Source organism: Ruegeria sp. BE10, assembly GCF_056538905.1.
The window spans coordinates 447,382-552,124 of the sequence record NZ_JBQFTX010000002.1 but is presented as its reverse complement, the minus strand read 5'-3'; the positions used below and the strand labels follow the sequence as shown (position 1 = coordinate 552,124).

98 protein-coding genes, 1 tRNA gene and 2 riboswitches (1 of these 101 cut by a window edge) are annotated in these 104,743 nt (G+C 58.1%); of the genes, 40 read left to right on the top strand and 59 right to left on the bottom strand.

Annotated elements, in window-relative coordinates:
* Positions 1–282 precede the first annotated feature (282 nt).
* On the top strand, positions 283–1,044 hold the full coding sequence (locus ACR0M2_RS08120) for an NAD kinase (protein WP_226688238.1): 762 nt from the start codon (positions 283–285) through the stop codon (positions 1,042–1,044).
* Positions 1,045–1,302: 258 nt separating this feature from the next.
* Here the strand turns inward: ACR0M2_RS08120 and ACR0M2_RS08115 are convergent, their stop codons facing one another.
* The 3 genes from ACR0M2_RS08115 to ACR0M2_RS08105 all read right to left on the bottom strand — a co-directional run bounded on the left by ACR0M2_RS08115 (position 1,303) and on the right by ACR0M2_RS08105 (position 7,435).
* Positions 1,303–2,742 carry an amidase family protein gene (locus tag ACR0M2_RS08115; RefSeq protein ID WP_480704530.1) on the bottom strand — a complete coding sequence of 480 codons (1,440 nt, stop codon included), beginning with the start codon at positions 2,740–2,742 and terminating at the stop codon, positions 1,303–1,305.
* Between the two features lie 94 nt (positions 2,743–2,836).
* Positions 2,837–4,726, bottom strand: a complete 1,890-nt coding sequence (prpE, locus tag ACR0M2_RS08110) for a propionate-CoA ligase PrpE (RefSeq protein ID WP_170577592.1) — start codon at positions 4,724–4,726, stop codon at positions 2,837–2,839.
* Between the two features lie 435 nt (positions 4,727–5,161).
* Positions 5,162–7,435 carry an NADP-dependent malic enzyme gene (locus tag ACR0M2_RS08105; RefSeq protein ID WP_170349321.1) on the bottom strand — a complete coding sequence of 758 codons (2,274 nt, stop codon included), beginning with the start codon at positions 7,433–7,435 and terminating at the stop codon, positions 5,162–5,164.
* 180 nt (positions 7,436–7,615) lie between these two features.
* Between ACR0M2_RS08105 and ACR0M2_RS08100 the strand changes: the two genes are divergently transcribed.
* From ACR0M2_RS08100 to upp, 7 genes are all read left to right on the top strand, one after another.
* Entirely contained in the window at positions 7,616–8,314 is a 699-nt protein-coding gene (locus tag ACR0M2_RS08100; protein ID WP_170349320.1) for a hypothetical protein, read from the top strand.
* Positions 8,283–9,380: a cupin domain-containing protein gene (locus ACR0M2_RS08095; protein WP_170359282.1), complete on the top strand. Its 1,098-nt coding sequence runs from the start codon at positions 8,283–8,285 to the stop codon at positions 9,378–9,380. The genes ACR0M2_RS08100 and ACR0M2_RS08095 overlap by 32 nt, the downstream gene beginning before the upstream one ends.
* A gap of 104 nt (positions 9,381–9,484) precedes the next feature.
* The gene (locus ACR0M2_RS08090; RefSeq protein WP_170359280.1) at positions 9,485–9,877 is read left to right on the top strand and encodes a cytidine deaminase; all 393 of its coding nucleotides are present in this window, start codon (positions 9,485–9,487) and stop codon (positions 9,875–9,877) included.
* Between the two features lie 4 nt (positions 9,878–9,881).
* Positions 9,882–11,189 carry a thymidine phosphorylase gene (locus ACR0M2_RS08085; protein ID WP_480704546.1) on the top strand — a complete coding sequence of 436 codons (1,308 nt, stop codon included), beginning with the start codon at positions 9,882–9,884 and terminating at the stop codon, positions 11,187–11,189.
* The gene (locus ACR0M2_RS08080; RefSeq protein ID WP_480704528.1) at positions 11,186–12,397 is read left to right on the top strand and encodes a phosphopentomutase; all 1,212 of its coding nucleotides are present in this window, start codon (positions 11,186–11,188) and stop codon (positions 12,395–12,397) included. The genes ACR0M2_RS08085 and ACR0M2_RS08080 overlap by 4 nt, the downstream gene beginning before the upstream one ends.
* On the top strand, positions 12,394–13,380 hold the full coding sequence (locus ACR0M2_RS08075) for an adenosine deaminase (RefSeq protein WP_480704526.1): 987 nt from the start codon (positions 12,394–12,396) through the stop codon (positions 13,378–13,380). The genes ACR0M2_RS08080 and ACR0M2_RS08075 overlap by 4 nt, the downstream gene beginning before the upstream one ends.
* Positions 13,377–14,009 carry a uracil phosphoribosyltransferase gene (gene upp, locus ACR0M2_RS08070; RefSeq protein ID WP_170349314.1) on the top strand — a complete coding sequence of 211 codons (633 nt, stop codon included), beginning with the start codon at positions 13,377–13,379 and terminating at the stop codon, positions 14,007–14,009. Before ACR0M2_RS08075 ends, upp begins: the two co-directional genes overlap by 4 nt.
* 1 nt (position 14,010) lies before the next feature.
* Here the strand turns inward: upp and ACR0M2_RS08065 are convergent, their stop codons facing one another.
* A complete protein-coding gene (locus tag ACR0M2_RS08065; RefSeq protein ID WP_480704524.1) occupies positions 14,011–15,027 on the bottom strand; it encodes a hypothetical protein in 1,017 nt (338 codons plus the stop codon).
* 150 nt (positions 15,028–15,177) lie between these two features.
* Between ACR0M2_RS08065 and ACR0M2_RS08060 the strand changes: the two genes are divergently transcribed.
* From ACR0M2_RS08060 to ACR0M2_RS08050, 3 genes are all read left to right on the top strand, one after another.
* Positions 15,178–16,104 carry a DMT family transporter gene (locus ACR0M2_RS08060; RefSeq protein WP_480704522.1) on the top strand — a complete coding sequence of 309 codons (927 nt, stop codon included), beginning with the start codon at positions 15,178–15,180 and terminating at the stop codon, positions 16,102–16,104.
* Complete coding sequence (locus ACR0M2_RS08055) at positions 16,101–16,763, top strand: sulfotransferase family 2 domain-containing protein (RefSeq protein ID WP_170396445.1); 663 nt, start codon at positions 16,101–16,103, stop codon at positions 16,761–16,763. Before ACR0M2_RS08060 ends, ACR0M2_RS08055 begins: the two co-directional genes overlap by 4 nt.
* A gap of 173 nt (positions 16,764–16,936) precedes the next feature.
* A complete protein-coding gene (locus tag ACR0M2_RS08050) occupies positions 16,937–17,695 on the top strand; it encodes a Hint domain-containing protein (protein WP_480704520.1) in 759 nt (252 codons plus the stop codon).
* Between the two features lie 66 nt (positions 17,696–17,761).
* Here the strand turns inward: ACR0M2_RS08050 and ACR0M2_RS08045 are convergent, their stop codons facing one another.
* The 8 genes from ACR0M2_RS08045 to ACR0M2_RS08010 form a co-directional block, all read right to left on the bottom strand.
* Positions 17,762–19,963 (bottom strand): 3-hydroxyacyl-CoA dehydrogenase NAD-binding domain-containing protein, encoded by a 2,202-nt coding sequence (locus ACR0M2_RS08045; RefSeq protein WP_480704518.1) that lies wholly within the window; start codon positions 19,961–19,963, stop codon positions 17,762–17,764.
* Positions 19,956–20,444: a cupin domain-containing protein gene (locus tag ACR0M2_RS08040; RefSeq protein ID WP_480704517.1), complete on the bottom strand. Its 489-nt coding sequence runs from the start codon at positions 20,442–20,444 to the stop codon at positions 19,956–19,958. The genes ACR0M2_RS08045 and ACR0M2_RS08040 overlap by 8 nt, the downstream gene beginning before the upstream one ends.
* Positions 20,444–21,655 carry an acetyl-CoA C-acetyltransferase gene (locus ACR0M2_RS08035; RefSeq protein WP_480704515.1) on the bottom strand — a complete coding sequence of 404 codons (1,212 nt, stop codon included), beginning with the start codon at positions 21,653–21,655 and terminating at the stop codon, positions 20,444–20,446. Before ACR0M2_RS08035 ends, ACR0M2_RS08040 begins: the two co-directional genes overlap by 1 nt.
* 11 nt (positions 21,656–21,666) lie before the next feature.
* Positions 21,667–22,305, bottom strand: coding sequence for a glutathione S-transferase family protein (locus ACR0M2_RS08030; RefSeq protein WP_170359266.1), 639 nt, complete (start codon positions 22,303–22,305; stop codon positions 21,667–21,669).
* A gap of 277 nt (positions 22,306–22,582) precedes the next feature.
* On the bottom strand, positions 22,583–22,795 hold the full coding sequence (locus ACR0M2_RS08025) for a hypothetical protein (RefSeq protein ID WP_170349301.1): 213 nt from the start codon (positions 22,793–22,795) through the stop codon (positions 22,583–22,585).
* A 55-nt stretch (positions 22,796–22,850) separates the two neighbouring features.
* On the bottom strand, positions 22,851–24,632 hold the full coding sequence (locus tag ACR0M2_RS08020; RefSeq protein ID WP_170376032.1) for an acyl-CoA dehydrogenase C-terminal domain-containing protein: 1,782 nt from the start codon (positions 24,630–24,632) through the stop codon (positions 22,851–22,853).
* 46 nt (positions 24,633–24,678) lie between these two features.
* Positions 24,679–25,080, bottom strand: a complete 402-nt coding sequence (locus tag ACR0M2_RS08015; protein WP_170349298.1) for a MerR family transcriptional regulator — start codon at positions 25,078–25,080, stop codon at positions 24,679–24,681.
* Positions 25,081–25,369: 289 nt separating this feature from the next.
* A complete protein-coding gene (locus ACR0M2_RS08010; RefSeq protein ID WP_170349296.1) occupies positions 25,370–25,738 on the bottom strand; it encodes a MerR family transcriptional regulator in 369 nt (122 codons plus the stop codon).
* Between the two features lie 113 nt (positions 25,739–25,851).
* Between ACR0M2_RS08010 and ACR0M2_RS08005 the strand changes: the two genes are divergently transcribed.
* The 3 genes from ACR0M2_RS08005 to ACR0M2_RS07995 are packed head-to-tail and all read left to right on the top strand — an operon-like array spanning position 25,852 to position 28,112.
* Positions 25,852–26,271 (top strand): PaaI family thioesterase, encoded by a 420-nt coding sequence (locus ACR0M2_RS08005; RefSeq protein WP_170359262.1) that lies wholly within the window; start codon positions 25,852–25,854, stop codon positions 26,269–26,271.
* The gene (locus ACR0M2_RS08000; protein WP_170359260.1) at positions 26,271–26,789 is read left to right on the top strand and encodes a PaaI family thioesterase; all 519 of its coding nucleotides are present in this window, start codon (positions 26,271–26,273) and stop codon (positions 26,787–26,789) included. Before ACR0M2_RS08005 ends, ACR0M2_RS08000 begins: the two co-directional genes overlap by 1 nt.
* Positions 26,790–26,792: 3 nt before the next feature.
* Positions 26,793–28,112, top strand: coding sequence for an MATE family efflux transporter (locus ACR0M2_RS07995; protein WP_480704513.1), 1,320 nt, complete (start codon positions 26,793–26,795; stop codon positions 28,110–28,112).
* Here the strand turns inward: ACR0M2_RS07995 and arsC are convergent.
* From arsC to ACR0M2_RS07975, 4 genes are read right to left on the bottom strand one after another with little or no spacing between them, the layout of a single operon-like run.
* Positions 28,109–28,450 carry an arsenate reductase (glutaredoxin) gene (gene arsC / locus ACR0M2_RS07990; protein ID WP_480704544.1) on the bottom strand — a complete coding sequence of 114 codons (342 nt, stop codon included), beginning with the start codon at positions 28,448–28,450 and terminating at the stop codon, positions 28,109–28,111. The genes ACR0M2_RS07995 and arsC overlap by 4 nt on opposite strands.
* Positions 28,447–29,505, bottom strand: coding sequence for a quinone-dependent dihydroorotate dehydrogenase (locus ACR0M2_RS07985; RefSeq protein WP_480704511.1), 1,059 nt, complete (start codon positions 29,503–29,505; stop codon positions 28,447–28,449). The genes arsC and ACR0M2_RS07985 overlap by 4 nt, the downstream gene beginning before the upstream one ends.
* Positions 29,502–29,933, bottom strand: coding sequence for a DUF1330 domain-containing protein (locus ACR0M2_RS07980; RefSeq protein WP_480704509.1), 432 nt, complete (start codon positions 29,931–29,933; stop codon positions 29,502–29,504). The genes ACR0M2_RS07985 and ACR0M2_RS07980 overlap by 4 nt, the downstream gene beginning before the upstream one ends.
* Positions 29,930–30,268 carry a DUF952 domain-containing protein gene (locus tag ACR0M2_RS07975; RefSeq protein WP_480704508.1) on the bottom strand — a complete coding sequence of 113 codons (339 nt, stop codon included), beginning with the start codon at positions 30,266–30,268 and terminating at the stop codon, positions 29,930–29,932. Before ACR0M2_RS07975 ends, ACR0M2_RS07980 begins: the two co-directional genes overlap by 4 nt.
* Positions 30,269–30,377: 109 nt before the next feature.
* Between ACR0M2_RS07975 and ACR0M2_RS07970 the strand changes: the two genes are divergently transcribed.
* The gene (locus ACR0M2_RS07970) at positions 30,378–31,955 is read left to right on the top strand and encodes a bifunctional metallophosphatase/5'-nucleotidase (protein WP_480704506.1); all 1,578 of its coding nucleotides are present in this window, start codon (positions 30,378–30,380) and stop codon (positions 31,953–31,955) included.
* Between the two features lie 63 nt (positions 31,956–32,018).
* Here the strand turns inward: ACR0M2_RS07970 and ACR0M2_RS07965 are convergent, their stop codons facing one another.
* Entirely contained in the window at positions 32,019–33,671 is a 1,653-nt protein-coding gene (locus ACR0M2_RS07965) for a tetratricopeptide repeat-containing sulfotransferase family protein (protein ID WP_480704505.1), read from the bottom strand.
* A gap of 55 nt (positions 33,672–33,726) precedes the next feature.
* On the opposite strand from ACR0M2_RS07965, the gene ACR0M2_RS07960 reads away from it, so the two are divergent.
* Together ACR0M2_RS07960 and mnmH are read left to right on the top strand one after the other, a co-directional pair.
* Positions 33,727–34,392 carry an SOS response-associated peptidase gene (locus tag ACR0M2_RS07960; RefSeq protein ID WP_480704503.1) on the top strand — a complete coding sequence of 222 codons (666 nt, stop codon included), beginning with the start codon at positions 33,727–33,729 and terminating at the stop codon, positions 34,390–34,392.
* Between the two features lie 44 nt (positions 34,393–34,436).
* The gene (gene mnmH, locus ACR0M2_RS07955) at positions 34,437–35,489 is read left to right on the top strand and encodes a tRNA 2-selenouridine(34) synthase MnmH (protein ID WP_480704501.1); all 1,053 of its coding nucleotides are present in this window, start codon (positions 34,437–34,439) and stop codon (positions 35,487–35,489) included.
* Here the strand turns inward: mnmH and selD are convergent.
* From selD to ACR0M2_RS07920, 7 genes are read right to left on the bottom strand one after another with little or no spacing between them, the layout of a single operon-like run.
* Entirely contained in the window at positions 35,480–37,639 is a 2,160-nt protein-coding gene (selD, locus tag ACR0M2_RS07950; protein WP_480704499.1) for a selenide, water dikinase SelD, read from the bottom strand. The two genes, mnmH and selD, sit on opposite strands and share 10 nt — an antisense overlap.
* Positions 37,640–37,644: 5 nt before the next feature.
* Positions 37,645–38,028, bottom strand: coding sequence for a Na+/H+ antiporter subunit G (locus tag ACR0M2_RS07945; protein ID WP_170349275.1), 384 nt, complete (start codon positions 38,026–38,028; stop codon positions 37,645–37,647).
* A 10-nt stretch (positions 38,029–38,038) separates the two neighbouring features.
* The gene (locus tag ACR0M2_RS07940; RefSeq protein WP_058282485.1) at positions 38,039–38,308 is read right to left on the bottom strand and encodes a K+/H+ antiporter subunit F; all 270 of its coding nucleotides are present in this window, start codon (positions 38,306–38,308) and stop codon (positions 38,039–38,041) included.
* On the bottom strand, positions 38,305–38,802 hold the full coding sequence (locus tag ACR0M2_RS07935; protein ID WP_170349274.1) for a Na+/H+ antiporter subunit E: 498 nt from the start codon (positions 38,800–38,802) through the stop codon (positions 38,305–38,307). The genes ACR0M2_RS07940 and ACR0M2_RS07935 overlap by 4 nt, the downstream gene beginning before the upstream one ends.
* Positions 38,802–40,346, bottom strand: coding sequence for a monovalent cation/H+ antiporter subunit D (locus ACR0M2_RS07930; RefSeq protein WP_480704497.1), 1,545 nt, complete (start codon positions 40,344–40,346; stop codon positions 38,802–38,804). The genes ACR0M2_RS07935 and ACR0M2_RS07930 overlap by 1 nt, the downstream gene beginning before the upstream one ends.
* Complete coding sequence (locus ACR0M2_RS07925) at positions 40,343–40,702, bottom strand: Na+/H+ antiporter subunit C (protein ID WP_480704495.1); 360 nt, start codon at positions 40,700–40,702, stop codon at positions 40,343–40,345. The genes ACR0M2_RS07930 and ACR0M2_RS07925 overlap by 4 nt, the downstream gene beginning before the upstream one ends.
* A complete protein-coding gene (locus tag ACR0M2_RS07920) occupies positions 40,702–43,569 on the bottom strand; it encodes a monovalent cation/H+ antiporter subunit A (protein ID WP_480704493.1) in 2,868 nt (955 codons plus the stop codon). The genes ACR0M2_RS07925 and ACR0M2_RS07920 overlap by 1 nt, the downstream gene beginning before the upstream one ends.
* Before the next feature lie 212 nt (positions 43,570–43,781).
* Here ACR0M2_RS07920 and ACR0M2_RS07915 point away from each other — a divergent pair, with 212 nt between their 5' ends.
* Positions 43,782–44,255: a rhodanese-like domain-containing protein gene (locus ACR0M2_RS07915; RefSeq protein ID WP_480637229.1), complete on the top strand. Its 474-nt coding sequence runs from the start codon at positions 43,782–43,784 to the stop codon at positions 44,253–44,255.
* Positions 44,252–45,067 (top strand): CE1 family esterase, encoded by an 816-nt coding sequence (locus ACR0M2_RS07910; protein WP_480704491.1) that lies wholly within the window; start codon positions 44,252–44,254, stop codon positions 45,065–45,067. Before ACR0M2_RS07915 ends, ACR0M2_RS07910 begins: the two co-directional genes overlap by 4 nt.
* On the opposite strand, the gene mdoH is transcribed toward ACR0M2_RS07910, so the two are convergent.
* The 7 genes from mdoH to ACR0M2_RS07875 all read right to left on the bottom strand — a co-directional run bounded on the left by mdoH (position 45,068) and on the right by ACR0M2_RS07875 (position 54,559).
* Positions 45,068–46,936, bottom strand: a complete 1,869-nt coding sequence (mdoH, locus tag ACR0M2_RS07905; RefSeq protein WP_480704489.1) for a glucans biosynthesis glucosyltransferase MdoH — start codon at positions 46,934–46,936, stop codon at positions 45,068–45,070. It abuts the gene before it with no gap.
* Complete coding sequence (locus tag ACR0M2_RS07900; RefSeq protein WP_480704487.1) at positions 46,933–48,432, bottom strand: OpgD/OpgG family glucan biosynthesis protein; 1,500 nt, start codon at positions 48,430–48,432, stop codon at positions 46,933–46,935. Before ACR0M2_RS07900 ends, mdoH begins: the two co-directional genes overlap by 4 nt.
* Complete coding sequence (locus ACR0M2_RS07895) at positions 48,429–49,646, bottom strand: OpgC family protein (protein ID WP_480704485.1); 1,218 nt, start codon at positions 49,644–49,646, stop codon at positions 48,429–48,431. The genes ACR0M2_RS07900 and ACR0M2_RS07895 overlap by 4 nt, the downstream gene beginning before the upstream one ends.
* Before the next feature lie 32 nt (positions 49,647–49,678).
* On the bottom strand, positions 49,679–51,049 hold the full coding sequence (locus ACR0M2_RS07890) for a tetratricopeptide repeat protein (RefSeq protein WP_170349265.1): 1,371 nt from the start codon (positions 51,047–51,049) through the stop codon (positions 49,679–49,681).
* Positions 51,050–51,230: 181 nt separating this feature from the next.
* Positions 51,231–52,415, bottom strand: coding sequence for a CaiB/BaiF CoA transferase family protein (locus ACR0M2_RS07885; RefSeq protein ID WP_480704483.1), 1,185 nt, complete (start codon positions 52,413–52,415; stop codon positions 51,231–51,233).
* A complete protein-coding gene (locus ACR0M2_RS07880; protein ID WP_480704481.1) occupies positions 52,402–54,021 on the bottom strand; it encodes a thiamine pyrophosphate-binding protein in 1,620 nt (539 codons plus the stop codon). Before ACR0M2_RS07880 ends, ACR0M2_RS07885 begins: the two co-directional genes overlap by 14 nt.
* Before the next feature lie 79 nt (positions 54,022–54,100).
* Positions 54,101–54,559 carry a DUF302 domain-containing protein gene (locus tag ACR0M2_RS07875; protein WP_480704479.1) on the bottom strand — a complete coding sequence of 153 codons (459 nt, stop codon included), beginning with the start codon at positions 54,557–54,559 and terminating at the stop codon, positions 54,101–54,103.
* Positions 54,560–54,700: 141 nt separating this feature from the next.
* Here ACR0M2_RS07875 and ACR0M2_RS07870 point away from each other — a divergent pair, with 141 nt between their 5' ends.
* Entirely contained in the window at positions 54,701–55,045 is a 345-nt protein-coding gene (locus ACR0M2_RS07870; protein WP_226688257.1) for a DUF1636 family protein, read from the top strand.
* Here ACR0M2_RS07870 and ACR0M2_RS07865 read toward each other — a convergent pair.
* The 9 genes from ACR0M2_RS07865 to cbiE form a co-directional block, all read right to left on the bottom strand.
* Positions 55,042–55,536 (bottom strand): hypothetical protein, encoded by a 495-nt coding sequence (locus ACR0M2_RS07865; protein WP_170359223.1) that lies wholly within the window; start codon positions 55,534–55,536, stop codon positions 55,042–55,044. The two genes, ACR0M2_RS07870 and ACR0M2_RS07865, sit on opposite strands and share 4 nt — an antisense overlap.
* 67 nt (positions 55,537–55,603) lie before the next feature.
* A complete protein-coding gene (locus ACR0M2_RS07860; RefSeq protein WP_170359221.1) occupies positions 55,604–56,302 on the bottom strand; it encodes a CbtA family protein in 699 nt (232 codons plus the stop codon).
* A 4-nt stretch (positions 56,303–56,306) separates the two neighbouring features.
* Positions 56,307–56,477, bottom strand: coding sequence for a CbtB domain-containing protein (locus ACR0M2_RS07855; RefSeq protein WP_170349258.1), 171 nt, complete (start codon positions 56,475–56,477; stop codon positions 56,307–56,309).
* Positions 56,478–56,513: 36 nt separating this feature from the next.
* Positions 56,514–56,720, bottom strand: a riboswitch (cobalamin riboswitch).
* A gap of 43 nt (positions 56,721–56,763) precedes the next feature.
* A complete protein-coding gene (cobF, locus tag ACR0M2_RS07850) occupies positions 56,764–57,507 on the bottom strand; it encodes a precorrin-6A synthase (deacetylating) (RefSeq protein ID WP_480704477.1) in 744 nt (247 codons plus the stop codon).
* Positions 57,500–58,228: a uroporphyrinogen-III C-methyltransferase gene (cobA, locus tag ACR0M2_RS07845; RefSeq protein ID WP_480704475.1), complete on the bottom strand. Its 729-nt coding sequence runs from the start codon at positions 58,226–58,228 to the stop codon at positions 57,500–57,502. Before cobA ends, cobF begins: the two co-directional genes overlap by 8 nt.
* Positions 58,225–59,541: a cobyrinic acid a,c-diamide synthase CobB gene (locus tag ACR0M2_RS07840; RefSeq protein WP_480704474.1), complete on the bottom strand. Its 1,317-nt coding sequence runs from the start codon at positions 59,539–59,541 to the stop codon at positions 58,225–58,227. The genes cobA and ACR0M2_RS07840 overlap by 4 nt, the downstream gene beginning before the upstream one ends.
* Complete coding sequence (cobM, locus tag ACR0M2_RS07835) at positions 59,534–60,328, bottom strand: precorrin-4 C(11)-methyltransferase (protein ID WP_480704473.1); 795 nt, start codon at positions 60,326–60,328, stop codon at positions 59,534–59,536. The genes ACR0M2_RS07840 and cobM overlap by 8 nt, the downstream gene beginning before the upstream one ends.
* Complete coding sequence (locus ACR0M2_RS07830) at positions 60,325–60,693, bottom strand: cobalamin biosynthesis protein (protein ID WP_480704471.1); 369 nt, start codon at positions 60,691–60,693, stop codon at positions 60,325–60,327. Before ACR0M2_RS07830 ends, cobM begins: the two co-directional genes overlap by 4 nt.
* On the bottom strand, positions 60,690–61,889 hold the full coding sequence (cbiE, locus tag ACR0M2_RS07825; RefSeq protein ID WP_480704469.1) for a precorrin-6y C5,15-methyltransferase (decarboxylating) subunit CbiE: 1,200 nt from the start codon (positions 61,887–61,889) through the stop codon (positions 60,690–60,692). Before cbiE ends, ACR0M2_RS07830 begins: the two co-directional genes overlap by 4 nt.
* On the opposite strand from cbiE, the gene ACR0M2_RS07820 reads away from it, so the two are divergent.
* A complete protein-coding gene (locus ACR0M2_RS07820; RefSeq protein ID WP_480704467.1) occupies positions 61,888–62,637 on the top strand; it encodes a cobalt-precorrin-6A reductase in 750 nt (249 codons plus the stop codon). The genes cbiE and ACR0M2_RS07820 overlap by 2 nt on opposite strands.
* On the opposite strand, the gene cobJ is transcribed toward ACR0M2_RS07820, so the two are convergent.
* The 8 genes from cobJ to ACR0M2_RS07780 all read right to left on the bottom strand — a co-directional run bounded on the left by cobJ (position 62,610) and on the right by ACR0M2_RS07780 (position 71,836).
* Positions 62,610–63,362: a precorrin-3B C(17)-methyltransferase gene (cobJ, locus tag ACR0M2_RS07815; protein WP_480704465.1), complete on the bottom strand. Its 753-nt coding sequence runs from the start codon at positions 63,360–63,362 to the stop codon at positions 62,610–62,612. The two genes, ACR0M2_RS07820 and cobJ, sit on opposite strands and share 28 nt — an antisense overlap.
* Positions 63,359–64,087 (bottom strand): precorrin-2 C(20)-methyltransferase, encoded by a 729-nt coding sequence (locus ACR0M2_RS07810; protein ID WP_170349249.1) that lies wholly within the window; start codon positions 64,085–64,087, stop codon positions 63,359–63,361. Before ACR0M2_RS07810 ends, cobJ begins: the two co-directional genes overlap by 4 nt.
* Positions 64,084–64,713: a precorrin-8X methylmutase gene (locus ACR0M2_RS07805; RefSeq protein ID WP_170375980.1), complete on the bottom strand. Its 630-nt coding sequence runs from the start codon at positions 64,711–64,713 to the stop codon at positions 64,084–64,086. Before ACR0M2_RS07805 ends, ACR0M2_RS07810 begins: the two co-directional genes overlap by 4 nt.
* On the bottom strand, positions 64,713–65,852 hold the full coding sequence (gene cobG, locus ACR0M2_RS07800) for a precorrin-3B synthase (protein ID WP_170375978.1): 1,140 nt from the start codon (positions 65,850–65,852) through the stop codon (positions 64,713–64,715). The genes ACR0M2_RS07805 and cobG overlap by 1 nt, the downstream gene beginning before the upstream one ends.
* The gene (cobN, locus tag ACR0M2_RS07795; protein ID WP_480704463.1) at positions 65,849–69,142 is read right to left on the bottom strand and encodes a cobaltochelatase subunit CobN; all 3,294 of its coding nucleotides are present in this window, start codon (positions 69,140–69,142) and stop codon (positions 65,849–65,851) included. The genes cobG and cobN overlap by 4 nt, the downstream gene beginning before the upstream one ends.
* Before the next feature lie 3 nt (positions 69,143–69,145).
* Positions 69,146–70,201, bottom strand: coding sequence for a cobalamin biosynthesis protein CobW (gene cobW, locus ACR0M2_RS07790; RefSeq protein WP_480704461.1), 1,056 nt, complete (start codon positions 70,199–70,201; stop codon positions 69,146–69,148).
* The gene (locus ACR0M2_RS07785; protein ID WP_170410445.1) at positions 70,198–70,587 is read right to left on the bottom strand and encodes a DUF1636 family protein; all 390 of its coding nucleotides are present in this window, start codon (positions 70,585–70,587) and stop codon (positions 70,198–70,200) included. Before ACR0M2_RS07785 ends, cobW begins: the two co-directional genes overlap by 4 nt.
* 83 nt (positions 70,588–70,670) lie before the next feature.
* Positions 70,671–70,879: riboswitch (cobalamin riboswitch) on the bottom strand.
* 72 nt (positions 70,880–70,951) lie between these two features.
* Positions 70,952–71,836, bottom strand: a complete 885-nt coding sequence (locus ACR0M2_RS07780; protein ID WP_480704459.1) for a LysR substrate-binding domain-containing protein — start codon at positions 71,834–71,836, stop codon at positions 70,952–70,954.
* Between the two features lie 102 nt (positions 71,837–71,938).
* Here ACR0M2_RS07780 and ACR0M2_RS07775 point away from each other — a divergent pair, with 102 nt between their 5' ends.
* From ACR0M2_RS07775 to ACR0M2_RS07740, 8 genes are all read left to right on the top strand, one after another.
* Positions 71,939–72,895, top strand: coding sequence for an NAD(P)-dependent oxidoreductase (locus tag ACR0M2_RS07775; RefSeq protein WP_480704457.1), 957 nt, complete (start codon positions 71,939–71,941; stop codon positions 72,893–72,895).
* A 289-nt stretch (positions 72,896–73,184) separates the two neighbouring features.
* Positions 73,185–73,904, top strand: coding sequence for a RelA/SpoT domain-containing protein (locus ACR0M2_RS07770; RefSeq protein WP_480704456.1), 720 nt, complete (start codon positions 73,185–73,187; stop codon positions 73,902–73,904).
* 32 nt (positions 73,905–73,936) lie between these two features.
* On the top strand, positions 73,937–74,224 hold the full coding sequence (locus ACR0M2_RS07765) for a hypothetical protein (RefSeq protein ID WP_480704454.1): 288 nt from the start codon (positions 73,937–73,939) through the stop codon (positions 74,222–74,224).
* Between the two features lie 631 nt (positions 74,225–74,855).
* Complete coding sequence (locus ACR0M2_RS07760; protein WP_480704453.1) at positions 74,856–75,305, top strand: hypothetical protein; 450 nt, start codon at positions 74,856–74,858, stop codon at positions 75,303–75,305.
* A 426-nt stretch (positions 75,306–75,731) separates the two neighbouring features.
* The gene (locus ACR0M2_RS07755; RefSeq protein ID WP_480704452.1) at positions 75,732–76,946 is read left to right on the top strand and encodes a hypothetical protein; all 1,215 of its coding nucleotides are present in this window, start codon (positions 75,732–75,734) and stop codon (positions 76,944–76,946) included.
* Positions 76,947–77,067: 121 nt separating this feature from the next.
* Complete coding sequence (locus tag ACR0M2_RS07750; protein ID WP_480704450.1) at positions 77,068–79,047, top strand: DNA methyltransferase; 1,980 nt, start codon at positions 77,068–77,070, stop codon at positions 79,045–79,047.
* Positions 79,044–81,668: a DEAD/DEAH box helicase family protein gene (locus tag ACR0M2_RS07745; protein ID WP_480704449.1), complete on the top strand. Its 2,625-nt coding sequence runs from the start codon at positions 79,044–79,046 to the stop codon at positions 81,666–81,668. The genes ACR0M2_RS07750 and ACR0M2_RS07745 overlap by 4 nt, the downstream gene beginning before the upstream one ends.
* 110 nt (positions 81,669–81,778) lie before the next feature.
* Positions 81,779–82,108: a hypothetical protein gene (locus ACR0M2_RS07740; RefSeq protein WP_480704448.1), complete on the top strand. Its 330-nt coding sequence runs from the start codon at positions 81,779–81,781 to the stop codon at positions 82,106–82,108.
* 210 nt (positions 82,109–82,318) lie between these two features.
* Here the strand turns inward: ACR0M2_RS07740 and ACR0M2_RS07735 are convergent, their stop codons facing one another.
* Complete coding sequence (locus ACR0M2_RS07735; protein WP_480704446.1) at positions 82,319–83,695, bottom strand: tyrosine-type recombinase/integrase; 1,377 nt, start codon at positions 83,693–83,695, stop codon at positions 82,319–82,321.
* Positions 83,696–83,984: 289 nt separating this feature from the next.
* Positions 83,985–84,058, bottom strand: a tRNA-Cys gene (locus ACR0M2_RS07730).
* Between the two features lie 228 nt (positions 84,059–84,286).
* Between ACR0M2_RS07730 and ACR0M2_RS07725 the strand changes: the two genes are divergently transcribed.
* From ACR0M2_RS07725 to ACR0M2_RS07715, 3 genes are all read left to right on the top strand, one after another.
* Entirely contained in the window at positions 84,287–84,940 is a 654-nt protein-coding gene (locus ACR0M2_RS07725; protein ID WP_170577746.1) for a protein-L-isoaspartate O-methyltransferase family protein, read from the top strand.
* Between the two features lie 96 nt (positions 84,941–85,036).
* Positions 85,037–86,455, top strand: coding sequence for a TolC family outer membrane protein (locus tag ACR0M2_RS07720; RefSeq protein WP_170396373.1), 1,419 nt, complete (start codon positions 85,037–85,039; stop codon positions 86,453–86,455).
* Positions 86,456–86,529: 74 nt separating this feature from the next.
* The gene (locus tag ACR0M2_RS07715) at positions 86,530–87,408 is read left to right on the top strand and encodes a hypothetical protein (RefSeq protein WP_480704444.1); all 879 of its coding nucleotides are present in this window, start codon (positions 86,530–86,532) and stop codon (positions 87,406–87,408) included.
* 3 nt (positions 87,409–87,411) lie between these two features.
* On the opposite strand, the gene ACR0M2_RS07710 is transcribed toward ACR0M2_RS07715, so the two are convergent.
* On the bottom strand, positions 87,412–88,869 hold the full coding sequence (locus tag ACR0M2_RS07710) for a cobyric acid synthase (RefSeq protein ID WP_480704442.1): 1,458 nt from the start codon (positions 88,867–88,869) through the stop codon (positions 87,412–87,414).
* Positions 88,870–88,930: 61 nt separating this feature from the next.
* Between ACR0M2_RS07710 and ACR0M2_RS07705 the strand changes: the two genes are divergently transcribed.
* Positions 88,931–89,500, top strand: a complete 570-nt coding sequence (locus tag ACR0M2_RS07705) for a cobalamin biosynthesis protein CobQ (RefSeq protein ID WP_170375966.1) — start codon at positions 88,931–88,933, stop codon at positions 89,498–89,500.
* Positions 89,501–89,563: 63 nt separating this feature from the next.
* On the opposite strand, the gene ACR0M2_RS07700 is transcribed toward ACR0M2_RS07705, so the two are convergent.
* Complete coding sequence (locus tag ACR0M2_RS07700; RefSeq protein WP_008757056.1) at positions 89,564–89,884, bottom strand: DUF6280 family protein; 321 nt, start codon at positions 89,882–89,884, stop codon at positions 89,564–89,566.
* 218 nt (positions 89,885–90,102) lie between these two features.
* Here ACR0M2_RS07700 and efp point away from each other — a divergent pair, with 218 nt between their 5' ends.
* Positions 90,103–90,666: an elongation factor P gene (gene efp, locus ACR0M2_RS07695; RefSeq protein ID WP_170349189.1), complete on the top strand. Its 564-nt coding sequence runs from the start codon at positions 90,103–90,105 to the stop codon at positions 90,664–90,666.
* 57 nt (positions 90,667–90,723) lie between these two features.
* On the opposite strand, the gene ACR0M2_RS07690 is transcribed toward efp, so the two are convergent.
* Positions 90,724–91,668: an ABC transporter transmembrane domain-containing protein gene (locus tag ACR0M2_RS07690; RefSeq protein WP_170549617.1), complete on the bottom strand. Its 945-nt coding sequence runs from the start codon at positions 91,666–91,668 to the stop codon at positions 90,724–90,726.
* A gap of 104 nt (positions 91,669–91,772) precedes the next feature.
* Positions 91,773–92,510 (bottom strand): CAF17-like 4Fe-4S cluster assembly/insertion protein YgfZ, encoded by a 738-nt coding sequence (gene ygfZ / locus ACR0M2_RS07685; protein ID WP_480704542.1) that lies wholly within the window; start codon positions 92,508–92,510, stop codon positions 91,773–91,775.
* 73 nt (positions 92,511–92,583) lie between these two features.
* On the opposite strand from ygfZ, the gene ACR0M2_RS07680 reads away from it, so the two are divergent.
* From ACR0M2_RS07680 to ACR0M2_RS07670, 3 genes are all read left to right on the top strand, one after another.
* Entirely contained in the window at positions 92,584–93,258 is a 675-nt protein-coding gene (locus ACR0M2_RS07680) for a TIGR04283 family arsenosugar biosynthesis glycosyltransferase (RefSeq protein ID WP_480704439.1), read from the top strand.
* A 1,037-nt stretch (positions 93,259–94,295) separates the two neighbouring features.
* On the top strand, positions 94,296–95,135 hold the full coding sequence (locus tag ACR0M2_RS07675) for an EamA family transporter (protein WP_480647135.1): 840 nt from the start codon (positions 94,296–94,298) through the stop codon (positions 95,133–95,135).
* A 72-nt stretch (positions 95,136–95,207) separates the two neighbouring features.
* On the top strand, positions 95,208–95,978 hold the full coding sequence (locus ACR0M2_RS07670; protein ID WP_480704437.1) for an alpha/beta hydrolase: 771 nt from the start codon (positions 95,208–95,210) through the stop codon (positions 95,976–95,978).
* Between the two features lie 18 nt (positions 95,979–95,996).
* On the opposite strand, the gene ACR0M2_RS07665 is transcribed toward ACR0M2_RS07670, so the two are convergent.
* From ACR0M2_RS07665 to ACR0M2_RS07645, 5 genes are all read right to left on the bottom strand, one after another.
* Positions 95,997–96,278: a hypothetical protein gene (locus ACR0M2_RS07665; RefSeq protein WP_170349183.1), complete on the bottom strand. Its 282-nt coding sequence runs from the start codon at positions 96,276–96,278 to the stop codon at positions 95,997–95,999.
* Between the two features lie 602 nt (positions 96,279–96,880).
* Positions 96,881–97,306: a hypothetical protein gene (locus ACR0M2_RS07660; protein ID WP_480704435.1), complete on the bottom strand. Its 426-nt coding sequence runs from the start codon at positions 97,304–97,306 to the stop codon at positions 96,881–96,883.
* Between the two features lie 219 nt (positions 97,307–97,525).
* Positions 97,526–98,581, bottom strand: coding sequence for a serine hydrolase domain-containing protein (locus ACR0M2_RS07655; RefSeq protein WP_480704433.1), 1,056 nt, complete (start codon positions 98,579–98,581; stop codon positions 97,526–97,528).
* A gap of 41 nt (positions 98,582–98,622) precedes the next feature.
* Complete coding sequence (parE, locus tag ACR0M2_RS07650; RefSeq protein ID WP_170396358.1) at positions 98,623–100,581, bottom strand: DNA topoisomerase IV subunit B; 1,959 nt, start codon at positions 100,579–100,581, stop codon at positions 98,623–98,625.
* Between the two features lie 132 nt (positions 100,582–100,713).
* A complete protein-coding gene (locus ACR0M2_RS07645; protein ID WP_170349179.1) occupies positions 100,714–101,544 on the bottom strand; it encodes a class I SAM-dependent methyltransferase in 831 nt (276 codons plus the stop codon).
* Positions 101,545–101,678: 134 nt separating this feature from the next.
* On the opposite strand from ACR0M2_RS07645, the gene ACR0M2_RS07640 reads away from it, so the two are divergent.
* The 3 genes from ACR0M2_RS07640 to ACR0M2_RS07630 all read left to right on the top strand — a co-directional run.
* Complete coding sequence (locus ACR0M2_RS07640) at positions 101,679–102,287, top strand: peroxidase-related enzyme (RefSeq protein WP_226688271.1); 609 nt, start codon at positions 101,679–101,681, stop codon at positions 102,285–102,287.
* A gap of 135 nt (positions 102,288–102,422) precedes the next feature.
* Positions 102,423–103,346 carry a polyphosphate kinase 2 gene (gene ppk2, locus ACR0M2_RS07635; RefSeq protein ID WP_170359173.1) on the top strand — a complete coding sequence of 308 codons (924 nt, stop codon included), beginning with the start codon at positions 102,423–102,425 and terminating at the stop codon, positions 103,344–103,346.
* A 106-nt stretch (positions 103,347–103,452) separates the two neighbouring features.
* Positions 103,453–104,743, top strand: the 5' portion of a protein-coding gene (locus ACR0M2_RS07630) for an MATE family efflux transporter (RefSeq protein WP_480704431.1). The gene runs 62 nt beyond the window's last position; only the first 1,291 of its 1,353 coding nucleotides appear in the window; the start codon lies at positions 103,453–103,455; the stop codon falls past the right edge of the window.

Sequence of the window (104,743 nt, the reverse complement as noted above, 5' to 3'; positions counted from 1 at the left end):
CTCGATCTCATCGCGCTGGCGGCCCAACTCAGATGTGATCGAGCCAAAAAGCTCAGGGTCACGGTCGGATAGGGATTGGGTGAAAAAACCGGTGTCACGAAGGTTAGCGTTCATGGGGGCTCCACAGGGCTGGGTAAGAATCTTGCGGATTTCCTATCGGAAACGATTCATATGCAAAAGCTGTAAAGCGACGATTTGGCCCGCTACGGCGTCAAGTCTGGCCTATTGGGGAAAGGTATGTTTGTTTCGGAACCAAATGTACAACACCGGAAACCGGAAAAGATGACAAAGAGAATCGCCTTTCTCGCAAGCGACGTCAAAGTGGCGCAATCTGCACGGGAAAGCCTTGTGAAACGGTATGGCAATGCAGCGCCCCGAGATGCGGATGTAGTGGTCGCGTTGGGGGGCGATGGATTCATGTTGCACACACTGCACAACATGCAGCATCTGGACACGCCCGTTTATGGCATGAATCGCGGCACCATCGGGTTCTTGATGAATGAATTCCACAAGGACGATCTGTTGGATCGTTTGGCAGCGGCTGAAGAAGAGGTGATCAACCCGCTGGCGATGCAGGCCATGGATCAATCCGGCAAAATGCACGAAGCGCTTGCGATCAACGAGGTATCGCTGCTGCGGGCCGGTCCGCAGGCCGCGCGGTTGAAGATCAGTGTCGATGGTCGGGTGCGGATGGATGAGTTGGTCTGCGATGGGGCCTTGCTATCTACGCCCGCCGGATCAACGGCTTACAACTATTCGGCGCACGGGCCGATATTGCCTATTGGGTCGGATGTTCTGGCCTTGACGGCGATTGCCGCGTTCCGTCCACGCCGTTGGCGTGGGGCCCTGTTGCCCAAGATCGCGAAGGTTCGTTTCGACGTGCTGGACGCGGATAAACGTCCAGTCATGGCTGACGCGGATTCTGTTTCCTTTCCGGATATAGACTGGGTTGAGATTCGCTCGGAACCCACGATCCAACACCGTATTCTTTTCGATCCCGGGCACGGATTAGAGGAGCGTTTGATCTCGGAGCAGTTCACCTGATCTCTCAAAAGTGAACTTTTTCGAACTTGTGTGATCCAGTTCACAGGCGTTTGACTCACCCTTTGGTAATCTTAACTTGCCCGGAGAACACGCCAAGGTGGGAGTGAGTGGCCACCAGACGGCGTTTTCGAATGATTGCGCAGTTTTCGCGCCGGCGAGGGTAGGTGGTGCTACGCTCGTTGTCAGATTTCCGGGCTTATTTAAGCAAGCGGACCTCGGGTACAAGAACCCGGGGTCTATTTTTGTGATTGAGCGTATTCAAGCGCGTTCTTCCATATTTTGCCATAGCGGCAGGCACATATGACCCACGCGCGCTTCGATCGCGGCGGCGGCGTCAACTGCCATGTCCTCGCGCCACTGACGTGCAGCGATCTGGATATTGATCGGTTGCGGCCCTTGCGGCAATTCGGCCAGACGCGCCGGCACACTAGCGGCAGGAAGCCCCAGGAAGTTCATTGCGTAGGAATAGACCGCACAACCCAGAACCTCATGCACGCCTTCGGGCCCTTCGGTGTCCCGGTCAGGTTTGAAGAAGGGCTGCGGCAGGAAGGGTGACAGGACCAAAGGGTAATCCTGCATGAACAACGACCATTCCCGCGCATAGTGGCTGCGTTTTGCCATTACCTGCAGCAGTTCGGTGCCGAGAATGGGCGGAAACTCCTGAAAATAAACGTCAAAGATATCACGTATGGTTTCAGATCCGGCGGCCTCGATATCGCTTTTCAAAAGGGTCAGAACTTCGCCCATCAGCGCACGGTACCCGGTTCGGCCACAGTCGAATACGTCCGGCGGCGAGACCTCTTCCACCTGATAGCCCGCGTCATTCAGCGCATCGCGCGCGGTGTCCAGGGCCCTGTCGACCTCGGGATGCAGCGCATAGCCAAAGGTGTCTTTGGTGAAGGCTACCTTGATAGGGCCATCCATCGGCGCACCGCGCCAAGGCATCGGGACGTGAAACGGATCACGCGGGTCTGCTGCAATCAGGCTGGGCATCGACAGGTGAAGGTCGGCAGCAGAGCGAGTGATCAGCCCTTGTACTGACATGGATTGCGCCAATAATCCGCGCTCGGTTTGTTGGCTTGGGTTCCAGGCAGGCACGCGGCCCAGGCCGGGCTTTACGGTAACTGCACCGTTGGCGGCGGCTGGAAACCGCAAGCTGCCGCCAATGTCGTTGCCATGCGCCAACGCCCCGATCCCGGCCATTACGGCAGCCCCTGCGCCCCCTGACGAGCCGCCGGGCGAGATGTGCCGACCCCAGGGGTTCTGCGTGCGCCCATGCAGCGGGTTGTCTGTGTCAGCGCGAAACGAGAACTCGGGCGTGTTGGTGCGCCCGATCACCACCGCCCCGGCGTTTTGCAGGTTACGGACAATCGGCGCATCATCAGGCGCAATCACGTCTTTCAAGGCCACAACGCCATTTGAGGTGGCATGGCCCTTTTGATCGACATTGATTTTTATTGTGACTGGCACCCCGTGCAGCGGACCGGTTTGTGCGCCCTGTGTCCGCTTCTGATCAAGGGCGCGTGCGCGCTCCAACGCCTCGGCGCTCAAGTCCTCGACCACTGCGTTCAGGCCGGGGTTGGCCTGATGCATTCTGTCAACGGCGCTTTGCACCGCGTCCTCGGCGCTCACATCGCCACTGCGGGTCAGGGCGGTCAGGTCGGTGGCGGTCAGACGCCAGATGTCTGTATATGTCATGGGGCCTCACTGTCTTGAGCAGACAGTAGGGGCCTTGTGTCCGGTTGCAAGGGAAAGCCGTGCAGCGGGCGACCAAAGGCCGCCCGAGGCTTGTCTACTGCGCAAAGCCGATGGATTTCAAAGCCACGGTGATTTCGTCCAGAATGGCCGGATCATCGATAGTTGCGGGCATTTTGAATTCCTTGCTGTCGGCAATCGACACCATAGTCCCGCGCAGAATTTTTCCGGATCGGGTCTTGGGCAGGCGATCCACCACAACGGCTTGTTTAAATGCAGCCACCGGGCCGATCTTTTCGCGCACCAGCTTGACCACATCCTGCACCACCTCGCCGTGATCGCGATCGCAACCCGCGTTGAGACACAAGAAGCCTACTGGCATCTGACCCTTGAGTTGATCTGAAACACCGATCACTGCGCATTCGGCGACGTCAGGGTGGGCGGCCAGAACCTCTTCCATCCCGCCAGTAGACAGGCGGTGACCGGCCACGTTAATCACGTCATCGGTGCGCGCCATGATGTAGAGGTATCCTTCCTCATCAATCATGCCCGCATCGCCGGTTTCATAGTAGCCGGGGAATTGGTTGAGGTACGAGCTTTTGAACCGCTCTTTCGCATTCCACAGGGTTGGTAGTGTACCCGGGGGTAGCGGCAGCTTCACAGCAATCGCACCCAGTTCGCCGGGCTTCATCGGATGGCCACCTTCGTCCAGAATCTGCACGTCATAACCCGGCATCGGCTTGGCGGGGGACCCTAGCTTGACCGGCAATTCTTCGATCCCCAGCGGGTTTCCGGCAATAGTCCAGCCAGTTTCGGTTTGCCACCAGTGGTCGATCACCGGCACTTTCAGCGCGTCCTGTGCCCACTCGATCGTATCGGGGTCGGCGCGTTCACCGGCCAGAAACAAGGCGCGCAGGTTGGACAGGTCGTATTTTGCGATCAACTCACCCGAGGGATCCTCGCGCTTGACAGCGCGAATGGCGGTGGGGGCGGTGAAGAAGCTTTTGACCTTGTGTTCGGAAATCACCCGCCAGAAGGTGCCCGCATCGGGGGTGCCGACAGGTTTGCCTTCGAATACAATCGTGGTGTTGCCATGGATCAGCGGGGCATAGCAGATATAGGAGTGCCCCACGACCCAACCCACATCCGACGCCGCCCAAAAGACGTCTCCGGGGTCGACGTCATAGATGTTTTTCATAGTCCAGTTCAGTGCCACCAAATGACCAGCGGTGGGGCGCACGACGCCTTTTGGTGCTCCGGTAGTGCCCGAGGTATAGAGGATATAGGCCGGATCATTGCCATCAACAGGCACACATTCCGCAGGTTCGACCCCGTATTGGAAGCCGTGCCAGTTAAAGTCACGCCCCTCGATCAATTGCGCCACTTCCTGTTCACGCTGGAAAATCACGCAGAAATCGGGTTTGTGGCTGGCCATGTCGATGGCACCGTCCAGCAACGGTTTGTAGTGAACCACGCGGCCTGGCTCCATCCCGCAGGACGCGGCGATAATTGCTTTGGGCTTGGAATCGTCGATCCGCACCGCCAACTCGTTGCTGGCGAAGCCGCCGAACACCACTGAATGCACGGCCCCCAAACGGGCGCAGGCCAGCATCGCCTCAAGCGCTTCGGGGATCATCGGCATATAGATGATGACCCGGTCGCCTTTTTCGATACCCTTCGCCCGCAATGCCCCTGCCAACGTGGCCACGCGGTTGCGCAGCTCGACATATGAAATCTCGCGCTTGGTGTGGGTAATCGGACTGTCATAGATGATGGCCGTTTGCTCGCCTCGGCCACTTTCGACATGGCGGTCTACTGCATTCCAGCAGGTGTTGACCTTGGCATCGCAGAACCATTCATAAAGCGGCGCGTTCTCGTCAAACAGAGCTTTGGTCGGTGGTTGAACCCAATCGATCCCCTTAGCGGCCTCCATCCAGAACCCTTCTGGGTCGTTCTTCCAGCTTTCATATACGTCCTGATAGGCCATGGCGCCCTCCTCCAACACAGCTTTTGGAATGTGTTAGGCATCCTTAGCAAACCGGGCAAGCCGTGCAGCAGATGGCGCGTCAGTTTATCGCAAAATATTTGCAACTTCGGTCACATTGCTATGCAAATTTTTGCAAAATACGTGCTTTTGAAAGGTTTGTTGGCAGGCGTGTAACGGTTTTGCAAATGTGCAAACTCTACCGTGCAAATCATGCGTTACGCGGGAATCAACTTGGCTGGCGTTTTGGCGGGGCATAGGGCCGTGCCCCTTGGGCCGTCTCTGGCAAGTACCTAGTATAAAAGACACGGCGACACAGCATCAAGCGACGCGATGGCATCTGCAACACTGGTCGCAATACCATAACGTTTCCTGTGCACCGCGTAGCAATGACAGGGCTCTTTTATACTGACCTCCGGTTCGACCGGGGGGGGCGAACTAGCCGTAATGCGTGACCGGAGTGCCGCCAATCGCGGCCATGTTCAGCAATCCACGCGCGGTGATGGACGGGGTCACGATATGTGCCTTGTTTCCCATGCCCATCAGGATCGGCCCAACCTCTAGCCCGTCGGCTTTCATCTTCAGAATATTGCGCACGCCACTGGCCGCATCCGCATGAGCAAAAATCAACACGTTTGCGGCACCTTCTAGACGTGAGTTCGGGAAGATCCGCTCGCGCAGTTCTGGATCCAAAGCAGTGTCCAGGTTCATCTCGCCCTCATAGATGAAATCGCGGGGTTCGCTGTCCAGGATCGCAATGGCATCGCGCAGTCGCCTGCCGGACCCTTCGGCCTGATTGCCGAATTGCGATTGTGAGCAGAAGGCGATCTTGGGCTCGATTCCGAAACGGCGCACATGGCGGGCCGCGCCTATTGTGGTCTCGGCCAGTTCTTCAGGGGTGGGCAGTTGCCGCACATGGGTGTCTGCGATGAACAGGGGGCCATCTTCCAGGATCATCAGCGACAGGGCGCCATGGGGGCGCAAGTCGCCATCGTTGAGAACCTGCTCCACGTAGTTCAAATGCCAGCGGAATTCGCCGAACGTGCCGCAGATCATGCTGTCGGCTTCGTCGCGATGCACCATGATGGCACCGATGGCCGTGTTGTTGGTGCGCATGATCGCCTTGGCCTGGTCTGGGGTGACGCCGCGGCGTTGCATGATCTGGTGGTACGAGGACCAATAGTCGTAATAGCGCGGGTCGTCATGTGGGTTGACGATCTGAAAGTCTTGACCCGGACGTACCGCCAGCCCCAGCCGTTCACAACGAGTCTCGATCACTTCGGGGCGGCCAATCAGGATCGGGGTTTCGGTGGTTTCCTCAAGAATGGCCTGGGCCGCGCGCAGCACCCGCTCGTCCTCGCCCTCGGCAAAGACGATCCGGCGCGAGGCGACCGATGCGGCCTCAAAAACCGGGCGCATCAGCAAGGCGGATTTGAACACGGATTGGTTCAGGCGCTCTTTGTACGCCTCGAGATCGGCGATCGGGCGCTTGGCCACGCCACTTTCCATCGCAGCTTTGGCAACGGCCGAAGAGACCACACCAACAAGGCGGGGGTCAAAGGGCTTCGGGATCAGGTAATCCGGCCCGAATGTCAGTTGCTCACCCTTGTAAGCTGCGGCGGCTTCGGCGCTGGTGGTAGCGCGGGCCATTTCCGCGATACCCTCTACGCAGGCAATTTGCATCTCGTCATTGATCTCGGTCGCGCCTACATCCAAGGCACCGCGGAAGATGAATGGGAAACACAGAACATTGTTGACCTGATTGGGAAAGTCACTGCGCCCGGTGGCGATGATGGCATCCGGGGCCACCTCGCGCGCGGCTTGTGGCAAGATTTCCGGTGTCGGGTTCGCCAATGCGAAAATGATCGGGCGCTTGGCCATTTTTTCGACCATTTCAGGCTTAAGGACGTTAGGGCCGCTAAGGCCAAGGAACAGGTCGGCGTCACCAATTACATCATCCAGAGTGCGCAGGTCGGATTTCTGGGCGAATTGATCCTTATGCGGGTTCATATCTTCGGCGCGGCCCTCATAGACCAGCCCATGAATGTCACACAGCCAGATGTTCTCGCGCTTTACGCCCAGTTTGACCAGCATGCTAAGGCACGCGATCCCTGCCGCTCCGCCGCCGGTCGAGACAACCTTGATGTCCTCGAATTTCTTCCCTGAAACGTGCAGTGCGTTTCTGGCGGCGGCGCCTACCACGATGGCGGTGCCGTGCTGATCGTCGTGAAAGACCGGAATGTTCATCCGCTCACGGCACAGCTTCTCGACAGTAAAGCAATCGGGTGCCTTGATGTCTTCCAGATTGATGGCGCCAAAGGTCGGTTCCAGCGCGCAAACGATATCAGCCAGCTTTTCAGGGTCGGGCTGATCGACCTCAATATCAAAACAGTCGATCCCGGCGAATTTCTTGAACAGAACGGCCTTGCCTTCCATCACCGGCTTGGATGCCAGCGCGCCGATATTGCCCAACCCCAGAACCGCTGTCCCGTTCGAGACGACCGCCACCAGATTGCCGCGTGCCGTATAGTGTTCGGCCTCAGCCGCGTCAGCCTTAATCTCAAGGCAGGCCTCGGCCACGCCAGGGGAATACGCGCGGGCCAGATCACGGCCGTTTGCCATGGGTTTTGTCGCCTTGATCTCCAACTTTCCGGGCTTTGGATAGGCATGGTAATCAAGCGCGGCCTGCCGCAGGCTGGGTGTGTCGGACATGGCGTCTCAGCTCCGTTTTCAAATTTGATTTAGCCTTAAACTATTTTTTTCTGCTTGGCTACGTTGTGCGACTTAATTCGGCAAACAAGGCCGTTTTGTCGCTGTGGTTGCTTTCCGTGGCAAAAGACTTAAACTCCCGCGACTTTCGAACACACCCCCTTCTGGACCGAGAATAACAGCATGCGCTCTAAAGAAAACGGCGAGGTTGATAAGACTTTATCGCTGAATACCGGCAAGTTTGGAACTGAACATTTCGCGTTTCGCGCGGCCCTTGTTCTGGCCGTGTTGGTATTGTGTGCGATTTCAGTTTGGCCGAGGCAGGCCGAGGCATTCAACCAGGAAGGCGGTCTGATCGAAACGGGTTCGGCCGCGGCATTGCTGGTGGCTGGTATCGCCGCATTGGTACGGTATCGCGGGATCAGCCGGTTATACATCGGCGTGGTTCTGCTGCTGTTGGCGGAACGAGAGCTTGAGGCTGATATTTATGCCGTAGACAGTGTTCCGTACTTCATTCTGCACGGGATGGATGTTCTTCTGGATATGACGATTGTGCGTGTAATTCTGGCGGTTATCGTGCTGGGCGGGGTCGTCTGGCATGGAGTGCCAAATGGGTGGCGGGCACTAAAAGAACGGGCGCCATTTCTGCTGGTGTTCTTTCTGGCGGGTATGTGTGCCGTCGTGGCGCAGGGTCTGGAAGAGGTCAGCAGCGCCTTGGGTGACCAGATGACGACCATCATGGCAACTCGCCTATTCGTGCTGGAAGAAACGCTGGAGATGTTCTTTTCGATTGGCATTTTGGCCGCCGTTCTGATCGGATGGCCAAAATCCAAACCCGATGGAACATCAGATGAGCAAATCCCAAACTCGGACATGCGCTGAAATCCGCCTGCCCACGCAGGAACTGCGCAACGACATCCCGTTTTATACAAAGGTTCTGGGGATGCGGATGGACATGATCTATCCCGCCGACGATCCGCGCACCGCCGTGTTTTCCGGCCACGGCCTGCGTGTGCGGATCGAAAAAGACGCGCCCGAGTCCCCCGGCACGTTGCGCATCCTGACAGACAACCCGGATGAATTTGCAGGTGGCCAGCGCAATCTGGTGGCCCCCAACGGCACACGGATCGAGATTGATGAGTTGAACCCGCCAATGGTCATGCCGGAAACGGTGCATTCTTTCGTGGTGCGCCGGCTCAAGGATCAGGCCCCGTGGATCATCGGGCGGGCCGGAATGCATTACCGTGATTTGGTGCCAGACCGGTTGGGCGGATCGATCATCGCCAGCCATATCCGCATTCCTGACGGCGGGCCGGTGCCGGACATGGTGCATTTTCACAAGGTCGGTTTTCAGCTGATTTTCTGCATCCACGGATGGGTGGATGTGGTTTATGAGGATCAAGGCGACAAGATGCGCCTGACCGCGGGCGATTGTTTTATCCAGCCGCCTGAAATCCGCCACCGCGTGCTTGAGGCCTCGGACAATGTGCAGGTGATCGAAATTGGTGTCCCCGCAGAACACGTCACCGAAATTGATCATGAAATGGACCTGCCCACGCCCCATTACCGCCCTGACCGGGAATGGCAGGGTCAACGGTTTGTCTTCAATCAGGCCGAAGGGGCCGAATGGGCCCCGTTCCGCCTGCCGGGTTATATCTGCCGCGACACAACGATTGCCGAGAACACCAAAGGCGTTGCCGGGGTGCAGGTCGTGCGCAAGGGGCAGGGTGATCCGGTTTGGGCTGCACACAACACCGATATCCATTTTACCTTTGTCATGGGGGGCGAGGTCACGTTGGAGGGCGAAGGCCGTAATCCCTATCGGCTGGAGCAGGGCGACGCCTTTGTCATCCCACCCGGCATGCGCACACGTCTGTCCGACCCGTCCGAGGATATTGAACTGCTCGAGGTCACCTTGCCCGGTACGTTCAACACAACGCTGGACTAAGAGGATTTTGGCCCAGGAATCTGCTGTCCGGGGCTTCAACTCCCCGGTCGGTTTCATTTAGGGTATGACTTTCTGACCAGATGATCAAAAATTGGGGAATCGCCATGACTTTGAAAGATGCAGCACTGTCTGTCCGGGAAAAAGCCTATGCGCCCTATTCCAATTTCAAGGTTGGCGCAGCGATCCGAGCAGCGTCGGGCCAGGTATTTGCAGGCTGTAACGTCGAAAACGTAGCCTATCCCGAAGGCACCTGCGCCGAGGCTGGTGCCATCGCTGCTATGGTCGCGGCAGGCGAACAGGAATTGACCGAAGTCTACGTGGTTGCCTCCTCGCCGCAGCCGGTGCCGCCCTGTGGGGGGTGCCGACAGAAACTGGCCGAGTTCGGCAATCGTGACGTCAAGGTGACCTTGGCCAGCGTCGATGGCGCCGAACTGGAAACCACCATCGGTGACCTTCTGCCGGGTGCATTTGACGCCTCGCACATGGCGGATGTCTGAGGCTATGGATGCCCGTTCGATCATTGCAAAGTTGCGCCGCGAACAAGTGCCCAGCGCGGAGGAACTGACTTGGTTCGCGCAGGGCCTTGCCGACGGTGGTGTCAGCGACGCCCAGGCCGGGGCCTTTGCCATGGCCGTCTGCATGGGTGGGCTGGGCGCGCAGGGCCGCGCCGATCTGACGGTGGCGATGCGGGACAGCGGAGACGTTCTAAGCTGGGATTTCGATGGCCCGGTAATCGACAAACACTCGACCGGAGGGGTCGGCGACAGCGTCAGTTTGGTGCTGGCCCCAGCGCTGGCCGAATTGGGGGCTTATGTCCCGATGATCTCAGGCCGTGGGTTGGGTCATACCGGCGGTACGCTGGACAAGCTTGAGGCCATTCCGGGCGTCAGTACCCAGATCGGGCAGGATCGTCTGACCCAGATCCTGCGCGATACCGGTGCGGCCATTGTCGGCGCGACCGGGCAGATCGCGCCTGCGGACAAGCGGCTTTATGCGATCCGCGACGTAACGGCGACGGTGGAAAGCCTGGACCTGATCACCGCGTCGATTTTGTCCAAGAAACTGGCAGCGAGCCCCGAAGCTTTGGTGCTGGACGTCAAGGTGGGCAGCGGCGCGTTCATGAAAACGCTGGAAGACGCCCGCAAGCTGGCAAAGGCCCTGACGGAAACTGCAAATGCAGCAGGGTGTCGGACGTCGGCGGTGATTACGGACATGCACCAACCTTTGGCTCCGGCGCTGGGCAATGCGTTGGAAGTGGCCGAGGTGATGAATGTCCTGACCCACGACCATTACGCTCCATTGGCTGAAATTTCGGCGGAACTGGGCGGGGTTTTGCTGGCAGATGCCGGTATGTTCGCAACCGCCGATGAGGGGCGCGACAAGATCACCGGTGTGATCCGCGATGGCCGTGCGGCGGAACGGTTCGGCCGTATGATGGCCGCCGTGGGCGGGCCGCTACAGTTTGTAGACAACTGGTCACGCTACCTGCCCGAAGCAAGCGTGATCCTTGAAGTTCCGGCACCGGATGCGGGCTACATTGCGGCAATCGACGGTGAGGCGCTGGGCCTCGCCGTGGTCGCCTTGGGTGGTGGGCGGCAGGTCGAAGACGACGTCATCGACCCCGCGGTTGGCTTATCGGGCATTGTTCGTCTGGGGGACAAGGTCGACAAAGGCACCCCCTTGGCCGTGGTCCACGCAGCCCGCGAAGACGCGGCACGACAGGCGGCCGACACGGTCCTGCGGGCCATCGCGATAGGCAAAGACACAGCCATGACCCCAACGCTTGTGCATGAAAGGATCAGGCCGTGACCCGTGCCTTTCTGGTGGTGATGGACTCGGTGGGCATCGGCGGCGCGCCGGATGCGGACCGCTTTTTTAACGGAGAAACCCCCGATACCGGGACCAACACGCTGGCCCACATAACTCAGGCCTGTGCTGACGGACGGGCAGAAGACGGTCGCACAGGGCCATTACACCTGCCCAATCTGGATGCGCTGGGCTTGGGGGCCGCGACGCGCCTAGCCTCGGGTGCAGAGACACCCGGTTTGCACGCTGTACCAAAGGGCTTATGGGGCTGCGCACGTGAACATTCTCTGGGCAAGGATACACCCTCGGGTCATTGGGAGCTGGCCGGGTTGCCGGTGCCGTGGGATTGGCACTATTTCCCGGATACAACGCCGTCATTCCCACCTGATTTAGCGCGTGCCGCCGCCGTGGCCGCCGGAACCGGCGGCATTCTAGGTGATTGTCATGCATCTGGCACGGCGATTATCGCCGAACTGGGGGCCGAGCATATGCGGACCGGTTGGCCGATCTGCTACACCTCGGCCGACAGCGTGTTTCAAATCGCGGCGCACGAGGAAAGCTTTGGCCTCGACCGTTTGCTGAAGATGTGCAAGGCGCTGGCACCCCGTCTGCACGAAATGAAAGTTGGGCGCGTTATCGCGCGACCCTTCGTCGGATCGCCAGAAGACGGGTTCACCCGCACCACTAACCGCAAGGATTTCGCCATCCTACCACCCGCGCCGGTTCTGACCAACTGGGCACAAGATGCCGGTCGGCGCGTGCATGCGGTGGGTAAGATAGGTGACATTTTCTCGATGCAGGGGATCGACACTTTACGTAAGGGCTCGGATGCCGAATTGATGGGGCATTTGTCCGATCTGGTTGATGACGCCGAAGAGGGCAGCCTGACCTTCGCCAATTTCGTCGAGTTCGACAGCCTTTACGGCCACCGTCGCGACATCAGCGGCTATGCCCGCGCGCTTGAATGGTTCGATCGTGAAATCGGCTTGATCCTGCAAAAGCTGCGTCCCGGAGATCTGATGCTGCTGACCGCTGATCACGGTAACGATCCCAGTTGGATCGGCACGGACCACACGCGCGAACAAGTGCCTGTTCTGATCGCAGGGCAAGGTGCAGGCCGGATTGGTGCCATCAATTTCGCCGACATCGCCGCCAGCATCGCACACCACCTGAATATTCCGGCACAGGGGCCGGGGAAGAGTTTTCTATGACCGTCGCAGACTTGCCAAAGATCGAGCTACACCTGCATCACGAAGGCGCGGCCCCGCCCGCCTTTATCCGCCAGTTGGCGCATGAAAAGCGCATAGACCTGAGCGGAATTTTCAAGCCGGATGGTAGCTATGACTTCCGCGATTTCGCCCATTTTCTCAGCGTCTATGAGGCCGCTTGCGAAGTATTGAAAACGCCCGAGGATTTCCGCCGTCTCACCCTCGCGATCCTCGAAGAAAGTGCGGCGAATGGTGTAGTGTATTCCGAAACCTTCCTAAGTCCTGATTTCTGCGGTGGCGGGGATTTGGATGCTTGGCGCGATTACCTGAGTGCTATTCAGGATGCGGCGGAAGAGGCTGAGCGCAAGTTCGACATCACCTTGCGTGGCGTCGTCACCTGTGTCCGCCATTTTGGGCCGGAGCAGGCCAAGATCAGCGCCCATTGCGCTGCAGAAACCGCCGGAGATTGGATTACGGGTTTCGGCATGGGCGGTAATGAGTCTATTGGCACGCAGAGCGATTACAAATGGGCCTTTGACTGCGCGCGCGAGGCCGGGTTGCGCCTGACCACCCACGCCGGAGAGTTCGGCGGCCCCAAAAGCGTGCGCGATGCGATCCGCGATCTGGGGGTGGAACGGATCGGTCACGGTGTCCGTGCCATCGAAGACCCGGACCTGATCCGCGAGTTGGTCGACCGTGAGGTTACGCTCGAGGTTTGCCCAGGGTCAAATGTGGTTCTGGGCTTGTTTCCCAATTTCGACGTCCACCCGATTGCGAAACTGCGCGATGCAGGCGTCAAAGTCACCGTTTCCACCGATGACCCGCCGTTTTTCCATACCACCATGCGGCGCGAATATGAGATGCTGGGCAAAGCCTTCGGTTGGGAGGCCGAGGACTTTGCCGCCCTGAACGACACGGCCCTTGCGGCTGCCTTTTGCGATGATGACACCCGCGCGCGGGTCAAGAAAAGACTGGAGAGATCATGAGCGAACACCTGACCGTCGTTGACCACCCGCTGGTGCAGCACAAACTGACGCTCATGCGGGACAAGGGCACGTCCACTGCCGTGTTCCGCCAATTGCTGCGTGAGATCACATTGCTGTTGGCCTATGAGGTCACGCGCGAGCTGAAGTTGACCACACGCCACATCGAAACCCCGATGGAGGAGATGGACGCCCCCATTCTGGCCGGCAAGAAACTGGCGCTGGTGTCGATCCTGCGCGCCGGGAACGGGATGCTGGACGGGGTGTTGGAATTGATTCCCTCGGCCCGCGTTGGGTTTGTTGGTCTCTACCGGGATGAGGAAACGCTGAAACCGGTACAGTACTACTTCAAAGCCCCCGAAGGGCTGAAGGACCGTCTGGTCATCGCCGTTGACCCGATGCTGGCTACCGGCAACAGCTCGGCCGCAGCGATTGATTTGCTGAAAGAGGCCGGGGCCACCGATATCCGGTTTCTGTGCCTGCTGGCCGCACCCGAAGGTGTGGAGCGCATGAAAGAAGCCCACCCGGATGTCAAAATCGTCACCGCGGCATTGGATCGGGAATTGAATTCAAAAGGCTATATCATGCCTGGTCTCGGCGATGCGGGTGACCGGATGTTTGGCACCAAGTAAGCTATTCGCCGCAGATATTTTGCAACCGGACCCAATCGCGGTCCGGCAGTACCTGTTGCAAGGGGCGGCCCGCCATCGGGTCGGCCTCGATCAGGCCCAGAACCGTCTCACCCGTGACGTCCACGGCATAGGCGTATGGTGTCGACGGTAGCGCGGCCTGGGCGAACACTTCTAACAGATCATCCTCGGGCAGGGACGGGCGGGGTTCGGACAGAACCTGTTCGGTGTACGCGTCGATATTCGTCGGCGTCAGCTCTCCGGTCGTCAACAAACGGAAAGCCGTTGTGGCGCCGGTGCGGTCCAGCAGATCATCCAGCGGGTCCTGCGCCTGCGTGCGGGCACGTTCGGCGATGACGTAGCCAGCTGCGACCGATGGGTCCTCGTGATCTTCGACCAGCGCCCGGTTCAGCAAAACGATCCCACCCGGCAGGCTAAGGCTTGTCTGCACGCCTGCGGGCAGAATGACGATTTTCCGAACGCCGGTGCGCGCGGCCAACTGATCAAGCGCTGCCTGCGCATCTTCGGACGTACAGGCCCGCCCCGAGACCCGCTCGATCCGCTGCAGGATGGTATTCCCGATATCCGCGCGTTTGATGTCAGGCACAACCGAGACGACATGGTTTTGCAGCGCAGCCGGCATCCAAAGCAGCAACAGCGCGGCAACGGCGGCCACCACACCCGCAACACTGAGCCAACGCAACCGGCCGGGATGCGGTCGCGCCCGGTCGATGGCGCGCTGCAGGCGGTCGATGGCCTCAATCATCGTGGTCTCGGTTTCCTCCAGCTCCAGCGTTTCGTCCGGGTCACCGTCGGGGTTGAACAGGGCCGGAAAATCGCCGGGGTTCTGGCGCACCAACGCGGCCAGGGACCAATGAGTCAGCGCCTGTTCGTTGAAGTCCGAGATCGTCAGCGTGGCCTCACCAATCGACACCACCACCTCGCGCCGCTGCACATCGGGCGAGGGACGCCACAGACCGGTCGCTTCGATCCGCTGGTACTGTTTAAGTGCTGTCTTCAAGGTGAGGAATGCTCGTACTTATTTTGTTTCAGCTTAGCATGGTAAAATCCAAAGGCGCAAACCTGTTGCGCGCCGATTTGTAATTGTGCTGTATATCGCGACGCGCGGCAGATCAGAGTGTCACGCACCACTTTGCTACTGGGGTGCAAAATGCAGGCAGATACTCAGACCTCACCGATATTGGCCTCGGTCCTGATGGTCAGCGCCATGGCGATCCTTGGGGTCATCGACAACGTGGTGATCTTATTGGCCGAAACGATCGGCCTGTGGCAGTTCCACCTGATCCGCGCCCTGATGATGCTGCCTCTGATCGTCGTCCTGTCTTTGTTGGGAATGGGCAGCTTGCGCCCGCGGCGTTTGGGGCCAGTTATTCTGCGCAGTGTGCTGATTACACTGGCTTTGCTGTTCTATTTTGCCTCACTGGCGCTGATGCCGATTGCGCAGGCACTGGCGGGCCTGTTCACATCCCCGATTTTTGTGATGTTGATCTCGGCACTGGCAATGGGGCAGAGGATCGGCCCCTGGCGCATTCTGGCAGTTGTAATCGGGTTCTCGGGGACCTTGTGCGTATTGCAACTCAACCCTTATGAGTTTGACGCCAAGACGCTGCTACCAGTGGCCGGAGGGTTGTTTTATGCCCTCAGTTCCCTCGTCACACGCAGCCACTGCGCACAGGAAAGCACAGTCGCCCTGTTGGCGGCCATGATTATCACGCTTGGGCTCGCCGGTGCGATTGGGTTGGCTGTGTTCTCGTTCGTGCCACATTCCTTCCCCGACGGGTTCGTGACGCGCGGTATGGTCTGGCAGATGCAACCCGCGTTGATCTGGGTCGTCATACAGGCGGTCGGCTCAACTATTGCAGTCTTCATGTTGATCAAATCCTATCAGATCGGCGAGACCTCTTATGTAGCTGTGTTCGAATATTCGGTGATGATTTTCGGCCCGCTATTCGCCTGGGTGGCACTGAGTCAGACGATTGGTGTCATGCAAATTTTGGGGATTGGCCTGATCGCGGTAGCGGGTGCGTTGCTGGGCTGGCGCTCAAAGCGCGCGGCCGCGCTGGGAGAGGCGGCGTGATCATCTCGCCTGGGCGCGGCTATGTGTTCGTTCATATTCCCAAAACCGGCGGCACGTCTTTGGCGCAGGCGCTGGAAGCACGGGCGATGAAGGATGACATCCTGATTGGGGATACTCCCAAAGCTGTGAGGCGCCGCAATCGGGCCAAGGCGCTGAAGGGCAGGGGAAGGTTATGGAAACACTCGACCCTGACCGATATTGACGGAGTTCTGTCGGTCCCTGAATTGCAGGCTCTGACCACTTTCACTATGGTGCGCAACCCGTGGGATCGGATCGTCAGCTATTTTCACTGGCTGCGCGTGCAAGGCTTTGACCACCCGGCGGTTTCGCTGGCAAAGGCTCTGACTTTTGACCAGTTTGTCTTGCACCCCGATACGACACAGTCATTCCGACGGAACCCGGCGCGGCACTATATGACCCGTGCGGATGGAGTCGAACAATGCCGGTTCTACATTCGGCTGGAATACTTCGATCAGGACGCGGCCCCATTGTTCGACCATTTGGGTTTTCACCTAAGCTTACCCAGGCTCAATCGATCCGAGCGATTGGAAGATTACCGCGAGTATTATTCGGATCAGACCGCCAATGCTGTGGCCGAAGCCTGTGCTGAAGACATCGCTAGATTCGGCTATGCATTTGATGCGATTGACCGCGCATAGTTTCCAATTCGAGCCCAATTTTATTAATTTTCGCGGTGTTGTTTGGGTGTAGGTCGTTTATCGACCCCGAAATGGCCCAAATCTGGCCGTAATATGTCAAAAATAAGTCATCCCACTTAATCCTGTGTTAATCATCGAACGTAGTTGTAGTGAGTAAAGAGTGGGTTCGGTTCTTGTTGAAAGTAGAGAGTGTCATTGATTTTGCAGAGCGTTCTGAGTACCAGGGCACCGCTGAACCGCAGGCCGCGTTGAACGCACGCCGGGGCGGTCTGGTACATGGAACCAAGGTTGCGACCAAAGGTGGATGGAAGCTGGTAGAAGAGCTTCAGGTTGGCGACCTCATTCGTACATTGGACAATGGTTTCAAGGCGATAAATCGCATTGCGACGGATTGCATTACGGTGCCGCCCGATGAAACCAATGCTGATAGCATGCCGGTGTGCATACCTTCACATGCGGCCTATAATGGTCGGCCGGTCTGGCTGATGCCGGAACAGGGCGTGGCGTTGGATAACACCAAGCTGGACCATGATCCGATCGCGCTGCCGGTCAGCCTGCCTGTTGTTTCGGCAAGGTTGCTGAGCGGCATGTTTCGCATCACTTCGAATGTGCCTGCGTCCTGTTTTGATATCAGCACCCTGTTCTTCAATCAGGATGAGGTGATCTATATCGAGGGCGGCTTCCGGGCCTTCTGCCCCTCGGGGCGTTTTGGATCACGTAATGTCCCTGGTAGGGCGTCATATAAGGTTGTCTCGGCCGAGGCTGCTGCGGATTTGATCTATCTGACCGGAAGACGTCGCGATATTGCCGTTCTGGCCAATTCACTGGGCTCGCTGCCTGCACCGATCTTTGATCACCCGATTGTACCGACCAGACCGGCCAGAGGTGCACGTCGTCCTGGGCGCCCGGGACGGCCCGTCATGATGATCTGACTGGGAAGCTGTATCTGAGACTGCAAAGTAACGCTGGCGCATGGGGGCATGCGCCAGCGTTTTTCTTTAGGCGGCTTTTGCTTCGGGGTTGAAGCGGCCGTAGAAGGATTGGCCTTTCTCAGCCATCTCACGCAGCAGCGGTGGGCAGGTGAAACGTTCGCCATAGGCCTCGGCCAACTGATCACAGCGCTCGGCCGCGTACGGGGTGCCGATGATGTCCAACCAGCTGAGCGGACCACCCGACCAAGGCGCAAAGCCCCAACCAAGAATCGCACCCACGTCACCTTCGCGAATGTCTTCCAGAACACCTTCTTCCAGCGCGCGGACCGCTTCCAGAACTTGTGCGAACATCAGACGTTCCTGCACTTCGATCAGGTCAGGCTGATCCTCGGCATGCGGGTATTTCTCTTGCAAGCCTTTCCAGTATTCGACGCGCTTACCCTTGTCGTCATAGTCGAAGAAGCCTGCATTTGCCTTGCGGCCCAGACGGCCCTGTTCTTCCATCCAGAAGATCAGATCGTCCGAGGGGCTTTCCGGGTAGGCATCGCCCATCGCCGCCTTGGTCGCGCGGGCAATCTTGGCCCCCAGATCGATCGAGGTCTCATCGGTCAGCTGGATTGGCCCCACCGGGAAGCCCAACTGACGTGCGGCATTGTCGATCAATACAGGGTTCACCCCCTCGGCAATCATCCGAACCCCTTCGTTGATGTAGGGAATGATGCACCGGTTTGCGTAAAAGAAGCGCGCATCGTTGACCACGATCGGCGTCTTCTTGATCTGACGTACATAATCCAGCGCCTTGGCCACCGCGCGATCCCCGGTTTCCTTGCCCTTGATGATTTCGACCAGGAACATCTTCTCGACCGGTGAGAAGAAGTGGATACCGATGAACTGTTCAGGCCGCGCGGATGCTTTGGCCAGATCGGTGATCGGCAGAGTCGAGGTGTTCGAGGCAAAGATACAATCCTCGGGGATGATCGCCTCGACCTTCTGGGTCATCTCGGCCTTCACGCCCGGGTCTTCGAAGACAGCTTCGATGATCAGATCGCAGCCCTTCAGGTGATCAAGATCCGGGGTCGCGGTGATGCGATCCAGCATGGCCTCTTTCTTTTCAGCCGTGACCTTGCCGCGCTTCATACCCTTGTCCAGATAGCTCTCCGTATAGGCCTTGCCCTTTTCAGCGGCTTCCTGATCGCGGTCGACCAGAATCACTTCCATACCTGCTTGAGCGCTGACCAGTGCGATACCAGCCCCCATCATACCAGCGCCCAGAACACCGACCTTTTTCACGCGCTGATCGGGCACATCCTTGGGACGCACCGCGCCTTTCTCCAGTGCCTCTTTGTTCAGGAACAGCGACCGGATCATTGCCGACGATGACGGGTTCATCAGGATCGAAGTGAACCACCGCGCCTCGATCCGCAGGGCGGTGTCGAAATCGACCAGTGCACCTTCGTAGATCGAACTCAGCAATGCTTTGGCTGCCGGGAAAGCACCCTGAGTCTTGCCGTTCACCATGGCGTTGGCACCGACGAATGTCATGAACCCGGCAGGGTGATAGGGCGCACCACCGGGCATTTTGTAGCCCTTGGCATCCCAAGGCTTGACCAGATCGGCGTCCTTGGCGTTCAGAACCCACTCTTTCGCCGCAGCAACCGGGTCGTCCGACACAGCGTCGATCAGCTGCGCGCCTTTGGCCTTGGCCGGGTCCATCATCTTGCCTTCCAGCAGGACCGGGGCCGCTGCCATCGCGCCAACCATACGGCTGAAACGCATGGTGCCGCCGCCACCGGGGAAGATGCCAAGCATGATTTCCGGCAGACCAATCTTGGCCTTGGGGTTCGAGGTCATGACGCGGTGGTGACAGGCCAGCGCGATCTCGGTCCCGATACCGGCGCAGGTGCCGTTGATGGCACAGGCGATCGGCTTGCCGCCCTTCTTGGTCTTGGGGTCCATGCCCGCCAATTCCATCTTGCGCAGGATGTGGTGGCCGCCCATGACGAAGTCGAACAACGCTTGCGCTGGTTCCTCGCCCGCTTCCTGACGGATGGTGGCCAGCGTGTTCAGGTCCATACCGCCCGCGAATGAGCCTTCTTTGCCCGAGGTGATGACGATACCTTTGATCTCGTCATCGTTCAGGGCCTGATCGATCAGTTGGCTGACCTCCTGAAAGGCCTCGCGCGTCAGCACGTTCATGGATTTGCCCTGGGCATCCCAGGTAACAAAGGCGACGCCGTCCGCGTCTTTGCTCAGAGTGAAATCAGTCATTGTCATCTCCAATCTGGTCAGCCGTCAGCGGGCTGCCATCCTTGCGGGTGAAGGCGAATCCGTTCTCGTCATCCTTCACCATCATGTCTATGTCGCTGTAATAGCCGGTCTCGGTCGGGGTCCGTGTGCCCACCACCAGAAAGGTCGCGGGCGCACCGGTTTTGTTCACAAGGTGGTGGCCGTTGGCCTCACCTGCTGGCCAAGCGGCGCAGTCGCCGGGCTGCATTTCATGCTCGCCATCGTCATCTATCAGCACGCAGGTGCCGCTGAGCATGATGGCAAACTCGTCCTGCTTCATGTGGTAGTGACGCAGCGAAGACATGCCCTGCGGTTCCAGCCGCACGATATTGACCCCGTATTGGGTCAGCCCGCCTGCGTCGCCCACACGCTGCACGAAACGACCGGCGGTCGCTTCGGCCAGCTTGCCGGGATAGGCCGAGCCCCCCTTGAACGGGATCTGAGAGAGATCCAGCTTGGGCATCAGACCCGCTCGATAATGGTTGCCGCACCCATGCCGGACGCAATGCAGAGCGTGGCCAAACCGGTTTCCTTGTCCTGACGCTCAAGTTCGTCCAGCAGCGTGCCGATGATCATCGCACCGGTTGCACCCAGCGGGTGACCCATAGCGATTGAGCCGCCGTTGGGATTGACCAGCGCAGGATCGACATCGAACGCCTGCTGGAACCGCAGCACGACCGAGGCGAAGGCCTCGTTTACTTCGAACAGGTCCAGATCGCTGATCTTCATGCCGTTATCGGCCAGGATCTTTTCGGTCACCGGAACCGGGCCGGTCAGCATGATGGTCGGGTCGGTGCCGATCTTTGCGGACGCCTTGATCCGGGCGCGCGGTTTCAGGCCGTACTTCTCACCGAATTCCTTGTTGCCGATCAGAACAGCGGCAGCGCCGTCCACAATGCCCGAGCTGTTGCCCGCGTGGTGGATGTGGTTGATCCGCTCAAGATGCGGGTATTTCAGCATCGCCACTTTGTCGAAGCCGGGCATCTGCTCACCCATCATCGCGAAGGATGGGTTCAGCGAGCCGAGGCTTTGCATATCGGTTCCGGGGCGCATGTACTCGTCGCGGTCCAGAATGGTCAGGCCGTTCTGGTCCTTGATGGTGATGACCGATTTCTCGAACCGGTTGTCTTCCCATGCCTCTGCTGCACGTCTCTGCGATTCCACCGCCAGCGCGTCGGCGTCGTCGCGGCTGAAACCATACTCGGTCGCGATGATATCGGCCGAGATACCCTGCGGCACGAAATAGGTGTCCATCGCCAGCGTCGGATCAACGGCAATCGCGGCACCGTCACTGCCCATGGCCACACGGCCCATCATCTCAACACCGCCTGCGATATAGGCTTCGCCAGCGCCGCCCTTGACCTGGTTTGCCGCCAGGTTCACGGCTTCCATGCCGGATGCGCAGAAGCGGTTGATTGCCAGACCGGGGATCGACTGATCCAAATCCGATGCCAGAACCGCCGAACGTGCCAGACAGCCGCCTTGCTCCATCACCTGCGTAACGTTGCCCCAGATCACGTCCTCGACGGCGTGACCTTCGAGGTTGTTACGCTCTTTCATCGCGTTCAGGGTCAGGGCGGACAGGCGCACCGAGGTTACCTCGTGCAGGCTGCCATCCTTGCGGCCCTTGCCGCGCGGAGTGCGCAGGGCGTCATAAATGTAAGCTTCGGTCATGGGTCTTCTCCTTAAGCTCGATCCGACGGTTTGCCGGGCATCAGGTCATATGGGTGTTTCCAGCCGGGCTGTTCCGACAAGCGGGTCAGCCAGGCGTCGATATGGGGCCAGTCGGCGCGATCAAAGCCGAATGGTTCGGGGTAATAGAGGTAGCCGCAGCAGCTGATGTCGGCGTTGGTCACGCCATCACCGACGATCCAATCACGGCCGTCCAAATGGTCGTTCAGGATTTGATAGGCCGCTTTCAACCGACCTTGGTTAAAGGCGATGACATCCGGGTTGCGGTGCTGTTCAGGCAAGAAGTTGATCAGAAAGCGGGTCATCCCGGCCATCGAACTGAGCTTGTGATTGTCCCACAGAACCCAACGGAAAATCTCGTAATTCTCGTCGCGATCCTTGCCGCCGAACTTGCCAGATTTCTCGGTCACATAGGCCTGAATGGCACCGGATTGCGTGGTGCGGAAATCGCCATCGATCAGAACGGGTGCTTCGCCCATCTCGTTGACGTCGGCACGGTATTCGGGTGTGCGGGTCTGGCCGTTGAAGAAATCGACAAAGACAGGCTCCCAGTCCAATCCTGACATCTCAAGCGCCAGCGCGGCCTTGTAGGAATTTCCGCTTTCGCCGAAACAGTGCAGTTTGATAGTCATGCGATCACCCCTCCCGTGGTGTGCGTGGTCAGGTCGGATTCGAGTATTTTTGAAAAGATGAAGACTTCGCGTTCACTATTTATCAACCTTGTTCCTTTGATATGGCCGAGCGGTACAGGCTGGAGAGCCGATGACCGTAAAAGGTGAAGTCGTTCCTGTCCTGATGGTGAGTGCGCCCGGTGGCAGGGACGCATCACATTTTCATCTTTTCAAAAATACTCCCGCCGGAGGCGCCCAACCTCGAGTTGAGCGCGTGCAAATATCTGTTGCGCCTTAATCATCGCTTGCGCGCCTCAAGCTCAGAATTGAATTCGCGCAGCCTTCGGGTCAGCTTGTCCTCATTGATCACACTGTTGAAATTCTCGAACAGAAAGGATAGCGCCTCACCTTCGTCCAACCCGGCCTCGCGCGCAAAGCCGCGTAGTTTGCGATAGCTGTCCTCGGTCATAGCGACCGGAAAGCGGCGGGTCAGGCGAAAACGTTTTGGCATTGTCTCTCTTTCGAAAGTCCGGCCTCGGGGGTAGGACCCCAAGGCCGGGTTATGTTCAGAAGTTAGCGGCCTCCAGCGCCATGACCGTTTCCGCGCCGGTCTGGATGCGCGCCAGATGCATGCCCGTGGCGGGCAGGCGGCGCGCCATGTAGAATCGACCGGTGTTGAGCTTGGTCTCGTAGAACTCTTTGTCCGACGCACCACCATCCAGCGCGTCCTGCGCCGCCTTGGCCATCTGCGCCCACATCAGGCCCAGGCAGACATGGCCGAACATGTGCATGAAGTCGTACGAACCGGACAGAGCGTTATTGGGGTTCTTCATCCCTTCCTGCATAAAATACATGCCGGCAGCCTGAAGGTCCTTGGACGCGGCCTTCAGCGGTTCGATGAAGGCCTTATCATAAGCCTCATCCTTGCCGCCGTTTTCCTTGCAGAAGGATTTGACCATCTCGAAAAACGCCATGACGTGCTTGCCGCCGTCCTGTGCCAGCTTGCGACCGACAAGGTCCAGCGCCTGAACGCCATTGGCGCCTTCGTAGATCATCGCGATACGGGCGTCGCGGGTGTATTGCGACATGCCCCATTCTTCGATGTAACCGTGGCCGCCATAGACCTGCTGCGCCTGAACGGTCATGTCGTAGCCTTCATCCGTCAGGAAGCCTTTGATGACCGGCGTCAGCAGCGAGATCAGCCCGTCCGCGTCCTTGTCACCTGAGCGGTGCGCCTTGTCGATCATCGTCGCGCCCCACAGGATGAACGCGCGGGCCCCTTCGGTGAAGCTTTTCTGATCCATCAGATTGCGGCGAATATCGGGATGAACGATCAGCGGATCGGCGGGACCGTCCGGGTTCTTCACCCCGGTCACATCGCGACCCTGCAGGCGGTCCTTGGCGTATTCCAAGGCGTTCTGGAACGCAGCCTCGGCCTGAGACAGACCCTGCATGCCGACACCCAAACGCGCCTCGTTCATCATGGTGAACATGGCGCGCATGCCCTTGTGTTCTTCGCCCAGCAACCAGCCGGTGGCCTCGTCATAGTTCATGACGCAGGTCGAGTTGCCGTGGATGCCCATCTTCTCTTCGATCTTGCCGACCGAGACGCCGTTGCGCTCACCCAGTGACCCGTCTTCGTTCACGATGAACTTGGGTACGATGAACAGCGACACGCCCTTGATACCCTCGGGACCGCCGGGAATCTTGGCCAGTACCAGATGGATGATGTTGTCGGCCATGTCGTGATCGCCGGCCGAGATAAAGATTTTCTGGCCGGAAATCTTATAACTGCCATCGCCCTGCGGTTCTGCTTTGGTGCGCATCAGGCCCAGATCGGTGCCGCAATGCGGTTCGGTCAGGTTCATGGTGCCGGTCCATTCGCAGCTGACCATGTTGGGCAGGTACTTGTTCTTCTGCTCGTCCGAGCCATGCGCCAGAATGGCCGAGGCCGCGCCATGGGTCAGGCCCTGATACATAGTAAAGGCCTGGTTCGCGCCCGAGAACATCTCGCCCACAGCCGTGCCGATGACGTAGGGCATGTTCTGACCGCCATACTCTTCGGGCATGTCGAGGCCGGTCCAGCCGCCTTCTTTCATCTGCTCGAAGGCGTCCTTGAAGCCCGTGGGCGTGTACACGATGCCATTTTCCAACCGACACCCTTCAGTGTCACCCACCACGTTCAGCGGATGCAATACGTTGGTCGCGACCTTGCCGGCCTCTTCCAGAACGGCACCGGTGAATTCGGCTTCCAATTCGCTGTACCCCGGAATATCCGAGTCTGAGATTTTCAGAACATCGTGCAGAATGAACTGAGTGTCTTTTGTAGGCGCGTTATAGACGGGCATTTGAAGCTCCCTTAAATTCAGATGTCCGGGGATTGGGCCGCCAGGGTTACTCGGCGGCTTTGTTCTCGTTCTTCATCGAGGCGATGACTTTTTCGCCCCAGCGCAGCTGTTCTTTCAGATCGTCAATGGCTTGAGTCAGTTCTTCGCGGCGGGCTTCCATATCCGCCAGACGTTCCCGTGCGATTTCAAACGTACGGGTCATCTGGGTCATTTGCTGGTCGCCCACATGGTACAGGTCCAGCAGCTGCCGGATCTCTTCCAGGCTAAAGCCAAAGCGCTTGCCGCGCAGGATCAGTTTAAGGCGCGCCCGGTCACGTTTGGTGAACAGACGTTTCTGGCCCTCGCGGATCGGAAACAAAAGTTCCTTGGCCTCGTAAAATCGCAAAGTGCGCGGCGTGACATCATATGTCTCGCACATTTCACGGATGGTCATCAGATCTTCGGTCATGGTTTCAGCACTCTTGTCACTGGCGTCTATCAAAGTCAGTTGCGCAGTTGATACGCACGTTACAACACGTAGATGACGTTCACGTAATGCAAACGCTACGTCACTATGAAAGTTGACGTAGCATCCTCTCGCGTCAAGGTGCGGATAACGCCCAATTGAAAACGTTACGTAACGGAATTTAGCTGTGGGGCGGGGGCTGACGCCTAACGGTCAGACAATGGTTCTGACGCAGCGCTGCGCTTGCAGAATGTTCTAAAGGTTAAAAGTGGCCAGTTGATCCTGTCGAAGATCAACCCAGAGATTTAGCGGTCTGGTCGCGTAGGCGCTGCAGTTCTTCCATCGCCTCGTCCAGTTGCTGACGCTGTTTTTGCAGTTCAGGCATCTGCCGGTCGGCCAGTTTTATAAACTCGGCCATTTGCGCCTGATCCCCCTGATCTTCATAGATCAGCAGCCACTGGCGAATCTCTTCCAGCGAGAATCCAAACAGGCGCCCACGCATGATCAGTTTCATCCGCGCGCATTCCCGCGGCCCATAATAACGCGAGCGGCCTTCGCGTTCGGGCTGCAGCAGTTCGATATATTCGTAATAACGCAAAGTGCGCTTGGTTACGTCGAACTCTTCGCACATCTCGTTTAATGACAAACGGTTGTCAGTCATTTGTTGTCTCCTCAGCAGCAAACTAGGGCGTCGTGGCGGCAAGCGCAACAGGCGGTCTTGCTCTTTTGCAAAGCGCAGGCTCATAAAGGACGGAATCCAAAGGACACGCATACATGGTCGACAAAGTAGAGATTGCCCGCCAGTTTATTGAGGCGATTCCGCATGCCAACGCACTTGGTCTTAAATTGACGACCATCAGCGATGGCGAGGCTGAAATTTCAATGCCGTATAATGCGGATCTGATCGGAGACCCCAGAACTGGCGTTATCCATGGCGGCGCCGTGTTTGCCGCCCTGGATACCTGCTGTGGGGCGGCCGTTATGTCCCATCCGTCAGCTCCGGGCGGGACGGCCACAATTGACCTGAGAATTGACTATATGCGCGCGGCGACGCCGGGGCAGAGCATTACGGCGCGTGCGACCTGCTATCACATTACGCGCAATGTTGCTTTTGTTCGGGCGACCGCGATGGACGACGATCAAGAACGCCCGGTCGCAACAGCGGCAGGCGCCTTTACGGTGGAGGGATTGTAATGGCGCGTCCCCGACCCGAACCCATGCAGGTGGTCAAGCAACGTCGCGACGCGGCCCTGAAGGCGATTGTCGACGGAGTTCCTTACATCCGCTTTCTCAATATCACCTTCGACCGACGCGGCGATGAGCTGACTGGGGTGCTGAACTTTGACGACAAGCTGATCGGAAATCCATTGCTGCCCGCGCTGCATGGCGGGGTTACAGCCGCATTTCTTGAGGTGACGGCCGTCATCACGCTGAGTTGGGAACACTTCTTTCCCCGCATCGAAAGCGGTGAGATCGACGCCGAAGATTTGTTCAAAGCCGATGCGGTGAGATTTCCAAAAACCGTTGATTTCACGGTTGACTACTTACGCTCTGGCCTGCCGCGGGATGCTTATGCGCGCGCCTTTGTCAGCCGATCTGGCAGGCGCTATGCCTCGGTCCGGGTCGAGGCCTGGCAGGACAATCACGCACGACCCATCGCGCAGGCCACGGGGCATTTCCTGATGCCGCAGCCGAAAGCGGAAAGAGAGTAACCCGTGACGCAGCGCGCCTCGGCACCCCTGACACATACGCGGGTGTTGAAAATCGCCGTTCCGATTGTGCTGTCGAATGCCACGGTTCCGATACTTGGCGCTGTGGATACCGGTGTGGTCGGTCAGATGGGGTTGGCTGCGCCCATCGGGGCCGTCGGTATGGGCGCGGTTATCCTGTCCGCGATCTATTGGATCTTTGGCTTTCTGCGCATGGGCACGACCGGTCTGGCGGCGCAGGCACGCGGGGCAGGGGATACGGCGGAAACCGGTGCGCTATTGATGCGCGGGCTGCTGTTGGGCGGCGCGGCGGGGCTGTTCTTTATTCTCACGCAAGTCGGGCTGTTCTGGGGGGCGTTTGCCCTGTCACCCGCCAGCCCCGAGGTTGAGGCGCTGACGCAGGATTACCTGCAAATCCGCATTTGGGGTGCCCCGGCAACCATCGCGCTTTTTGCCGTTACGGGTTGGCTGATCGCAATAGAGCAGACACGGGGCGTGTTCCTCCTGCAGGTCTGGATGAACGGGTTGAACATCTTGCTGGACTTGTGGTTCGTGCTTGGGTTGGGCTGGGGCGTCGAAGGTGTGGCCATTGCTACCCTGATCGCGGAATGGACCGGGCTGGCGCTGGGCCTGTATCTGTGCCGCGAAGCGTTCACAGGGAATCAATGGCGCGACTGGCCACGTATTTTCGACGCAGCGCGATTGCGCCGGATGATGCAGGTGAACGCTGACATCATGATCCGATCTGTTCTGCTGACGGGCGCGTTCACGACATTTCTGTTCGTTGGGTCCGATCTGGGAGACGTTAACCTGGCTGCCAATCAGGTCTTGCTGCAATTTCTTGAGATCACCGCATTTGCCTTGGACGGCTTCGCCTTTTCCGCCGAGGCTCTGGTCGGCAGTGCCGTGGGCGCGCGGAACCGGTCTCAGGTCCGGCGGGCGTCAATCATGGCGTCCCAATGGGGCGTAGGTGGGGCGTTCCTGCTGGGGGCTGTGTTCTATTTGGCTGGGCCTGCGTTGATCGATCTGATGTCAACCTCGGCCGAGGTGCGCGCGGCGGCGCGAGACTATCTGATCTGGGCCGCGCTGGCCCCGGCAATCGGGGTGGCCAGCTGGATGTTCGACGGCATCTATATCGGGGCCACCTGGACCCGTGCGATGCGCAACGCGATGGTTCAATCAGTTGCGATCTATGTGGCGGCCCTGTTCCTACTGGTGCCGGCCTTTGGTAACCACGGCTTGTGGGCCGCGCTGATGGTTCTGAACATCGCGCGCGGCGTCACCATGGGCTGGCGTTATCCCAGGCTGGAGGCACAGGTGGCCTAGATCAACGTCAACAGGTTCTCGGGCGGGCGCCCGATGACAGCCTTGTCACCTGCGATTGCCAGAGGGCGCTCGATCAAGATGGGGTTCTCGGCCATTGCGGTGATCAACTCGTCAGCAGGCGAGGTCTTGGTCAGACCCAGTTCTTTGAACTGTTTCTCACCCGTGCGCATCATGTCTATGGCGTTGACGCCGAGTTTGCCCAGCACTGTACGCAGCTCATCGGTCGAGGGTGCGTCTTCCAGGTATTTCCGAACCTCGACCTGCGCGCCATTCTCTTCCAGCAGAGCCAGCCCGGTGCGGGATTTCGAACAGCGCGGGTTGTGCCAATATGAAATCAAAGCCAATCCTTTCGTTTACTTCCAACTGCTTGCGCGACGTTGTTGAACCCATCTCGTTCCAGCAATTTATCGAGACCTTGCGCGATATCTGCGACCAGAGAAATACCGCCATACACCAACGCGGTATAAAGTTGCACGGCAGATGCCCCGGCACAGATCTTGGCATACGCCTGTTCCGCCCTGCTGATACCGCCCACGCCAATCAGCGGGATTTTGCCCTCGGTCAGCTGGCTCAGCTGTGCCAGAACACGGGTCGATTTTTCGAATAAGGGCGCGCCGGACAGGCCGCCGGTTTGACTCTTATGCCCACTGCGCAGCCCATCGCGGGACAGTGTAGTGTTGGTTGCAATCACCGCGTCAACGCCTTTTTCCTGCGCCACATCGGCGATGTCCTGCAATTCGGCCTCGGTCAGGTCAGGGGCAATTTTCAGGAAAATGGGTAAAGGCCGGGACAGTCCGTTGCGAGTTTCGATCACGCCGCCCAGCAATGCGCCAAGCGCGGCCTTGCCCTGCAGGTCCCGCAGTTTCTCGGTGTTGGGGGATGAGACATTGACCGTGGCGAAATCCAGATGCTCGGCGCAATGGGCCAACACTTTGGCAAAATCGCCGGGGCGGTCGTCACTGTCCTTGTTCGCGCCCAGGTTCAGCCCGATGATCGCATTCTTGGGGCGGTCGGCCAGACGGCGCGCCATGACCTCCATGCCTTCGTTGTTGAAGCCAAAGCGGTTGATGGCGGCCTTATCCTCGGTCAGGCGGAACAAGCGAGGTTTGGGGTTGCCGGGCTGCGGGCGTGGTGTAACAGCGCCCACTTCGATAAAGCCAAAGCCTGTGCGTGAGAGGGGGGTCAAAACCTCTCCATTCTTGTCAAACCCCGCAGCCAGACCCACCGGGTTGGGCAGGTCCAGTCCAGCTACGTGAGTTTTCAGCCGCGGCGATATGACCGGCCCGGGCATCGGGGCAAGCCCGGCCTTCAACGCCTTGATCGACATGCCATGGGCGGCTTCGGGGTCCATCTTGTGCAGGACCGCCAGCCCCAGTTTCTCGGTCAGTTTCATCCGAAAGTCTCTCCACCTTTGGCCGGGGCGCAGCGGATCAGGCGCGAAGTTGCAACCGCCGCCTGCCTGTGAATAACCGCAGCCTGATAATCCGGGTCGGTCACCATTTCCAAAAACGCATGTGCAGTCGGATAGCGGGCGATAAATACCTCATCCCAATCTTCGTCCTGCGGGCCGATCAGAGTGGTCTGAAACGCGCCGCGCCACAGGATCGACGCCCCAAGGCGCGCAATAATCGGGGCGGTTTCCGCGCCGTAATTTCGATAAGCCTGCGCGCCGGTCAGCCCGGCATCCGCCAGTTCGTGGCCCGTCGGGTATTCGGCCAAGTCGCGAAACTTGACCAGATTCAACATCTCGATCGGATGATCACGGTCCAGCGCCTTGAACGCCGCAAACTGGGTGCGGTCAGGGTCGACAAAAGACCTCATTCCATCCCCTCGGGGAATTGGTGGGCTTGCCCGTCAAAGGGCAGGGGGCGCGACCAGACGACATCTGTCATGCGGATCTGCCGGTAAAGATGCGGGAACAAGGCGTCACCGCGCGAGACCTCCCATTTCAGATCATCGTCCATGGCATCGGCATCGCAGGCCAACAAGGTCAAACCTTCGACACCGGCAAAGTGTTTGGCTGCGGTCTCAGCCGCCTGTTGGGCGGTCGAGAAATGGACATATCCGTCAGACACATCAATCGGTGCGCCGTCCGAGGCACCCTGATCCTGCAGTGCGGCCCATTCCTCGGCCCTGAATATCTTGTAAATCAGCATGAGGTGGTGATGCCCCGCGTGACGGGCAGAATCAAGACGGATTTCCCCCTTTGACTCTTCTTGTTGGCGGGCGCACCATCACGCCAAACAAAAAACAAGGAGTATGAAGATGTTCACCCGCTTTTTGGCGTCTGCTGCAGTTCTGGGCCTAACCGCAGGTATGGCCGCAGCCGATTATAAATTGACGATTCTGCATACCAACGATTTCCACGCGCGTTTTGAGCCGATCAACAAATACGACAGCGCTTGCGATGAGGAAGACCAAGCAGAAGGCAAGTGTTTCGGCGGTTCGGCCCGGTTGGTTACTGCGGTGAATGACGCGCGCGCGCGGTCCGAAAACTCGATCCTGGTCGATGGTGGGGATCAGTTTCAGGGTTCGTTGTTCTATACCTATTACAAGGGCAAGGTCGCAGCCGAGTTCATGAACAAGCTGGGGTATGACGCGATGACCGTGGGCAACCACGAATTCGACGATGGCCCCGAAGTGCTGCGCGGCTTCATCGACTCGGTGGAATTTCCGGTTTTGATGTCGAACGCGGATATTGCCGACGAAGAGTTGCTGATCGACAAGATCAAGAAATCGACTGTCATCGAAGTGGGCGGGGAAAAGATCGGCCTGATTGGCCTGACACCGGAAGACACGCATGATCTTGCCTCTCCTGGTCCAAATATCAGCTTTTCTGATCCGGCCCCCGCAGTGCAGGCCGAAGTGGACAAGTTGACCGGCGAAGGCGTTAATAAAATCGTCGTTCTCAGCCATTCCGGCTATGGTGTTGATCAACGCGTAGCGCAGGAAACCAGCGGGGTGGACGTAATTGTCGGCGGTCATTCGAACACTTACCTTTCGAACGTGTCCGACAAGGCAGCGGGTCCGTACCCGACCGTGGTCAACGGTGTCCAGATCGTGCAGGCCTATGCTTATGGCAAGTTTCTGGGTGAGTTGAACGTAACCTTCGACGATGACGGCAATGTGCTTGAGGCGGTGGGCGAGCCGTTGATCATGGACAACTCCGTTACCGAGGATCAGTCCGCGTTGGACCGTATCGCCGAACTGGCCGTGCCGCTGGACGAAATCCGCAACAAGGTGGTGGCGAATGCAGCAGACGCCATCGAGGGGGACCGTTCTGTCTGTCGTGTGCAGGAATGTGAGATGGGCAACCTGGTCGCCGACGCCATGTTGGCGCGTGTGGCCGATCAGGGTGTACAGATTGCGATTGCCAACTCTGGCGGGCTGCGGGCCTCAATCGACCCGGGCGAAGTAACCATGGGCGAGGTGCTGACGGTGCTACCATTCCAGAATACACTGTCTACCTTCGAGATCAGTGGTCAGGGGGTGATCGACGCGCTGGAGAACGGCGTTAGCCAGGTCGAAGATGTAAAGGGCCGCTTTCCGCAGGTTGCGGGTCTGACATTCATCTGGGATCCAGCGGTTGCGCCGAACGAAGGGCGCGTGTCCGAGGTCATGGTCGCCGAGGGTGATGGTTTTGCGCCAATTGACCCGGCAGCGACGTATCTGGTTGTGACCAACAATTATGTCCGCAACGGCGGCGACGGGTACAACATGTTCGAAGGCGACGACAAGAATGCCTATGACTTTGGTCCGGACCTGGCAGATGTCACGGCTGAGTACTTGGCTGAAAATGCGCCCTATCAACCTTATCTGGACGGTCGTATCAAGCAGAAGTAACTCTGCGACATAGCAAAGAAAAAGGCCGCATCCCTGATGCGGCCTTTCGTGTTTCGGGCGCACTCAGCCCAAATCGTATTCGGGCCAGAGCGCGGGATCGAACCCGTCAAGCATGGGGCGTAGATGTTCGGACACGCTCTGCCATCCACCAATGGATTTGGTCGAGATCTTATTGCGGACCTGATCGATACTGGCCGTTCTGACCTGCTTGGTGTTTTTCTCGGGATGCATCATGGTTTCGTTCCATTCGATATCGCAGAACGCAGCAACCTGTTGGCTATAGGTTTTTGGATCGGCCACTAATTTTTCATAAGGAACGGTCAGTATGCGGTCACCGAACACTGTATCCCAATGTGCCATATAGCGGCGGTACATATTCGCCGAATGAGCAATGGCTGTCAGGTTCGACGCATAACGCATCCCACCAGCCGGGAACCGCCGGATCCATTTCGACAACCCCACATCACGGGGGTCACGTAGCATGTTGATGATCTTTGCATTGGGGAAGGCGGCCAACAAGAAACCAACAAGCTGATAGTTGTGTGGCATCTTGTCAACGAACGCGACCGATCCGTCAGGAATCGGTGGCATCAGTTCGCGGAATTGCTGCGCAAATTCAGTGGCTTTTTCAGCGTCAAAACGCTGATTGCCCAATTGGAATTCATGCGACAGGTCAGACGCCAACGTCAACTCACCACACCCGGCGATATCGGGCGCCGAACTTAGCATCATCTCCATCAACGTGGTGCCCGAACGGGGCTGACCCAGAACGAAGATCGGAACCGGCCCATCGCTTGGTCCGGCTGCGGGTAAATCGGTTCCAATGGGGAACAGACCGGTGATCTGGTTCAGCTTTTTCTCTTCCTCAGCGGCGTCGTACGGGTTGCTATCGTGTTGTACTTTGTTGGCTCGCACAAATTGAGGCATGGCGGCATTTAGATCGTCAATTACCGAGATCAGGTGCGCCTTGGCGAACTCCAACTCTTGATAGTCTTCGTCCTTGTTGGCGATTGCGGTCTCGACCGCCTCCATCAGTTTCGGGCCGTCATCCTTGGAGGTTACAAGGGACAACTGCAGCAAAGCGCTCATGTTTTCGGGATCTGTATCCAGAATACGCTGCAAGATTTCCTTTGACCCGTTTTTGTCACCGCTTTGGTGCAGGTTCACGGCCCTTGCGAAAGCAATCTTTATGTTTTCCGGTTCCAACTCAAAGGCGCGAGAAACATCGCGCGAGTGGTCCTCGACAAATCCAATTTTCGAATAGGCACGGGCCCGTTTGCCCAGCAGGTTTACATCGTCGGGCTCGGCTTGCAGCTTCTTGCTCGCATGTTCAATGACCAGGCGCCAGTTGCTGCCTTTCAGGTGAATCTCATCCAGGACGCGGTTCAGTTCTTTGTTGTTTGGGAACTGTTCCAGCTTTTGTTCAGTATATTCCAGCGCCCTGGGGATCTGCCCGGTTTGCATAAGCGCATTTGCCAGGTTTTCCACGAATTGAGGGTCGTCTGGCTTCATTCGTGACGCTTCGACGAAATGCGGTATAGATTTCTTGTATTGCTTCATTTCGGTCAGCACAAAGCCCGAGATGGCGTGGAAATCAGAATCCTTGGGGAATTTCTTAACGCCCAACTGTGCCTTCTTCAGCGCCTGTTGCAGCTTGCCTGCTTCCAAAGCAGCCACCGCCTTGCCTTTGAGGGTATTCGCTGTTTGATTTTGCATGTGACCCCGTGACACCCTGTGCCTGTATGAAACGATTATTGATGGTTCTTTACCCATGTGCGGACGGTTTGCAATAACCCTTCCAAATGACGCAATGGCGCAGCTGTTTTCAGCACGGCCTGCAAACACGTTGCCTGCTGTACCGAACTTCAATGTTTGCCCGACAAATCAAGTGCATGTGGTGCGCTTTGGCGAAGGCGGACGCCAGTTGGATTCGCTGCGCTGGGGGTTCCTGCCGCATTGGTACAAGACTGAAACCGCCGGTCCTTTGCTGATCAATGCGCGTGCCGAAACTCTGGCCGAAAAGCCTGCATTTCGCGCCGCCTGCCGCGAACGACGCTGCCTGATCGTGGCAACAGGGTTCTATGAATGGACCAAAACTGAACAGGGAACACGTCTGCCATGGTACATCCACCGCAAAGATAGCGCACCGATTGCATTTGCCGGGGTCTGGCAGGATTGGGGCATTGAGGGTACGCAGCAGGGCACTTGCGCCATCGTAACAACACCGGCAAATCGCCACCTCAGCGCCATTCATCATCGGATGCCACTGATCCTTGAGCCTGACGATTGGCCTTTGTGGTTAGGGGAGGCGGGGAAAGGCGCGGCACGTTTGATGCAACCCGGGGCCGAGGGAGTCTTGGAGTTCTACCGCGTTGATCCAGCAGTGAATTCGAACCGGGCCAACGGGCCGGACCTGATTGAACCTGTCCCGGCGTGACTGGGCGCCTTTTCATTTCAAAGTTCGCAGGATAGACCGTTGGCATGGCTTTGAAATTTACTGATCTGCCCGGCCTTTATGCGCATGATTTTGACACTGTGATCGACGTGCGCAGCCCTGCTGAATTTGCAGAGGATCATCTGCCCGGCGCCATCAACCTGCCAGTGCTTAATAACGATGAACGCGCGCAGGTAGGTACGATCTACGTGCAGGAAAGTCCGTTTCTGGCCCGCAAGCTTGGCGCAGCGCTGGTGTTTCGGAACGCGGCAAATCACATAGAACACAGCCTGTCGCACCACGAGGGCAGTTGGAAACCTTTGGTCTATTGCTGGCGTGGGGGTCAGAGGTCGGGGTCATTCACATGGATGTTAAAACAGATCGGCTGGCGGGCCGAAGTGGTCGATGGCGGATACCGAGCCTATCGCCGATTGGTGAATCGCTACCTCTATGACGATCCATTGCCGCACCGGTTGGTGGCCCTCGATGGGTATACGGGCACAGCCAAGACTGACCTGCTGCTGCATTTGAAGGCGCGTGGCGTTCAGGTTCTGGACCTCGAAGACCTAGCCAACCACCGGGGATCTTTGCTAGGTGAAATGCCGGGCGGGCAGCCCAGCCAGAAAGCCTTCGAGTCCGCTCTATCCGCCGCATTGTGCGGCTTGGACCCAGCGCGCCCGGTGGTTGTCGAGGCTGAATCCTCCAAGATCGGGTCGCTGATCCTGCCGCCAAGCTTGTGGACTGCGTTGCGGACGGCACCGCGGATTCAGGTGTCCGCTTCCCTTAAGGCGCGTACCGCGTATCTGGTCAAGGCTTACGACGATATCCTCTCGGATACCGAGCGCTTGCGCGATCGCCTGTCTCCGCTACGGTTCCATCGAGGACACGATGTGGTGGATGGATGGCTAACGCTGATCGATGCGGGGGATAAACGGGCGCTGACGCGGGCGTTGATGGAACAGCATTATGACCCGGCCTATGCCAAATCCTCCAAAACACGCGCCGTCAAGATTATCGCGCAAATCGACGTGGCGGCGCTGGACGATGCGGGCCTGAACGCCGCAGCCGCTCGGGTTGAAGAAATTCTGGGTCAGCTCTGAAGCCGCAAACCCGGAGTGTCAGTCAGATGCCCGATGATGACCGCCGGATAGCACGCGTGCCTTAGCTGTTCGCACAATTCGTGCGCCTGATCGGATGCGACGGCGGCCAGTAATCCCCCAGCAGTTTGCGGGTCAAAAAGCAGGTCGGCCTTGTCCGAGGATGGAATGCCCGGAACGATTGCGCGGTTGTCCTCGAAGATTGTCGACCGGACACCTTGAGCGGCCAATTCCAGCGCGCCAATCATCAGAGGGATCGTGTCCAGATCCAAAACTACACCACAATCCGAGGCTTCGCACATGCCTATCAGATGCCCGGCCAGTCCAAATCCGGTTACATCCGTCATCGCATGTGCCCCGGCCAGAATGCGCGATGCCGCGCCTTGCGGCTGAACCATTTGCCGCAAGGCATCGGCCACCCAACTGCCATCAGCTTGCCCCGCCATTTCAGCGGCCATCAACACCCCGCTGCCCAAGGGTTTTGTCAGGATCAATGCATCCCCAGGACGTGCTCCGGACAAAGTGATCGGGTCTTTGTCGCACAGTCCGGTCAGAGTGAAGCCGATGGTCATCTCATCCCCGAGTGAGCTGTGACCGCCCACGATTTCTGCCCCGGCTTCGCGGATGACCTCGGTGGCCGTCGTCATGATCTCGGACAAGGTGCGGTGCTGCAATTGCGGGGACATGCGCGGCAGGATGATCGTTGCCGTCGCCGCCTGTGGGTTGGCCCCCATGGCCCAGATATCCCCCAGTGCGTGAACAGCGGCGATGCGCGTCATTAGCACTGGGTCATTCGTGAAGCCGCGCAGGTGGTCCGAGGTCATCACTTGCCGCGCTCCGCCGGTTGTCAGCAGGGCGGCATCGTCCCCGGGCAAGGGGGTGATGTCGTCCCGGTTCGGCTTTGGCAGGCCACTCAGAACTGTTTGCAATGCGCCGCGTCCAACCTTGGCCCCACAGCCGCCGCACATAGGTTTTTCCCCCAGGTCTTCTTGCATGCCCGCTGCATGGTGGCGAGGTAGGGCGGGGCGTGCCATCTGGGGCAGGTTGCGGAACTTATTCATGAAGCTCTGGTCGATATGGTTCTTCCATCGCCACATCACTGGCCCGCTGAACGAGGTTCCAAGACGTTCGGCCAGTGCCGATTTACCACCCAAAGAGATCAGTTTTAGGTAGTCTTTCTGCGGTTGATATCGCCGCATCTTCCCGGCCCCCAGAGCGACCCGCAGATTGTTGAACAGGACCGGAGCCTCTCGGACCGCATAGACACCGGCCTTGGGACGAGGGTTATCGGCAAGATGGACGCAATCTCCGGCGGCAAAGATCGCCGGATCGCTGGATTGCAGATGGGCGTCCACGCGGATGTAGCCGTCATGCAGATCAAGGCCCGTCTGGGTGATCCAGTCATAGGGGCGGGCACCGGCAGCCCCGGTTATAAATTCGGCGGGAACCTTGCGGCCATCCTCTAGCAGAACGTGATCCTGTTCGATGCGTGAAATCGCGGCATGCTCGATCAGCTCAATCCCCAGATCGGCCATCGCCTTACGAATGGTCGCGCCCGCCTTGGTCCCCGTCGCCGCCAGGGCCCGGGCATTGTCGATCAGTGTCACCTGCGCCGTGCGGGTTTTGGCGCGAAGGGCATGAGCCATGGCCATAACCAGTTCTACCCCCGCGACCCCACCGCCGATCACGGCGACTGAGGCGGGGCCGCTGCCATCCAGATACTCCGCCCACCTGGAGGCAAACGGTCCTAGCGGCTTGGCGGGAACTGCATGGTCAGCAAATCCGGGCAGGGCCGGCATGTCCGAGGTGATCCCCACATTGACCGACGCCACATCGAAGGCCACGGGTGGTCGGCCAGGCACGTGTATCTGACGCCGGTCGATGTCGATACCATCAACCGGGCCCAGGATCACGCGCGCACCGGCAAATCGGGCAAGGCGCACCAAATCAATGTCCAGCTCCCAACGCTGGTAATGTCCGGCGACGAAGCCTGGGAGCATACCGGAATAGGGGGCATTGGCACCGGGGTTGATCACCGTCACCCGCGCACCGGGCAAAGGGTTCATGCCCCATTTCCGCAGTACAAGCGCGTGGGTATGCCCGCCGCCTATCAGAACCAGATCACGGGTCAGGGGCAGCGGAGGGTGATGCATGGAATTCAGGTCTTTGTGTGGTCTGGTACGTCTTCGACCTGCTCAACCGCGTGGGTGGCCCAAAGCTCATCCTCACCCGCATCTGGCAGATCATCGGGCTTTTCATGGCGATGAATATGCCATTTGGCAATGAACAGGGCCGTGATCGGCGCAGTCAGGAACAGGAAAAGGGTGATCAGCAGCTCGTGCAGGGAAATATGCTGCTCGATTACTGCCGAATGAAAGATCGACGCCAGCAGCACACCACCCACACCTAACGTCGTCGCTTTGGTTGGCGCATGAAGACGCGACATCGGGTCCTTCAACTTTATCATCCCGTACGAGCCGACAAAACCGAAGATGCCGGAAACAATCAGAAAGAAGGCGACTAGAAACTCGATTATGAACATTGGGGCGCCCTCACTCAATGATATTGCCGCGCAGCATAAAGCGCGCATAGGCCACGGTTGAGACAAAACCTAGCATGGCGATGATCATGGCAGCCTCGAAAAAGATCTCGGTCCCCAGAGCCAGCCCGTACAGGATCATCAGCGCAATTGTGTTGATGACCATCGTGTCCAGCGCCAGAACACGTGTGCCCACACCCTCGGCCGAGATGATCCGATACAGGCACAGCATGATGGCCGCCCCGAAACAGGCGAAGGCAAACCAGATCGCAATCTCGATCATTCGAAAATCTCCTTCAGACGGCGCTCATAGCGTTGTTTGATCTGGTCGCGCACCTCATCCACGTTGGGCGCATCCAGGCAGTGAACCAGCAGGTTGTGGCCTTGCGCCGACAGATCGCAACTGACCGTTCCGGGGGTCATGGTGATGGTTCCGGCCAATACAGTGATCGCTTCGGGGGTGCGCAGTTCAAGTGGGATACAGACCCAGTTGGGCTGTCGGTCGGCATCGCGTTTGAACAGGATGATACGGGCCACGGTGATATTGGCCATCACGATATCCCACAGCACCACCAGCATATACTCGATGATCATCGGCCAGTTTCGCAGTTTGGGTCTGTCGGGCCAGTAGGGCTGAGTAATGAAGGGAATGATAATCCCAAGCAGCAACCCGAACACCAGAGAGTTCAGCGAAGGCGAATTCGCCAGAAGCATCCACACCAGCGTCAGCAGGATCGTCAGATGCGGGTGGGGGAATATTCGATGCAGAAGTCTCATTATTCCTCTCCCCCCAGAACGGCTGAGATGTAGTTTTCGGGTGTGAACAACTGTTCGGCTGTTTTGCCAGCGTAAGTCAGGGCAGGGCCCGCGAACAAGGTCAGCATCACAAGCCCCATTACCATGCCAAAAATGGCGGTGAAGGCCAGTCCGGGGTTTGGTTCGGGTGCGGGCAGGGCTGGTGCTTCCTCGTCATCTTCCAACTCGGGCGCCGGGTTGTGTTGTGCGTCATGGCTTTTCCAGAAGATCAGCGTGCCTGCGCGCGCCAACCCGACGATCGTCACGAACGACCCGATCAGGATCACTGCCCAGATTGCGTTTGCATCCGGTGCGTCGCGCGCCGCATCCAGCACTAGGAGCTTGCCGATGAAACCCGACAGTGGGGGCATTCCCGCCATCGCGATTGCCCCAACAAAGAACAGGGCCGAGACCAGCCCGCTTTGCGCCATCGGGGCCGTTGGCGCGATGGCCCCGCCCCGGCGTTCCATCACTAGGTCAGCCACCAGGAACATCAGCGCCGTGGCAAGGGTCGAATGAAAGATGTAGTACAGCGCGGCAGTTGTGGCCGTTTCGGTAAACAGTGAAATTGCGATCAACAATGTGCCCATTGATGCGATGGCACAAAAGGCCGTCATCCGTGCTATGTGCTGCGAGCCCAGAATACCAATGGCACCCACGGCCAGCGTTAGAAGCGCGGCAGGTTGCAGCCAGTCGCCCAGCAATCCTTGCGTTACAGCCACATCGGGCCCAAAGACCAGCGTATCGACGCGTAGGATTGAATAGGCACCCACCTTGGTCATGATCGCAAACAGTGCGGCGACGGGCAAAGGTGCATTGGCGTAACTGGCAGGCAACCAGAAATGCAGTGGCAAGACGGCCGCCTTGATACAAAAGACCAACAGCAACAAAACCGCTCCAACCCGCAATAGGGCGGTATCCTCGGGCGGAATTTCGGCGACTCGAACAGCCAGATCGGCCATGTTAAGCGTTCCGGTCACGGCATAAAGCGTGCCGAGCGCAAACAGGAACAAGGTCGAGCCCAACAGGTTATAGGCCACATATTGCACCCCGGCCTTCAGCCGGACCGACCCGCCCCCATGCGTCATCAAGCCGTAGGAAGCGATCAGCAGCACCTCGAAGAAAACGAACAGGTTGAAGGCATCGCCCGTCAGGAAGGCACCGCAGACGCCCATGAGCTGAAAGTGGAACAGCGCGTGAAAGTGCTTGCCCCTGTCGTCCCACCCGGACGCAATAGCGTATAGCACAATGGGCAAGGCGAGCAGGGCGGTCAGCAAGACCATCATCGCAGACAGGCGGTCTAGCACCAGCACGATGCCGAAGGGCGCAGGCCAATCGCCCAGCTCATAAACCAGAATATCGCCACCTGCGGCCTGCGCGGTGATGGTCAGGGCAATCCCCAGCAACGCCACTACACCGGCGACCGAGAAGATGCGCTGCAGGTCCAGGTGATATCGCAGGACCATGATGATGAACGGGGCCAGGATCGCGGGCAGGACGATCGGCGCTACGATCCAGTGGTTCATGCATCTTCTCCCGCGCCGTCGACGCTGTCTTGTGCGATCATGTCGATATGGTCATCCTTCGACGACAGATAAGCGGACAGCGCGATCATTACGATCACCGCCGTCATACCAAAGGAAATCACGATGGCCGTCAGCACCAGCGCTTGTGGCAACGGGTCGGTATAAGGAACCTCTTCGTATTTGTTCAGAACCGCAGGCGCATCCAGCGCCAGCCGCCCGGTGGCGAACAGGAACACGTTCACCGCGTAGGTGATCAGCGACAGCCCCAGAATGACAGGGAATGTGCGGCGGCGCAGGATCAGGAAAATCCCGGCGGCGGTCATGATGCCTACGGCTGAGGCTACGAGCGCTTCCATCAGGCCTGCTCCTTCTTATCTTCGTCTTTCGAGTCGTCCCGTAGCGGGTTGATATCCATCGGGAACTCTTGCGCCATGCCCGGCTGCCACGCGAACCGCGACAGGCTGTCCAGCGCCAGCATCACCGCACCCAGCACGGCCAGGAACACGCCGGTGTCAAACAGGATGGCGGTGGCCCATTCGAACTCTTCCAGGGGTGGCCAATGGAGATAGCCGAAGTCGCTGGTCAGGAACGGGCGTTCGTTGAACCATGCTCCGATCCCGGTGGCGGCAGCGATCAGAACACCCCAGCCGATGGTGCCGTGATAGTAGAACCGCTGTCGTTCGATGGCCCATGTGTAGCCACTGGCCATGTATTGCATCAGGAAGGCAATCGCGACGATCAGACCGGCAATGAACCCGCCCCCAGGCTGGTTGTGACCGCGGAAAAAGATGTAGGCCCCAACCATCAGGGCAATCGGCATCATCACGCGGGTTGCCACAACCATCATCAGCGGATGTGAATCCCCTGATTGCGGCCAGTGCGGCTTGCGGTTCAACAGATAGCTGCGGACGTTGGTGCCCAGAACGGCCTCGGTCAGGGCAAAGATGATCAGGGCGGCGATGCCCAGAACGATGATCTCGCCAAAGGTATCAAAGCCCCGGAAGTCCACCAGGATCACGTTGACCACGTTGGTACCGCCACCGCCTTTGTACGAGTTGGCCAAGTGGAACTCGGAAATCGTGGGAAAGGCAAAATCCCGCAGCATCAGCGCATAGATCAGTGCGCCGGTGCCAAGGCCGGCCACCACTGAGATCGCCGCATCCCGCCAGCGTCGCGCCGCGCTGCTGTCCCACGGTGTATCCGTGGGCAGGAAGTTCAGCGACAGGAGCAACAGGATCATCGTCACCACCTCGACCGAGATCTGAGTCAACGCCAGATCCGGGGCCGAAAGATAGTTGAACGCCATCGAAACGATCAGGCCTACGACGCCGATCAGCACCAGCGACAGCAGACGATTGCGGTGGAACCACATGATCGCCAGCGTCGCGCCCACCAGGCAAGTCCAGCCGATGAACGGAATGATCTGAATGGGCAGGGGCTCGCGCGTTTCGGGGCCTATCGTGCCGGTTGAATAGGCGTAGTAGCCAAGCCCGACGGTGAACGCGACAAGGATGATGGCGTACCGGCTGATCACACCATTATGTAATGTGTCGGTGATCCAGCGGCTGAGTGCGGTAAACGCGCCGATGACTGCCTCGAAGATGACCTTCGCTTCGGGGCGGGGCAGGGCGTTCCACAGCTGTTCGCCACGACGGTGTAGCGCCAGCAGGAATAGACCGCCTAATGTGGCTACGGCCGACATGTAAAGCGCGGGCGTAAAGCCATGCCAGAGCTTCAGTGAGTAGTAGGGCAGCTTCTCTCCGCCGATTACGGCGCTGGATACTACCGCGACCAGAGGCCCAACGAGCGCGGCCGAATTCAGACCGATCAGCACGACCAGCACCACAAGGAAGGCCGGGGCCAGCCACATACCGACAGGCGGATCATGCGGGTGGTGCGGATAATCGTTGCGCTGCGGGCCAAGGAAGACATGTCCGACAAAGCGGAAGGAATAGGCAGCCGAGAACAGTGCCGCCAGCAGCGCCAAACCCGGTACCAGATAGTGCGAGTGCAGCCAGGTGGTGTGGACTGTCTCCTCAAGCATCATTTCTTTGGACAGGAAGCCATTCAGCGGAGGCAGACCGGCCATGGACAGCGCGGCAATCGTTCCGATGGTAAATGTAATCGGCATCAACTGACGCAACCCGCCCAGACGTTTGATGTCTCGGGTTCCGGTTTCGTGGTCCACGATCCCGGCGGTCATGAACAGAGCGCATTTGAAAGTGGCGTGATTGATAATGTGGAATATCGCCGCCACAGCTGCGATCTTGGTGCCAAAGCCCAGCAGCATCGTCACCAAACCCAGATGCGACACGGTCGAAAACGCCAGCAGTGCCTTAAGATCGTCTTTGAACAAGGCAATGCAGGCCCCGATCAACATGGTCACCAAACCTGTGGTCGCCACGATATAAAACCACGCATCCGTTCCTGCCAAAACCGGCCACATCCGGGCCATAAGGAACAACCCGGCCTTCACCATCGTGGCTGAATGCAGATAGGCAGAAACCGGCGTCGGCGCGGCCATCGCATGCGGAAGCCAGAAATGGAACGGGAACTGCGCCGACTTGGTGAAACAGCCCAGCAGGATCAGGACCAGCGCGGGCATGTAATACGGTGAGGCTTGGATCAGCTCTTTGTTCTGCAGGATGACGCTTAGGTCATATGAGCCCACGATATTGCCCAGAATCAGCATCCCCGCGATCATCGCCAACCCGCCACCGCCGGTTACGGCCAGCGCCATGCGCGCGCCCTGACGTCCCTCGGGCAGATGTTTCCAATACCCGATCAGAAGGAATGAACTTAGTGATGTAAGTTCCCAGAAAATAAGTAAAAGAAGGATGTTGTCGGACAGGACGATCCCAACCATCGCGCCCTGAAACAACAAAAGGTAGGTATAGAACTGCCCCATTGGATCTTCGCGCGACAGATAGAACCTCGCATAGAGGATGATCAGCAAGCCGATCCCCAGGATCAGCAGGGCAAACAAGAACCCAAGACCGTCCAGCATGAAATTCGCGTTCAGCCCCAGCGCCGGTATCCAGTCGAACCGCGCCGTGACAACCTCTCCGCGCATGACGGACGGGATGTGGATCAACAGCCCCATAAGTGCCAGAAAGGTGGTCAGCCCGGCGGCTGATGCTGCTGCGTTTCGTCCTGCCCGGATCAGAAGGGCTGGGAAAACAGCTCCGAGGAAGGGAAGGGCCGCGATGAGGAATAGGGACAAGTGCGATACTCCGATCTGGGCGGTCAAATGTAGTACTGGTTTTTAAGGATAATTTTCTAACTGTCCAGCTATTGCAAGTTTTACCCGCAGTCCTAGCGCCATCGATTGGGGTGCGAAACAATGACGCGATCTTGATCTGCCGGTTGAAATTCAACGCGGATTCGAAATTCGGGCTGTGATAAGCACATCCCATCGGATCAGGAGGGAGCTGCGTGGCAGACAAAACAAACCGAACACGCCGATGGGTTCTGTTGGGCGGTGGCGCCGCCATTGTTGCTGGCTTTGCTGTTCGGGAATATCGCTTGATCCCGCAAGATTATGCGGGTGACAGGCTGAGTGTTCAGGACGCGCATCAGCAAGCGGTGTCTGGGGATGTGTTGTTGGTCGACATTCGCACGCCGCGGGAATGGCAGACCACGGGCGTTGGCCAGGGGGCGCATCCGTTGGATATGCGCCGCGATGATTTTGAACAGGCGCTGGCACAGCTGACCGGTGGTGATCGGAACGCGCCTGTTGCATTGATTTGCGCGCGTGGGGTCAGGTCGGCTCGACTGAGCAACAGATTGACCGAGGCAGGGTTCACAAACATCATTGATGTGCCTGAGGGAATGCTGGGGTCCGCCGCAGGGCCGGGATGGGTACGGGCCGGTTTGCCGGTTGAACACAATACAGGAGAGACAGGATGATCCGGGCATTCACCTTGGCAGCGGGTTTGATATTCGCCGGGCAGGCGGGGTTGGCGGCCTGTGCCGATCAGGAAAGCGTGTGTGAGACGGCCTCGGGTGGGTACCACATCGAATTGCCCGAGGCGGATAGCCCACCATTGGTTGTCTTTCTGCATGGCTATGGGGGTTCGGCTACCGGTACTTTGAAAAACCGCAGCATGGTCGAGCCTTTGCTGGCGCGCGGTTATGCGGTCATGGCCCCCGAGGGGTCAGAACGAAATGGCCGCCAAAGCTGGAACTTCTTTCCAGGTTGGGAGGGGCGGGATGAAGCCGCCTTTCTGACCGAAGCGGTACAGGATGCCTCGGACCGTTTCGGTGTGGATGCGGATCGCGTGGTTCTGGGCGGTTTCTCGGCCGGGGCGTTCATGGTGTATTACCTGGCCTGCGCGGCACCCGATACGTTTTCGGCCTATGTACCGGTGTCTGGCGGTTTCTGGCGACCGCATCCCGAAAGCTGCGAAGGCCCGGTACGGATGTTCCACACCCACGGCTGGACCGACAATGTGGTGCCGTTAGAAGGACGCATTCTGGGCGGTGGCCGGTTCCATCAAGGCGATATCTTTGCCGGGCTGGAAATCTGGCGGGTTGCCAATGAATGCGTCGATACCAAGCCCACCGGTTTTTCAACCACCGGTCAGTTCATGCGACGCAGATGGAGCGGGTGTGCCGAAGGCGGCATGCTGGAATTCGCGCTGTTTCCCGGTGGCCACTCAGTGCCCAAGGGTTGGGCGGACATGATGGTGGACTGGTACGAAGGCCTGCCGGGCGGCTAATCACTCGGCAGGGGTCATGACCGTCTTACCCTCGATCAGGCGCTTCAGCTCGTTCCGATGACGCCGGGCGGATCGCGTGATGGCGGGCTCGTGAAAATCCTCTTTCATCCCGACCATGCGCCGCGCGGTACCAGCTGACACACCGCTGAGTGCGGAGAGAGGGATCGCCAGCGCAAGGCTGATGGCAATCGGGGCCAGCCAGATCGACACCAGACCGGACAGGATGCCCACACTCAGTGCGATGCCACTGATGGTTTCCAGCATGTGGCACAAGATCAGCGTTTGCAGGCTATAGCTGCCACCATCCCGCGCCTGCGGGGACCAACCTTTTTGCAGACCAAGCGCCGTCCGGAATACTGCGATCATCTGTTGCACCATCAGGATCGGAGCGTAAAGGATCGACAGGATGACCTCGGCCAGAAACGACGTCAGGAATTTGGAACCGCCGCCGAAATCCGCATAGCGCACTCCGCTGAGGGGCAGCGCCAGTACGCCCAGCACCTTGGGGGCCAGCAACATCGCATACATCACCAGAATGATCAGCACATGGCGGGTTTCCGACATCTCGGGCCATTGCGGGAACAGCGGGTTGTCGGGGCTGAAATAATGCAGGACCGAGGCATCCTCGCCCTGACCGATCAGCGCCCACATCACCAGCAAGGCGAACCACAACGGCGACATTAGATAGCCCACCGCCCCGTGGAACATGTGGAACCGCGACACTGCCCGGAACCCGGCAGACCCCAGCAGCTTCAGGTGCTGCAGGTTGCCCTGGCACCAGCGACGGTCGCGCAGCGCATGGTCGATCAGTGTGGGCGGTGTTTCCTCGTACGAGCCGCGGATGCGCGGCAGGAACCGCACGCCCCAACCGGCGCGACGCATCAGACCGGCCTCGACGAAATCGTGGCTCATGATCAGTTTTTCCTGACCATTCAGGCTGAGCAGTTTCGGTAGACCAGCGCAATTGGCGAAGGCCTTGGTGCGGATAATCGCGTTGTGACCCCAATAGTTGCCCTCTTGCCCGCACCAGCGCGCCAGACCTTCGGCGAATGCAATGCCATACACGCCGTTGGCAAACTGCTGCATCCGGGCAAAGACCGATTGCGCGCCGATCAGTTGCGGATAACTTTGGATCAGGCCCGCGCCAGAATCGCGCGCCAGTGAATCCGTCAGGCGCAGGATGGCACGGCCCGTCATCAGACTGTCGGCATCCAGCACCAACATCGCATCCCAATCCGCGCCCCAACGGCTGACCCAGTCGGCGATGTTACCGACCTTGCGGTCCGTGTTTTCTTCGCGACGGCGGTAATACAGTTCCAGACCCGGGGCCAGCGTCGTTCGCAGCGCCTCGATACTGGCCTGTTCCTGTGCTGCGATCTCGGGGTCGCGGGTGTCTGACAGGATGAACATGGCATAGTAGTGTTGACCACCCCGCGCCTGCAAATCCTCGAGCATCGTGCGGGCATTGCCCAGCACGTTCCACGGCACCTCGTTATAAACCGGCATCAACAGTGCCACGCGCAAGGGCTGTGGACGGCCCTCGCGTTTGGGCTGTTCCTGCCGCGACAGGGAAACCATGCCTAGCAGCACGGTACAGACCGTGAAGGAAATCCAGAAGAAGTTGAACGAGATCAGCGACAGCAGGATGGCTTCGATCAGGTTGATCCCTTCGGCCCCAAACCAGTCGCTCATTACCCACAGCAGGCCTAAAGTCGCGGCCATCGCAGGCGAAAACGCCAAGGCGCGCCAGAACCCGGCTGAGGGTCGCTGACCCTCGGGCACTTGCGCGTCACGGAAGCCCGCGCTGAAATCTTGCGCGGGCATGGCCAGCGGTGCCTCGGGCGGCATGATATGCAAGTCTTCGGTCATACGGTCCAACGGTAGAGCCAGACCTCAGAGGCAGGCTGTTTGTCTTTCAGCAACTGCGCGCGCAGTTCCACGTGGTTCCTGTCACCCGGCTGGAAGGAAAAGGCTAGTCGCAGCCCGCCGGTATCGGGGTTGCGTTGCAGCACACCCTCGGATGTTTCGGCGTGGGGTGAGTTGACAAAGATCGTCATCGCATCGGGGTCTTCGAACAACTCAGAGGGTTCAAAATCGATGACGGCCAGGCGCCCTTCTCCAAAGGTGTTTTCACCCATCGCGGTGTTGATCACGCGCGGCATCGGCGTGCGCTGCGGCTCGTCCCCCCAGATCAGACGGTAGGACAGGTCGACCTGGCTGCCCGCTCCATAAGGCTCCATCGGGCGCCAATAGGCGACGATGTTGTCATAGATTTCCTGATCTGCCGGTATCTCAACCAGCGTTACAGTACCTTTGCCCCAGTCGCCCTTCGGTTCGACCCAAAGGCCGGGGCGTTTGTGGTAATTCGCCTCAAGATCCGCATAGTCCGAGAACTCGCGTTTCCGCTGCATCAGGCCGAACCCGCGTGGGTTCATGTCAACGAAGGACGAAATCTGCAGGCGCGTCGGGTTTGCCAACGGTCGCCACAAAACTTCTCCGGCACCGTTGCGGATCAGCAGACCGTCGCTGTCGTGGACGGCGGGGCGGAAATCGTCGAACCGGCTGTGGTTGGTCTGGTCGAACAGGAACATCGAAGTGCCCGGCGCGATTCCTACATGTGTTAGCTCTTCGCGCGGGAACAGGGTGGCCTCGATATCCATGACGCAATCCGCGCCTGCGGTGACATTGAATCGGTAGGCACCGGTCACGCTGGGGCTGTCCATCAGCGCGTGAACCACCATGTCACGCTGGCCGGGTTTTGGGCGCTCCAGCCAGAAGCGGATGAATTCGGGGAATTCCTCACCATCCGGATCGCCGGTTTTCAGCGCCAGACCGCGGGCGGACAGGCCATACACCTCGTGCAGGCCGATGGCGCGGAAATAGCTGGCACCCTGCCAGACGCAGAACTCGTCGGTTTTGCCGGGGCGGTGCATCTCGGTGCGTAGGCGCAAACCGGAAAAGCCCAGCGTGTCGTCGATCGGAAGTTCAGGCACATCCTCGGATTTGTCGAACATACTCAGATCAAACGCGACCGGCGTTGCGAAACCACCCTCGACCGTCGACACCTTGACGGTGCGCGGGAAGTATAAGCCGGGTGTGAAGAAATCGACGTTAAAGGGCGTCTCGGTTTCAAACCACAGCGCCCGGTCCAGGCGGAACCGGATCGAGCGGTATTGCTGATAGGTCAGGTCCTGCCATTCCTGCGGCACCATCTCGCGTTCGGCATAGGGGCGGCTGGCCAGATCGCGGGCCATCGCGATGACATCATTGCGGTCAAAGGGGGTTTCCCCGCCGGTGGCAAATGTGGCAGGCGCAAAGGCAAGCGCCGAAGTCGAGGCCAGAAATGCACGACGTGTAAAATTCATTTCTTTGACTTCCAAGGTTGTAATTTGAACCAAGCGGCCATGTATGCCACCCCGATGATCATCGCAAAGCCAATCATGTTAGCGATGAACACACTGGCAACATCCCGCCCACTCAGGTCCAGTCCGACGCCGATAAGCCGTGCTGCTGCCATGGAAAAAACGAATACTGCCAGCGATTGCTGCCCGACTTTGGTGATCACGGTCAGCAGGAATTGCCAAATTTTGGCCGCCGCGCCGTGACCGGTGGCGATCAGGCGATGGCCGTGTTCTCCCGCAACGACCCAGCCCAGATAGGCCAGCGACAGGAAGTGCAGATACCGGAACAGGCCAAAATCGGTCTTGTCGCGGAACTCTTTAGTAACGGGCCAAACTTTTCGGATTTCGTCGGCCAGATCGGGGGCTGCTGCGTTGATCCAGGTGAACACTTTCCATGAGCCAAACGGCATCGAGAAGATCAGGAACAGCGCCGCTGCCCAGATCAGCGTTTTCGAGACCGGGGGGGCGGGAATCCAGCCGCGCATGAATGCAAAGCCGGTGAAGAACAGCAATTGCCAACCGAAGGGGTTGAAGAACCACTGTCGATCCGACCACGGCTCGGCCGGCAAGTCCAGAACGTCGGTCTGCGCCACGAGCCACAGCGTGACTGAGGCCAAGGCAACCGCCCAGAACCCAATCCGCGACAGGCCCATGACCAGCGGCATCATCGCCAAAACCACCAGATACATCGGCAGGATATCGAAGTAATTAGGCACGTAGGTCAGGGTGAACAGCCCGACAATCTGCGGCGCAGGATCGTTAAAGAAATGCTGCAGATTCAGCGAAGAGATATAGTTTTTCTCGAACAATCCGCTTTCATTCAGCGCGGCCATGGACATGGCGACAAAGAAGAACAGTGCGATATGTGCCCAGTAGACTTGCCAGATGCGGAACGCCACGCGGGCGGTGCCCAACCACCAGCCCTTGCGCAGGAACGCCCCGCCAAAAGCGATGGCCGAGGCCATGCCGGAACAGAACACGAAAATTTCGGTCGCGTCGGAAAAGCCAAACCGCGCGGGGATCCATTTGGCCCAGGGGTCATTGGGGATATGTGCGATCAGGATGATGAACATCGCGATGCCGCGGTAAAAATCCAGGCGCGGATCACGCACACGGGCAGGGGCGGCCGCCGAGGCGGCCACAGGCGCAAAATCAGAAGCGGGCGATGCAGTCGCCATACGTGTTCTGTCCTTCTTGGTCTTTGTTTTTGTTATTCAGCCGGGACGCTTTGTGCGTCTCCGTTGTCGCGGGCCGCGTCGATCAATGCGCGGCGCGCAAGTGCGTAATTGTCCTCGCCTCCGGCCCGTTTGGCGCGGCGATCGTCCAAGATGCGCTCGACAGCATCCAGACGGCCCGCGCGCAGGCCCGAATCAATGGTGATGCGCTCGAATACATCACGTTGGGCGTGGCTGCCACCTACCAGTTGCATGCCATTGCGCGCGCTCGACAAAAAGTCGAATGCGGCGGCGTACTGCCCCTCACCAAAAGCCTCAAGCCCTTTGGAGGCTGCAATACCCGGGTCGGACATGCGGACCGGAGTATCGCCTTGATTGCGTTGCGCGTCTTTCTGGATGCGCTGCAACATCTTGCTGGTCGCTTCGTTGCGGTTGTCACCAGTCAATGCCAGCAGATAGTGAAGGTCGGCGAAGACCACGCAGCCATCCTCGGTCCGGGCCGCGCTGAGATCGGCCAGCTCTTCCCAGCGATTGCCTACGTCGACGCCTTCCAGCTCTAGGCGAGACAGCAGTGAGGTCGCGTTCGAGATATCGCGGTAATCGTCCGTTTTGTCCTGGCGAACGTGGGTATCGTACAGCTCCATCACTTGGTCGACCTGACCGAGGTCCAGGTGCATCAGTGCCTTGTGCCACCAGACGTGATAGCGGAAGTTGTTGCAATGGGTCCAAGCGTCCTCGCGTCCGGCCAACCAGTCCAGACCCAATTGCGCATTGCCCTGCATCTCGTGCACGTGGGCCACCGCATGCAGACCCCAGGCATCATCCGAAACCATCCAAAGGGCTTGGCGTCCGGCAATCTCGGCCTTTTGGTATTCGCCCGTTTCCTCCAACGCGAAAGCGTGACAGCCCAGAAGATAGCCACGCCCTGGGTGATCCGGTTCATAAGCGGCCAAGACCCGCTCGATTGACCGGCGCATACCGGTCGGGTCACCCAGAACGAACCGGGTTGCGTGGCTGAGTTTCATCGCCAGAGTATCCTGCGGATGGGAGCGCAGAATCTGCTCAAATTTTTGAATCGCCTGCGAGGGCAGATCTTCCAGATACAGGCCAAGCGCCTCGACATACATGCGCTCACGTTCAGAGATCGGTTGCCGTTCCATCGCGGCTTTGGCCTCTGACAGGGCCTCGACCGCGACCGCCGTCATCTCACGCCGGCCCAGCAGAACCATGAACAGCCCCTTGATGGCGTGACCCAGGGCAAAGTCGGGCTCAAGCTCCAGCACCTTGCCCAGATGTTGCGGAGTAATGGCCGCATGCGCCATGAACCCAAGCAGAACACCGTTCCACGCCTCGACGCTTGCCGAATGGCTGAGGGTGTTCATCTGTCCGAAAACATCCTGTTTCATGCGATTGGTCCGATCCAATTTTAATTTTCTACACTATTCGATGTAGCAGAGACTCTGACGGCGTCGTATCAGTATCGCCTCTGCTCTCGAATTGGTGAAAAGCCGTGTGTGTAAAACGTGAAAAAAACCGCCGATTCAACGGCATGTTTCAGCAACATGCCGCCGAAACGGACACAGTGTTTCAATCTTCGAATGGATTTTTGGCGTTCAAAACGGCCTGAGTGTCCGCCCCGAATTCGGGCGGGGCAGCGCGATAGGTGACCGGAGTGCGTGACAATTTCAGCGGATTCCCGATCAGCTGCACTGTCCCCGGTGCCGCCTGCATGGCGATCTGCATTTGCCGAGCCGCGACCTGATCCGAGGCAAAAACCTGATCCAAAGTCCGCACCGGGCCGACGGGTACTTTGCGGTCTTCCAGCTCGGCGATGACGGTGGCAGTGTCATGGGCTTGAACCGCCGGGAGCAGAACTGCGTTCAAAGCATCGCGATTTTCCAGGCGCGCCGGGTTGGTCGCAAAGCGCGGATCATTGGCCAGCTCGGGCCGCCCGATAAAGTCGCAGAAACGGCGGAACTGTCCGTCATTGCCCACGGCCAGAATCACATGGCCATCCGAAGTTTCGTAAACGTCATAAGGCACAATGTTGGGATGCCCGTTGCCCCGCCGTTGCGGAACATTGCCCGAGGTCAGGTAATTGACGCCCTCGTTGATCAGCCAGGCAACTTGTGAGTCGACCAATGCCAGGTCGATCTGCTGGCCTTCGCCGGTTTGATCCCGGTGGCGCAGAGCGGCTAGAATGCCAACGCAGGCATACATTCCGCACATCACATCAGCGATGCCAACACCCACCTTCATCGGTGCGCCTTCGGGGTCGCCGGTCAGCGACATGATCCCGCCATAACCTTGCGCCATCAGGTCATAGCCGGGCTTGGACGCATTCGGCCCGGTCTGGCCATAGCCCGAGATCGAGCAATAGACGAGGCTCGGGAACTCCGGCGATAGCGTGGCGTAATCCAGCCCGTATTTCGCCAGCCCGCCGGGTTTGAAATTCTCGATCAGGATATCGGCATGCGATGCCAGCCGTTTGATTTCAGCCTGGCCTTCGGGCGTAGTGATGTCGATGGCGACGGATTTCTTGTTGCGGTTGGCCGACATGAAATACGCACTCAGGTCCGAGCGGTTGCCCTGAGCGTCTTCAACGTAAGGAGGGCCCCATTGCCGGGTATCATCGCCGCCACTGGCCGGGTTTTCGATCTTGATGACGTTGGCGCCCAAATCGCCCAGCAGCTGCGTACAGGTTGGCCCAGCCAGAATGCGGCTGAGATCCAGCACCTTGACGCCTTTCAGCGGTCCCTCAGATCCGGCCATCATATCCTCCACGCTCGATTTCTGCAGCGATGACGGTAAAGCGGTCGGCTTTGACCGCCTGCTCCAGCGCCGACCGCAGTTCTGCGCGGTTGCGGACGGTATGTCCATAGCCACCAAAGGCTTGCCCCATGGCGGCAAAGTCGTGGCGGTCGAAATCCACGCCCATATTGCCCATCTGACGCTGGCGCTGTTTCAACTCGATCAGCGCAAGACTGGCGTCGACAAAGACCAGAAAAATCGGATTGCAGCCCATCTCGGCTGCGGTCGACAGCTCTCCGGCAACCATCAGAAAACCAGCATCGCCCGAGAAACTGATGACCGGGCGGTCAGGCTCAGCCAGTTTCAGGCCAATGGCCATCGGTACGGCGCAGCCCATGGTACACAGGGCCGAGGATTGGATCAGCCCGCGTTCTTCGTGGCACTCCCACATCTGGCTCAGCAGGATACGATGCGCGCCGCTGTCGGCGGTGGCCAGCGTATCAGCGGGCAGGGCGGCGCGAGATTCGGCGATCACGGCCGCCGGGCCCCAGTCATCATCCGCGGGGAAGGCCTGCGCCAGTGCGGCTTTAACCTGCGCGGGTTCACCACCCGGCCACGTCGCGCGGGCGGGGTTCCCCTTGGCGATGGCTTCTAGCGTGGCGCCCGTGTGGGCGACCAGATTCAACCCGGCTTGATGCATGTAATGATCGTTGACGACGGCCGAGATATCGATGACGCGCTTTTCCTCGGGGTCCCAGATCTCGCGCCAGCCAGGGCGCATTTCGATCGGGTCATACCCCAGACACAACACCAGATCGGATTGTTTGACCAACGGCACCAGATGCTTGTCGGCCAAGGGCGACAAACCTGCGCCGCCCAGGCACAATGGATGATCCTCGGGCACGACGCCCTTAGCTTTGTAGGTGGTCACGAAGGGGATGTTGAAATGTTCCAGAAACGCCTGCACCACATTGCGCGAGTCGTCATAAAGCACGTCCAGACCCACGATCGCGATGGGGCGTTCGGCCTCGGTCACCCAGCGGCGGGCTTTCTCAACACAGTTCCCTTCGGGCGCGACCGCAGCGGGTTTGACCAGACGGCGGCGTTTGCTCCCGGATACGCGCATATCCGCGACCGAGATCGGCACGTCAATATGAACCGGACCGGGGCGGGGCTGGTTGGCTAGTGATACCGCCTTGTCTGCGACCACATCTGCGCCCTGCGCCGTCAGTGTAAATGTTCCCTTGGTGATTGAGTGGTAAACCTGCGCGTGATCCATCACCTGATGGGTGTAGGTCAGCGCCTCATCCGCATCGACGCAGCCGGTCAGAACAATCATCGGCACCCGGTCCTGCAGCGCGTTGGCAACAACGTTGATTCCATTCATTGCGCCGGGGCCCAGTGTGGCCACCAGAATGGCAGGCGCGCCATCACGGTGGTGGACAGCCTCTGCCATGAAGCCGGCGGCGTTTTCGTGTTTGGTCAGGTGAAAGGTGATCCCAGCCTGTTCCAGAGCATCCACCAGCGTCAGAACCTCTCCGCCTGGCATGCCAAAAGCGTGGCGGCATCCGGCCTCGTATAGTCTTTGGGCCAAAAGGTCAGCCGCGCGGGGGGAGAGGTCCTGCATTCGTTATGCTCCGAAGTTTTCGTTGCTCAGCAGATTGCGGAGGACGTAGCCAGACGCAAGCAGGTTCACGTCAGTGTGACTATTTGGCTGCGGATTCCGCCACTGACTGAAACTTTGTGTCAAGTTCTTGGGCAATATCGAGCAAAGGCTCTCCGCCCTCGTACACATAGGGGGCAAAGACAAAGCTGGGCGTTTTGTAGGACAGGGTGGCGGTGCCGTCGTCGTTCTCAGTCACGTAAAAGCGAATCGGCGCTTCGATCATTGCACTGACAGAGGTTTCCAGAACGCGCACGGCATAGTCGTTGTTGAAGGCACCGATCACCAGATTGCCGGGTATAGTGATGCCACGGGCTGCAGCCGCCTTGGTCGGACCAGCCTGCGTGACCACGATCAACCCGTTTTCCTTCACCGCAGCCTTCGTATCCGCGACCAGTTCTTCATAGCTTTTGACGGTTGGATACACTGCCCAACCCGACAATGGTTCCTCGGCCCGGACAGGCAGGGCGAGAAGACAGAGCAAACCCAAAAGCGTGCGCATGACGGTGCCTCGTTCAATGTGACTGTCTGAGTGATGCCAGAAATTCGAGTTCCGCGCACGCACATTTCCGTGCGTATTCAGGATTGCGCCGACGTCCAGAAAGCCGCAGAAACATGCAAACCATCAAACACGAGGCCACACGTGGACCCGATACGCCTATTGATTTGCAGCAGTTGTGCGGGAACGCGTGACCGAGTGGCCGAGAGGCAGGCCGTGGATAACGCGCTGGTGCGTGCAGGGCTGAATGGTCGGGTCGTCATCTCTGATCACGCCTGTTTCAGTGGCTGCGCTGAGCCGACCGCATTGGCATTGCAGGCCGCAGGACGGGCGTCTTACGTGTTTTCGGGGGTCGATATCGTTACCGATGCCGAAGACATCGTCGCGACCTGCAAAGCCTATTTGGACAGTCCCGCAGGTTGGATCGAAGACGCCCGACCCTGCGGGCGACTTCGGATGTGTTTGCGCGCGCGGATACCGGCGCTTTAATCGACCTGAACGGTCACGGCAGCGCTGACCGGTACGTTGTCGACCGTCAGTGCGCTGTGGCTGTTTGCGTTCAGCGAAACCGAAACCTCGACCTCTCCCTTGGGAAGGTCGGGGATGTGTATCCAGTTGCCGTAGAGCCGGGCTAGTTTCTCGCCATTGATGTAAACATGCGCGTGGCCTTCGCCGTCTACGTCGGCTGTTGACGCGTTTTCCGGGGCAAACCGGAAATTCTGCGGCATGACGTGCAGGTTCCACCCGGCCATCGGGTCCTGGGTCAGCGCGATTGCAACACTGGGGGCGTCCGCCCCTGCGGGCAGGTTTACCGTGGTCGAATGGTCATGGGCCATCGCTTCGGCATGCGCGCCGCCGTGATGGGATGGATCGCCATGATCGTGGCCGTCAAACGTGACGCCATTGGCTGCCGCTAGCACAAAACCAGCACCACCACCGAACACAAGGCCGATTGCAAAAAGGGCAAGTGAGCGTGCCATTTTTTCTTTCCTTTAGGGCAAAAAGAAACGCGCCGGGCAGAACCCGGCGCGTCATTATATAAGAGGATCAGGCCGCTGCTTCGACGCGTTTGCCTTCGCTTTGCCAGAAATACCCGGCAAAGGCACCGACCAGAACCCAGGCCACCAGACCGATGCCAAAGGCGCGAGCGGCGAACAGAGCGCCGATCTCGGTCGGGACGGGGCCGGTGAACACATCCGGTTCGGGCGCACCGATCAGATGGGGTGCCAGCAACAGGGCTGCTGCGATCACATAGCTGATCAGGTTGCCGCCAAACGCAATCAACCACAGCGCAACAAGCGCAGCACCAACAGTGGCAAACCACCAGACCTGTCGGGCATAGACGTCAGCCGCCGCTACACCAGGCACCTCTGGTGCCAGGGTAAAGCCAGGCGCCAGATGAAAGGCGATGAACCCAGCCAGACCCCAAAGCACGCCGGTGCGGCCATCAATCGTGTGGCCCTGGCCTTCGGCCACGGACATCAGGGCAACCATCAGCAGCGCGTAACCGGTATAGGTCAGCATGGTGAAAATGACGCTCAGCGCGTCACGGGTCAGTTCCGAGAACATGCCCGGTAATTCGGGATGCGCCGAAACGGCTTCGGCTCCGAAGTGCACCAACTCGCCGGATTCGTACAGCTCCGCGTGCAACAAAACAGGTTGCACAAAGACCAACTGCAGCAAGGCGGCTATCAGCCCCGCTGCAGCACCAGCGAACAACGCGCTGGTCAGTATACGACTGAACATGGTCTTAGTGGCAGGGGAAGCCGGTCGCGTGGCGCACGTCGTGTGCTGCGTCATGCAGCGCCGCGGCCTGTACGTGACCGGTCAGGGTGATGATACCCAGACCCAGAACCACCGCGAACATGACCGGAAGGATACCAGCGCGCGAGGCGGATGCTGTTTGCGTTTGTGTTGCCATCTTTTATTCTCCTTTGCCGCCGCACCCGACGGCCGGTGTTTCAATTGTCGCCTGGCAGGTCTCCTGGCTTGCGGGTCGATGCCTCTGTTCGCCTTCCCCCTGAGAACAGGAGTGGCTGGTTGAACAGGGGCTCTCCGCTTACAGTCGCGGGGGCGGCTGTGGATTTGGCTGCCATGGCAGTCGCACCACATTCCCTCTTAGCATCCGGATGTCTCCGGCAGGACCAGACGCGTTCATTTAGCCTCTATGGTGCCGCTGGTGCAATCGTCATTTGCGACCTTTTAGGTCAGATCACGCGCTTTTTCAGCAAATAGATATCCATGATCCAGCCATGATCGGCACGTGCCTTGGCGCGGGTGTCCAGAAGCTCCTGCGCTACATCGGTCAAAGCGCCTTTGATCAGGATTTCCTCTTTCATGCCGACATAGGCACCCCACCAGATGTCATAATCGGCCATGTCCAGGGATTGAAACGAACACTCGCCATCCAGCATTACCGCTACTTTCGAGGCAGTTGCCGGCCAGCCTTCATCCCTGATCCGCCGTCCGGTAGTCACAACAAAAGGGGCGCCCAGATCATTGATCGGGATGGCGTGGGCGGCCGTCAATGCCTGCAGCGCGGTGATGCCAGGGATCACCCGTGTCGTGGGCTCAGGGTCCAGCCGCGACGCGATTCGCAGCGAGCTGTCATAAAGCGACGGGTCGCCCCAGATCAGCAGCGCCACTTGTCGCGCATTCGGGTGGGCCGCAATCGCCTCGTGCCAGCGCAGGGCAATGGCATCATGCCATTCGTCGACCCCGCGCAGATAACCATCATCGGCCCGGCGCTTGGGAATGTCGAAATAGGCGATCTGCGGCGGAGTGTCAGTCACAGCTGCAATGATCTCTTCGCGCAACCCGGCCAGATCAGCCTTGTTCTCGCCCTTGTGCGGGATCAGGATCAGGTCTGCATCGCGGATGGCATTTGCCCCTTGCAAGGTCACGTGATCCGGGTTGCCAGTGCCAATTCCGATCAGAGACAACTCAAACATCGTCGAACTCTGCCAACGGGCCATACAGGATCAGCGCCGGGGCTGTGCCGATCTCGGCCTCCAGCTTTTGCGACAGCGCGCCAATTGTTGCACGGTGCAGGCTCTGGTCGGGAGTCGATACGGATTCGGCCATCAGGGCTGGTGTTTCCAGCGGCAGGCCATGCTCATGCAGTGCATGTACCAACAGGGGAAAGGTCCGTTTGCCCATGAACACCACAGTCGTTGCATCCGGATCGGCCAGCGCGGGCAGGTTCAGATCTTCGGGCAGTTTGCCACTGACATCGTGGCCAGTGACAAATTGCACCCGCCGCGCAGTGAGGCGTCGTGTCAGGGGTATTCCTGCTGCTGCCGCCGCCGCAACCGCCGAGGGGATGCCAGGGATGATTTCATATTCGACCCCGGCCGCACGCAGGGCAACCAGTTCTTCCTCCAGCCTGCCGAACAACCCGCCATCACCAGATTTCAATCGCACCACGCGAGCGCCGGTCTTGGCGTAATCCACCAACAGGCGGCTTACGTGATCCTGCTTGGGTGAGGGTCGCCCGGCCCGTTTGCCCACGCCCACCAGATCTGCATCGTCATGCGCATGACTTAGGATTGGGCCGCTGCTGAGGTCATCAAACAGCACCGCATCTGCTTTTTGCATCCGGTCGACTGCTTTCAGGGTCAAAAGATCAGGATCGCCGGGGCCGGAACCTATGAAGGATACGAAACCGCTCATGCCGAGGCCTCGGCGATCAGGTGAAAGAACGTACCGGTGACGTTCCCGCGCACCGAACCTGTTTGCGGCCCTTCAGCACCTTCAGCATCAAACACCCGCGCCAGCGGTACGTCCGGCTGTTCTACGATCGAAGAATAATGGAATTCATGCCCCCGCAGAGCTGTGTCGGCTGCAAAACCGGGCATCGGGGCCAGCAATTCTGCGCGCCGATACCCCAGATTGAACTTGCGCTTTTCATACGAGGTCACCAGCCCCAGCAGGCCTGCCATCTGATGTCGCTCGCCGTCTTTGTCGATTAAGGCCTGTCCCAGCGCCATGTATCCACCGCATTCCCCATGCACGGGTTTGGACTCAGCGTGTTTGCGCAGTCCGGTCTGGAACGTGTCGGCGGCAGCCAGTGTGCCCGCATGCAATTCCGGATAGCCACCGGGCAGCCAGACAAGATCGGCATCGGCAGCAGGTGCCTCGTTCGCCAGAGGTGAAAACGGCAGAATTTCTGCACCCGCAGCGCGCCAGCCTTCCAGCAAATGCGGATAGGTAAAGGAAAACGCGGCATCGCGGGCCAGCGCAATCCGTTGCGCCGGAGGGCGCGGTAGCGCGGCTGACGATGGCCCATTGGGGCCTGAGGAAGCCGCCGCCTTGACCGCCTCAAGATCCACATGTTCGCGCAGAAACGCGGCATAGCCGACAATTGCGCTTTCCAGATCGGGATGCTCAACGGCCTGAATCAGACCCAGATGGCGTTCCGGCAGGGTCAGATCACCGCGTCGGGGCAAAACGCCCAGAACTGGCAGACCCGCGCGCTCCATACCCAGACGCGTCAGACGCTCGTGCCGCGGGCTGGCGCAACGGTTCAGGATTACACCGGCAAAGGGCAGATCGGGGTTGTACATCCGAAACCCCAGTGCAGTTGCCGCCGCTGATTGCGCCTGACCGCCCACATCCAGCACCAGCACCACAGGCCAGCCCATGCGCTGGGCGGTTTCGGCGCTGGACCCGTGCCCCAGCTCGCCCGGCTTGGCGACGCCGTCAAACAGCCCCATCGATCCCTCGGCGACCACGATATCCGCACCCTCAGCCTGAGCCGAAATCGCACTCAGCAACGGGTCACCCATAGCCCAACTGTCCAGATTAAACGAGGCCCGCCCGGCTGCTGCCCGGTGAAAGGCAGGATCAATGTAGTCCGGACCGCTCTTGAACGGTTGCACGGTCAGCCCATCCTCGGCCAAGGCCCGCAACAGGCCCAGCATGACCGTTGTTTTACCAGTACCCGACGATGGGGCCGAAATCAGAAGGCCCGGGGGGTTAGTCATCACCGTGGCTCCAGCTTGACCACGGGCTATCGGCGCTTTGGGGGCGATAGCGACGGTCGTAATCCTTTGAATACAGGCAACTTTCATCGAACCCTTCGCCTGCCAGCGCCGGACCCACTATGATCAGTGCGGTGCGCGAGATGCTTTCATCCAGCGCCTCTTTCAAGGTGTCCAGCGTGGCGCGGATGATCCTCTCATCCGGCCAACTGGCGCGATACACCACGGCCACCGGGCAGTCCGCGCCATAGGCGGGGGTCAGATCGGCAATCACCTTGTCCAGATTGCCGATCGACAGGTGAATGGCCAAAGTCGCACCGGTGCGGGCAAAATTCTCCAGCGTCTCACCTTCGGGCATCGAGGATGCACGGCCCGGCGTCCGGGTCAGCACCACGGATTGTGCCAGTCCAGGCAGGGTCAGCTCGGTTCCCAGTGAAGCCGCCGCAGCAGCAAAGGACGGCACGCCCGGCGTCACGCTGACCGGGATGCCCATCTCTTTCAGCCGTCTGATTTGTTCACCCATCGCTGACCAGACCGACAGGTCGCCGGAATGCAGGCGCGCCACATCCTGACCAGCCTGATGTGCGGTCTCGATCTCGGCCATGATCTGATCCAGATCCATCGACGCGGTGTTTACGATCTTTGCGTCCTCGGGACAGTGACCAAGGATTTCCTCGGGCACCAGCGACCCGGCGTAAAGGCATACCGGGCAAGACGCGATGATATCACGTCCGCGCAGGGTCAGCAGGTCGGCAGCGCCCGGACCGGCGCCAATGAAATGAACAGTCATGCTTGTCCTCCGATGGCTATGGCGCAGGTGGCCAGCCGGTCGTCTGAGATTTGTCTGGGTGAGGTCAGCCGCGCACCGGATCCGGCAGCGGCAAGGGCGGATGCTTCGGCCACGCTGCCGGTGCCATACGTGGCGCGGCTGCGGTTCGAGCAGGTGAGCGTGCGCTGCCCGGCCAGATCGGCAGGGGCGACGAAATGCAAGGGCAGTGCGATGGCCGAGGCGAATTCGATCAACGCAGGATGTCCGTCTTTGTCCGCCACCGTGGCCAGCGCATCCACGCGCTGCCCGTCGCTGGCCCGGTCAAAGGCCGCGCGCAGGCTGTCCAACGTGGCCGTAGATGAAAATCCCAATCCCGCGACGATCATAGGGTGACGCTCCACTGCACCACCGGATAAGCGGACTTCCAGCCGCGCCGGGGGCCAAGTGCCGAGGCTTGCGCCAGTTCGATCCGCAACAGCTCGCCGCCCAGCTTGTCTTGCCATTGCGCGAGCAAAGCTTCGCTTTCCAACGTCACCGCGTTGGCGACCAGCCTTGTGCCTTTGGGTAGGGCGGCTTGCAGCCATTCCATCAGTTCGGTGCTGAGACCACCGCCGATGAAAACCACGTCCGGCAAGGTCAGACCACCCAGTGAGCCCGGAGCAGTGCCGTGCACAACATTCAATCGGTCCTGGCCCAGCGTATCAGCGTTGCGCCGAATGCGTTCGGCGCGATCTGCGCGGGGTTCGATGGTTGTGGCCGTCAGGGTCGGGTCACACATCAGCCATTCGATGCTGATCGAACCCGTGCCGCCGCCGATATCCCAAAGGTGTTCGCCCCGCTGCGGCGCCAGTGCCGACAGAGTTAACGCCCGCACGGGGCGCTTGGTAATTTGGCCATCGGTTTCAAAAATCTCGTCCGGCTTGCCCGACGCCTTTGGAAAGGCGCGGCCTTCGCCTGCAACCTCAAGCCCGACGCAGACCGGGTGGTCGAATCCGCCCAGCAGCGCTTCGGTCAGCGATACACTGCGCGCCCGTTCGCGAGGGCCGCCCAGAGCCTCCATCACATGCAGGCGGGTGTCAGGAAATCCAGTTTCGGTTAGGTAGGTCGCCAGTTCCGCCACTGCCTTGCCGTCCCGCAACAGAAGGATGGCGCGTACTCCCGGTGCCAGATCAGGACGCAACCGGGTCAGCGGGGCCGCGTGCAGGCCGAAGGTCAGCGTGTTCTCTAGCGGCCAGCCCAATCGCGCAGCGGCCAGTGAAAAGGTCGATTGGCCGGGCAGGGCAGTCCATTCGCCAGCCTCGAAATTGCGCGCGATAACTGAACCTGCACCAAACCAGAAGGGATCGCCCGAGGCGAGAACCACAGTCGGACGGCCCCGAAAGCCGGCCAGCATCGGAAGGCCATCGGAGAAAGGCACAGGCCACTCAACCCTCTGCGCGCCGGTTTCTGGAATCAGCGACAGGTGCCGCGGCGGGCCCATGACGATTTCGGCGCGTTCCAGCACTTGACGGCTTGCCGGTGGCAGGCCATCCAGTCCATCTTCGCCCAAGCCCAGAACGGTCAGCCACGGAGCTTTAAGCATGACACACCTCCTGATCCTTGGCGGTACGACCGAGGCCAACGCGCTGGCTAAGGCCGTGGCCGAGCAGGGCGTTCCGGCAACCTATTCCTATGCCGGACGGGTCGATAACCCCCGCCCGCAACCCTTGCCTGTGCGTGTCGGTGGTTTTGGCGGCGCGCAGGGGTTGGCGCAGTACCTTTGGGATCACGCGATCACCCACGTGATCGATGCAACTCATCCCTTTGCCGCACAAATGAGCCTGAACGCCATTGCCGCCTGCCGCGATACCGGGCTGCCGCTGGCTGCGCTGACCCGTCCGGCCTGGACGGCGCAAGACGGGGACCGCTGGCAGCACGTTTCTCATATCGACGGCGCAGTGGCTGCCCTGTCCGGCCTGGCGCAACGTGTCTTTCTGGCCGTGGGGCGGATGCACCTTGAGGACTTCGCCGCCCAGCCCCAACACCACTACCTGCTGCGGCTGGTGGATGAACCCGGTGAATTGCCCGTGCCGAATTGCGATGTGGTTGTGTCGCGCGGGCCGTTTTCCGAAGCGGATGACCGGGCGCTGATGCAACGCCATGACATCGAATTGGTCGTATCCAAGAACGCAGGCGGCAGCGGCGCGCGCGCCAAGATTGATGCCGCGCGGGCGTTGGGCCTGCCCGTACTGATGATCGACCGTCCGATCCTGCCACAACGACACGAACTGACGAGCGTAACGCAGGTTTTGGACTGGCTGGCTCATTCCGGTGTGAACCTCGGGGTGTAGACGATCGGGGCGCTGTTGCGATCAATCACACGGGTCAGGGATGATCCCACGATAACCACCGTCTGCATGTCCGCCATATCCGGCGTTGCCTCGGCCAGTGTCGAAACCCGGATCGCCTCATCCGCGCGGGATACGGCGCGGGCGAACAGGATCAGACGTTCGGGCTCACATTCCTCGCGCAGTATTTCCAGCGTCTTAACAAAGCCTTTGGGGCGGGATTTTGAGCGCGGGTTGTAAAACGCCATCGCGAAATCACCCTGCGCCGCCAATCGCAGCCGTTTCTCGATCAGCGACCAGGGTTTCAGATTGTCGCTGAGGTTGATGGCACAGAAATCATGCCCCAAAGGTGCCCCCGCACGCGCCGATGCGGCCAGCATCGCGGTGATGCCCGGCAACACGTCGATGGGAATTTCGCGCCATTCAACAGGGCCATTTTCCAGCGCCTCAAACACGGCGGCCGCCATGGCAAACACGCCTGGATCGCCCGAGGACACAACGACCACACGTTTCCCCTCGGCCGCCATCTGCAACGCGTGCTGCGACCTGTCAATCTCGACGCGGTTGTCGCTGGCGTGCAGCGTCAGGCCGGGGCGTTCGGCCACGCGCGCGACGTAAGGGATATAGCCGACGATATCCGTGGCCTCGGCCAATGCGGCGGAAACCTCGGGCGTTACAAGGTCCTCGTTTCCGGGGCCGAGACCCGCGATCTTGACCCAACCGCTCATGGCCGCCGCCCCTGACCATGCACGATGATGATCGAGAAGTAGGGTGTGACCTTGTCACATGCCTCGGACAGTTTCGTCACGGTCTGGTTCGGCATCTGAGCGTATTCGACGATCCATGCTCGATCATACAGGCCAGCCGTTTTCAGGGCCCGTTTCACCTTTTCGATGTTGCGCCCGATCTTCATCACCACCAAAGCATCGGTCTGCGCCATGCGTTCCGCCAGAGTATCTTCGGGGAGTGTGCCGACCAGAACGGTCAGGACATCATCGCCCCACGTGATCGGGTCACCGGTTGCTGTCCACGCGCCGGACATACCGGTGATGGCGGGAACGACTTCGACGTCAGCTTCGTCACGCAAGCGGCTGTAAAGATGCATGAAAGACCCATAGAAAAATGGGTCACCTTCACACAAAACCACCACATCCTCACCTTCATCGGACAGAGTTTTCAAATGCGCGGCGCAGTCTTTGTAGAAGGCAGACAGCAGCTCGTTATAACGCGGATCGGTTAGGGGGATTTCGGTGGTGACGGGATATTCCATCGGAAATTCCACAGCATCGCCGGGGATCATGCCATTGACGATCTTGCGTGCCTGACCGCTGCGGCCAGGTTTGCGGAAAAACGCCACGTGGCGCGCATTGCGCAGCAGACGGTCGGCCCGAACGCTCATCAGGTCCGGGTCGCCGGGGCCAAGGCCGACGCCGTATATCTTGCCCGCGCTCATTCCGCGCGGCTCGCGATGGCGTTGACGGCGGCGACGGTGATGGCGCTGCCGCCCAGACGACCTTTGACGATACAGGATGGCACCGGTTGCGCCGCCCACAAAGCGTCCTTGGATTCGACCGCGCCGACAAAGCCCACCGGGCAACCGATGATGGCTGCAGGACGCGGGCAGTCGGGATCTTCCAGCATGTTCAACAGGTGAAAGAGTGCTGTCGGAGCATTGCCGATGGCCACAACAGCACCTTCAAGATGCGGGCGCCACAATTCCAGCGCAGCGGCCGAACGGGTGTTGCTCATCTCGGCGGCCAGCGGACGTACGCGTTCGTCATGCAGGGTGCAGATCACTTCATTGTCGGCGGGGAGGCGGAACCGGGTCACGCCCTCGCTGACCATGCGCGCGTCACACAGGATTGGCGCGCCGTTTTCCAGTGCCGTGCGGGCAGCGGTCACAAAGCCGGGTGAGAAATGCACGAACTCTTCCAGCCCAACCATCCCGGCGGCATGGATCATGCGGACGGCAACCTGCTCTTCGTCGGCGTCGAACCGGGCCAGATCGGCCTCGGACCGAATGGTGGCAAAGCTTTCCTTATAGATCGCTGCGCCATCGGTTTCATATTCATAGGGCATCAGGTCAGGTCCATGGTCATAAGTGTTTCGGGGGTCAGCCCGCGTTGGCAGGGCTCATCCCCTGCGCGGCCGTGTTTGACAAGGTCAAATCGTCCATCGCGACCGACCAAAGTGACATCCGCTGTTCCCATTCGGGCGCATCCTTTTGAGCAGCCCGACACATGCAGGCTGCCTTCCACATGCGGTGCCAGCGCTCGGGCGACAGCACGGGTTTCTACCTGCGCCTGCGGGCAGAACGGTGCACCGGGGCAGGCGTCGGTGGTCATCAGCGGATCGGTGCCATCTGTGACAAAGGCCGGGGCCGGGATCGCCGCCCCGCCTTCCAGCAGGAACAGCCGCCAGGGGGTCACCCGCAGGGCGGAAGCGCCTGTGTCCTCGATCAAGCTGAACAGACGCCGCGCAGGCAGTTGCCCGAATGCTGCACCATAAAGTGTGCCCAGTTCACAAATGCCAGGTTGTAGCGGTGAGCCAACAGCGTTGGCTGGGCTGCCTTGCCATTCCAAAGGCAAAGCTTGTGCTGCGACCACGCGGGCCATGCGGCGATTGTCCGAGGTTTGGTTTTCGGCAAACCATTCAGCCAACGCGATAAGCTGGTCTATGGCTTCGACCTCTGAGACGGCGCGCCCCGTCTCGCATCCATCGGCGCGAAGGATCAGGCCCTCCGCGCCGGTCTCCAGCCGGATATCCGCAGAATCCGCGGCCATCAGACGGGCCGGGCCAGTGTCGATGGCAAAACCGAATTTCGCAGGCAAGGCTGGCAGGTCTGCCAGTCGATGGATCAAAGATTGCGTCAGCCGCGCGGTCAGATCGCCCGTTTCGTAAAGCGGTGAAACCAGAATGTTGCGGCGTACTTCGATGCCCGGCTCGGCGTCCAAAAGATCCAGCGCGGAAAGCTCAGAAAGCAACGATTTGTGATCGGCCTCTTTCACACCACGTAATTGCAGGTTGGCTCGGTTGGTCAGGTCGATGGTGCCATTGCCAAACCGCTCGGCCAACTCGCACAAGCCCAAAGCCTGCGTCGCATTCAGACGTGCCAACCGGGGGCGCACCCGCACCACCAGCCCGTCACCCGACATCATCGGACGATGGGCGCCGGGGCACCAGCCTTGAACAACAGGTTTTGAGGTGGGGGCGCTCATCCCAACCCCTCCAGATCCGCGCGGATCGAGTTCCGGCGTGTGTTCCACAACCCCGCGTCAAGCAATGCGCGGAACCGGTCCTGCATGGCTTGATGTGCTTCCGGATTGGCCTCTTGCAGGAAGGCGTCAACCTCGGCGTCACCCAGCGTGGCATCGTGGTACAGATCGAACAGGTGCGGAGCGACTGTGCCGGACAGGTGGGCAAAAGACGCCATATGGTCCAGCGTCGCCGCGATCTCTGCGGCCCCGCGGAACCCGTGCCGTTGCATCCCTGCAATCCAGCCGGGATTGGCAGCGCGGGCATGAACCACGCGGCTGATTTCTTCGGACAGGGTACGAGCGCGGGGAGTGTCGGGGTTGGTATTGTCGAGGTGGTACAATTGCGCGCTGCCGCCGGTGACGGTCTTGGCAGCGGCAAACCCGGCCTCGTGCGTGGCATAGTCGTTGGCCAGTAGCAGGTCGGTCTCGGTCAGGTCCTGCAGGTGGACAAAGCTGTCGGCATTGGCGACGCGTTCGGTGATGCCGGTGACATCCTGCGCGATATGGTCGCCCTCCAACGCAAAAGAGCTTGCCTGCAGCCATGCTTCACCCGCCTGCGCGCGGGCTTCATCGGTATAGATTTCAGACAGTTGCGTCATATTCACGCCATAGCTGCCGGGCGCGGGGCCAAAGACTCGCGCGGCAGGGGCTTGCCCGGCATAGGGGTTCCAATCCGGGGCTTCATCACGGTCAGACAAGGCACGGACGGCCTGACCGAACAGTGCCGAAAGCGTCGGGAACACGTCGCGGAACAGGCCCGATACGCGCAGGGTCACATCTAGGCGAGGGCGGCTGAGATCGGTGATCGGCAGCACTTCGATGCCTGACACTCGCTCGGACCCCTTGTCCCAGACTGGCTTGACGCCCAACAGGTGCAGCGCCATGGCGAATTCTTCGCCTGCCGTGCGCATGGTGGCCGAGCCCCATAGGTCGACGATCAGGCCCTTGGGATAATCACCTTCCTCTTGCAAATGCCGCCGCACCAGCTCTTCGGCCAGCTTCACGCCTTGGGTATAGGCGGCGCGGGTAGGAACCGAACGCGGATCGGTGGTATAGAGGTTCCGACCGGTAGGCAGCACATCCGACCGCCCACGATAGGGTGAGCCGGACGGTCCGGCCTCGATCCGTTTTCCCGCCAGCGCGTCAAGCAGAGCCCTGCGTTCCGCACGGACGGAAGAGGCGGGGTCAAAATTACCGGTGACCTCAGGCGTGCGACCAAAGATGTGCAACCCGTCACCGAACTGGCTTTCCTTGATATCGCAGACAAACCGGTCGATGCGGGTGATTGCCTCGGCGGTGCAGGTGGCCTGATCCAGACCCAGATCGCTTTCCAACCCGATGGCCTGCGCCTCATCACGGATATCTTCTTGCAGTCGGTCTCGGCGCTTGGGGTCCAGCCCGTCGGCGTTCGAAAACTCGTCCAGCAGGGATTCCAGCCGCACCATCCGGTCGGGCGTGCCGCTTTCCTTCATCGGGGGTGGGATATGACCCAGCGTGACCGCCCCGATCCGGCGCTTGGCCTGCGCGGCCTCGCCGGGGTCATTGACGATGAAGGGGTAGATCACCGGCAGATCGCGGATCAGCGCCTCGGGCCAGCAATTCGCCGACAGGGCGACCGATTTGCCGGGCAGCCATTCCAGCGTGCCATGCGCGCCGATATGGATCAGCGCATCCGCACCCAACCCTCTGCGCAGCCACAGATAAAAGGCCACATAGCCGTGGCGTGGGGTGCGTGAGAGGTCGTGGTAATCATCCTCGCGCAACTCGGGCGTGCCGCGTTCGGGTTGCAGCGCGATCAGCGCCTTGCCACGGCGCAAGGCGGTGAATTGGAAAGCGCCGTCTGTGAATGCTGGGTCATCCTCGGGCCTCCCCCAAACGGTTTCGAGGTCGCCGCGCAATTCATCCGGCAGATCGGCCAGCGCCGCCAGATAATCCGCAAGCGGCCACGATACCCTTGCATCCATCAGGGTTTCGGTAATGGGTTGGGCGGGGGCGGTTTCGTACCCTTCGCCCTGCAGATCGGCCAACATCGCCTCGGCTGAGGCCAGCGCGTCCAACCCAACAGCATGGGCCATCTGCCAGTCCTTACCAGGGTAAGTGGACAGCACCAGCACCGGGGTTTGATCGGCCTTGGGCTTGTCATGCAAAGCTAGCCACCCGGTCACCCGGTCGATGATGGCCTCGATCCGTTCATCTTCGGCCCGGTGGGCAAATCGCGAGTATTCCAGATGTGGGTCACGTTTCCCGGGTTCTTTGAATGAGGCGATGCCCGCCGAAATCCGCCCGTCTACCTCGGGCAACACCACGTGCATGGCAAGGTCGGCGGGCGAGAGGCCACGTTCCGCCTCGGCCCAGGCCTTGCGGCGTGCAGTTGACAAAGCGACCTGAAACACAGGGACATTGGCCGCGTCCAGCGGAGATGTGCCAGACGCGCCCTTGCCCGAGAATGAAGTGGCGTTGATGATGGCCGACGGCTGCATTGCTACGATATTTCCGCGCAACCATTCGGCGGCGGTTGGGGCTTTCAACGACGGCGCGAACAGGCCCACAGCCTCGAACCCGCGCGCGCGTAGGTTACGGATCAGGACCGCGACCGGGGCGGCGTCCGCCGAGGTCAGGTAAGCGCGGTAGAAACTCACGAGAATGCGTTTTGCATCGCCCGTGAACGCCTTTTCCACTGGGATCACGCCACGATCCGGGCACCAGGCGCCGCATTCGGGGATGGTTTTAGCGCCCATCACAGGGCCTGCATAAAGCCCCGCCGCCAGCGCCATCTGTGCCAGCGCGGCCTGCGCTGCAACTTCGCCGCCGGTATCGCACAGATGCGCCAGCCGCCGCAGGGTTGAAACGGGTAGGGTGGAAAAGTCGTCCAACCGCGTATCTTCGCGCCCATCAGCTGGCAGGACAGCCAGCGCGATGCCCTTGTCCTGCGCCAGCGCCAGAACCTGCTGCAGGCCATAGGACCAATAAGGCACGCCGCCGATCAGGCGGATCAGGATGCCTTTCGCACCTTCCAGAGTTTGTTCGACGTAGGTGTCGACGGACAGAGGGTGTTTCAGCGCCGTCAGATTGGCCAACCGCATCGTGGGCATCCGCCCCTCAGCCCCGCCACCGCGATGCCAGCCTGCCGCGAAAGCTCCGAGGTCGCTGTCCGAAAAGGACAGCACCACCAGATCCGCCGGGCTTTGGCCCAGATCGGTCGGGGTCTCGGTTTCCTCGAGCCCGTGGCTTTCGCGGAAGACGACGTGCATGGCTTACTCGGCGGCCTCGGTCACACCCACGAGGATCTCGCGGATCGCGGCCTCTTTGATGTCGTCATGTTCGGCAATCACCACCAGACGCGAGCGGCGCTCTTCGCCGGGTTCCCATGGGCGGTCGTACTGATGTCGCACGCGTGCGCCAACCGCCTGGACCAACAGACGCATCGGCTTGCCCTGAACCGCGGCATAACCTTTGACGCGCAGGATGTTCAGCTCATTGGCCAAGCGCTCGATATTGGCGACCAGTCGGGCCGGGTCGGTCTGTTCAGGCAACTCGACGATGACGCTTTCGAAATCGTCGTGCTCATGATCGTGGTGGCCATCGTGGTGCGACGGGCGTGCGTCCATGTCATCCTCGGCGGCAGCCTCAAGCCCCAGTACGACGCGCACGTCCACAGCGCCTTCGGCAACTTCGACGACGGGCAGGGAGCGCGGAGCCTCGGCTGCGATCACTTCTTTGGCCTTTGCCACGCCTTCCGGGCCAGCCAGATCGGGCTTGGTCAGCAGGATGATGTCGGCGCAGGAAATTTGATCCTCGAAAACCTCGGACAGGGGTGTTTCGTGGTCGATCGAGTCATCGGCCAGGCGCTGGGCGTCCACCGCCTCGACATTGGGGGCAAAGCGACCGGCGGCAACAGCCTCGGCATCGGCCAGGGCGATCACGCCGTCCACGGTGATTTTCGAGCGGATATCGGGCCAGTCAAACGCTTTCAACAGCGGCTTTGGCAGAGCCAGACCGGACGTTTCGATCAGGATGTGATCAGGGCGCGGCTCCAGTGCCATCAGCGCCTCGATGGTCGGAATGAAATCATCGGCCACGGTGCAGCAGATGCAGCCATTGGCCAGTTCCATGATATTTTCCGCCGGGCAATCGGGAATGGCGCAGGACTTCAGGATATCGCCATCGACGCCAACATCGCCGAACTCATTGACGACAACGGCCAGACGCTTGCCCTGCGGGTTCTGCATTAGATGTTTGACCAGCGTGGTTTTGCCCGAACCCAGAAAGCCGGTGATCACAGTGACGGGGAGTTTTTCGAGGTTGCTCATTTCAGGGCTCCAATCGGGGGAATACGGGCCGCACAGTTTTTGCGGAAATGTTCGGGACGTTCGCGCCATTTGACCAAGCCGTCTTCGGCGGCGAGATACTTGGTGACGCCTTCGACGATGGTGTCGACATGGTCGATTTCGTTCAGGTTTTCGTACACAAAGGTCCAGCGGGTCGGTCCGCCGCGCAGCACTATGGAACAACCCTGATCGCAATTTGACAGGCACTCGACCGGCTTCAGCACGATACCTTCGGGCAAATCTGCGTCTTCCAGTGCCATGTGCAGCAGGGCACCTGGACGTTGCGCATCGTCTTCAATCGGCAGGCCACGCCGACAGGTCGTGCAGACCAGCAGCTCGACTGGTGCAGTCTCGGTCACGTCTCTCATCCCCCCAAATCCTCTTTGCAGGGGACGGGGTTTCATGCGGGCCACGTCTGCACATGGACCCGACACCGGATCACCCCGTCCGGTTTCAACTTCGGGCGCTGGCAGGTCTCCCGGCTTGCGGATGTCGGGGCGTTTGCCCCGGCAGATGTCCCGCCTTCCCGGCCTTGCGGGCCAGTGGCATTGGGCACCCTCTCCGGTCACGGTCGCGGGGGCGGCTGCGTTTGACGGTTGCCCGCTGACGCATTCCCTTTTCATCCATCCGAAGATGGACACCAACGCATGCGACATGCGGCACGGGCAGGGGGCTTGTCAAGCACGAGGCGCATGGTGAAATCGTTCAAACCAAAAAAGCGACCAGCCTGTGTCAATCTGCGGCATGCACGGCCAGCCGTTCCCGCAGCCAGGCGCAAAACAACCCTGCCGCAGCGGTCGGTTGCGCAGCGCCTTGTGTACTGATCAGGTAATGCGACTGGGCAAAGGGAATCGCAGGGCCCGCAATTGCAATCGGCGCAGCCTGCCGGATCGCATTCCTGGCGAACCGTTCCAGAACCGTTGCATAGCCCGCCCCGGCCATTACAAGCTGCAGTGCTGCGACCGAGGTGTCCACCGAATGTCGGGGCGGCTGGTCCGGAAGCGCGAGCCCGTTGGCCTGAAAATACCGCGCCCAGTTATCTTCGTATCCAAGGATATGAATCAGAGGGCCTTGCCACAGTACGTTCAGGGTCGCGGGCGAGTCCCCGGCCCGGCATACCGGTACCAGCTTTTCGTCTGTCAGCTTTTCGGACTGAACGCCGGGCCAATCGCCATAACCTAGCCGGATTTCCACATCCACATCGCCTGGGGCCACGCTGTCATTCCAGATGTGCGAGACAAGGCGTACGGGGATCTCGGGATGGCGAGTGGTAAAGTCGGGCAGTTCCGCTGCGACCCAATAGGTGGCCGTCGATATCGCCGCACGGATTGTCAGGGTCTGGCGCGAGGCAGGGCCGAACAGGCTGTTGGTGGACAGGGCGATGTCGCCAAGCGCACGCCGCACAGTCAACGAATAAGACTGCCCCAGCTCAGTCAGTTCCAACCGCCGGGCATTCCGGGTGAACAGCTTTTGTCCAAGCTCGGCCTCAAGCGACCGGATATGCAATGAGACCGCCGTCTGCGTCAGGCCCAGCTCTTTTGCTGTGGTGGTAAAATTCAAATGCCGCGCGGCGGTTTCAAAGCTGCGCAGCCATGTGGGGTTTGGAAGGCGGTCCATATATCACCAAATTATTTTGACCATAATTGGCATTATTAATCATTTTCGTTTCTGACAGACAACACAGATACTCGGTCCGAATACGACCGTCAGGAGGGAAATATGAAAGTCGGATTTATCGGTTTGGGAAACGTGGGCGGCAAACTGTCCGGCTCGCTTCTGCGCAACGGGATTGACCTGACGGTTCACGACCTTAACCCCGATCTGGTGGCCGAGTTTGCGGCCAAGGGGGCCGAAGCCGCCGAGAGCCCGGCGCAGATGATGCGGGATTGTGATGCTGTTATAACCTGCCTGCCGTCCCCGGCGGCCTCGGACGCAGTGATGCAGGATATGCTGCCCGAGGTCGGGCCAGGCAAGATCTGGATGGAGATGTCGACCACCGACGAAGCCGAGGTCAAACGATTGGGGGCCATGGTGATCGAGCGTGGAGGCGCGGCGGTGGATTGCCCGGTTTCGGGCGGGTGCCACCGGGCGGCTACTGGCAATATCTCGATTTTTGCCGGATGTGATCGCGAAACCTTTGAGCGGATTTTGCCGTTTTTAACCACGATGGGGCGGCGCGTGTTGCACACGGGGGAGTTGGGCTCAGCCTCGGTCCTAAAAGTTCTGACCAACTATCTGGCGACCGCCAACCTGATCACCTGTGCCGAAGCGCTGGTAACGGCCAAAGCGGCCGGGATGGATTTGAACACCACTTATGAGGCGATAAAGATTTCGTCGGGTACTTCGTTCGTGCATGAAACAGAAAGCCAGGTCATTCTGAACGGGTCCCGCGATATCTCTTTCACCATGGACCTTGTCAAAAAGGACATCGGACTGTTCCAAGACGTCGCCGACCGCGCCGGAGTACCCTTGGAAATCAACCCGGTAATGATCCGCATCTTCGACGACGGTATCGCCCGCTATGGTGAACGCGAACTGTCACCGAATATTATCAAGCGGTTGGAGGACGCGACCGGGCTGGATATCACGGCGCCCGGTTTCCCGACCGAGATGCACGATGATGAACCGGAAGAGCCGGGTTATGAAGTTATCCCACAGAGAGGTCAGGCCGAATAGCGCACACCGAGCGCAGTTGAATACCGGTTAGATAATCAAAGAAGTGGAGGCGAGTACCTGTTTTGAAATAGTACCCTTGAGGAAATATTGCAGCATAAAAACAATATATTACGTTGTTTTTCACGCCATTCTAAAGCGAAAATGTTGCGGGAAATGTTGCGGGATTGGTATGAAGCGATAGAGCGCTGCACGCCACCTTGTCTGTTGAGAAGAATTCTCATAACGAGTTGCCTAACAAACTGATTTCCACCAGTTTTCAAGAACTACTACTTAATGAAGGTTAAGCAAGATGGGTTGGCCCGCCCCTACGTTTTCCAAGAACCGAGTCAGAAAAGCCGGTAAAAAAATTGCTGAAACTTATAATCGCGATGAAGGATTGCTTGCCTGGGGTTTCAATATTCCTACAGAAGAGTTCGAAGTCGCTGACAACTGGAGGGCTTCGCACGGCGCGGTACTCAATACGGCTCAAGCCTGGTTGCGAAGGTTGGACAAAGATCAGCGCCCCGTTGTTGGGCAAAGGCTGAAGCGCTTCAATACCATAATCGATAAGCTGCACACTGGTCGGTCCAGAGATCTATCGACAATGCACGACATTGCCGGCGTAAGAGCGATCTTTAGATCTGAGGATCACTTGCACAGTTTTCGATCTCAAATGGAAATGTCTCGTGCAAAGCATAGACGTACAAATGATCGCGACCGCTTTGACTATATTTCTTGTCCAAAAGATTCAGGATATCGGGGCATTCATGACGTCTATGAAAGACAAGTCGCTTCAATCAGCGGTGCACCTTGGAACGGGCTTAAGTTCGAAGTTCAATTGAGAACAGCGGTCCAACATGCTTGGGCCACCGCCGTAGAAATTTACGACAGTACTGCTGCGGCTCGTTTCAAGTTTCAGAAGTCCAGCCAAAACAGTACCGTCAGTTTCAGATTATCAGTGAAATTTTTGCGCGGGTTCACGAAAATCGAGCCTCATGCATTGAAGGAATTTCGGACGTTCAACTCGTAGAAGAGTTGAGAGAGCTCGAATCCGAGATCCGAATGGTTTCGATGATTGAAGGCTTGAAGGTGGCTGAGCACCATGGCGCGATCAGGCAAAACAGTATTTTGCAGAGGACCAACGACGGTAAGTTGGTTGTTCATTCCTACATCAGTTTGGGGGGCGCTATTCGCGCCATTTCACAAATTGAATCGGCTCCAGAAACGGTGAATGCCGTACTTGTAGGAGCTTCAACTCCTCAGCAAATTCGCGATGCATTCCGAAACTACTTTGACGACACCTCGGATTTCGTCGACCTCCTCGATAGCGCGGTAAAGCAGGTTGTTTAGCGCAAAAACTTACCCTCCTTTTTCCTGGTTTTCAGGTTGCGGAATAAGTTGCGGGATTTTGGAAAAAGTTAACGCGCAAAATCAAGGCAACTGTTTGAAATCAAACAGTATCAGCCGGTTAGGTTCTCAGGGTGTTAACTTTTATGGAGGCGAGTACCGGACCCGCTACCATTTTTCTAAGTCGTTGAATTGCCCGGATTATCGGGAATGAGGTTAGATCATGTGTCGCACCCTAGTGTCACACCGGGGGTTAGGCAACATCTATTGATTACGTTCGTTCAGTCTGTATGGCAAACTGCAGGGGTGCTTCCTCAGTGAAGTCTTTAGTGGTCGGACCTGCGGGTGTTTATCCCAGTGTTATGGGAACTGTCATTTTCCAGTTTAGAAGAATGGATATGGGTCGTGAGCAGTACCTTTAGGTTTCTGGTTTGGTGTTTTGCCGAGGTAAACTTCTGGGCTGTTTTGCTTGAACGTCAAGTGAGACTATGACACCATTTGGACATGGCCCGCCTAGGCCACCTCCCTCCAATCGGGAAAGCACTAAACGTGCAAGGTGTTTCAATCATCGAATTTGCCATGTGGGCGTTCGCATAAGGAGGGGTTGTGAATTCGGCTCACTTGGAGGTTCGATATGAAACTTTCTAAGCCTATTCCGGTACTCAAGAATGAGGCCAAACTACTGGCTAAAGCCGAGGGTGTAACACGCACAGAAGCGTTGAACCGCATCGCCGTTCGAGAGGGCTTTCAAGCGTGGAGTGATCTATCTGCAAATGCGGAAACTACTCGCAAGGATGACTTGCCATCTGAGATTACATCTCTACCGTTAACCGGCGCATTGCGCCAAGAGGCAATCAGATTAGCGAATTTCGCCTTCGACGACGCGATGTACCGAATGGAAGTAAAAAATCTAGCACGAGCAAGAGAGAGATGGGACGTCGAAGCCTACGTGGATAAGACGATTTCTGGTGACATGATCCCAATTGGTACAGGTTATGGTTTGTCCTTGCTGGAGGCTTTCATGATCCATGATGCTCTTGATATCGCGATGGATGCTGATGAGGAAGAAAACCAGTCCGGCTGACGTATTTTTGTAAGCCTTTTGAATGGTAAATTAGCGAAACCAACTGACATGGTGGAACTAGCTACGGTCAGCCGGGCCGGGACATCGCGGTCCGTCTGGCACCTAATACTTTTGTGGGACTAACTCACCCGAGAAAGCGACCGATCATCGAACTTCATTGATTAGGGTGGTTACTTCCCAACTGCGCAGCTAAGAGCCTGTGCAGACTGCGTTGCATCGCTCACGGGGGTGCGGGGGAAGTACGCTAGGATAGGTTATTAGATAGGGTTACGAAAAAATTTGTCGGATTTTGTGATTAACCAAAACCAAGAGTTTCTTAGGCACGTTAAACAATCCATTGAAGAGGCTAACTTACCGGACCAAGGAGCAGCTCAGTCTTGGGCTTTTGAGCCTTACCTAAAGCTAAATGATGAGCGGACGCAGTGTATGCTCGACAACACACTGCGGAGGCTGTGTGCCGAATGGCAATCCAGTTATGTGCGCAGACCAAACTCGCGCGCTCAACGTATGTTCAGCGAATGTGCAGGCATTATCCTCACTAATGTGCTGAGGGCACACGTGAAGCGACAGGGGATGCCGGTTGGCATAGGAAGACAGAAAGAACGCCTTGATCGTGAGAGTAGGTATAGACCAGAGCACATGACTTCTCATCGCCTTCGCATGGCACTTGAATGGTTACTGAAGACCGACCTCATAGTCATCACGGAACAGGGGTATCAGTACGGTGACAATGCGCAGCATACTCGCTTTGCAATGACGGCAAAGTCCATTGAGGCATTGTACACCAAACAGTTGACACTAAAGGCCTTCAAGACCACAGCACCTGACGAGGTTCTGATACTAAGGAATGGTGAAAAGCAGCCTATCAAGTACGTCGACACTGAACACACAAAGGCCATGAGACGTGCGTTGGTCTTGATCAATGGAGTGAATGCACAGGCTGCGATATCCACCTCAAGACCGCTGGGTTATCATGACCTCAAGGTGGAGCATGCTGATGCGGGACTTGCCGATGCAGCAAAGCACCTGCGTCGTATCTTCAACAACAGCACATTTGAGCAAGGTGGGCGGTTCTTTGGAGGATGGTGGCAACATATACGCAAGGAGATGCGTCGCATCATAAAGATCAATGGGGATGCTACCATTGAGGCAGACTATAGAGGCTTCAACCCCGGTGTATTGCTTGCAAAGGCAAGGGTGGTATTGCCAAGCGACCCATACTCAGTTGTCAAAGGAGTATCCAATAGCGAGAAATTGCGTGAGCATGCAAAGTCTACGCTGGCCGCGTTCCTGAATGCCAAGAATGCTCATATTGCCGAGCCCAGAGGGTTTGATGAAAGTGAACATGGGATGACCGTGGAGGAATTCCGCCAATCCGTTCTCGATGCCTACCCGATGGTCCAGCGAATGATTGGGCAGGACGCGGGCCTTAAGTTGCAGCGGGAGGAGAGTGATCTGGCCGAAAAGGTCATGCTGCACTTTGTCCGGCAAGGATATCCGATTTTGCCTGTTCATGATGCCTTTATAGTGCAGGCTCATCTGCGAGACGAACTTGTGTCAGTCATGAAAGAACAGTTCCACAACAAGTTTGGACAAGTGCCTGAGGTCAAGGTGAAGGCTTCCTTGGCAAAATCCGATTGAGCACAACTTCTCCATCCACCCTATAGTTCCCCATTACCGGGGCGAATAAGAAGCTGCTGGCGTTTTGCCATTTCCGCAGTAAAAAAGAGCCAACAACAATAATCACATTGGGACATGTTCGATGCAGAACCTTCTTCACGATCTGACGGAACTTTTGCAGGCGGAGCAAGCATTTATCGCAGACGGTGCGATCCTAAAGAACGCTGTGGTCGAGGCTGCATTAAATATGAACCCGGTACTGCTGACGCTGTTGATGCAATCCGAGAATATTAAGACCCACTTCTTTTCCGATATTGCTGGGGTACTGGTCTTCGACAAGGTTAAGTTTCAGGAATTTGTGTCCAACAAAGCATTCTTGCCTGACAGCTACACTGCCTTCAAAAACCGCATCGGCCTGACGGAAGGGCGCGGCGGCTACATTAGTCAGTCGCGCGACGTGGTGTTGGTGTGGCCTTATAAAGACTGCGTGCTGGAAGGGGGCATGACGAAAGAGGACCGGGGCCGGAACGAGGTGTTCTGGAACACGACGCTGGCCCCGGACGACATTACTCGGCTTTTTGAGCCAAAGGTGATGACGGGCTGGGAGCGTTGGGATGCTGACGCCGTCGCTAGCGGAAAGGCAAAACCTGTGGGCTTGGTTTCCGAGGAAGACAACATTCTCCTTAGGGGAAATAACTTGTTTGCTATGCATTCATTGAAAGCAAAATATGCTGAGAAGGCTAAGCTGATCTACATTGACCCGCCATTCAATACGGAAAGCGACAGCTTCAAATATAATGACAGGTTCAATCACTCAACATGGCTCACGTTCATGAAAAGCCGCCTGCAGGTTGCGCGGGACTTACTTCGACGCGACGGAACTTTGATGATCCACATAGACGAAAAAGAACTTGCTCACCTAAAAGTGCTGTGTGACGAAGTTCTGGGTCGAGAGAACTTTCTCAACATTTTTTGCATAAAGACTTCTGATCCTTCGGGTCATAAAACTGTAAACCCATCACCATACTCGCAAACAGAGTACGTATTGCTTTATGCTAAATATAAGCCATCGTACGTGTATGAAGTACACTATGTCGCCTCCGAATATGACAGCGGTTACAACAAGCTAGTTGTTAACAGAGACGCTCCTTATTCAGATTGGGAAGTTGTCGGCCTGAATGATCACGTCGCCAAACAGAATGGCTACAACGATACCAGACAAGCCAAAGCTGCGTTGGGTGGTCACATTTTTGAAGGTCTAGTGGCGGAGTTCGCATTCAAAAACCGAGGCGCCGTTTTCCAGGCCACGGCAATCGCAAATGATGCTTCAACCAAGATCGTTTCTGTACGCGACCAATCCAAGAAAGAAGAAGGGAAAGTTTTTAAAGTTGAGGGGAAGTCTGGGGATATATTTGTGCTAAACGGGCGGCAGGTGTATTTTTATGATAATAAAATCAAGTCGATAGACGGATCTCTCACTCCTGCGAAGCCGTTGACAAACTTGTGGACAGACATCCCGTACAACGGGATCTCCAAGGAGGGCGGTGTAACGCTAAAAAACGGTAAAAAGCCAGAAAAGCTGCTGCGCCGTATAATCGAAATAAGTACCAGTGAAGGGGATCTAGTAGTGGATTTTTTTGCTGGGAGCGGAACGACAGCTGCAGTTGCCCACAAGCTAAGGCGGAAATGGATAGCGGTAGAACAATTGGAATACATTAACTCATTGCCAAAAAAACGGTTCCAAAACGTTATCGCCGGGGAGCAGTCAGGGGTTTCAAAAGTGATCAAATGGAAGGGCGGTGGATCGTTTGTCTATGCTGAGCTTGCGGGCTCAAACTCTACGTTTGCTGATCGGATCGAAGCGGCCCCGGACATGACCACGCTACAAACCATCTACGCCAACATCCAAGCCACCGGCTATCTGCGCTATGACGTGGACCTGTGCGGCTTTGACGCCGACGACTTCGAGGAACTTTCGCTCGAAGACGCCAAGCGTGTGTTGATGGACTGCCTTGATGCCAACCACTTCTATGTAAATCTAGGCTCCTTAGATGATGCAGACTTTGACATTTCTGACCAAGACGCCGCTGCAACCCGCTCTTTCTACGGGCTGGATGCATGACCCAGACCCTAAATGACAAACTTGCTGCGGCGGTGGAGATGGGACTGCTGAAAAAGGACATCCCCGACCACATCACAGGCAACCTATCTCCGAATATCGCCCTGCGCCCCTATCAGGTGACGGCGCTGGAACGGTTCCTCTTCTTTGTTGAGGACTACCCGCAAAAGCCGTCCAACCCACACTTGCTGTTCCACATGGCTACGGGCAGCGGCAAGACGGTGCTGATGGCGGCGCTGATCCTTGACCTCTACCGGCGCGGCTATCGCAACTTCCTGTTCTTCGTGAACTCCGCCCAGATTATCGAGAAGACCAAGGAAAACTTTCTCAACGCCGCGTCGGCCAAGCACCTGTTCGCGCCCACTATACGCATTGACGACAAACCCGTGGACATCCGCACGGTGGACACCTTCGATGCAGTTTCAGGCGATGCGATCAACATTCACTTCACCACCATTCAAGGGCTGCACACGCGGATGCAGGCCCCGAAGGAAAACGCTGTCAACATAGAAGACTTCCGGGACTACAAGGTAGTGATGATCTCCGACGAAGCGCACCACCTGAACGCTGAGACCAAGAAGACGCTGACCAAGGGCGAGGCTGAGGAGAAGGCCAGTTGGGAAGGCACAGTTTCCGAGATTTTCCGCCAACATCCCGAGAACATGCTGTTGGAATTTACCGCGACCGTGGACCTTGAGCACGAGGCGATCCGGGCGAAGTATCACGACAAGATACTCTACGACTATTCGCTTCGGCAGTTTCGTGGAGACGGTTACTCCAAGGACATTGAGTTGCGGCAGGCCGATTTGACCCCAGCGGAACGGATGAAGCAGGCAATGGTCCTGAGCCAATATCGCCGCAAGGTGGCCGAGGCGCACGGGCTTCATTGCAAGCCAGTGATCCTGATGAAGTCCAAGACGATCAAGGAAAGTGCCGAGAACGAAAAGGCCTTCACGGCGATGATGGCCGGATTGTCAGGTGAGGCGCTGGACACGCTCAGAGCGGCTTCTGAGGGCGATAAGACCCTTTCGCGGGCATTCTCCTTCATCATGGATGAAAGGGCCATGAGCGGCGAGGATTTCGCTCGTGAACTTCAAGGAGATTTTGCCGCCGAGAAGGTGGTTAATGTCAACGATCCCAAGGATTTGGAAAGAAGACAGATTGAGTTGAACGCCTTGGAGGACCGCGACAACGAGATACGTGTGATCTTTGCCGTCGATAAGCTGAACGAAGGCTGGGACGTGCTGAACCTGTTCGACATCGTACGGCTCCACGATACCCGCGATGGCAGGGCCAACAAGGTGGGCAAGACCACGATGGCCGAGGCGCAGTTGATCGGGCGTGGGGCGCGATACTTTCCGTTCATAGCCCCGGATCAGCCTGACGCGGCACCGGAAAAGCGCAAGTATGACAGCGCCGTGGATACCCCTCTGCGCATCTTGGAGGAACTGCACTACCATTGCTCGCACAATCCTAAGTACTTGGACGACATCAAGCGAGCACTTCGAGAAACCGGCATGTGGGACGGTGAGCCAAAGACTGTCCGACTGCGGCTCAAGGAAAGCTTCAAACAGACTGACCTGTATGAGCGGGATCATGTCTGGGTGAACGACCGGATGAAGAACCCGCGTGAAGGTGTGGAGGGACTGGACGCCTACAAGATCGAAGGCTCCTTCACTTATCCGAACCTGATGACAGGGCGGGTGACGGAAGCCTCAGCCTTCGGCGGAGGGCAATCAACATCGAAGCCGTCGAGCAAGGAACCCGTGTCCCGCGACTTCAAACTGGCGGACTTTGGCAGGGCCATTCTTGGCTTTGCGATGGACGCCAACGGCTTCTTCCACTTCGCCAACCTTCGGCCCTATTTTCCGCAACTCGCCAGTGCCGCACAGTTTATCGCCTCTGACACCTATCTGGGCGGCGTGACAGTGAGCGTGCGCGGTTTGCCCGATGACTTGGACAACCTAACCGCACGGCAAAAGCTGGGCATCGCGCAATACGTTCTTCACCAAATCGAAAGCGGCGTGAAACGGGAAAGTGTCGAGTATATCGGCACCAAGGACTTCAAGCCGTATCGCATCAAGGACCGCTTTACCGACAAGACGCTGAAATTGCGCATCGAGGGCGAGACCGGGCTAAGCTGGACGGAGAGCAACGTGCCCGGACTGGGTCAGATTGACCTAAGCGGCAAGGACTGGCACGCCTATGACGACAGTTACGGAACGGATCAAGAAAAGCACTTCATCAAGTATATGCACGATCAGGAAGCCCAATTGCGCGGCGTGTATGACGACTTCTACTTGCTGCGGAACGAAAAGGCGGTGAAGCTGTACGACTTCGACACCGGGCGCGCCTTTGAACCCGACTTCGTTCTGTTTCTGCGGAAGAAGGGCGAAGACGCCAGCACGATCTTGCAGCTATTCATTGAACCGAAGGGACACCATTTGCGCCCGCAAGACGACTGGAAGCAGGACTTCCTTGCACAGGTGAAAGCCAAGGCCAGACTTGAGACGGTGTTCCAAGGTCGGGACTATACCGTTCTTGGATTGCCCTTCTTTAATGAAACAGGCCAAACCAATACCGACTTCAAAGCGGCATTCGATACTGAGGCGCTGGACGCATAGTCCGTTCCCATTGTCTACTTTTGCTAGTTTGCCGAGACTGGAGAGGGTCTCTCCCCACCACTAGGGCAAAAAAGAATATCACGCAAAGCCAACCAATTCGAGAATATACGATGACACGACTTCACTACATCCTAATAGGTTTCTTTGGAGCCGCTTCGATTGTGGGCATTGCAACGCAAAACAGCGACGAGTTTCTTGTTGCCTATCTCGTTTTAATCTTACTTGCCGTATGTGGGTTATTAGTATGGGGTGGTGCGAAGTTCGTTCGCTATACTCAGAGCAGACTAGATGCTTACATGGTGGTCGAGAGGTTAAAGGTGGCCACCTTCGTTCTGTTTCTTATTGTTTTGCCCTTAGCCTTCATCCTCGTATTGGATGCTCGCGATGGCGGAAGCCGAAGTCTCGATGTCGATACGCAATATGACTACCTACGAAGGTAAAGTCGTAATGGTCGATACTTGGCACCCAGCGCAGTTAAGAAAGTACTATTAATCTTAACAACAAGCCATCTGACAACCACATTGCTTGCGCACCAAGTCTGTCAATTTGACTGCAATCAAACGCGACTGTGAGGACAAGCAGATTGAAGCTAGCCACTTTGCTTGGACGATGGAAGAGGCCATGCGGAATGGCCCCGATCCGAGTATCCCTCAGTTGACGTTGTTAATGGCGAGGCGGTCAATGGCCTCTTTCAGCTGGGCCAGCGTGTAGCCTTCCCGATTATAGACCTCTTGCGTGACGCCTGATCGTGCGTGGCCAACGATGCATTGCACAATGGGTTCGGGAACATCCGCTTGGCTCAATCGTGTCACGACTGTATGGCGAAGGCTGTGGAATACTAGCGCGGGCTCCTTAAGGCCCAGCTTGGGCGGGAAACTTTCGTTGCACCAGCGCCCTAAGGTTCGACCATAGCCACCGTTGGCGTTATAGTTGTAGTCTGGGAATAACCGGGTGCCATTCCGTCGTCTGTCCACGAATTCTAGGAAGCCTAGGCCGATCAAATCCGGATGTACCGGGACCTTCCGTCGCGCTGCTGTAGACTTAATACTCTTGTTGTCGTCGTCACCTTCATCAGTGATGTTGAGGAACCATACGCCGCTTTCCTGCTGGACATCCTTAATGTCGAGTTGACATATCTCATTCAGTCGAGCTCCAGTGAATATACCAAGCAGCATACCCCACTTGTGACTGTCCTTACGCACCAGCCCGGACAGGTTTGTGGTCAGTTCGGTGTACATAAGCTGTACTTGTTCAGGAGAGAACGGTTTGCGCTGGCTCTTACTGTTCTTGTCTTTAGCTACCTTCATGCCGTCGAAGAGGCTATGCGGAGAATACCCATGCCGCTCGGCCCAATCGAAGAAACTCTTGAACATCTGAATATGGCTATTGATCGTTTTGGGGGCGATCTTATCCTGCCCGGGCAGCTTGATCACTTCCATCAAGGACATGTTTTTGAGTGCAGGCTTGGTGTTTCGACTGGAAGGTAAGGCTTGCAGTACCTTTTTGACTTCGTTGGCATCCTGCTTGGTTATCATTCCCAGCAACTTGTCCGGCCCAAAGTACTCAATAAGAATGTTCAAGTACGCACGGTTCTGCCTGACTGTTTTTTCTGCCCACTTACGCGAATGTTCCGCAATAAAGTCATCAATCGCGGCACCAATGGGTGAAGAGGTCGAGAGCGCCTTTGCAGGCGGTGAAATAGTCACAGCTGGGGCGTCATCATAGGAATAGTGTTCAAGGCGCTCTACGGCTTCCAGAACGCGCCTGAGCATATCTCTGCGCCCCTTTCGCCACTCCCGGCGAAGGTCCATCTCGTTGTCGTTCCAGTCCTGCATGCTTATGTCAGAGGCTTCGCAAAACGCATCGCTATCGAGATAGAGGTCTGACAGTAAATCCTCGCCTTCACCAGCGTTTTCATGGATTTCAATCTCTTGCTGCATCGCACTGATTGATCCATCTGGAAAGCCTTTGTCGTTTAGCCGTTCCAAATACTTGTCGAGCGAAGCCTTGAAGTACCGATGCACCATTGATCGGATTTGGTCTTGTCTTAGTCGGGGCACGTTTGTTTGATCCGGTATTAATCGACCGCAAGATGCAAGAAAGCGCGCCAGATCACCAGCCCTATGCGGGCAACGAGTACGCAGCGATATTCTTACAGATGATCTCTTTTGCTCATAAGACGGAGGGATAGGCCACCGGAAGTAAAAAACACCGTGTCTTGAAAGGCTTAGATAGGATGACTGCATCATTGTAGGTGTGTCCCACTTTGTGTCACACCCGAGCACCACAGGGTTAAGTCAATGATTTAGAATAAAATGGAGGCGAGTACCGGAATCGAACCGGTGTACACGGATTTGCAATCCGCTGCGTCACCACTCCGCCAACTCGCCTTTTCAAGTAAAATCAAATACTTGCTGTGGTGTGGCAGGCGTTTTAACACCTTTCGTCAGGGGCGTCCAGTGGGTTGATTGCAAAAATCCACCTCCATGTGTTGCGGCATGGCGCGGCGCGACACCAAGTCTCTGCGATCTGGTGAAACTTTCGACGTTGCAGCCGTTGCCGGTTTCTTCTGGATGTGGCAAAAGCCGGGAACACTAGGGAAAAACATGGGCGATCCAATGACAGATTTCGCAACCCGGCGCCGCACGATGGTCGATACGCAGATCCGACCTTCGGATGTAACGAAATTCCCCATCATTGACGCCATGCTGACCGTTCAGAGAGAGAATTTTGTACCTGACGCTCAGCGTGAAGCGGCTTACGCCGAAGGCGTGATCGACCTTGGTGGCGACCGTTGCTTGCCCGAACCGCGGACATTGGCCAAAATGCTGGATGCGCTGAATATCTCGAATGACGAGGCTGTTTTGGATATCGCCCCGGCGCTGGGCTATTCCACCGCGGTTGCCGCGCGTATGGCGCAGCTGGTGATTGCCGTGGAAGAAGATGAAGATATGGCCGCCGAAGCACAAACGATCTTGATGGAAGCAGACGCCGACAACGCGATTGTACATGTTGGGCCGCTGGCGCAGGGCGCGACCGAACACGGCCCCTATGACGTCATCATGATACAAGGCGGGGTTGAGCAGGTTCCCGAGGCATTGATCGCCCAGTTGAAGGATCACGGACGCATTGCCTGCCTGTTCGTCGAAGGAGAGCTTGGAACCGTTCGGATCGGGCATAAATCTGGCGGTCGGGTGACGTGGCGTCATGCATTCAACGCCAATGCCCCGGTTTTGCAGGCATTTTCCGCCGAGTGTGCATTTTCGCTATAATTTCATCGCTTATTTTTCTGCGACCTTGATTAGTTGAAAACATCGGCGCAAACTACGCTCAGGGCAGCGTAATTTTGATTTGAGAAGGATTTCGACATGCGTTCAAGGACAGGGGGAAAGCTAATTAAGGCGATGGCACTGACGGCGGGACTCGCGCTCAGTGTTGTACCGGGGCGTGCGGTCTGGGCTGATAACCTGACCGACGCGTTTATCGGGGCTTACAATACAAGTGGGCTGCTGGAACAGAACCGCGCCTTGTTGCGCGCGGCTGATGAAGACGTCGCAATCGCGCTGTCGGCGCTGCGCCCGATCATCAACTGGGCGGTCGAGGTCAGTCAGAATTACAATCGCAACAGCACGAGCGCTGGTGTTGTGCGGGATGAGCCAGCCAACTTTTTCACCGGCCTCACCCTGAGCCAGCTGATTTATGACGGTGGCTTCTCGGTTCTGGGCAAGCAATCCGCGCAAGAAACGGTTCTGGCAACACGTCAGACCTTGCTGGACGTCGAACAAGGTGTCCTGTTCCGCGGGGCCGAAGCTTATCTGCGCGTCCTGGAGCAGGAAGAAGCGGTTCAGATTCGCTTGAACAACGTCGACGTGTCGTCCGAGGAATTGAGGGCGTCGCAGGACCGGTTTGACGTTGGCGAAGTCACCCGGACAGACGTCGCGCTATCCGAGGCGCAGCTGGCCAGCTCGCAAGCGGACCTCGCGGTCGAACGAGGGTTTCTGGCCCAGGCGCAGGCTGAATACGTGAATGCAGTTGGCAAGGCTCCCGGACGGACGCAGGGCCTTCCTGGTCTGCCGAACCTGCCGCGCTCGGAATCAGAAGCCGTAGCACTGGCACAACGAAATCACCCCGCCATTCTGGCAGCACAGCATCAGGTGCGCGCGCTGGACTTAAACGTGCAACAGCAACGTGCAAACCTTGGTCCGAATGTCCGTCTGAATGCCGATGCGGGTATCCGTGAAAGCTATGACAATGATGATAGCCTCGAAGACGCAACCATCGCACTGCGTTTTGAGCAGCCGGTTTATGCTGGCGGTCGTCTTGCAGCTTCGGTTCGCCGCCAAATGGCACAACGCGACGCATCGCGCGCCAACCTGCTGAACGTGCAAAAAGACATCACCCAAGGTGTTGTGAATGCCTATTCGTCGTTCCAAGCTGCTTCAGCCAGCCTGAGAGCATCGACCGAACGGGTCCGCGCGTCGCAGGTTGCGTTTGACGGTATCCGCGAAGAAGCAACCCTTGGTGCACGTACCACGCTGGACGTTCTGAACGCTCAACAGGACTTGCTGGATGCGCAGCTGGCCGAAGTTAGATCGCGCACCGAACGGTCGCGTGCCGCTTATCAACTGCTGGATGCGCAGGGTTTGCTGACGGCTGAACGTCTGGGTCTGGCTGTCCAGATTTATGATCCAACCCTGTATTACAACTTGGTTAAAAAGGCTCCGGCGCAGATCAGCAGGCAAAGCCGGGACTTGGATCGCGTCCTCAAAGCGTTGCGTCGCGACTAAGGGCCAATACTACCTGTTGTTAGGACCGGTTTGTTTAGCTACACTCGATCCCGAGGATAGAGCGGTAGAGAACAATGACGGATAAAGTCGTAAAAGCGGGAATCGAGGACGTCTTGTCCTCGATTAAGCGTCTGGTCACCGAAGAAGATCGTAAAATTCCGGGTGTTATGGCGTCATCCAACACGCGAAAGCCCGGCAGGCTGGTTCTGACCGACGCATTGCGAGTCGGTGAAGTGGCCGTGAAAGAGAAGCCTCAGCCAGAAAAAGCGGAACCGATTTACAAGGCCGAAGATTCTGTCAAACCGATGCTTCTGCGGGCTTGTGATATCGTGAAACATGCCGAACCCGCGGTCGAACAGCAAACCAAGACTGAGCCAGAGGACGGCCTGACCGGCAGTCTGAGCGCCAAGATCGAAGCGCTGGAAACCGCAATTGCCCGAACCGAAGATCAGTGGGAGCCGGACGGCGACAGCGAAGATGCTTATTCCGGCACGCCGACAAAGCCGCTGGAGTGGGCGGCGGAGGTCGAGACACCGGCAAAACCGCTGGAGTGGGCCGCAGAAGATGAGTTCAACATCACCTACTCGGCAAAGATCAGCCAAGCTGAAACGATACTCGAAGACGTTGACACAGCCACAAAGGCAACCTTCGTCCGGGACCCTGCGGTCGTGGCGTCTGCGCAGGCGGTGAAATCAGAAGCAAAAGAACTGCACGTGCGGCCATCTGGCAAAAATGCGCAGACTGCAGGCAAAGACTTGCCAGTGATGAACACAGCTCCTCTGGCTACCGGACAAGGCGCGCTGACCTTGGACGAAGACGCACTGCGCGGTCTGATCGCGCAGGTCGTTCGGGAAGAGCTGCAAGGCGTTCTGGGCCAGCGTATCACTCGCAACGTTCGCAAGATGGTGCGGCGTGAGATTTACCGCGCACTGGCCGAGCGCGAGGTCGATTAACCCTTAGGGCCGCTTCGGCGGCCGGGCCATACCCAGCAGGCGATCCAGGTCCATATGCTGTTCCAGATGGTCCGCCAGCGCGTCCAGCGTATCCTCGACCCCATCCTCATATGACAGGTCCGATTCTGCGCCCAACTGCTGCAGGTAGCGGGCGCGGAAAGCGTCAGAAGAAAAGATGCCGTGCAGGTAGCTCCCGCGGATGCGGCCTGTGCTGTCAGCAGCACCTTCCGGCCGCTCTTCGATCTCAAGCCAGGCGCGATCGCAATCGGGACCTTCGGTTCGGCCCATGTGAATTTCATACCCGGTGACTGGCTCATGTCCCGGAATGGTGCGTGCCGTGCGCAGGGTGACCTGCTTTTGGCCTGCCATCAGGGTGGTCACGTCCAACAAGCCCAGCCCGTCAACAGTGCCGGGTCGGCCATCGACGCCATCGGGATCGGCGATGGTTTTGCCCAGCATCTGATAGCCACCGCACAGGCCCAGCACATGGCCACCCCGGCGAACATGGGCATATAGGTCGATATCCCAGCCCTGCGCCCGGAAATAGGCCAGATCGCCGATGGTGGATTTGCTGCCGGGTAACAGCACCAGATCGGCATCACCCGGCAAAGGACGCCCGGCTGGGATGATTTCAACGCTGACCCCCGGTTCGGCGGACAGCGGATCAAGATCGTCGAAATTCGCCATGCGTTCCAATTGCGGGACAACCACTTTGCAGGCCCCGCCACTGTGCGAGCGGATGTCCATCATATCCTCAGCGGGTAATTTCCAGGCGTCATGAAACCACGGAACTACGCCCATGCATGGCCATCCTGTACGGGTGGCGATGTCGTCACGTCCCTCATCAAACAGGGAGACGTCGCCTTTGAACCGGTTGACGGCGAAACCTGTGATCTTCTCAAGATCACCGGCATCCAAAACCGCCTGCGTGCCAACGATTTGCGCAATGACTCCGCCTCGGTGGATATCGCCCACCAGAACGACCGGTACATCAGCGGCACAGGCAAAGCCCATATTAGCAATGTCGCCCTTGCGCAGGTTGGTTTCAGCCGGGCTGCCGGCACCTTCTATCAGCACCAGATCGGCATCGCTGCACAGCCGGTCAAAGCTTTCAAGCGCGGCATCCAACAGCTTGGACTTGTCTTTGCGATAGTCGCCCGCCTTCATCGTGCCTGCACGCTGGCCCTGAACAATGATCTGAGCGCCGGTGTCCGTTTCCGGTTTCAACAGAATCGGGTTCATATCCGTATGGGTCGGACGCTTGGCAGCACGTGCCTGCAGGGCCTGGGCGCGGCCAATCTCGCCACCATTCTCGGTCACGGCGGCGTTGTTGGACATGTTCTGCGGCTTGAACGGCGCCACTTTCAGCCCGCGCCGCGTATAAGCGCGCGCAAGCCCGGCCACCAAAACTGATTTTCCGACATTGCTGCCGGTGCCCTGAATCATGATGGCGCGAACCATGGTCGTCTCCTATACGTTAGGGCGCAGATGACCTGATTTGACACCAAAGGGAAAGCCCCGGATGAACACGCCCGCGCATCTTTTGATCGGCGCCGCTGCTTTTGCGCGGCCTGCGCGGGGGGCCATTCTGTGGGCTGCGGTGCTGGGCTCGGTTCTGCCCGATCTGTCGCTGTACGTCATGGCTGGGGTGTCCTTGCACGTCTTGAGCATCCCGCCACAGGTCGTCTTTGACGAACTATACTTCTCACCAGCCTGGCAGACGGTGTTTGCCATCGACAACTCATTCATCCTGTGGGGGTTAGCGTTGATGCTTGGGCACTGGCGGGGATGGCGGTTTTTGACAGTCACCGCATCCGCAGGGCTGCTGCATCTGTCGATGGATTTCCTACTGCATGCTGGTGACGGTCGGCCGCAATTCTGGCCGCTTAGCGATTGGGTCTTTCACAGCCCGGTCAGCTATTGGGACAGTGCGTATCACGCGCTTTTGGTAGCGCCTGTTTCTGTCGTTATATGTGCTGGTTCTTATGTGGTGCTATGGAATAGGGGGCTGTCAGCGCCCGCCAAGCTATTCTTTACCGCATTGTTGGGGGCCGAGATTTGGGTTGCCCGCCAATGGCTGCTGTTTTTCTGACCCGGAAATAGAAAAACGCGCCCGGAAAGTGGGCGCGCTTTTTCCTGCAGATGTCGCCTTGGTTTAAGCGGCTTCTGCCTGCTGAGCGGCATTACGACGCTCGCTTTCTTCACGCGACAGCGCGACCGAGGTACGCACGCCACGACCAACGAACTCCATCAACCCGCCGACAACCCGCTCGTTGGGGTCGATACCTGCGCAGGACAGCACCTCGCGGCCATCGCGCGAGCGGGCCCAACGGGCGATCTGTTCCGGGCCGTTGCCGTATTTCTTGTCATCGGCAATAGCGTCGTCCAGTGCAGCCAGCACAACGGCTGCGAAAAGTTTGCGTGCACGATTGCCTTGCTCATTGTTAAAGGCAGTGCCGTCAACGAAATCTCTCATCTCGTCTTCCTTGTTGTTCTTGCTCTTGCATTTTCGGCGTGACGGTCCTTATGACCTATTAGATGTGATTCGGATACAGCTAAAATGCATAGTTGCGTTGCGTCATTTGCATAGCTTGCTGCAAGTGCAGCACTAGGTCTCGTTGTCTTGTCAGGTGTGGTTACGCCAGATATAGGGACGGGAACTGACGCATCAACCGTTTGTGAAGGATTTATGTCATGCCCAAGATAAATGGGAACGAAATTCGCCCCGGCAACGTGCTTGAGCATAACGACGGGCTGTGGGCTGCTGTTAAGGTCGACCATGTAAAGCCCGGTAAAGGCGGTGCTTTTGCGCAGGTCGAACTGCGCAACCTGCGCAATGGTTCGAAATTGAACGAACGTTTCCGTTCGGCGGATAAGGTCGAGCGCGTGCGCCTGGAACAGAAAGATCAGCAGTTCCTGTACGAATCTGACGGCATGCTGGTGTTCATGGATTCCGAGACCTATGAGCAGATCGAACTGCCCGCCGAATTGCTGGGCGAACGCCGCCCGTTTCTGCAGGACGGCATGACCATCGTGGTCGAATTCTATGAAAGCGAAGCACTGAACGCCACATTGCCGCAAAAAGTGACCTGCAAGATCGTCGAGACCGAGCCGGTGGTCAAAGGTCAGACCGCTGCAAACTCGTTCAAGCCAGCCATTCTGGATAACGGCGTCAAGGTCATGGTACCGCCCTTCATCGGTCAGGATGAGATGATCGTGGTGAACACCGAAAGCATGGAATATTCCGAACGCGCGTAAATCGGTGCTTTGACAAAACACGAAAAGACCGCGATGGCAGGGGCCGCGCGGTCTTTTTTAGTTTAGCTTTCTGGGTCGACGATATCGTTCTGGGTTCGGACCGAACAATTCCAGCATCAATTCATATTTGATGCGATTGGCACTCACTTGTCTGTAAAAGGCGATCAAAAAGGCCGTGGGGCCCTGAATGCGGCCAAGACCGCTGGTGGCGGCTACCACGGTGCCCACATCCGTTTTGCCATTCAGAACCAGGTACCCGCCCAGCATCAGAACACCGACCGTGCCTGCGCCGTTAATTACGCTCAGCAGAAATTTTGCGGACAGCTTCCACAGGAACATGCGGCGGCGCGTGTTGTAGATATCGTCGAACTGAGCCTCGATATCGCGCGCCACAGCGTCAATGTCTTCGGTCGTCAGCCTGTCGGTAGAGCTGCGCAATATGCGGACCCTTTCGGCAACGAAGACGTTCACCTTTCGCTGCGAGACCAGCACAATCACGATCTGCGGCACGATCATTGAAAAGGCGATCATGCCCAGCCCGGGTTGCGTTGATGAGATGTAGCCAATGACGCTGATCAGCGTGCCGATCTGCACAACCGGGTCTGAAAAGGCGCCACCGGCGAACTTTCCCAACTCCTCGGCCTCGGCGGAAATAGCCGTGGTCATGGTTCCCGAGCGCATTTTCTCACCGGTTTCACTCAGGTCCGATGAGCGCAACAAAAGCCGCTGGCGGATCATGCGGATCAGATCCTCGCCCAGCGTCCCGGCGCGATAGCCCAGCAGCCACTTTAAGGCGAGGCTCAGCAGGATGACCGACATCATGCCTGCACCCAGATATAGCAATCGCTCGGTGCTTATATCGTTCGAGGTCAGATGGTTAACGATATCGCGCTGAAACTCTAATGGCACCGCAGCAAGGCCTGCGATGGCGATGGACAGGACAATAAGAATGATTTGCCGTCCGGCGCTGGCACGCCAGATCGCAGCGTATAACTTAAGCATATGCGCATCCGTTCAGTGGACTGACCGCAGTGTGGCAGCGCCCCGAAAGGGTTCAAAGGGTACCGGGCCGCGCAACGGTTCAGCCGTGCCGGAATAGCAACATGTTAGGCGTCAAGCGTGACGGTGGCCTCGGCAGCCTGCATATCGTCGCTGGCGCGGTCAAACCTCAGATAGGCGATCCCCTGACCGTTCGATTGGGTGAACAAGGTACCGGCCGGTTTGCCGCCAGATGTAATTTCGGTCCCAACGGGCGCGGTGCCATTAACCCGAACGCTACGCAGCCCTTTGCGCAACTCGGTCTTATGCTTCATCCGGGCGGTGACTTCCTGCCCGACATAGCACCCTTTTTTAAAATCGACGCCGTTCAGACCCTCGAATCCAGATTCAAGGATATAGCTGTCGGGGGTCAGCTCGATACCGGTTTCCGGAATGCAGTGTCGCACGCGGATGGCGTCCCAATCCGTACCATCGTCGCCTTCGGCCTCAGCCTTATACGCCCGCCACCCCATATCTGGATGGCGCGGGTCGGGCAGGGCGCCTGCGGGTGCCGGGCCTGTGCCGCGTTGCAGATTCAGGCCGCTATCTTCGATCGAAACATCGGCGCGCAGCTTGTACATGCCCAGCCGCTTGACGAACCCGTCGGCGATATCCTCGGCGACATCCAGTAGCACCGTATCGCCGTCGCGTTTCAGAAAGAAATCCGCCAGATACTTGCCCTGCGGAGTCAGCAGCGCGGCATAGACCAGCCCCTGATCCAGCCCGGAAATATCATTGGTGACTAGCCCTTGAAGAAAGCTGTCAGCGTCCGACCCGCTAAGGCGCAGAATACGGCGATTGGGCATGGGGTGGTCCTCGTCTTTTCCCTTGGCCCCGTGATATAGGAGATCGCGTCGCCATGACCAGAGGATATCCGCCTTGCCAGCACCAATCAGCATCGTCATTCCGACCCTGAACGCGGCTGAGGCTTTGTTGGACTCCTTGCCCGCTTTGATGGAGGGGTTGCACACGGGGTTGGTCCGAGAGCTGATCGTTACCGATGGCGGTTCAACCGACCAGACCCTTGAAATTGCAGAAGAGGCAGGGGCTGAGATCGTGACCGGGCCACCCTCACGCGGGGGGCAGTTGCGACGGGGCTGCGCGGTAGCCAAAGGTGAATGGCTTTTGGTCCTGCACGCCGATACCGTCCTGCAAGAAGGGTGGAGCAAGGACGTGGGAGAGCATCTGCCCACGGGCAACCCCGCGGCTTTTCGTCTGACCTTTCAGGCCAGCGGGTTCTGGCCAGCCTGGGTTGCGGGCTGGGCCAACATGCGCAGCCGGGTGTTTAGCTTACCTTATGGTGATCAGGGGCTTCTGGTGTCACGTCGCGCCTATGACAAAGCCGCAGGTTACCCGGACCATCCGTTGATGGAGGACGTGGCGCTGGTGCGCGCCTTGCCCCGCATCACCCTGCTGAGCACCCGCGCGGCTACGAGCGCGGACCGCTATGCGCGGGCGGGGTGGGTGCGTCGGGGCGTGCGGAATCTGTGGACTCTGACAAGGTATTTTCTTGGAGCTGATCCGGAACAGCTGGCGCAGGCGTACCGACGCTAAGCGTTGTGCGCAGTTCGACAATGGATTTGCCCAATCGGAAGGGCGCGGCAAAGCTGACCAGACACAGGGCGACGATTTGCAACACCAGTATATGCGCGTTTTCCTGCAGGTATTCCCATTCGTCTTTTAGCTTTCCGACCTGTTCAACCAGGTCATCATAGCTTTGGGCAAGGATCAGATAATCCCCGGCAATGGCGGGCACTTTCCGGCGCATGTTGTCGATCGCAACCTGTGTTGCATCGTCCAGCGTGGTAAAAACAAGGAACTGATCGATGCTGAACGCATCGGCCTTGGCGGCCATAGCGCGAATTTCCTCCTGTTCATCTTTCGCTTGCCCGCCAAGTAGGAAATGCAACCCCTGTAGCGGCGCCACTTCATTGGTCACAGCGATGAACAAAGGCAGGTCAGCATTACTGGCTGTTGAGGCCGAAAGGAATTCAACCTTATCGCACAAAACGGCGGTGTCCGGGTCATAGGCCGGATCGCAGAACCGCAGTCGGAACCGCGCGGCGTCGCGGTCAAAAGCAAGCGTCGCGGCATAAGCCACATCGATTTGCCGGTCCAACCGCGAACTGTCCGAGGTGTAGAGCCCGGCCAGAACCGCCACCAGTGCGCCGATCCCGCCCAGAACGACCCAGACAAGGTCGGCCAGCTTCCATGCCCGGTGCCCGGCCGGTTTGCGAAATAGAAACGCGGTGCCAACCGAGCCAATAATAAAGAACAATATCAGCAGGGGCAGTTGATTTTCGGTCACAAATGTCATGACACCAAAGTGACCGCGCGCCAGCGCGCTGGCAACACTCCTCACGTTCAGTTGTAGAGATTTCGCATCAATAGGGCTTGGCCTGCAGGGCAGCTATCTTGCGCTGGTCAACGGCACAATCACCGCTTCCTCCTGCGGTGGAAACCCAAACAGACTCACCGAAAACATTCTCAAAACACTGATCGAAGCTGCGTTGTGATCGGCCTCAACCTGTGCAAATAACTTAGCCGGTCCGATTTGCAGGACAGTTTCTTCCTTTACGAAAGGTTCGGATGTGACCCTGTTTGTCATTGCCATCATTTTGACGGCGGCGGTGTTGCACGCGGTTTGGAATGCGATTGTCAAAACCGCGGCTGATCGGACCACCACTCTGGGTCTGGTGGCGTTGGGGCACGTCATTCCAGCAACGGTAATGATCCTGTTGCTGCCACTGCCCAGTACCGAAAGCTTTCCATACATCCTGATCTCAACCGTGGTGCATTTCGGCTATTATTTCATGCTCGGCAAAGCCTATCAGCACGGAGACTTAAGTGTCGTATATCCAATTGCCCGCGGTATCGTTCCGGCGCTTGTATCGCTGTGGGCGATGCTGTTGGTGGGCGAGGTGCTGCCGCTGCAAGCGTGGGGTGGGATCGCGCTGATCGCTGTTGGTATCCAGCTCAGCAGTTGGAAGGCATTGCGCTCTGGTGTGGGCCGTTGGGCCCTTGGATTTGCGCTGGGTACGGGCTTTTGCATCTCAATATATTCGGTCGTGGACGGTATTGGCGTGCGCTTGTCCGGCAATACGCTTAGCTACTGGGCCTGGGGTGCGTTTCTGCATCTGTTTATCGCGGGGTTTGTTGGTATCCGTCGACGGAAGACCCTGGCTGAATTGCCTGCCAAAGTCTGGATGATCGGCATTCTGGGCGGGCTTGTTTCGATGACAGCCTATGGTCTGGTGCTTTATGCCAAGAACTTCGCACCGCTTGGTGCAGTTTCGGCGCTACGGGAAACCTCGGTTATTTTCGCGGCGCTGATCGGGTTTGTTTTCCTGAAAGAGGGGAACTGGATGCGGCGGCTTGGTGCAGCGGTTCTTATGGCTGTCGGAGTGGCGCTGATAGGCCTGTCCGTCTGATAGGCCTGCGACACAGCCTTGCTGAAGTCGCCCCCGATCTCTCATAGTAGCGAGAGAAAAGGGAGCGTTTTCATGACCAAAGAGATTGTTCTGATCCACGGTGCCTTTGCAGGGCCATGGTGTATGCAGGATTATTCCGGGTTTTTCCGCGACCGGGGCTGGACCGTTCACATCCCCGCGCTGCGCTATCACGGTGGGGACTCAAAGGCCGAACCCGACCCGCGCCTGACCGATATCAGCGTAATGGACTATGCCAACGACATAGCAGAGTTCGTGCAGGGGTTGGACAGCAAACCGGTTCTGTTGGGCCATGCCATCGCCGGAGTTGTGGCGCAGCAGGTGGCCTCACGTGGGTTGGCCAGTGCGATTGTCCTGATCAACCCGAACGCGCCTTGGGGCACCTTGCCCGAAACCGATGACGAACGTGCCATCCCGCGTGCGTTGATGGAGGGCGGGGCGTTCTGGAAACAGCCCATGCGGGTCGAGTTCGACCTGATGGCCCCCTTCGCGCTGAACAAAATGCCCGAGGCGCAACAGCACGCGGTGTTCGACCGTTTGGGCGCCGAAAGCGGGCGGGTGATGTTCGAGATGTTTTTTTGGATGTTCGACGATCACCACGCGATGAAGGTCGATATCGACAGGGTCGAGTGCCCGGTGCTGGTCGTATCAGGGACTGAGGACAGGGCGGTGAACCCCAACACCTGCCGCGCCCTGGCCGATTTGTATGGTGACCGAGCAACTTTCATGCCCGTCGAGAACCACGCGCATTTTTTGTTCATGGAGCCCGGCTGGAAACAGCCCGCCGGACGGATCGCGGAATGGCTGGAGCAGAAGGTGGGCTAGCCCGCCCACCTTAAGCGTTTAGTTGTTGGTCGAGAACGTGCTCTGCGGTTTCCACTTCATCGTGCCGTCGTCCTCACGGTGACAACGCAGCAGGCGTTCCTGGATCGTGCTGACCGTCTGGGTAACGGTGTTGTCGCCGACCAGCAGAACAAACGCGTCCTGCGAATAGGCCATGCCGTTGTAGTAGCAGAACTTGGTCTCGGCACCGTCCGGAATGGGGGATGCGGTGGTCAATGTCTGCTGCGCACTCGCCTGGCTGGCCAGCAGCGCAACGGCCAGCCCAAGGGTTAGTGTCTTCATGTCGTCCTCCCGTTCGAAAATCTGTAGTTGGCTTCATTGCGTCTTGGACGCTCGGAACCTCAAATGTCGTTCTTGAATGACGGATTGAGGGTAAGTGTGAACGAGATCAACGGGTTAGGCAAGGGGGGTGTTTGCGGGTTTGTTGTAGGGACGTCCTGCGCTGTCTGCCCAATGCTTAGTGCAAAGCATCAAGCACGTGCCCGACTCACACCCCGAGTACTACGACTGCGGCTCTGTTGAATTGGAGTTTAAGACCACTTGGAATTAACCATGCGATGGTAGCGAGCACCATTCCCGCGCCTTACATTGATTGGATGTCCGTCAGTTTAACTTGGTAGGCGTACTGACGCTTATTCCGGAGATTTTCGAGTATTGGTCAAAGCTTAATACCAGCCGGTATTCGTTTATCAATTCGTAGCCAGTTAGCGACGAGAGCCAGGATGGATTAACTTCTCTATACTGCTCGATAGACCAGCGCGCAGTTACTTGGTAAATCGGCTCAGTGTCGAAGCGCGGCTGAAAATTCTGGGACCCTCGCCTATTCAGACCACGAAAGCGAAACTTTTGATACTGCAGCCATGTCAATGTACGGTCAGCGCTCCCTAGGCTACTTGCGAGGCGAAACACGCACACTTCTGCACCTGAGCCTGTGCCAACTCTATCCCAATCCAATTTAAGTAAGTTTGGCTTTTTTTCTCGCGCTCGCTTTTTTCCAAACAACTTTTAACGTCTGGATATTGCCACAGAGCTAGCCAGTATCTCATCCATTGTGGGTGCAATTTATCCACAACTTTTCCTAAAAATAGAAAGGGATCGGTTTCTTGATTGGCTAAGTGATTATATTCAATAGTGCAGCTATCGTCGGAGCGGCAGCTTTCCCAGAAATCAACGGGGTTTTCTTCTGCAAGAACAGTAAACCCGCTACAAACCAACACGACTGAAGATGCTATTGCCAAGATCTGAGCGCGCTTAGTTATCATTGACCTTACCGAAGCAATGCAAAGAGAATTTGGAAGCTCTGCTACCAACGTAAATGTCCCAAAAGTTGATACCAGTCAGAAATACCCTACCAGCTATAAGTGCTATCTATATTGTTCAAAACGCAGGTAATTGATCAACGAAGCATGATGCCCGTTGATCAAACATCCAACTCCTCCACAAACTGCGCGTTCTCCTGAATGTACTGGACCGCATTTCGGGCTTTTTGCTCATCAGGCGCTTGCTCTTCAGTGTGGTAAATTTTGATCTCACCTATTCGATTTGTTGAACTCATACAACGCGTTATGCAGCGACACAAATGCACTATTGGGCTCAACAGGTGAGGCGTTGAACAACACGACAACAGTCTCTCCGTCCGAAAATCGAAAGACGGTTGTGAAGATGCCTCGGACCCCGCCCCAATGGGTCAGGTGCTGGCCGTTCTCTTCCGGCCAGACATGCCAGCCCGACGCGTAGAAATCACTTTTGTCGTCCTGTGATGCCGTCGCCTCGAAAAACGGTTGGGGCGTCGAGGCCATGGACCAGACCGCCTCGGCCGTGCCGATTGCCCCACCAGCGATACCCAAGCCTGAAAGCCAGTCTTGATCGTCCTCAGAACTCAGCACGCGGGTCCAGCCGTCGCTGCGAAGTTCCCAATTGGCCCCGGCGGGCCCCTCCAAATGGATATCGGCGACCTGCTGCAGAGCGACTTCAGCTTCCGCCCCCAGCAGATCGGTCAGAAGGCAGAAGCCAACATTCGAGTACGCCGTCTTGCTGCCCGGCGTGTGATCCAACGGCATGGTTTGCCACACGGTCCGGGCCACTTTGGTGCAACTGGCCGACCAGTCGAGGCCAAGCCGATCGGGCGCGAAGATCGGATCAAAACTGATATTTCTATCGAACCCACCCGCATGCGCCAAAAGCTGCCGCGCCGTTATCTGCGCAGCCCGCGGGTCATGCGGCGGGGGCAGGTCGGCAAGCTCGGCTATGGGACGATCCAGGTCGATTTGGCCACGTTCCTCGGCTTTGATCAGTGCTCTGGCTGCGATGGGTTTTGTGACCGAGGCCAGGCGAAATGGCTGGTCGGTTGACATGGGCGTGTTCTCAATCGGGTCGGACACGCCGAAGGCTACGATTTTGGGCTCTGCATCCGAGGGGCCATAGGCCAGCACAGCCCCCGGAATATTATTTGTCTGAAGAAAGGACTCTACGATGTCTTCGACAGTGGCCGGTTCGCGATTGCGACCCGCGAAAATCACAATCACACCAGCGAGAACAAGAATACCAGCTGACCAGCACAGTCTTGCCTTACGTGATTTGAACATTTGGCCTCTGCACTGATTGATGTCTTTCGCGTTCGATCGTCTTAGACGTCCAACTCCTCCACAAACCGCGCGTTTTCCTGAATGTACTGGAACCGCAGTTCTGGTTTTTTGCCCATCAGGCGCTCGACCAGATCGCCGGTCTCTCCGGGTTCGTCCTCGTCGATGGTGACGCGGATTAGCTTGCGCGAGGCCGGGTCCATCGTAGTTTCTTTCAGGTCCTTGGCGTCCATTTCGCCCAGACCCTTGAAGCGTGACACGTCGATCTTGCCCTTGCCGCCCAGACCTTTCTCAAGCCATTCGTCGCGCTCGGCCTCGTCCAGACAATAGACGCGTTTTGCGCCTTGGGTCAGGCGGTAGAGGGGCGGGCAGGCCAGATACAGGTGTCCCGCGTCGATCATCGGACGCATCTGGGTGAAGAAGAACGTCATCAGCAGCGAGGCGATATGCGCCCCGTCCACATCTGCGTCGGTCATTATGATGACCTTGTCATAGCGCAGGTCGTCGACGTTGAATTTGGTGCCAAGCCCCACTCCCAAAGCCTGCGTCAAATCGTTGATCTCGGCATTGGTGCCCAGTTTCGAACTGGCCGCGCCCAACACGTTCAGGATTTTGCCGCGCAGGGGCAGCAGGGCCTGTGTTTTGCGGTCCCGGCCCATTTTGGCGGACCCGCCCGCCGAGTCCCCCTCGACGATGAATAATTCCGTGCCGTCACGTGTTGAACTAGAGCAGTCCACCAGCTTGCCGGGAAGACGAAGTTTCTTAGTGGCGGATTTGCGTTGTGTTTCCTTCTCGGCCCGTCGGCGCAGGCGTTCCTCAGCCCGCAGGATGAGGAAGTCCAAGATAGCGCCGGCGGATTTCGTGTCCGCGGCCAGCCAGTTATCGAAATGGTCGCGGACCGAATTCTCGACCAGCCGCTGCGCCTCGACCGTAGCCAGACGGTCCTTGGTCTGGCCGACGAATTCCGGTTCACTGATGAAACACGACACCAGCGCACAGCCGCCGGTAATCAGGTCGTCGCGGGTGATCTGACCGGCTTTCTTGTTGTTGATCAACTCGCCATAGGCTTTGATCCCCTTGAGGACCGCGGCCCAGAACCCCGCCACATGGGTGCCGCCTTCGGGCGTAGGGACGGTGTTACAGTAGGACTGGATGAACCCGTCGCGTGAAGGCGTCCAGTTGATCGCCCATTCGACCTTGCCGGGAGTGCCGAATTTCTCGTTAAAGTCCACGGTACCGGCAAAGGGTTGCTCAGCATAGGTGGACGAGCCATTCATCGTCTCTTTCAGGTAATCGGACAGGCCACCGGGGAAGTGGAAGGTCGCTTCGGTCGGGGTCTCGCCATCGTCGATGGCGGACTTCCAACGGATTTCGACGCCCGAGAACAGATAGGCCTTGGAGCGGATGGATTTGAACAGCCGCGCCGGTTTGAATTTGTGATGGCCAAAGATCTCGGCATCGGCGTGGAAAGTGACTGTGGTGCCGCGTCGGTTCGGGGCCGCGCCGACCTTTTCCACCGGGCCTAAAGGAATGCCGCGTGAGAACCGTTGTTCGAACAGCGTTTTATCTCGCGCCACCTGCACGACCATCGAATCCGACAATGCGTTTACCACAGATGCGCCCACGCCATGCAGACCGCCCGAGGTCTGGTACGCCTTGCCCGAGAATTTGCCGCCCGCGTGCAGGGTGCAGAGGATCACCTCCAACGCTGATTTGTCGGGAAATTTCGGATGCGGGTCGATCGGAATGCCACGCCCGTTGTCGCGTACGGTCAGGGCGTAGTCGGCGTGCAGTTCAACTTCGATCCGGTTGGCATGGCCCGCGACGGCTTCGTCCATCGAGTTGTCGAGGATTTCGGCCACCATATGGTGCAAAGCGCGCTCATCAGTGCCGCCGATATACATACCGGGGCGTTTTCGGACCGGCTCAAGACCTTCCAGTACCTCAATCGAAGAGGCGTCGTAAGTGGTGGTCGCGCTTGGCGTCAACAGATCGTCGGGCATCGGGGCTGCTCTTGTTTTTAGGTTGAGACCCATTATGGCAGGTGATGTGGTCCGGGGGAAGAGGGGCGCGAGGTGTTGTGGGCGATTGGCTGTGATCTTGATGAGTGACACCCCTGCACGAAGCCGAAGTTATTAAGGTTTTTCCGCTGTCAATCGTACCCCGCCGATCCTTCTTTGTTTCACGTCGCTGACAAATTGCGCGTACATTTTTAGGAAAGTATCCCCCTTGGACGGGTTGCCAGCGCGTTCGGCCTCGGCATCCAAGGTTTGATACATGCTAAGCCGACGCGCCAGAATTTCGCCCCAGGACGCCGTTACATCGTTGGCTGAGGCAACCGAAAATCCAGTTTTTTTCAACACAGTTTCGTACTCGGGAATGCTCAGCAGGGACTGGCAGGCAAAACGTTGGTGGTACAATTCCATCTCATCATCGGGCAGGGGCTCATGCATCACCCAATCGGTAAAGGCGAACCGTCCGCCAGTGCGCAGAACGCGGAACACTTCGGATAGGGCTTTGAGCTTGTCGGGGATATGCAAGAAGGATTCCTGACTGACCGCCGCATCGAAATGCGCATCGTCAAAGGGTATATCCATCGCACTGCCCAGAATTGGATGCACCTGATCCTGTAGTCCGACAAGCGCGTTCAGTTCCTTGGCACCGTCAACGCGGTTGGGGCTGATATCGAGGCCAGTGACGTCAACGTCATGCTCAGAGGCGTACCATCGCGCAGGTCCACAAAGCCCGGCACAAACGTCCAGAACGCGATCACCAGATTTCATCCGGACCTTGTCGGCCAGTCGGGCGTTGGCATTCAGGCCGTCATAGTGATCCTGATCATAAGGGTAGAGCTCTTGCGGGGTCACATCCTCAAGCGATCCGCGAAGGCTTGTCAGCTTGGTCAGGATATGCGGCGCGGAAATTGGGTGGTTGGCATAGAACTCAGTGACAGTTTTCTCCGCCATTTCCATGAGATACTCCCTTACTTGCGTTTCGTCAGCTTAGCCTGACATGGTGGGGCGATCCAGTTTTGTCTCAGAAGGATACGAGTGCGAAACTGGGAGGCGAAGACGCGGCACGACAACAGGGCGAGGACCATATGAGCTGGATTAAGACTGTTCCATTTGACGAAGCCACCGGCAAGCTGAGAAAGCTTTACGAGCGGGTCACCGGGCCTGACAAAAACGTGGACAACATAATGATGGTGCATTCTTTACGGCCGCATTCGATGGAAGGTCACATGGCGCTGTACAAGAACGTCCTGCATCACTCGGCCAATAAAGTCCCGAAGTGGTTTCTTGAGGTGCTGGGGGTTTGGGTCAGTTCCCTGAACCAGTGCAGCTATTGCGTCGAGCATCACTTTAGCGGGTTGCAGCGGTTGTTGGCAGACGCGGAACGGGGCGATGCCATCCGCTCCGCGATTGAGGCCGGAACGCCGGATTCCGCACCGCTGGACAACGCCCAGATCGCTGCTATGTGCTATGCGCGCAAGCTAACCGAAGCACCTGCGCAGATGGTTCAGGCTGATGTTCGCGCCCTGCGGGACGCCGGGTGGGACGATGGCGAGATCCTCGAGATCAATCAGGTCTGCGCGTATTTCTCATACGCGAACAGAACGGTTCTTGGGCTTGGATGTTCTACCACAGGCGACGTTCTGGGTCTTTCACCCAACAACTCGGATGATCCGGCGGATTGGGGGCATAGCTAGAAATCTGCCGCAGCGTGTTGAACTTCATTAGTGGAAAATTTCCTACGCTACGGCTCAAAAATTTGACCCGTGTCAAAGCGAAAATCTGCGCCTTTTGCTAGACGTTCCTGCGGATAGTGAAAAAGGAAAAATTGAATGGAAGCAGCGGCACAAATTGAACAAAAACAATCCTCTGTCAAAATTGTCCCAACACCCAATCCTGAGCCATCGCAACCCAGCCCCGAGCGAATTCGGCAGGCGTTCGAAAGCGGCAAGTATCCCTATGATCGCAAGATGGCGCGGGGCAAGTACGAGGCGCAAAAGGCGCAATTGCAGGCCGAATTGCTTAAGGTGCAGCTTTGGGCGCAAGAGACGGGGCAACGCTTTGTTCTTCTGTTCGAAGGGCGTGATGCAGCAGGCAAAGGCGGTACGATCAAGCGGTTTATGGAACACCTGAACCCAAGGCAAGCCCGCGTCGTGGCCTTGAACAAGCCGACCTGGGAAGAGAAAGGCCAGTGGTATTATCAGCGCTATGTTCAGGAACTACCTACGGTCGGTGAAATGGTGTTCTACGACCGCTCTTGGTACAACCGTGCGGGCGTTGAGAGGGTCATGGGCTTTTGTTCGCCCAACGAGTACCTTGAGTTCATGCGACAGACGCCCGAGTTGGAGCGGATGTTGGTCCGCTCGGGTATTCAGCTCTACAAATATTGGTTCTCGGTCACGCAGCCGGAACAACAGCGCCGCTTCAAAAGCCGGGAAACCGACCCGTTGAAGCAATGGAAGCTGTCGCCCATCGACAAGGCGAGCCTGGATAAATGGGACGACTATACCGAAGCGAAAGAGGCGATGTTCTTCTATACTGACACCGCCGACGCGCCTTGGACCATCGTCAAGTCGAACGACAAGAAACGTGCGCGTCTGAACTGTATGCGCCACTTTTTGTCGACGCTGGATTACCCGGACAAGGACCACAATATCGTGGGCCAGCCCGATCCCATGATCGTAGGGCAGGCGCATCACGTCATTCATCAGTCCGAGCATATTCTGGGCACTTCCCTGCATCCTGACGCGCGATGAAGCAAGCGGCCAATTGCCGGCAGCACTAGTCTCACCTTGAAATTTCACTGATCACCTCTTGTCCCGGCCTCTGGCCGGGCATAAGGCTGGTGAAATGAATAAGGTAATGACATATCGCGCCCACTTCCGGGCCATTGCAGTTCTGGGTCTGCCGCTGGTCGGCGGGCATCTGGCGCAGTTTGCCATTGGTTTGACCGATACGATCATGCTGGGCTGGTACGGGGTCGAGGCTTTGGCCGCAGTGACGCTGGCCAGTAGCTTTTATTTCGTGCTGTTCCTGTTTGGCGGCGGTTTCGGACTGGCGGTGATGCCCATGGTGGCGACTGCGGCCGCCGAAGAGGATGAGACCAGCATTCGCCGCTCGACCCGTATGGGGGTGTGGCTGTCCTTGTTATACGCCGTGCTGGTTATGCCTTTGCTGTGGTGGTCCCACCCGATTTTGATTGCTGCAGGGCAGGACCCGCAGGTGGCTGAAACCGCATCGCAATATCTGCGTGTTGCGGGATGGGGGCTGTTCCCGGCGCTGGTGGTTATGGTGCTGAAATCTTATCTGGCCGCGTTAGAGCGCACGCAGATCGTTTTGTGGATCACTGTGACGGCCGCTGTCGTCAACGCACTGACCAACTATGCGCTGATCTTCGGCAATTGGGGTGCGCCCGAACTGGGCGTGATGGGGGCGGCAATCGCCTCGGTGGTGACGCAGATGGTGTCGCTGGTTGCGGTAGTGGTCTACGCCGTGCGCGTATTGCCCGAACATAACCTGTTCCAACGGTTCTGGCGCCCGGATTGGGAGATGCTGTACAGCGTGCTGCGTCTTGGCATTCCCATTGGATTTACATTGCTTGCCGAGGTGTCGCTGTTCGCCATGTCCGCCTTCATGATGGGTTGGATCGGGCCGGTGCCGCTGGCTGCGCATGGGATTGCGCTGAATCTGGCCTCGGCCACGTTCATGGTGCATCTGGGGCTGTCTAACGCGGCCACGATCCGTGCGGGGAACGCCCTTGGGCGCAAGGATCGACCACATCTGGAAAAAGGTGCGAAGGCGGTGACCGTGATGTCTCTGCTGGTGTCTGTTCTGACGATTATCTTGTTTGTGACCTGCGCCGAGCCGCTGATTTCTGTATTTGTCGAACCCGACGATCCGCAGCGCCCGCAAATCCTGGCCATCGGAACGGGCCTGCTGGCCATGGCCGCTTTGTTCCAGTTGGTCGACGGGGCACAGGTGATTGCACTGGGCCTGTTGCGCGGATTGCAAGATGCCAAGGTGCCGATGGTTATGGCCGGGCTCAGCTATTGGGTGGTTGGGATACCGGCGTCCTATTACTTTGGCTTTGTGCAGGGGATGGACGGGATCGGCATCTGGCTGGGTCTTGTACTTGGGCTTGCCTGCGCGGCCG

Excerpts from the sequence above, each read along its gene's own strand:
- ACR0M2_RS08095 (WP_170359282.1), top strand. The coding sequence starts at position 8,283 with ATGAGCAAATCCCAAACTCGGACATGCGCTGAAATCCGCCTGCCCACG.
- ACR0M2_RS07985 (WP_480704511.1), bottom strand. The coding sequence starts at position 29,505 with ATGAAACTGACCGAGAAACTGGGGCTGGCGGTCCTGCACAAGATGGAC.
- efp (WP_170349189.1), top strand. The coding sequence starts at position 90,103 with ATGCCCAAGATAAATGGGAACGAAATTCGCCCCGGCAACGTGCTTGAG.
- ygfZ (WP_480704542.1), bottom strand. The coding sequence starts at position 92,510 with ATGCCCAATCGCCGTATTCTGCGCCTTAGCGGGTCGGACGCTGACAGC.
- parE (WP_170396358.1), bottom strand. The coding sequence starts at position 100,581 with ATGCCCGACGATCTGTTGACGCCAAGCGCGACCACCACTTACGACGCC.
- ACR0M2_RS07785 (WP_170410445.1), bottom strand. The coding sequence starts at position 70,587 with ATGAGAGACGTGACCGAGACTGCACCAGTCGAGCTGCTGGTCTGCACG.
- ACR0M2_RS07970 (WP_480704506.1), top strand. The coding sequence starts at position 30,378 with ATGTTCACCCGCTTTTTGGCGTCTGCTGCAGTTCTGGGCCTAACCGCA.
- ACR0M2_RS07910 (WP_480704491.1), top strand. The coding sequence starts at position 44,252 with ATGATCCGGGCATTCACCTTGGCAGCGGGTTTGATATTCGCCGGGCAG.
- ACR0M2_RS08115 (WP_480704530.1), bottom strand. The coding sequence starts at position 2,742 with ATGACATATACAGACATCTGGCGTCTGACCGCCACCGACCTGACCGCC.
- ACR0M2_RS07760 (WP_480704453.1), top strand. The coding sequence starts at position 74,856 with ATGAAACTTTCTAAGCCTATTCCGGTACTCAAGAATGAGGCCAAACTA.
- ACR0M2_RS07750 (WP_480704450.1), top strand. The coding sequence starts at position 77,068 with ATGCAGAACCTTCTTCACGATCTGACGGAACTTTTGCAGGCGGAGCAA.
- ACR0M2_RS07705 (WP_170375966.1), top strand. The coding sequence starts at position 88,931 with ATGAACACGCCCGCGCATCTTTTGATCGGCGCCGCTGCTTTTGCGCGG.
- ACR0M2_RS08060 (WP_480704522.1), top strand. The coding sequence starts at position 15,178 with ATGCAGGCAGATACTCAGACCTCACCGATATTGGCCTCGGTCCTGATG.
- ACR0M2_RS07860 (WP_170359221.1), bottom strand. The coding sequence starts at position 56,302 with ATGTTCAGTCGTATACTGACCAGCGCGTTGTTCGCTGGTGCTGCAGCG.
- ACR0M2_RS07640 (WP_226688271.1), top strand. The coding sequence starts at position 101,679 with ATGAGCTGGATTAAGACTGTTCCATTTGACGAAGCCACCGGCAAGCTG.
- selD (WP_480704499.1), bottom strand. The coding sequence starts at position 37,639 with ATGCATCACCCTCCGCTGCCCCTGACCCGTGATCTGGTTCTGATAGGC.
- ACR0M2_RS07690 (WP_170549617.1), bottom strand. The coding sequence starts at position 91,668 with ATGCTTAAGTTATACGCTGCGATCTGGCGTGCCAGCGCCGGACGGCAA.
- ACR0M2_RS08120 (WP_226688238.1), top strand. The coding sequence starts at position 283 with ATGACAAAGAGAATCGCCTTTCTCGCAAGCGACGTCAAAGTGGCGCAA.
- ACR0M2_RS08100 (WP_170349320.1), top strand. The coding sequence starts at position 7,616 with ATGCGCTCTAAAGAAAACGGCGAGGTTGATAAGACTTTATCGCTGAAT.
- ACR0M2_RS07865 (WP_170359223.1), bottom strand. The coding sequence starts at position 55,536 with ATGGCACGCTCACTTGCCCTTTTTGCAATCGGCCTTGTGTTCGGTGGT.
- cbiE (WP_480704469.1), bottom strand. The coding sequence starts at position 61,889 with ATGCTTAAAGCTCCGTGGCTGACCGTTCTGGGCTTGGGCGAAGATGGA.
- ACR0M2_RS07820 (WP_480704467.1), top strand. The coding sequence starts at position 61,888 with ATGACACACCTCCTGATCCTTGGCGGTACGACCGAGGCCAACGCGCTG.
- ACR0M2_RS07945 (WP_170349275.1), bottom strand. The coding sequence starts at position 38,028 with ATGTTCATAATCGAGTTTCTAGTCGCCTTCTTTCTGATTGTTTCCGGC.
- ACR0M2_RS07830 (WP_480704471.1), bottom strand. The coding sequence starts at position 60,693 with ATGATCGTCGCGGGATTGGGATTTTCATCTACGGCCACGTTGGACAGC.
- ACR0M2_RS07840 (WP_480704474.1), bottom strand. The coding sequence starts at position 59,541 with ATGACTAACCCCCCGGGCCTTCTGATTTCGGCCCCATCGTCGGGTACT.
- ACR0M2_RS08000 (WP_170359260.1), top strand. The coding sequence starts at position 26,271 with ATGGCGCGTCCCCGACCCGAACCCATGCAGGTGGTCAAGCAACGTCGC.
- ACR0M2_RS07745 (WP_480704449.1), top strand. The coding sequence starts at position 79,044 with ATGACCCAGACCCTAAATGACAAACTTGCTGCGGCGGTGGAGATGGGA.
- ppk2 (WP_170359173.1), top strand. The coding sequence starts at position 102,423 with ATGGAAGCAGCGGCACAAATTGAACAAAAACAATCCTCTGTCAAAATT.
- ACR0M2_RS07880 (WP_480704481.1), bottom strand. The coding sequence starts at position 54,021 with ATGCAGGACCTCTCCCCCCGCGCGGCTGACCTTTTGGCCCAAAGACTA.
- ACR0M2_RS07855 (WP_170349258.1), bottom strand. The coding sequence starts at position 56,477 with ATGGCAACACAAACGCAAACAGCATCCGCCTCGCGCGCTGGTATCCTT.
- ACR0M2_RS08075 (WP_480704526.1), top strand. The coding sequence starts at position 12,394 with ATGACCGTCGCAGACTTGCCAAAGATCGAGCTACACCTGCATCACGAA.
- upp (WP_170349314.1), top strand. The coding sequence starts at position 13,377 with ATGAGCGAACACCTGACCGTCGTTGACCACCCGCTGGTGCAGCACAAA.
- cobA (WP_480704475.1), bottom strand. The coding sequence starts at position 58,228 with ATGAGCGGTTTCGTATCCTTCATAGGTTCCGGCCCCGGCGATCCTGAT.
- ACR0M2_RS07780 (WP_480704459.1), bottom strand. The coding sequence starts at position 71,836 with ATGGACCGCCTTCCAAACCCCACATGGCTGCGCAGCTTTGAAACCGCC.
- cobW (WP_480704461.1), bottom strand. The coding sequence starts at position 70,201 with ATGAGCAACCTCGAAAAACTCCCCGTCACTGTGATCACCGGCTTTCTG.
- ACR0M2_RS08025 (WP_170349301.1), bottom strand. The coding sequence starts at position 22,795 with ATGCCAAAACGTTTTCGCCTGACCCGCCGCTTTCCGGTCGCTATGACC.
- ACR0M2_RS08020 (WP_170376032.1), bottom strand. The coding sequence starts at position 24,632 with ATGCCCGTCTATAACGCGCCTACAAAAGACACTCAGTTCATTCTGCAC.
- ACR0M2_RS08040 (WP_480704517.1), bottom strand. The coding sequence starts at position 20,444 with ATGCCCAAGCTGGATCTCTCTCAGATCCCGTTCAAGGGGGGCTCGGCC.
- ACR0M2_RS07875 (WP_480704479.1), bottom strand. The coding sequence starts at position 54,559 with ATGCGCACGCTTTTGGGTTTGCTCTGTCTTCTCGCCCTGCCTGTCCGG.
- ACR0M2_RS08015 (WP_170349298.1), bottom strand. The coding sequence starts at position 25,080 with ATGACCGAAGATCTGATGACCATCCGTGAAATGTGCGAGACATATGAT.
- ACR0M2_RS07720 (WP_170396373.1), top strand. The coding sequence starts at position 85,037 with ATGCGTTCAAGGACAGGGGGAAAGCTAATTAAGGCGATGGCACTGACG.
- cobM (WP_480704473.1), bottom strand. The coding sequence starts at position 60,328 with ATGACTGTTCATTTCATTGGCGCCGGTCCGGGCGCTGCCGACCTGCTG.
- ACR0M2_RS07700 (WP_008757056.1), bottom strand. The coding sequence starts at position 89,884 with ATGAGAGATTTCGTTGACGGCACTGCCTTTAACAATGAGCAAGGCAAT.
- ACR0M2_RS07725 (WP_170577746.1), top strand. The coding sequence starts at position 84,287 with ATGACAGATTTCGCAACCCGGCGCCGCACGATGGTCGATACGCAGATC.
- ACR0M2_RS07975 (WP_480704508.1), bottom strand. The coding sequence starts at position 30,268 with ATGCTGATTTACAAGATATTCAGGGCCGAGGAATGGGCCGCACTGCAG.
- cobG (WP_170375978.1), bottom strand. The coding sequence starts at position 65,852 with ATGAGCGCCCCCACCTCAAAACCTGTTGTTCAAGGCTGGTGCCCCGGC.
- ACR0M2_RS07775 (WP_480704457.1), top strand. The coding sequence starts at position 71,939 with ATGAAAGTCGGATTTATCGGTTTGGGAAACGTGGGCGGCAAACTGTCC.
- ACR0M2_RS07740 (WP_480704448.1), top strand. The coding sequence starts at position 81,779 with ATGACACGACTTCACTACATCCTAATAGGTTTCTTTGGAGCCGCTTCG.
- ACR0M2_RS07890 (WP_170349265.1), bottom strand. The coding sequence starts at position 51,049 with ATGAAACAGGATGTTTTCGGACAGATGAACACCCTCAGCCATTCGGCA.
- ACR0M2_RS07715 (WP_480704444.1), top strand. The coding sequence starts at position 86,530 with ATGACGGATAAAGTCGTAAAAGCGGGAATCGAGGACGTCTTGTCCTCG.
- ACR0M2_RS07900 (WP_480704487.1), bottom strand. The coding sequence starts at position 48,432 with ATGAATTTTACACGTCGTGCATTTCTGGCCTCGACTTCGGCGCTTGCC.
- ACR0M2_RS07665 (WP_170349183.1), bottom strand. The coding sequence starts at position 96,278 with ATGAAGACACTAACCCTTGGGCTGGCCGTTGCGCTGCTGGCCAGCCAG.
- ACR0M2_RS08005 (WP_170359262.1), top strand. The coding sequence starts at position 25,852 with ATGGTCGACAAAGTAGAGATTGCCCGCCAGTTTATTGAGGCGATTCCG.
- ACR0M2_RS07965 (WP_480704505.1), bottom strand. The coding sequence starts at position 33,671 with ATGCAAAATCAAACAGCGAATACCCTCAAAGGCAAGGCGGTGGCTGCT.
- ACR0M2_RS07935 (WP_170349274.1), bottom strand. The coding sequence starts at position 38,802 with ATGAGACTTCTGCATCGAATATTCCCCCACCCGCATCTGACGATCCTG.
- ACR0M2_RS07755 (WP_480704452.1), top strand. The coding sequence starts at position 75,732 with ATGCTCGACAACACACTGCGGAGGCTGTGTGCCGAATGGCAATCCAGT.
- ACR0M2_RS07735 (WP_480704446.1), bottom strand. The coding sequence starts at position 83,695 with ATGGTGCATCGGTACTTCAAGGCTTCGCTCGACAAGTATTTGGAACGG.
- ACR0M2_RS07710 (WP_480704442.1), bottom strand. The coding sequence starts at position 88,869 with ATGGTTCGCGCCATCATGATTCAGGGCACCGGCAGCAATGTCGGAAAA.
- ACR0M2_RS08045 (WP_480704518.1), bottom strand. The coding sequence starts at position 19,963 with ATGACTGATTTCACTCTGAGCAAAGACGCGGACGGCGTCGCCTTTGTT.
- cobJ (WP_480704465.1), bottom strand. The coding sequence starts at position 63,362 with ATGAGCGGTTGGGTCAAGATCGCGGGTCTCGGCCCCGGAAACGAGGAC.
- ACR0M2_RS07960 (WP_480704503.1), top strand. The coding sequence starts at position 33,727 with ATGTGCGGACGGTTTGCAATAACCCTTCCAAATGACGCAATGGCGCAG.
- ACR0M2_RS07805 (WP_170375980.1), bottom strand. The coding sequence starts at position 64,713 with ATGCCCTATGAATATGAAACCGATGGCGCAGCGATCTATAAGGAAAGC.
- ACR0M2_RS07670 (WP_480704437.1), top strand. The coding sequence starts at position 95,208 with ATGACCAAAGAGATTGTTCTGATCCACGGTGCCTTTGCAGGGCCATGG.
- ACR0M2_RS07895 (WP_480704485.1), bottom strand. The coding sequence starts at position 49,646 with ATGGCGACTGCATCGCCCGCTTCTGATTTTGCGCCTGTGGCCGCCTCG.
- ACR0M2_RS08035 (WP_480704515.1), bottom strand. The coding sequence starts at position 21,655 with ATGACCGAAGCTTACATTTATGACGCCCTGCGCACTCCGCGCGGCAAG.
- mdoH (WP_480704489.1), bottom strand. The coding sequence starts at position 46,936 with ATGACCGAAGACTTGCATATCATGCCGCCCGAGGCACCGCTGGCCATG.
- cobN (WP_480704463.1), bottom strand. The coding sequence starts at position 69,142 with ATGCACGTCGTCTTCCGCGAAAGCCACGGGCTCGAGGAAACCGAGACC.
- ACR0M2_RS08010 (WP_170349296.1), bottom strand. The coding sequence starts at position 25,738 with ATGACTGACAACCGTTTGTCATTAAACGAGATGTGCGAAGAGTTCGAC.
- prpE (WP_170577592.1), bottom strand. The coding sequence starts at position 4,726 with ATGGCCTATCAGGACGTATATGAAAGCTGGAAGAACGACCCAGAAGGG.
- ACR0M2_RS08105 (WP_170349321.1), bottom strand. The coding sequence starts at position 7,435 with ATGTCCGACACACCCAGCCTGCGGCAGGCCGCGCTTGATTACCATGCC.
- ACR0M2_RS07770 (WP_480704456.1), top strand. The coding sequence starts at position 73,185 with ATGGGTTGGCCCGCCCCTACGTTTTCCAAGAACCGAGTCAGAAAAGCC.
- ACR0M2_RS07940 (WP_058282485.1), bottom strand. The coding sequence starts at position 38,308 with ATGATCGAGATTGCGATCTGGTTTGCCTTCGCCTGTTTCGGGGCGGCC.
- ACR0M2_RS07765 (WP_480704454.1), top strand. The coding sequence starts at position 73,937 with ATGGTTTCGATGATTGAAGGCTTGAAGGTGGCTGAGCACCATGGCGCG.
- ACR0M2_RS07655 (WP_480704433.1), bottom strand. The coding sequence starts at position 98,581 with ATGTTCAAATCACGTAAGGCAAGACTGTGCTGGTCAGCTGGTATTCTT.
- ACR0M2_RS08085 (WP_480704546.1), top strand. The coding sequence starts at position 9,882 with ATGGATGCCCGTTCGATCATTGCAAAGTTGCGCCGCGAACAAGTGCCC.
- mnmH (WP_480704501.1), top strand. The coding sequence starts at position 34,437 with ATGGCTTTGAAATTTACTGATCTGCCCGGCCTTTATGCGCATGATTTT.
- cobF (WP_480704477.1), bottom strand. The coding sequence starts at position 57,507 with ATGTTTGAGTTGTCTCTGATCGGAATTGGCACTGGCAACCCGGATCAC.
- ACR0M2_RS07645 (WP_170349179.1), bottom strand. The coding sequence starts at position 101,544 with ATGGCGGAGAAAACTGTCACTGAGTTCTATGCCAACCACCCAATTTCC.
- ACR0M2_RS08030 (WP_170359266.1), bottom strand. The coding sequence starts at position 22,305 with ATGACTATCAAACTGCACTGTTTCGGCGAAAGCGGAAATTCCTACAAG.
- ACR0M2_RS07930 (WP_480704497.1), bottom strand. The coding sequence starts at position 40,346 with ATGAACCACTGGATCGTAGCGCCGATCGTCCTGCCCGCGATCCTGGCC.
- ACR0M2_RS07980 (WP_480704509.1), bottom strand. The coding sequence starts at position 29,933 with ATGAGGTCTTTTGTCGACCCTGACCGCACCCAGTTTGCGGCGTTCAAG.
- ACR0M2_RS07810 (WP_170349249.1), bottom strand. The coding sequence starts at position 64,087 with ATGAGCGCGGGCAAGATATACGGCGTCGGCCTTGGCCCCGGCGACCCG.
- ACR0M2_RS08090 (WP_170359280.1), top strand. The coding sequence starts at position 9,485 with ATGACTTTGAAAGATGCAGCACTGTCTGTCCGGGAAAAAGCCTATGCG.
- ACR0M2_RS07885 (WP_480704483.1), bottom strand. The coding sequence starts at position 52,415 with ATGGCCGGATCTGAGGGACCGCTGAAAGGCGTCAAGGTGCTGGATCTC.
- ACR0M2_RS07925 (WP_480704495.1), bottom strand. The coding sequence starts at position 40,702 with ATGGAAGCGCTCGTAGCCTCAGCCGTAGGCATCATGACCGCCGCCGGG.